The following is a 115,343-nucleotide window of genomic DNA, read 5'->3' as shown; positions in this document are numbered from 1 at the left end:
TTACTATTGAATCCGTAGTACCAAATATTGCAGTTATAAATCTTATTGAGGAATAAGGGGGACAATATGGAGAAAAAATATGTTTTGGCTATAAACCCTGGTTCGACTTCAACAAAGGTATCCTTATACGATAGGAATGATGAAATCAAGACTAAAAAGCTTGATCATATTGCTAAGGACCTTGAGGGATTCGATTCAGTCGTAAGCCAGTATGACTACAGACTCGGTATCATAATGGATTGGCTCAGGGAGGAAGGCGTAACTCTCGACCAGCTGGAGGCAGTGGTGGGACGAGGCGGACTACTTAAGCCGATGCCAAGCGGTACCTACAAGGTTACTGATGCAATGATCGAGGACCTGAAAATTGGAATCCAGGGGCAGCATGCTTCGAATCTGGGAGGACTTCTTGCCAGGGGGATAGCTGAACAGACAGGTATACCATCATTTATCGTCGATCCGGTGGCAGTTGATGAATTTGAAGATGTAGCCAGGTTGTCGGGACTAAAGGAAATTCCGAGAAAAAGTTTAGTGCACGCACTGAATATCAAGGCTGTTTGCCACAGATATTCCAGGGAAAGAGACATTCCAATGGATGAGTTGAACCTTATAGTTGCACATTTGGGGGGAGGAATTTCTGTATCTCCAATAAAAAATGGGAAAATAGTGGATGCCAATAATGCGAATAATATGGGGCCATTCTCTCCTGAAAGAGCAGGAGGTCTTCCAGTTTGGGATATAATCGACATGTGTTATTCAGGTGATTATACCGAAGGCCAGATCAAGAAGATGCTCGTTGGAAAGGGAGGATTGGTTTCCTACCTTGGAACCTTCGATGGAAGAGAGGTCGTAAAAAGAATAGAGGCTGGAGATGAATATGCCAGGCTGATATACGATGCAATGGCGTATCAAATAGGGAAAGAGATAGGAGCCTGCGGTCCAGTCCTTAAGGGTAAGGTTTCAACAGTCATACTTACCGGAGGCCTTGCGTACTCGGCATATTTGGTTGATATGATCTCTGAAATGGTTTCTTTCATAGCTCCAGTGACCGTTTATCCAGGAGAGGATGAAATGATTGCACTTAATCAGGGAGCAAGAAGAGTTTTGGATGGAGAGGAAGAATATAAGATATATGAGAATGAGGTGAAATAAAGGTGAAAAATTTCGAAAGCCTGTTTAAGCTTGCCCTTGAAAAGGGGCCTAAGAAGGTAGCGGTTGCTGTAGCTCAGGATGAGGACGTTTTGGGAGCAATAAAGGAAGCCTATGAAAAAGGCATAGCCATTCCGGTTTTGGTTGGCGACAAGGAAAGCATAGAGAAAATATCCAGCGATATTGGCTTTGATCTTAATGGGATCGAAATCATAGATGAAAAGGATGGAACACTTGCAGCAAGAAAGGCGACAAGCCTTGTAAGCAGCGGGGAAGCACATGTACTTATGAAGGGTCTGATCGATACCTCGGTTATTATGAAGCAGGTTCTTGACCCTGAAATTGGTCTGAGGACAGGTAATGTCATCAGCCACGTTGCAGTCTTCGACGTACCGACCTACCACAAGATATTCATAGTTACGGATGCTGCGATGATAATTGCCCCTGATCTTAACCAAAAGAAACAGATAATAGAGAATGCTGTTCAGCTTGCCCATGCACTTGATATTGCTGAGCCCAAGGTTGCCGTTCTGGCGGCAAAGGAAAAGGTAAGTGAAAAGATGGAGGCAACTGTCCATGCAAAGGCATTGGCTGATATGAATAAGTCGGGAGAGATCAAAGGCTGCATCGTCGACGGACCACTTGCGCTTGACAATGCCGTAAGCAAGGAGTCTGCGAGGATAAAGGGAATTGACAGCGAGGTTGCAGGAGATGCGGATATACTTCTCGCCCCTGACATAGAGGCAGGCAATATACTTTACAAATCACTTACCTTCCTTGGAAATGCGAAATCGGCTGGTTTGATTGTTGGTACCAGCAAACCGATCGTTTTGACCTCCAGGGCTGACAGTGAGGAAGCAAAGCTCAATTCAATAGTCTTGGCCACATTAATGGCATAGGGAGAGATGTGTATGAAAAATTACAGGATGCTGATAATTAATCCAGGAAGTACCTCCACAAAGATTGCAGTTTATGATGGTAATACCATGGTATTTGAGGAAACTTTGAGACATGATGTAGAAGAGCTATCAAAGTTCGGGGATGTAATCCAGCAGTTGGAATTCAGGAAGGAAATCATTTTAAATGCTCTTAGGGAAAATGCGATCGACAAGAAAACGATTTCCGCAGTAATAGGCAGAGGCGGTCTTCTGAAGCCAATCGAAGGAGGAACCTATGAGGTAAATGAGGAAATGCTCAAAGATCTGAGGAGTTCGAAGCGGGGCATGCATGCTTCCAACCTGGGTGGGCTGATCGCCAATGAGATAGCCAAGGAAATTGGATCCAGAGCATTCATAGTCGACCCTGTTGTCGTTGATGAACTTCAGGAAATTGCAAGGATATCAGGCCTTAAAGGAATCGAGAGGATAAGTATATTCCACGCATTGAATCAAAAGGCCGTTGCAAGAAGATATGCACTTTCCCTTGGGAAGAAATATGAGGATCTAAACCTTATTGTTGTTCACCTTGGAGGTGGAATATCCGTTGGTGCACACAAAAAAGGCAGAGTTATAGACGTTCCTAACGCATTAAACGGAGAAGGGCCCTTCTCACCTGAACGAGCTGGAGGGCTTCCAATATGGGATCTGGTTGAGCTATGCTTCTCAGGTAAATATACAAAGAGTGAACTCCAGAAAAAGATTGTTGGAAACGGGGGGATAGTATCCTACCTTGGAACCAATGATGCACGCGAGGTAGTGCAAAGGATAGAAAGAGGAGATCAATATGCAAAGCTTGTTTACCAGGCGATGGCATATCAGGTAGCAAAGGAGATCGGAGCGTCCTCGGCAGTTCTTAAAGGCGATGTAGATCAGATAATAATAACTGGAGGTATCGCTTACGATAAGATGTTTGTAGGCTGGTTAGAGGAAATGATAGGTTATATTGCCGGTGTTACTGTTTATCCTGGTGAGGATGAGTTCAAAGCTCTTGCTGAGGGAGGACAAAGAGTGCTTTCCGGCGAGGAGGAACCGAAGATTTATAGTTAGGAGAACCTGATGAAAAACGACAAGAGAATAAGAATAGTCATAGGACATTATGGCAGTGGGAAGACAGAATTCAGTGTAAATTATGCAGTAAAGCTTGCTAAGATGGGAAGGAAGGTAGGTCTTGTGGATCTCGACGTCATCAACCCTTACTTCAGATCCAGGGAAAAGACTGCCCTTCTCGCAGAAATAGGGATCAAAGTTGTAGGAAGTAATCTTGAGGGCAATGCTCTCGATGTACCGGCAATTTCCGGAGAAGCTGCAACCCCTCTTCAGGATAAAAGCTACGATGCAATTCTTGACGTTGGCGGTGATCCGGCGGGAGCAAGGGCATTGGGAAGATACTTCCCAATACTAAGAGATGGAGAGTATGATATGTTCTTCGTACTCAATGCCAACAGACCTGAAACTCAGTCTGTAGATAAAGCAATGGAGTACATTGCAAAGATCGAAGCAACAGCAAGAGCAAAGGTTACAGGTATAGTCAATAATACTCATATGCTTAAGGCAACCTCTGTGGAGGATGTTATAAGAGGTTACGATCTGGCGGTAAAGGTTTCAGAGGCGACAGGTATTCCACTAAGATATAATTCTTGTCTTGAAAGCCTTGCAGATAAACTGCCGGATGAGGTAAAAACCAATGTCTTCCCGATCCAGCTTTATATGCGGGAAGAATGGATGATATAAGAAAAAGGAGGAATAAGATTATGGCAAAGGTCAAAGGCAACGTGACTTTCGATGAGGACCTGTGCAAGGGCTGCGGTCTTTGTGTATCTGTATGTCCAGTCAATATTATTTCACTTGACACTGGCAGGATAAATAAGAAAGGTTATTATCCAGCCGCTATTGAGGAAATGGATAAATGTATCGCATGCTCTAACTGTGCAACGGTTTGCCCGGATTTGGTTATAACTGTAGAAAGACTTTAAAGGAGGGTTACATATGACTAAGGTTCTCATGAAGGGGAACGAAGCTGTAGGAGCTGCTGCGATAGCTGCTGGATGCAAATACTTCTTCGGATATCCGATAACTCCTCAGAGCGAGGTCCCCGAATATTTATCAAGAGAGCTCCCCAAGATAGGTGGAGTGTTCGTTCAGGCTGAATCAGAGGTTGCTGCAATAAACATGGTATACGGAGCGTCAGGTTCAGGAGCAAGGGTAATGACTTCATCATCCAGCCCTGGTATAGCTCTTAAACAGGAAGGGATATCCTATCTTGCAGGAGCTGAGCTGCCATGTATAATTGTCGATATGGCCAGAGGAGGTCCAGGCTTAGGATCGATCCAGGCTGCCCAGGGCGATTATTTCCTTGCGACCAGAGGTGGAGGTAATGGAGACTATAGACTGATAGTTCTCGCACCTGCTAATGTACAGGAGCTTGTTGACCTTATTATTGATGGATTTGATCTGGCTGACCTTTACAGGACTCCTGTCATGATACTTGGCGATGGTATGATCGGTCAAATGATGGAGCCAGTCGAATTCAAGGAAAGACCCGAGAAGGACCTGCCTGTAAAGGATTGGGCCACAGTAGGTACAGGCGGCAAAAGAAAACCTAACATAATAAACTCTCTATTCCTTGAAGCAGAGCTTCTGGAAAAACACAATCACAATCTTCAGGCTAAATTTGCAAGGATAAGAGAGAACGAGAAGAGAGTTGAAACATATAACATAGAGGATGCAGACCTTGTAATAAGTGCATATGGGACAACTTCAAGAATTGCAAAAACTGCAATAAGCAAGTTAGAGAAGGAAGGCTACAAGATAGGTATGATAAGGCCAATCAGCCTTTATCCATTCCCAAATGAGGCTTTTGAGAAGATAAATCCAGCATGTAAGGGAGTTTTGACAGTTGAGATGAGTGCTGGTGGACAAATGATCGATGATGTAAGGCTATCACTTAACGGCTCCATGCCAACCTATTATCACGGACGATCAGGTGGAATGGTACCAACTCCAGAGGAAATAGCCAATAAGGTTAAGGAAATTCTTGGAGGTGACAAATAATGGCTGTCATATTTGAAAAGACTAAGGGGTTGACTGACAAGACCTTCCACTATTGTCCAGGATGTACCCATGGCGTTATCCACAGACTGGTTGCTGAAGCACTGGTTGAACTGGGAGTTCTTGAAAATGCCATCGGAGTTGCTCCGGTTGGCTGCTCTGTTTTAGCTTATAACTACTTTAATTGTGACATGCATGAGGCTGCTCATGGACGTGCTCCAGCCGTAGCAACTGGAATAAAGAGAGTTCACCCAAACAATTTTGTTTTCACTTACCAGGGAGACGGTGACCTGGCTGCTATTGGAACCGCAGAAATCGTTCACGCCGCGCATAGAGGAGAGAAGTTCTCAACTGTATTCGTAAACAACGCAATCTACGGGATGACAGGCGGACAAATGGCTCCTACGACACTCGTTGGTCAGAAGGCGACTACAGCGCCATACGGCAGAGATGAAGCTACAGCGGGAAGACCGATAAGAATGAGTGAGCTACTTGCAACTATCGATGGAGCAGTATTTGTTGAGAGAGTTGCAGTAAATACTCCAGCTAACATAAAGAAAGCCAAGAAAGCGATTCTTGAGTGCTTCAAGGTCCAACTGGAAGGCAAGGGCTTCGGTATAGTGGAAGTGCTTTCGACATGCCCGACAAACTGGGGACTAACTCCTGTTGAAGCGATGAAATGGCTTGGTGACAACATGATACCATATTATCCATTGGGTAACTTTAAAAAGCCAGAGGAGGTTAAATAGATATGGATGAGAGATTGATAATCGCCGGCTTTGGAGGACAGGGTGTAATGGCGATGGGCCAGCTTTTAACATACTCAGGGATGATCGAAAACAAAAATGTATCCTGGCTGCCATCATATGGACCAGAAATGAGAGGCGGAACTGCAAACTGCAACGTTACAGTATCAACTGATCCCGTGGGCTCTCCTGTAGTAGTTGAAGCATCTACAGTAATAGTTCTCAACCTGCCTTCTTTAGATAAATTTGAAGATAGTGTCGAAGCAGGCGGCAGACTATTTATAAATTCTTCATTAATATCAAGAAAATCAACAAGAGACGACATTGAGGTATACTATGTTCCTGCCAACGATATTGCCAACGAACTTGGAAACCCAAGGATAGCAAACATGGTAATGCTTGGAGCTGTACTTGAAAAAACCAATGTTGTAAGCTTTGAGTCAATAGAAAAAGCATTTGGCAAGGTTTTTGGCGAATCCAAGGCTCATCTGCTTCCGATCAATAAGGAAGCTCTTGAAAGAGGAGCAAAAGCCGTAAGAGAAACTGCAAACGTATAAATATAAAGACGCTGGACTGTCAGTCCAGCGTCAGGCTTTGTGTAAGCTCTTCAATCAACTCTTTTACGGTAGTTATCCTGTCGATCAGGTAACCTCTTTTCCCTATGAATATCAGACCGTTGTCCACATCACCGGTTACAGATCTTATCAGCGCACTTGTTATGCAATATTGAGTAGTGGCCGGGTTGCAGGGTGTAAGACAGTTGTAGCATTTCGTCACCCTTTCTCTCTCCAGGGATACCCTTCTTATAAAATCATTTAGGATTGCCTGACCAGGCATTCCGACTGGGCTTTTAACATATCCAATGTCTTCATTTTTGCTCTGGATATAAGCCTCCTTGAAGCTTATATGTGCATCACACTCCTGGGTAGCAACGAAACGGCTGCCAAGTTGAACAGCATCTGCACCTATCTGGAGAAGCTCCCTGATTTCCTCACTATAGTATATACCTCCTGCGGCTGCAATAGGGATCTTCTTGTCGCAGGTATCCTCATAGGATCTGATCGCTTCCCTGACTTCTTTGACCAGATCACGAATATCAGGGAGATTGCCGCTTTTCAGGATCTCCTCAGAAAAACCAAGATGCCCTCCAGCCAATGGGCCTTCCACGATGATTAGATCAGGCAAATAGTTGTGCCTCTTAGTCCATAACTTGGTAATTACTGCAGCCGCCTTACCGGAGGATACTATAGGTGCGATTTTTGTATCGCTGCCCTTCACAAGCTCAGGTAGCTCACTAGGTAAACCGGCTCCAGAAATTATCAAGTCAACACCTTCTTCAACTGCTGCTTTGACCATTTCCTTATAGTTATCGATAGCAACCATAATGTTGACTGCAAGAATTCCGTACGGACTCTTTTCACGCGCTAACCTTATTTCTTTCTTCAATCCTCTTATGTTTGCCTCATTTGTATTGGTTGTAAAATCAGGCTCCCTAAATCCTATCTGAACTCCTGAAATTGTACCGATACCACCTTGATTGGCAACTGCAGATGCAAGCCCCGAGAGGGAAACTCCAACTCCCATACCACCCTGGATTATCGGTACTCTGGCAAGCTTGTTGCCAATTCTTAATTTATCCATTATAGATCCCTCCATCAGTTTTCGATCGCGAACATGAATTCTCCCTCAGCTGCAAGCTCTTCGCCCACGAAAGCCTTGCCCTCTCCAATTCCTATTCCGCCTCGAACTCTTGTAATCTCTACCTCTATCCTTAAGCAATCACCTGGTACTACCTTTCTCTTGAATCTAAATTTGTTGATCCCTGCAAAATAGGCAGTCTTACCCTTGAATTGCTCCTGGGACAAAAGAATCACTGCTCCTGCCTGCGCCATTGTCTCTATTATGATGACACCAGGCATGACAGGATTATTCGGGAAGTGTCCTGTAAAGTAGTTTTCATTCACAGTAACATTTTTATAGCCTGTACCCTTAAGAGCCTCTTCGCTTACTTCGACCCTGTCAATAAAAAGAAAAGGGTATCTGTGTGGGATGACTTCAATTATATCCTTTATCCCGTATACCTTCATCCTATAACCTCCTGTCTCAGGCCATTTGGCCAGAAAAATATTGCAAAAGCTTTCGATATGCTTTATACTATCCTTAAGTTTGCATTCGCCTAAGCTCAATAATAATTTAAATTGATGATTTTTGCAAACTATTAATTAGTGGAGGTGTTGTCTTTATAAAAGACGATGCAGTCAATCAGGAGGTGGACAATTGAAAAAAATATCGGTTGGAATAACCGGTCTTGGAAGCTATGTACCGGAAAGGGTCGTAACCAATGATGACATTTCAAAGCTTGTGGAAACGAGCGACGAATGGATAGTAACCCGAACTGGTATCAAGGAGAGAAGAGTGGCTGACGAGAATGTTGCGACATCTGATCTGGCCATTAAGGCAGCGGAGCTTGCTTTAGAGGATTCAGGATTGGATGCGGATGAACTGGATCTGATCATCGTCGCTACTGCTACACCTGACCATGCGTTTCCGTCGACAGCCGCTCTTGTGCAAAAAAACCTTGGAGCATCAAAGGCAGCTGCATTTGACTTAAGCGTTGGCTGTTCAGGATTCATCTACGGCATGGTTACCGGAGCTAACTTTATTACTTCCGGGATGTATAAGAAGGTTTTGGTTATTGGTGCTGAAACTCTCTCAAAGATAGTGGACTGGACTGACAGAAACACCTGTGTATTATTTGGAGACGGTGCAGGAGCGTGTGTATTGGAATCATGTGACGAAAGTTTTGGGATTTTAGCTTCAGAGCTTGGGTCAGATGGTCTCAACGGAGACGTTTTGATATTGCCTGCAGGCGGCTCGAGATATCCGGCAACTGCAGAAACAGTTAAGAACAAGCTTCACACAATAAAAATGGATGGCAAAGAGGTCTTTAAATTTGCTGTAAGGGTAATGGAAAAATCGTCCATGAGAGTTCTGGAAGAGGCGGGACTGACTCAGGACCAGCTTGATTTCTTCATACCCCACCAGGCAAATATGAGGATTGTTGATGCAGCAATGAAAAAGTTGCAGCTGGGAAGAGAAAAAACACATATAAATATGGATAAGTACGGCAACATGTCCGCTGCTTCAGTTCCTGTTGCTCTTGATGAGGCCTTCAGGGAAGGGAAGATCAAACAAGGAGATGTGGTACTTCTTATCGCATTTGGTGCAGGATTATCCTGGGCTTCTATTGTCATGCGGTGGAACAGGAGGGACAGGGATGTTTAAAACAAGAGTAACTAAATTATTAGGTATTCAATACCCTATCATACAGGGCGGTATGGCATGGGTAGCTACTCATGAGCTTGCAGCAGCAGTATCTGAGGCTGGAGGTCTTGGAATAATTGCAGCGGGAAATGCACCTGGAGATTTTGTAAGGAATGAAATAAGAGCACTTAAGAAAAAAACCGATAAACCCTTTGGTGTGAATATTATGCTCCTTTCACCATTTGTTGAAGATGTTGTGGACATAGTGTGTCAGGAGGGGGTTCCCGTAGTAACCACCGGAGCAGGAAATCCTGGAAAATACCTTGACCGATTCAGAGAAAAGGGGATCAAGGTCATACCTGTAGTACCCTCTGTGGCTCTTGCAAAGAGGCTTGAAAAACAGGGAGTAGATGCTTTGATAGTTGAGGGAACTGAGGCTGGAGGCCATATAGGGGAGCTTACAACCATGGCTCTTGTACCACAGGTATGTGATGCTGTTGATCTTCCGGTGATTGCAGCAGGCGGGATAGCCGATGGGAGAGGCTTTATTGCTGCCCTTGCTCTTGGTGCCGAGGGAGTACAGGTTGGGACAAGATTTGTGTGCTCAACTGAAGCGAAGGTCCATTCAAGCTACAAGGATGCCCTGATAAATGCAAAGGACAGGGATGCAATCGTAACAGGAAGAACTACCGGTCACCCTGTAAGGGTAATAAAGAATCAATTTACCCGTGAGTTTCTGGAAATGGAAAGAAACGGAGCGTCTGTAGAGGAGCTTGAAGCCGCTGGCGCAGGCAAGTTAAGACTTGCAGTAGTAGATGGAGATATTGATAACGGCTCAGTTATGTCTGGTCAGATAGCAGGGATGATAAAGGATATAAAAAGCTGCAGGGATATAATTGAGGGCATGGTTCAGGAAGCTATGACTTCCCATGAAAGGATCAGGCAATTATCAGGAGGTGGCCTTGATGGCTAAGACAGCATTTTTGTTCCCTGGCCAGGGAGCTCAACATATAGGAATGGGCAGAGATTTCTTTGAACAAATAAGAGAGTCCAAGGAGGTATTCAAGGAGGCAGACGAAGCACTTCAAATGGATCTTTCAGGCCTGATATTCGAGGGATCCGAGGAGGAACTCAAGAAAACCGAGAATACCCAACCGGCAATTCTTACCGCCAGTATTGCGATGCTTAAAGCTCTTGAAAAAGAGGGTATCGACTGTGATTACACCGCTGGCCTGAGCCTTGGAGAATACAGTTCGTTGGTTATGAGTAAAGCGTTGAGATTTTCTGATGCACTTAAAATAGTCAGGGAAAGAGGCAAGTTCATGCAGGAGGCCGTTCCGCAGGGAGTAGGTGGTATGGCAGCATTGTTGGGTATGGACAGAGATCTGTTGCCTTTAGTCCTTGAAGCATCAAAAGATTTTGGCATAGTAGAGGTAGCAAACTACAACAGTCCGGATCAGATAGTTATATCCGGCGAAAAGAAAGGATTATCTATAGCTTGCGCCAAGGCAATGGAACTGGGTGCAAAAAAAGCTGTAGAGCTCCCGGTCAGTGCACCTTTCCACACCTCGATGCTAACTCCGGCAGGAGTTAGGCTCGAGGGAGAACTGAGGAAGGTATCCCTGGGAGAGCTTGAAAAAAAGGTAGTCTCAAACGTGGACGGAAAGGTGATTGGCTGCAGGGAAGAGCTTGTTGGCAAACTGGTAGACCAGGTCTCAAGCTCAGTAATGTGGCAGCAGTCAATCGAGTACATGATTGATGAAGGAGTTGATACCTTCATTGAGATCGGGCCTGGAAAGTCACTTTCCGGCTTTGCAAAGAGAATAAGCAAGGCAATGGGTAAGGATGTCAGGATACTTAACGTATCTTCTGTGGAAAGCTTCAAGGAAACTGTTGAGAAGCTTACAAAGGGGGCTTAGTCAATGAAGGGCAAAACAGCACTTGTAACAGGTGGAAGCCGGGGGATAGGAAGAGAGATCGCGCTGGGACTTGCGGCAAGGGGATGCAATGTCGCAATAACCTTTATCAGAAGCGAAGAGACAGCTTTAAAAGTAGTTGATGAGCTAATAGAATTGGGAGTTAAGGCTGTTGCAGTCAAAGCTGATACCGGCAATAAGGAGCAGGTTGAAGAAATGGTAATCCAGGTCGAGGAAAGTCTTGGAAGGATAGATATACTGGTCAACAACGCAGGGATAACCAGGGATAATCTTCTCATAAGAATGAGTGAGGACGACTGGGACCAGGTAATGCAGACAAACCTTAAGGGAGCATTTCTAACCACTAAGGCAGTAGTAAGGGGAATGATGAAAAACAGATATGGAAAGATCATAAACATATCGTCAGTTGTAGGAGTTATGGGCAATGCGGGGCAAGCAAATTATTCCGCTTCAAAGGCCGGACTTATAGGGCTTACAAAGTCCACAGCCAAGGAACTGGCCTCCAGGGGCATAAGGGTGAATGCAATAGCTCCGGGCTTTATAAAAACAGATATGACTGATGCGCTCAAGGAAGAGGTAATACAAGAGATGCTTAAATCCATACCGCTTGGCTATCTTGCGGAGCCGAAGGAAATAAGCAATTTGGTGAATTTCCTTGCAAGCGAGGACTCAGATTACATCACTGGGCAGGTAATTCAAATAGATGGCGGAATGCACATATAATTTAAGGAGGAATATAAAAATGGTATTTGAAAAAGTAAAAAAGATAATTGCAGAGCAGCTTGATGCAGAGGCAGAAGGAATAACCATGGAGACATCAATGATGAAGGATCTTGAGGCAGACTCCCTTGACGCTGTAGAAATAATGATGGCCCTCGAGGATGAGTTTGGAATAGAGATTCCTGACGAGGACGCAGAAGGATTCAAAAATATCGGAGATATCGTAAAATACGTAGAAGGGAAAATAGCCTAATTCAAAGAGGTGGATATATGAAAAGAGTTGTACTGACAGGCTTTGGAGCAGTAACGCCTATCGGGATCGGTAAGGATGAATTTTGGAATGCTTTGCTGGATGGAAAATCTGGAGTAGGGTATATAACGAGGTTTGATGCTTCTGAGCATGACACAAAGATTGCAGCTGAGGTAAAGGACTTTGACCCCACTGCATTCATGGAGAAAAAGGAAGCAAAGAGGATGGATATGTTCGCTCAGTATGCAGTTGCAGGTACTAAAATGGCTCTGGATGATGCAGGGATCGACTTATCAATGATCGATACTGACAGAGCTGGAGCAATAATCGGTTCAGGAATTGGCGGGATAACAACCCTGGAAGCAGAAAAGGAAAATCTGGATGAGAAAGGCCCTGGAAGGATAAGTCCGCTTTTTATACCAATGATGATTGCAAACATGGCAGCGGGCCAGGTTTCAATGACTTTCGGCTTGAAGGGTTCATCTATGACGATTGCTACGGCTTGTGCATCTGCTACCCATGCCATAGGTGAAGCCTTTAGGATGATCAAGTCTGGGTACCTCGACATGGCAGTCTCAGGAGGTACAGAAAGCTCTATAACCCCTCTTTCAATGGCAGGGTTTATATCTATGAAAGCTCTTTCAACCAGGAATGAAGTGCCTGAGAAGGCCAGCAGGCCCTTTGACAAAAATAGGGATGGATTTGTAATGGGAGAAGGCTCCGGCATAGTAATTCTTGAAGAGCTGGATCATGCATTGAAAAGAGGAGCCAGGATATATGCAGAGGTCGTCGGATATGGCTCAACCTCAGATGCCTTTCACATAACTCAGCCAGATCCTGAAGCATCAGGGGCAATGAGAGCTATGGCACTTGCCCTAAAGGAGAGTGGGGCAAGTCCTTGTGATATAGATTATATAAATGCACATGGAACCAGCACCTACTTCAATGACAAGCTGGAGACTCTGGCAATAAAAAGGCTGTTTGGTGAGTATGCAAAAAACTTGAATATAAGTTCCACAAAATCAATGACTGGCCATCTCTTAGGTGCTGCAGGCGGTGTTGAGGCAATTGCTACTGCAATGGCCATTCATACTGGAGTCGTTCCTCCCACCATCAACTACGAGGTCCACGATGAGGAGTGCGATTTGAATTACACGCCTAATCATGCAGTCAAGCGCAACGTTCGCTATGGCTTGTCCAATTCACTTGGATTTGGCGGACATAATGCGTCTATACTTTTCAAAAGGTATGAATAACAGTTAACTGCTGGCTTTAGCCGGCAGTTTTTTCTATATATACACATCGATTTATGCTATACTTTAAGTATAATGCGGAGGAACAAAATGAGGATCACTATACCTGAATATGTAAATCGAATAATAGATGCTTTGAATAGCTCAGGGCATGAGGCATTTCTTGTTGGAGGCTGTGTAAGGGATTCGATCCTGGGTAAGGTGCCTGCTGACTATGACATAGCTACCTCTGCTGATCCGGCTCAAATAGAGTCAGTATTCAGAGACTGGAGGACCTTTGAACCAGGGCGTATATTTGGGACGATACCTGTCGCTCAGGAGGAAGGGATAGTTGAGGTCACTGCCTTTAGAAAGGATATTGGATATTCAGACGGCAGGAGGCCTGACAGGGTAGAGTTCACCACCAATTTGACTGAGGATCTCAAAAGAAGGGATTTCACTATCAATGCAATGGCCTACAGCCACTCCACAGGGATAATCGACCCATTTGGTGGCAATAAAGATATTGATATGAGGCTTATCAGATGTGTAGGCGATCCAATGGAAAGACTGAGTGAGGATTACCTCAGAATACTAAGAGCTGTAAGGTTTGCTACTCAATTGAACTTCTCCATAGAGATAAGTACTGCAGGTGCCTGCACAAAGCTCTCCGCAGGTCTAAACAAGGTTAGTGTTGAAAGAATCAGAGAGGAATTGTTTAAGATATTACTTTCTGACAAGCCTTCAGAGGGACTCCTTATGATGAGATCTCTGGGTATACTGAAAGAGGTTATTCCTGAGTTGATCCCTGCAATAGGCTTTGATCAAAGGAATCCGCATCATGACAGATCTGTCTTCCAGCATACTTTGACCGTTCTGGACAATACACCACCGGTTCTCCATTTGAGGCTGGCTGCCCTATTGCATGACATTGGTAAACCGTACACCTTCTCAGTTGACGAGTATGGTGTGGGTCACTTCTATGGACATGACAAGATGAGTGTAAAAATCGGGAAAGAGTTTATGCAAAGGCTTAAATGCTCAACAGAGCTTATGGAAAAAACACTGAATCTGGTGAAAGAGCACATGGTCCATCACCCGGATTTGAGGAAAAAAGGTCTGAAGAGACAGCTTCAGAGAGTAGGATCCGAGAACATATACCACCTTATAGACCTTCAGATAGCAGACAAACTCAGCAAGAAGGGCAAAAAGGACATAACAAAGCTCCTTGAGAAAAAAACGGTGATCGGAGAGATACTTGAAGCCGGTGAACCTTTTAAAAAGGGTCATCTTGCAGTAAATGGAAATGACCTTAAGGCCGCAGGATACAAAGAGGGCAAGATAATCGGAAAGCTTCTTGAGTACCTGCTGAACTGTGTGCTTGAGAAACCGGAACTAAATACCAGGGAGCATCTGATGAAGATAGTGCTCGATATTTATCCTCCGGACTCTGTTGAATAAACACCTAATTTTAGGGAGGAATGTAAATGGGAAAACTATTTGGTACAGATGGAGTTAGAGGCGTTGCAAATTTGGAATTGACGCCAGAGCTGGCCTTTGGAATAGGAAGGGCTGGAGCCTTCATCATATCGGAAGGGAAAAAGGGCAAGGTCATTGTAGGCAAGGACACAAGAGCATCCGGTGATATGCTTGAGGCTGCACTAACAGCAGGAATATGCTCTATGGGTTTGGATGTCGAGTCGATCGGTATACTTCCAACACCTGCGGTAGCCTTGCTGGCAAGAGAATACGGAGCGGTGGCAGGGGTAATGATATCAGCATCCCATAATCCCGGTGAATACAATGGAATCAAATTTTTCAACGGGGAGGGGCTAAAGCTTCCGGACGCGGTGGAAGAACAGATAGAGGATATAATCCTGAATAAACGAGAGCTGCCTGCGCCTCCAATTAAAGACCTGATAGGCAGGGTATATATAAATGGAACTGCAGCAGAGGATTACAAGGAGTTACTGAAAAATGCCATCAAGGTAGACCTCACAGGAGTTAAGATAGCAATGGATTGCGGCCATGGTGCCCTGTACAGGATTGGACCGTCGATAGTCAAAGAGTTAGGCGGTGAAGTGATTTCAATTAACACCGAGCCCAATGGTATGAATATAAATCATGATTGTGGATCAACAAAACCGGCTCTGGTCCAGAGACTTGTCCTGGAGAATGGTGCAGACCTTGGAGTCGCCTTTGACGGAGATGCCGACAGGATAATTGCAGTTGACGAGAAGGGCGAGATCATCGATGGAGATCACATTCTTGCAATTTGCGGCTCCTACCTGAAGGGGAAGGGAGAGTTGAAAAGGGACACGGTAGTTGGAACTGTTATGACCAATATGGGCCTGGATGAGTACCTGAAGAAAAACGGATTGGGGATTGTCAAGACTGCAGTCGGGGACAGGTACATACTCGAGGAAATGTTGAAGGAGGGCTACAACCTAGGTGGAGAACAGTCAGGACATATCATATTCCTTGAGCACAATACCACAGGAGATGGAATGGCAACAGCACTTCACCTGTTGCAGGTAATGAAGGATACTAACAAGAAAGCATCGGAGCTTAATGGGTTGATGAAAAACTATCCTCAGGTCCTATTGAATGCAAGGGTCGACAATGCATATAAGACAAAGTACATGGAGATACCTGAGATCAAGGAAGAGATCATGAGAATAGAGGAGATGTTCAAAGGCAAGGGCAGGGTACTGATAAGACCATCAGGCACAGAGCCACTGGTAAGGGTTATGATCGAGGGGGAGGATCATGAGATCATAACTGATGTCGCGAGGGACCTCGTTGATTTCATCGAGTCCAGGATAGGGATAAAATAAGAAAAAGGAGGGGTCATATGGAATATAAAATAGTAGCTGATAGTAGCTGTGATCTGAATGAAGAGCTTAAGAGCAAAATGGAGGTTAGTCTGGTTCCCTTTAGGATAGACATCGATAAAGCTTCCTTTATCGATGATGAAAACATTGACATGAAGAACCTGATCAGTACGATGAAGGCCAGTCCAAATCCCATAAAATCCTCATGTCCTTCCCCGGGAGATTTCAAGGAGAGGTATGTGGACGCGGACAGCGTCTTTGTGGTAACAATATCGAAGGAATTGTCAGGGGCCTACAACAGTGCAATACTTGCAAGGGATATGATGCTTGAGGAGATGAAAGAGAAGTTCATACATGTATTTAATTCAAGATCGGCAAGTGTTGGCGAAACATTAACTGCAATAAAGATCAAGGAATGTATAGAAAAAAAGATGCCGAATGAGCAGATCGTGGAGAAGGTTGAGCAATATATCGATGATATGAAGACATTCTTTATTTCTGATGATTTGAGCAATCTGATCAAAAATGGGCGGATATCAAAGACGCAAGGTCTGATAGCTAATATTCTGAATATAAAGCCTATAATGAAAGCCACAGATGATGGCAACATAGAATCTGTTGAGAAAATAAGAGGCAGCAAGAAGGCTTTCAAGAGATTAGCGGAGTTAATTGCAGAAAGCGGAGTGAAATTTGAGGAGAGGATATTAGCCATATCGCATACAAATGCACTTCAAAAGGCTTTGGATATTAAGGAGGATCTTGCAGGACTTAAATTCAAGGATGTAGTAATAGTCGAGACCAAGGGCTTGAGCGCTGTATATGTGAATGATGGGGGCATAATCGTATCCTACTAGAGATCAAGGCGGCGGTAAAAAAGTATCTGAAAAAGTATTTGACAAATCCACGCCTGATGCTATAATAGATAAAGTAGGCGCGAAGGCACCTAACATTACATGCGGGAATGGCGGAATTGGCAGACGCGCTAGACTTAGGATCTAGTGTCAACGACGTGGGGGTTCAAGTCCTCTTTCCCGCACCAGCAAAAACCAGTGGTTCTGCCATTGGTTTTTTCATATGTATGCAATAATGCGCGAATATGGTATAATACTGTGATGGAGACAACAATTCGTGTCATATATTAAAAATAAATTAGGGGGTTCATTGATGAAGGCTGTTTTTGAAAAAAGGGAGAAAAACACGGTACACTTTAATATCGAATTGCCTGCAGGCGACTTTGAAGGAGCTTTGCAAAAAGCTTATTTAAAGAACAGAGGGAAATTTAACATACCCGGATTCAGAAAGGGTAAGGTCCCAAGAAAAATAATTGAAATGAACTTTGGAGCAGACATATTCTTTGAAGATGCTATCAATATGCTTCTACCTGAGGCTTATTCAGATGCTATCGAGGAGCTTAAGCTCGAACCCGTAGACAGCCCTGAGGTGGATGTTGAAGAGATAAATCTTGGAGAGCCTGTAAATGTGAAATTCAGCGTAGATGTAAAGCCTGAGGTAGAGCTTGGGGATTACAGTACTATAGAGCTGGAGAAGGTAGACTACTCAGCAACCGATGCAATGATAGATGCTGAAATTGATAGAGTGAGAAACATGAACTCCAGAATGATCGACGCAGGAGACAGGGGAATCGCCAACGGCGACTTTGTAACCATGGATTTTGAAGGATTTATCGATGATGAAGCCTTCGAAGGCGGAGCTTCAGAGGATCATGTCCTGGAAATCGGATCAGGACAATTTATACCAGGCTTCGAGGAAGGACTTCTCGGCAAGAAAAAAGGAGAGGCAGTTGAAGTAAATGTTACTTTCCCGGAAGAATATCATGAGGAGTCGCTGAAGGGTAAGTCAGCAGTATTCAAGGTCGATATAAAGGAAGTAAAGGTAAAGGAGCTTCCTGAGCTTGATGACGAATTTGCCAAGGATGTCAGCGAATTTGATACTCTTGAGGATTATAAAAACAGCATCAGAGTGGAGCTTGAGAAGCAGCTTAAGGATCAGGAAAAGATCGAGACAGAGAACAAGATAGTCGAGAAAGTAGTTGAAATGAGCAGCTTTGATGTTCCTGAAGGCATGATACAATCACAAATCGACAATGAAATAAAGGATTTTGAGTATAGAGTGGGCATGCAGGGCTTCAACATGGAAAGATACCTGGAGCTTACAGGTATGTCTGTTGAGGAGCTTAGAGACAACTTCAGATCTGTGGCCGAGAGAAGAGTTAGAGCGGACCTTGTTCTTGAGGCTATTGCAAAGGCTGAGGGAGTAGAGGTCACTGAGGAGGATCTTGACAAGGAACTGGAAAAACTTGCTGAGCAATATAAGCAGGAAAATAAAGAGAAGTTCGTTGAGGACATGAAAAAAGGAGATTTAGGCTTCTTAAAAGCGGGTATATCGAACAGTAAAGTTTTAAATCTGTTAAATGAGAAAGTTAAATTCATCTAATTAATAGGAGGTATGGATATGTCATTGGTACCTATAGTCGTTGAACAAACTAACAGAGGAGAAAGGTCCTACGATATATATTCAAGATTGCTTAAGGACAGAATCATAATGCTGGGATCAGAGATTAATGACGTTGTCGCAGATCTGGTCGTAGCACAGCTTCTGTTTCTTGAAGCAGAGGATCCTGAGAAGGACATTCAGATCTATATCAACAGCCCTGGCGGTTCAGTAAGTGCAGGATTTGCAATTTTTGATACAATCCAGTACATCAAGCCTGATGTTGCAACTATATGCGTAGGAAGAGCCGCTTCCATGGGAGCGTTCCTTCTGGCAGCAGGAACAAAAGGCAAGAGATTTGCGCTGCCGAACTCAGATATCATGATCCACCAACCCCTTGGCGGAGCTCAGGGACAGGCTGAGGATATAAGGATCCAGGCTGAAAAGATAATTGAGATCAGGGAGAGAATAAACAGGATATTGTCAGAGAGAACGGGACAACCACTTGAGCGGATAGCCAAGGATACAGACAGGGACTATTACATGAGCGCTTCAGAGGCTGTAGAATATGGAATAATCGATGCCATAATGGAGAGAAAGAAATAAGAGGTGAGTCCATGGCAAAAAATGACGACAAGCAATTGAGATGCTCATTCTGCGGGAAGCCGCAGGATCAGGTCAAGAGGCTCATTGCAGGTCCAAATGTGTATATATGCAATGAATGCATCGAGCTGTGTCAGGAGATAATCGAGGAGGAATTTGTTGATTACTTGAATGATTTCGAGCTTGAGGAGGTTCCAAAACCCTCTGAAATAAGGGAAACACTGGATGAATATGTCATTCATCAGGAAAGAGCAAAAAAGGGTCTGGCAGTTGCAGTCTACAATCACTATAAGAGAATACACAGAAAGCCATCAAAGAACGATCCCGTGGAGCTACAAAAGAGCAATATAATGATGATTGGGCCCACAGGCTCTGGGAAAACCCTTTTGGCGCAAACTCTGGCCAAAATATTGAATGTACCCTTCGCAATAGCTGACGCAACCTCACTGACTGAGGCTGGATATGTAGGCGAGGATGTTGAAAATATAATCCTGAAACTGATCCAGGCAGCAGACTATGATATTGAGAAGGCTGAAAAGGGTATAGTCTATATTGATGAGATAGATAAAATTGCAAGAAAGACAGAGAATCCGTCAATTACAAGAGACGTAAGCGGAGAGGGTGTTCAGCAGGCATTGTTGAAAATCCTTGAGGGCACGGTTGCCAATGTACCCCCTCAAGGAGGAAGGAAACACCCGCATCAGGAGTTCATACAGGTAGATACTACAAACATTCTGTTTATAGTCGGAGGGGCTTTTGACGGACTTGACAAGATAATCCAGTCAAGAGTTGGCAAGAAGTCTATGGGCTTTGGTGCAGACGTTAAGTCGCAGAGGAGAAACATGAGCGAGCTTCTGAAGCAGATACAGCCTGAAGACCTTATAAAATATGGTCTCATCCCTGAATTTGTGGGGAGACTTCCGGTGGTAGTAACACTTGAGGAGCTTGACGAGGAAGCTTTGGTAAGAATATTGACCGAGCCAAGAAATGCTCTTGTAAAGCAGTATAAGGAGCTTTTCTCCATGGATGATGTTGAACTGGACTTTGAGGAATCTGCTCTTAGAGTGATAGCGAAGAAAGCAATCGAGAGAAAGACCGGAGCAAGAGGCTTGAGGGGCATTATTGAGGAGAGAATGCTGGATATAATGTATGAGATTTCCAATAGAGCAGACGTTGAAAAATGTGTTATTACTAAGGAAACAATAGAGAATGACGGAGAGCCTACTTTGGTATTATCCCAGGAAAAGAAAAGTAGGGCCAGGAAAAAAGGCAATAAGGAATCCGCATCCTAAAGGCTCACAGCAGTGAGCCTTTATTTTTCCAATTGAAGGAGGGATATTATGGAAAACCCCTATGTAATAGAAGACAAAGTACTGCCCTTGATACCGTTAAGAGGCATTTCAATTTTTCCACACATGGTGATACATTTTGACGTTGGAAGGGAGAAATCCGTCCAGGCACTGGAAAAGTCCATGATGGATGATTCCCTTATACTGCTTTGTACACAAATAAATCCAAAGCTTGAGGAGCCTACAACCGATGACTTTTATCATGTAGGCACGATCGCTAAAGTCAAACAAATGCTAAAGCTTCCCGGAGGAAGCATTAGGGTGCTGGTAGAGGGCTTGAACAGAGGTAAGGTAAAAAAAGTAGTGCAGAGAGAACCCTATTTTCTTGCTGAAGCCGAGGAGTACAGCTATAATCCTGACGAGATCAAGAAAAGTCAGGATATTGAAGCAGCTATGAGGCTTGTGATTGTTGATCTTGAAGAATATATCTCCCTGAACTCCAAGGTATCCTCAGAGGTTCTTTTTACAATCTCCGATATTGAGGATCCCGGAAGACTTGCAGATGTAATCGCGTCTTATGTATTCCTTAAGCAGGAGGACGACCAGAGGATACTTGAGGCTTTTGATCTTTATGAAAGGCTTGAGGTTCTCCATCAGATACTCCAGGAAGAGATAGAGCTATTAAGGATAGAGGATAAAATAAATCAAAGAGTAAGAAAACAGATCAACAAGATCCAAAAAGAGTACTATCTTAAGGAACAGCTAAAAGCCATCCAGAAAGAACTGGGAGAGGACGATGACCTCTCAGGAGAGATTGAGGACTATGAAGCCAAGCTGAGTAAAATAAAAATGCCAAAAGAGGTCAAGGATAAGGCCATGAAGGAAGTTGAAAGACTTTCGCGAACTCCGTCCCATTCAGCTGAGGTAGGTGTAATAAGGACTTATCTGGATTGGATTGTTGAGCTTCCATGGGACAAGGAAACCAGGGAAAAAATTGATATTAAAAAGGCCAGAGAAATACTTGATGCTGACCACTACGGACTTAAGGACGTTAAGGAGAGGATTCTTGAGTTCATTGCCATCAGGAAGCTTTCAACCTCCATCAAAGGACCTATATTATGTCTGGTAGGTCCCCCGGGAGTAGGAAAGACATCAATAGCAAAATCTATAGCATCTTCATTGAACAGGAACTTTGTAAGGATGTCTCTGGGAGGAGTCAGAGATGAAGCAGAGATAAGGGGACACAGGAGAACATATGTGGGAGCAATGCCGGGCAGGATAATAAGCTCTATAAAGAAGGCTGGAACGAAAAACCCGGTTTTTCTATTCGATGAAATTGACAAGCTTGCCAATGACTTCAGAGGCGATCCGGCCAGCGCACTTTTAGAGGTTTTGGATCCTGAGCAGAACACCACATTTACTGACCATTTTCTGGACGCGCCATTCGACTTATCAAAGGTTCTCTTTATAACAACAGCAAACACCACCTCCAGCATCCCTCCAGCTCTATTGGACAGGATGGAGGTAATTCGAATCAGTGGTTATACCGAGGAAGAGAAGCTTGAAATAGCAAAGCGTTACCTGCTGCCTAAGCAAATGAAGGAGCATGGTCTAAAAGAAACCCAAATGACTATGTCTGATGGAGCCATAAGGGATGTTATAAACTATTATACAAGGGAAGCAGGAGTCAGAAATCTTGAGAGAAATCTCGCCGGAATCTGCAGGAAGGCTGCAAAGACAATAGTGGAAAAGAATAAAAAGATTGTACGGATAAATTCCGGAAATCTTTCTGGATATCTGGGTGCAGGTCGTTATCGATACGACACTGTGGAGGAAAAAGATCAAATAGGCGTTGCCAACGGCCTTGCATGGACGGCAGTGGGAGGGGAGACTCTTTCCGTTGAGGTAACTACTATGCAGGGGACAGGCAAGACCCAGCTCACAGGTAAGCTGGGAGAGGTCATGAAAGAATCAGCCATGGCAGGGATAAGCTTTATCAGAGCAAATGCAGAAAGACTTAATGTTCCTATGGATTTTCATAAGGATATGGATATCCACATTCATGTTCCCGAAGGAGCAATTCCCAAGGATGGTCCATCTGCTGGTATAACCATCGCCATTGCCTTAATATCAGCGCTTTCCAACACACCAGTTTATAAAGACGTTGCCATGACTGGCGAGATCACTCTTCGAGGCAGGGTACTGCCTGTAGGCGGTATTAAGGAGAAGCTGCTTGCAGCTCATAGAATGGGTATTAAAAAGGTCTTGATCCCCTTTGAGAATGAAAAGGATCTGGAGGAGATACCTGATAAAATCAAAAAGAAAATGGAATTCGTGCTTGTGAAGAATCTGGATGAGGTTCTTTTGCATGCGCTGGTTGCCAAGGGTGATGATGATGAAAATAAATAAGTCTGATCTGCAGGCAATGGCAGTTGCACCTGCTGGCTACCCACAGGATGAGCTGCCGGAAATAGCTTTCGCCGGGAGATCGAATGTTGGGAAGTCATCATTTATAAATGCGATGCTGAACAGGACGAATCTGGCTAGAACAAGTGGAAAGCCAGGGAAAACGAGAACAATAAATTTTTATATTATCAACGAAGAATTCAGATTTGTAGACCTTCCAGGTTATGGGTATGCCCAGGTATCAAAAACTGAAAGAAAAAAATGGGGAGAGATCATTGAGAAATATCTAAGTAACAGGTCAAATCTAAAAGCCATTTCACTGATCCTGGATATAAGGCATAAGCCGACTCCTCAGGACATAGATATGTTCAACTGGATCAGGGCTTATAATATCCAGCCTGTAGTTGTAGCTACAAAGGCGGATAAAATAGCCAGAGGACAATGGGAAAGGCATCTTAAGATAATAAGGGAAGCCCTGGAGGTAAAGTCTGGAGAAGTTCAGATAATACCATTTTCTTCATCAAAAAAAATCAATGTGGATAAGCTGTGGGAGTTGCTTGAGGAATATCTTCAGCTGCCAGTATATGAGCAGGAAAAAGACCAGTGATTCCCACTGGTCTTTTTAAGTACATTATTATTCTTTTTCAAACATATCCTTAGTTGCGCCGCAAACCGGGCAAACCCAATCCTCTGGCAGATCTTCGAAAGCAGTTCCAGGAGCGATGCCTCCATCTGGATCTCCCTCAGCTGGATCATAAACATAACCACATGGTCCACAAACCCATTTGTCCATATTAAAATCTCCTTTCGCTTGTTATTTTGTTGAGTCACCTAATTATACCATATATCTTAAGAAAATAAACTATGATTTTGGGAGCCTATAAAATAACAAAGATTAATATGCTTCAAAGTGGGTAAAATACTAAAAAACAGAACATGACGGGTGTGATTGCGATGGATTATATTTATAAAGGATCAGTATGCAGCGATCTGGATACCATAAAATCCTTTATAGACAAGACAGTACAAATACTTAACGGAATAATAAGTGATCGGGACCTGATGTTTGACATCAGGGTAATTCTCAACGAATTGATTGTTAATGGAGCGCTTCATGGAAACGAATGCATGTCCTCAAAGACAGTCAGCCTCACCCTTAGAATGAGCGAGGACAAGCTCATGATAGAGGTAGAGGATGAGGGAAGAGGCATCAATTATAATCTGAAGGAATATAATCCCTCCGATCTAAAATCCTGGGGCAGGGGCTTGGTTCTGGTCAATGGGTTATCTGACGAGCTTTACGTTGAAAGAAACAGAGTGGTTTCAATAAAACGGATCGTTTAGGAGGTAAGTAGCATGAACAAGAGAATTGCTATTCTGGTGGTATTATCGCTGCTTGCGGGAGTGATGATACCATTTGTTGTTTACGGAGAAGAGCAGGAGTATGATTTGGAAGAACTGGCTTTAAAAGCAAAGCAAATTTTTGAGATCCCGGATGACTACGACACCTTCAATTCAAGTATCAGTTCCTATGGAGAAAGAACTTATTACTACTTTAATTGGAGAGACTCGGCCAGAAAACTTAACGATATAAGCGTGACTATAGACAGTAACGGCCTTGTAACCTCTTACAGCACATATGATCCCAAAGCACCTGAGGAGCAAAGACTGCCAAGAGTGACAAAGGACGAGGCGATAAATCTTGCAGTTAGTTTTATTGAAAGGCTGGGAAATGGGATTTCAAACAGCATAGAGTATGACGATACGAACTATTATGCAGCTGCAAGTGATCCAAACTATAATCTCAGATTCATAAGGACAGCAGACGGGATCCCATTCATCGACAATGACTTGAACATAAGCATTTCCAAGGGATCAGGCAAGACCACCAGCCTCTATTTGAACTGGACTGGAGATGCTGAATTCAGTGGCCTTGATGGTATTATGGATCTTGAAAGTGCCAGGAACGCATATAAGAAAATACCGGGGCTTCAACTGGTTTATAAAATAAGCGATCAGTTTCCAAGACCTTTGGATTCGTCCGGACAGGAGCTTTCTCATTATTTGGTTTATGCTCCGAGGGACAATATAACCATGATAGATCCATGGACTGGCGAACCGGTAATTTCAGGCTATGGACCTTATGGAATGGGTGGCGGAAAAGCTGAAGCCATGGACCAGGGGGGTATTACACCAGTAGAAAAGGAAGAACTGGAAAAGCTTAAGGGATTGCTGTCATCTGCCGAAGCTGATAAGAAAAGCAGAGATCTCCTTGATATCGGCGATGATTATCTTATGGACAGCCAGAGCCTTTATCCCTCATGGAAGAACAAGAACGACTATAACTGGTCCACCAGCTTCTCTAAAAACAGCGGAGCGGAAAACTCTATTTTTATTGAGGTATCTATAGATGCCAGATCTGGAGAGCTCATATCCTTCTATATCAACAACTCGGCCAATGAAGGGAAAAAACCAACATTGGGCAGGGAGAAGGCAAGAGAAATTGCTGAGGATTTCGTCAGAAAAACAATTCCTAACCTCATGGATTCCATTAGAAGTCCCATTGAATACAATATATCTGAAGCAGAAAGGCTGCAATATTTTATTTTCAACAGATATATTGGGGATATCCAGGTGGAAGGAGATTCAATAACGGTGGTCGTTGATACCTTTGATGGTTCGATTGCATCCTACAATAAGTCCTGGTACTCAGGAAACTTCCCTTTGTCAGAGGGGATAATAACCCTGGATGAAGCATACAAAACACTTATTGAAAGTGTAGGCTTTGGACTTGGGTATCGTATTATACCTGTCGAGGAGAAGGGCATCTGGTCTGATCTGGTAAGGCTGGTATATCAAACCAATCCTCAAAGAGCACCCTATATCGACCCGTTTACAGGAGAGCCTCTTGATTACTCGGGGAATCCTTACAGGACCAGGCAGGCAATAAGCTATGGTGATTTGGATAACACGTATGCCAAGGATAAAATAATGATCCTCACTGAATACGGCATTACATTGCCTGGTGAGAATTTCATGCCAAAGTCACAGATCATCCAGAAGGATTTCATGAGATACCTGTGGGCTGCAATGAACTCCTACAGGCTGGACAGAGAGGTATCTGACGATACAATATACCAGGAACTGACCGATAGCGGGATAATAAGAGATGATGAAATAAACAGGGAAGGAAAAATAACAAAGGCTGAGGCTGCAAAATTCGTTGTAAGAGCAAAGGGATACGAAAAAATCGCATTGATACAGGGGATTTATGCAAATATTTTCGAGGATTCAAACGCTATAGATAAGGATTACAAGGGGTATGTCACGCTGGCATATGGCCTTGGAATACTGAAGGGTGACAATTCAGGCTATATAAGGGCAGACTATTTCCTTAAGAGGGAGGATGCTGCATCGATTATATTTGAATTTGCGTTCAACGGGTCCTGATCAAACAAACAGATTTGCCAGCCAGCTCCTGAGAGCTGGCTGATAAATTTTTCGAATGCTTTACAAAATAGTGATAATGGGATAATATTAGTGGGTTGAAGAACAATCAAATAATAGAAGGGATCTGTAATACTAAATGATAAGAGAAGATATTAGAAACATTGCAATAATTGCCCACGTCGACCACGGAAAGACAACGCTTGTAGACAGTCTGCTTAAGCAATCAGGAATATTCAGGGCAAACCAGCAGGTCAATGAAAGAGTAATGGACTCAAATGACATAGAGCGGGAGAGAGGAATAACCATCCTGGCAAAGAATACAGCTGTAAACTATAAAGGCGTAAAAATCAACATAGTAGATACCCCTGGACATGCCGACTTTGGTGGAGAGGTTGAAAGAGTACTTAAGATGGTAAATGGAGTAGTTCTCCTGGTTGATGCGTTCGAGGGACCGATGCCCCAGACTAAATTTGTACTCAAGAAGGCGTTGGATCTTGAACTGCCAGTTGTAGTTTCCATCAACAAGATAGACAAGCCTGAGGCACGCCCGGAGGAAGTAATTGATGAGATCCTTGACCTTTTAATAGAACTGGGAGCAAAAAGCAGCCAGCTTGATTGCCCGTTCGTGTTCACTTCGGCAAAGAAAGGCACCGCAGCTCTTGAACCCGGAGGCGATGAGGAATCAATGGAGGCTCTATTTGAAACCATCCTGACGTATATACCTGCACCAGAAGGGGATGCGGAGGAACCTCTTCAGCTTCTTATATCGACCATAGATTACAATGAGTATATTGGCAGGATAGGGATAGGCAAAGTCGAGAGAGGAACTATCAGGATAGGGCAGGATGTTGTGATAGTTAACCAGGCTCACCCAGAAAGACAGCTTAAGGCTAAGATATCGAAGCTTTACGAGTTCCAGGGTCTTACAAGAGTAGAGGTTGATTATGCTGCAATGGGGAGCATTATAGCTGTGTCGGGCCCATCGGACATAGAAATTGGGGACACGGTTTGCGATCCTGATGCTGTTCAAGCCCTTGATTTTGTAAAAATATCTGAACCTACACTAGCGATGACATTTTCAGTAAACAACAGTCCATTTGCCGGGAGAGAGGGAGAATTCGTAACATCCAGACAGCTTAGGACAAGGCTTTACCGAGAAGCTCAGACTGATGTCAGCCTTAGGGTCGAGGATACTGACTCTACCGATGCCTTCAAGGTTTCGGGGAGAGGAGAACTTCATCTCTCTGTTCTAATTGAAAATATGAGAAGAGAAGGCTATGAATTCCAGGTATCTAAGCCTGAAGTACTTTACAGAATGATAGAAGGAAAACGCCATGAGCCAATGGAGATAGTGACAGTTGATGTCAATTCTGAATTTGTAGGAGCGGTCATAGACAAGCTTGGCCAGAGAAAGGGCGAATTGGTAAGCATGTCTGAGTCAAATGGAGGATATGCAAGACTTTTGTTTTCGATTCCGGCAAGGGGTCTCATAGGCTACAGGCAAGAGTTTCTAACAGACACAAAAGGAAATGGAGTACTCAATTCCATATTTGATGGATATCGGCCTTTCAAGGGCGAGATCCCAAGAAGAAAGACAGGATCGATAATAGCATTTGAAACTGGAGAGTCGACAAGCTATGGCTTGTATTCAGCCCAGGAAAGAGGTATCCTCTTTATAGAGCCTGGAACTCAGGTATACGAGGGCATGGTGGTAGGATCCAATCCCAAGGGACTGGACATAGAGGTAAACGTCACACGAAAAAAGCAGCAATCAAATATTCGTGCCGCAGGCTCAGACGATGCGCTTAGATTATCTCCCCCCAAGCTGATGTCGCTGGAGGAGGCTTTGGAGTTTATTGAAGACGACGAACTGATCGAAATAACTCCGAAATCTATTAGGATAAGAAAGAGAATATTGGACGCAGGAAAGAGGTATAAATCAAAGAAGTAATTCACCCTGGAGGGAAGAGATTTGGAAGCATTAATCTCATTATATGAATGGGCATTCAGCAACCTTATCTGGATAAATATGCTCCTCGCCTTAGCCTTGGTGTTTTTTGAAAGGAGAAATCCGACATCAACCTGGTTATGGTTAATGGTGCTGCTGTTTTTACCTGGGATTGGATTTATATTATATCTTTTCATCGGGCAGGATATGTCAAAGAAAAAGATGTTTAAGCTTAAGAGCGAAGAGGATGATTGTTTTGATATACTGATAGCTGACCAGGAAAAGAATCTTACAACCAGGGAGTTTCTAAAGAGAAATCCTGAATACAAGATATATGATGACATTGTAAAGCTCAACCTTATGAGCAGCAAGTCAGTTTACACTGTGGATAATGATGTTGAGCTTTTGTTCAGCGGCGAGGATAAATTCACAAGTCTTCTGAACTGCATAGAGAATGCAAAAAGGTACATCCATATGGAGTATTATATATTCCATAGCGATCAAATCGGAAGCAAGGTGCTTGATGCTCTTACCAGAAAGGCTGAAGAAGGGGTAGAGGTTAAGCTTCTTATTGACGGGATGGGTGGCAGGGAGATGTCCAGAAAAGCCCTGGAGAGACTAAAGCTTGCCGGCGGGAATGCTGCGTTCTTCTTCCCTCCGTTTATTCCGATTGTAAATGTAAGGATCAACTACAGAAATCACAGGAAGATATGTATCATAGACGGTGAAGTGGCTTTTATGGGCGGGTTTAATATAGGGGATGAATATCTTGGTATTTCCAGGAAGTTTGGCTACTGGAGAGATACTCATTTGAAGCTGAGGGGTTCTGTTATTAGCTCACTCCAGTGGCAGTTTTTCCTTGACTGGAGATTTGCAACGGGAAAGGAGCTGACTGGTTGCCAGAGCTATGTGGGTGCTGAGATCAATGAGGAAAAGGTAGGAGTTCAGATCGTAAGCAGTGGTCCCGATTCCAAATGGCCAAGCATTAAGGATGGCTATCTTAAGATGATAGCTAATGCGGAAAAGAAGCTTTATATGGAAACTCCATATTTCATACCTGATGACAGCATTTTTGAGGTACTGAGGATCGCAGGTCTTTCTGGTCTGGATGTCAGGATCATGATTCCCAATAAACCGGATCATCCATTTGTTTATTGGGCAGGGTTAAGCTATATTGGAGATCTTTTAGAGGCGGGGGTTCGGTTTTATACCTATGAACGGGGCTTTCTGCATTCAAAGGTGATGATAATGGATGACCTTGTATCGTCTGTTGGCACTGCAAATCTGGACATAAGAAGTTTCAAGCTGAACTTTGAGATAAATGCATTTATTTATGACAGCGAGATAAATAAAGCCCTGACAGACAGGTTTATCGGGGATCTTCAAAATTGCCATGAGATAACGATCGAGGAATATAATAAGAGGTCAAGAATGATCAAGATGAAGGAGTCAGTATCCAGACTTCTATCACCTATACTATAAGGAGGAGCTATGAGATCAGAAGCGATAATGAGCAGCTATGTACTTAATGGAGCTATTGTTGGATCAGATGATGCAACGGTGTTTGATTTGATATCAAAGCCGCCAATTTATGAGGTAGTCAGAGTCGTCGCAGGGAGACCTCTCTTTCTTGAGGATCACCTTGACAGGATGTATAATTCCGGTAGTCTGATCGGCTATGACATTGGTTTTACAAGGGATGAGGTCAAGGGGTTCTGCAGTAAATGTATCGAGGAAAATGGGATTGAAAACAACAATATCAAGCTTATGGCTGTTGAAGATGATTTTGGGGACAAGCGGTTCATTGTTATGGCAATTGAAAGCTTTTATCCGCCTAAGAGCTATTATAAAGAAGGGATCAAAACCACGTTGCTCGACCATCAAAGAGACAACCCAAATGCAAAGATACAGCATGGGGACTACAAGCAAAGGGTCAAGGATGCGATGGAGAAGGCAGATGCATTTGAGGTGCTGTTAAAGAATGGAGAAGGCTTCATTTTGGAAGGCAGCAGATCCAACATGTTCTATATTATCGATGGGAGAGTGTATACTGCACCAAGCACTGATGTCCTTTTGGGAATTACGCGCAAGCATATAATTAGGCTGTGCCGGGATATCGGATATGAAGTGGAGGAAAAAAAGCTCCATATTGATGAAATGAATTCAGTAGATGGGATGTTCATTTCGGGAACCAGCATTGGAGTTCTTCCAATAACTTATGTGGATTCTTATGTGCTGGGTTCTGTAAACAACCCTGTAATAAAGAAGCTTCTGGATGCCTATGAATCAATGATATACAAGACCCTGGGCTGATCACCTGATCAACTTAGGGTCTTGATTTTACTGTTCCTCTGCAGCGAGTTTTGCTATTTCAACTATTGTAAGTGCCGCCAGTTTCATACCTTCTATAGTGATGAATTCATATTTTCCATGGAAGTTGTAGCCCCCGGTAAAAAGGTTTGGACATGGAAGCCCCATAAAGGATAACCTTGAGCCATCTGTACCGCCTCTTATTGGTTTGATCTTAGGCTCGATACCAAGCCTCGTCATAGCTTTTTCAGCAAGCTTGATGATATCATAAACCGGCTCGATCTTCTCTCTCATATTGAAATATGAATCCTTCAATGTCAACTCTGCCACCTGACCGTATTTTTTGTTGATATAGTTCACTGCTTCCTGAAGGATCGATTTCTTATTATTAAACTCCTCCAATGAATGATCTCTTATGATATAGCTTAACTCTGTTCTTTCAACTGTACCATCGACTCTCATAAGATGGAAGAAGCCCTCATATCCTTCAGTAAATTCAGGTCTTTGATTTACAGGCAGCATAGCACCCAGCTCATGGGCAATATGGATCGAATTTATCATCTTGTTCTTGGCCGTTCCCGGGTGGACATTTCTGCCGCTGATAACTATTTTAGCCGATGCAGCGTTGAAATTTTCAAACTCAAGCTCACCTACAGGTCCGCCGTCGACTGTATAAGCCCAGTCAGCTCCAAAAGCATCCACATCGAAGTGGTCAGCACCTCTGCCGATCTCCTCATCAGGAGTAAATGCAATCCTCATTTCACCGTGGGGTATTCCAGGATTATTTATAAGGTACTCAATTGCAGTTATTATCTCAGCTATTCCAGCTTTATTATCTGCCCCAAGCAGAGTGGAGCCGTCAGTGGTAATAAGGGTTTTTCCAATGAGCTGACTTAATTCAGGGAAATCCCTTGGTGACAAAACGATCCCTTCGGCAGGATCGAGCAGAATATCCCCTCCATCGTATTTTTCTACTACTCTTGGAGAAACATTTTTCCCGGAAATATCCGGGCTTGTATCCATGTGGGCTATGAAACCGATGACTGGAATATCGGCATCAGTGTTAGCAGGTAGAACTGCTGTTAAATAGCCGTTATGATCAATATTAACCTTCTCCAGTCCCATAGACTTCAACTCGTCAGCGATATGTTTTCCTAATGCCAATTGCCCTGCTGAACTCGGAACCGATGTTGAGCTTTCATCTGATGTGGTTTCGATCCTGACATACTCTAAAAATCTATCCATTATTTTATCCATATGATCCCTCCTGGTTCTATTTTACATTATAATTATAGTTTAAGTCATGTTATTTCAATAGTGGTTAATTTTAGCAATAACCTGTTAGAATATGCTATAATAATGGGCATACATATAAAGAAAATATGCAAGGAGGTAAGAGTATGACTGTTAAAATAATCACTGACAGCTGTTGTGATTTACCACCAGAACTTGCTGCTGAGCTGGGCTTGGAAGTTCTGTCGTTACTGGTTATAAACGAGGAAAGAGAGTATAGGGATCAGCTTGATATAACTCCAAAGGATGTTTATGATGGCATGAGAGAAGGGAAAATCTATAAGACAGCCCAGGTGCCGCCTCACGTGTTTGAGGAGTCTTTTGAAAGAATTGCAAGAGAAGGACAATCAGCTATATATCTTGGATTTTCATCTGAGCTTTCAGCAACATTTCAGTCAGCAAGAATGGCTAAGAACAGTGTTTTAGAAAAGTATCCTGAGCTCGACGTAGAGCTTATAGACACGAAGGCCGCATCCGGAGGATTCGGTATGATCGTCTATGAGACGGCAAAAAAAGCTAATGAAGGAGCTTCGATGGAAAAGGTACTTGAAACAGCTAATTTTTATATTGAAAATATTGATCATATTTTTACCGTCGATGATATCGAATACCTTTACAGAGGCGGTAGAGTTTCCAAAACAAATGCTGTTCTGGGAGGCATGCTGAATATAAAGCCTGTGCTTGAGGTCAAGGAGGGGAAGCTTGGACCGGTTGACAAGGTTAGGGGGAGGCAGAAGGCCTTAAGAAGGATCCTCGAGCTGATGGAAGAAAGATCCGTTGATAAGGATCTCTCCAACAGGAAGGTATTCATATACCACGGGGATGATCCTGAGGCTGCTGAAAGAATGAGGGAAATGATAGCAGAGAAATTTGGAGTCAATGACTTTTATATTAGTTTTGTAGGGTCTGTTATAGGCGCTCACACAGGCCCAGGGACAATAAGTGTATTCTACTCTAAGAGAAATCTGGTGTGATTTGGAGGTAAACCATGAGATGGATCAAGGTATTTTTAGTTTTTGTAATAGCATTTATACTGCTGTTTTCAGGAACTCTCGTATATCTAACCATCACAGATTCTGATTTCGAAGGATCCATCCCTCTTTCTGTGACCAATAATCAGGTAGCTGAGGTCCCGGTAGGAGAAACCATAGGCATAACTACTCTCAACATAGGTTATGGTGGACTGGATGATACTAAAGTATCGTATTTCGAAGGTGGAAGACCTGAGAAAAGGGCTGATAAGGTGGATATACAGGAAAAACTTGATTCTCTCATTCTTGATCTCGACTCTACAGACTCGGAGATATTCTTTATCCAGGAGGTAGATATTGGGTCCTCAAGAAGTCAAAAAATCGACCAGTCAGAATATTTTAGGATAAACTACCCCCATTTTGGCAGCGTATTCGGAATCAATCACGATGCTGACTTCATACCGCTTCCAATATTCAGGCCAATCGGCAAGGTTACAAGCGGATTGATGACAATGTCCAGATACAATATTTTAAGGGCTGAAAGACATAATCTGTATAATACAGATAGTTGGCCTATGGATCTGTTTCTCATGGACAGGTGCTTTGTTGAGACAAGGCATCCTGTACGCAATGGCGGAGAACTGGTGCTTATAAATCTACAGCTTGCACCCTATAACGACAAGGAAATAACCAGAGAAATGCAGCTTAGAGAGCTTAATAGCTTCATAAGCTCCGAGTATTCGCAAGGTAATTATGTGATCGTCGGAGGCGACTGGAGTCACAGCCTGCCGGGAACAGATCCACTTAGCTTTACAGTTGTGGAAGCATGGCCAAGCTGGCTGAAGGATTTGCCTGGAGAGTTTGTTCCTGAAGGTTTTTCCTGGGCTATAGACAAGGCGACTCCTACTAAAAGATCTTTGAAATCCCCTTACAGCCCAGGGATAACTTTTAAGGCAGTTGTAGACGGATTCCTGGTCTCAGACAATATATCGGTTGAGGGGGTCTATGCCATGGATGATGATTTTGCCAATTCACATCATAATGCAGTTACGCTGAAAATGAGGTTAGTTAACTGAAAAAGAATAATGGGAGAGAGTTGATAGGTTGATGGGGACTACGGTAGCATTTTTCGACATAGACGGAACGATATTCAGAAATTCCCTTATGATCGAACATTTCAGAAAGCTGATAAGCTTTGAGATCATAGATCCGGAGGTATGGTATACCAAGGTGAAGAAAGCTTATGACGAATGGGAAAGAAGATATGGAGACTTCGAGGAATACCTTGAAATCCTGGCAGGTGTATATCTGGATGAACTCAAGGGGATCAAAAGAGACCATGTGGATTACGTAGCAAACCATGTAATAGAAACAAACTGGGATATGGTATATAAGTACTCCAGAGGCCAGATAGACTGGCACAAATCAATGGGTCATAAGGTCTTTTTCATATCGGGAAGCCCTGACTTCCTTGTATCCAGGATGGCTGAAAAATATGGTGCAACAGAATACAGGGGAACTGAATACTTTGTAGACGATGACAACAGGTTTACAGGTGAGATCAGGAGGATGTGGGATTCTGAGAGCAAGAAGAAGGCTGTTGACGAGATAATTTCAGCTCATAACGTCGATCTTGATTCAAGCTATGCATATGGCGACACCACTGGTGACCTTTCCATGCTTAGAAGAATAGGAAATCCGGTAGCTATAAATCCAAACAAGGAGCTTTTAACACAAATCAAGGAGGACAGACTGCTATCCTCCAAGACAACCATAATTGTAGAGAGAAAGAACGTGATTTATAAATGCACCCCTGAAGTAGAGGTGCTGTAGACCAGCCTGCTGGTCTATTGTTTTTTATGCTGGAGCTGAAGCTCCCCGAGGAATCTTGAAGCTTTGACACCCTCTCCGTTGACTGAGTCATAGGTTATAAGGTGAAGCTTTTTTCTCGCCCTGGTCATGCCAACATAAAAAATTCTTCTTTCCTCTTCATAAAGATGGCAAGAACCTTTATTAAGCTCTTCTATACTTGACTGGGACGGGAACTCGCCTTCTATGAGGTCAACTAAATATACATGGTCGTACTCAAGACCCTTTGAGGAGTGAATGGTTGACAAAGCCACGCCCGTCTTATTTCGATTCTGATTTGAGAATATTGCCTCAAGCTTCCTCATTCTATCCTTAAAATCATCCTTATTGTCTGATATTTTCGCAATACAGCCTAAATGGTAGAGCATCTCCTTTAGATAATCGAATGTATACCCAGACCTTTGTGAATTTTCCTTTAGATATTCCATATAGCGTAGGCTGTCCTCAATGAATCTTATTGCAGGTTCAGGCTTTAACCTTGCCAATCTTCTGAAGTCAAGATCCAGCTCATTTATCTGGCGTCTGTAAAATTCAGTAAGACCCGGAAAGGAAAGCAGCCTTTTCCATACTGTTTCGTTGTGGCCTTTACCTTTCACATGCTGCATCATACTCTTTGATATATAGCCCTTAGTTTTATAATAAATGTTCTCAAATGCTGATTTGTCCTTTGGATTCTCTGCAAGTCTGAGGAAACTTTCTATATCCTTTATCAGCCAATGATTGAAAAACCTTAGCCTTGAATCCCGCGTGTAGAAGGGGATGTCATTAGCATATAGCGCATTTGCTATCCCTATTGAGGACAGATTATTTCTGAACAATACGGCTGCTTCAGATGGATTTGAAATATTTGACAGTTCTTCAACCAAATAACTGTATTGATCGTCAGCGCTTCTAAACCTCAATATCTGAACTGGCTCAAGCTGTGGATTATTCGTTCTTACCGTCTTTTTATACCTGCCGCTGTTTTGTGATATAAACTGACCGGATACAGACACAATATTTGCACTTGACCTATAATTGTCCTCCATAAAATAAATCGCTCCATCAGGAAAATCCTTTGAAAAGGAAAGAAGACCCTCGGGATGAGCACCTCTGAAACCATATATGGACTGGTCATCGTCAGCAACTATAAAAAGATTGTTTCCAGGCTCTGACAACAGTCTTAGTATCACAAGCTGAAGCTTTGAAGTGTCCTGACCTTCGTCAAGCTGCACATATCTGTACCTGGACCTGTAGTGAGCCAGAAGACCTGGATACTTGATGAAAAGTCTGTAAGCTATTCCAAGCATGTCGTCAAAATCAATAAGTCTGTTCTTTTTTTTGAAGTCCTCATATGCTGTAAAAAGTTCAGGGAAGCCTTCGACGTCCGATGACCTGGCATTGTCATATTCCTTTAGCTCCAGCATCATATTTTTTATATATCCGGCATGTGAGAAGAAGTTCTCCAGTTTTTCTTCGGTTATTTGGTAACCGTTTTTTTCAAGGTAAAGATTTTTGACAATGCTGAATTTATTTATGCTTGTGCCCTCATCTTCAATAAGTCTGAAACTCTTCCCTGAGGTTTTTGCAAAGTCCCGAACAACACTAAAGCAAAAAGCATGAATAGTCGAGAAGTCAGGAACAGGACTATCTGCAAAGTTCCTCCTGTACCTTGAAGACATGTCACTTGCTGAAGCTCTGCTGAACGTTATTGATAATATGCTTGAGGGGTCCACTCCGTGCTGATGTATCAACCCATAGGTTCTATGGATAAGTACAGTTGTTTTTCCTGCGCCTGGTACAGCAAGGACTAATGCCGGCCCATCCTTATGCCTGATTGCTGATTCTTGTTCTCTGCTGAATCTCATTTTGCACCTCCTGGAATCAAGTTTAATTCTACCATAAAAACATGAGCTGATGAATATTGATATTCAAGAGTCTATATGATTTACAATGAGCAGGGATAAAGCTGAGAAGCAAAGCTCTTACAGCATCTTACATAGCTATTTAATCTTTGATAATCGTGTAGAAATGTAATATAATTGTTTTAGATAAAACTTAGGAGCTCTATACGATGAAAATATTAAAAAAATTTGACTCTCACTTTATACATTTAATAAATACAAGGATCAAAAACAAGTACCTGGACAGGATCATGATAAGAGTGACTGACCTTGGAGGTGCAGTTTTTACGACTATATTTGCAACGGCTCTCATTGTTTTTGGTTCAAAACAAGTAAAGTTTATGGGCTTGGAAGCAATAGTTGCCTTGTCATTTGGACAGATATTCGTACAGTCACTTAAAAAGCTTTTCAGCAGGGAAAGGCCGTACAAGATACTTGAGCATCTTCACACCTTTGGTATAGATCTTAGAGATTATTCATTCCCTTCAGGTCATACCACCGCCAGCTTCTCTCTAGCTACAACTATAGCCCTTAATATGCCTAAATTTACAATATTGGTATTTTTTATGGCGATAATTATCGGGATGAGCAGGATATATCTGGGAGTACATTACCCGACTGACGTTGCTGCAGGGATAATTTTGGGTATAACTGCAAGTGTAACAGTACACATGCACTTCCTTCCGTTTGTGGGGAGGATTGGTTCAATTATTGGAATCAATTAACATATCATTCTATATCAAGGAGGATAAGCACATGAATATGATGAATTTTTTAAAGACCAGAAAATCAACAAGGGAGTTCAAGAAAAAAGCTATTACCGAAGCCGATTTAACAAAGGTTGAAAGCCTGATAGGCAGTATAAATGAAGAGCTTTCAGGGATAAACATGAAGGTGAAGCTTTATGAGTATGGTCAGCATATTTATGACAGTCTCAAGGGTCTTGGAGGTTATGCCGGAGTAATGATCGAAAGTCCTCACTATATCGCATTTGATTTTTCTGCGAAGGATGAAAAGACTCTCCTTCTAAGCGGCTACAATATGGAAAAGCTTGTAACCGGTTTGAACAATATGGGCCTTGGAACCTGCTGGGTCAGCTTGAATGGCGTTGATAAGGAACGTAAGACAGTGATTTTTGGAGACACCTCAAGCGATTACGAAGCAATCCTTGCGTTTGGTTATCCAAAGCCCAAGAACCCGTTCATACATGAGCCATTCAGCGAGAGGCTGGGAGTGGAAGAGCTTGTATTCAAGGAAAAGCTTGGGGAGCCCATAACTATGGATGAGCTGGAGATGAGAGGTCTTGGAGATCTCCTGTTTTATATAAGGTTCGCACCATCAAGGTTCAACAGGCAGCCTTGGAGGTTTGTGGTTCACGATACCCAAATAGATCTGTTTGTCGTAGAGGAAGGCGGGGACAACAATCTAATGGATGCAGGTATCGTTATGTACTATTGTGAGGAGCTTGCCAAGCTTCAAGGGATAGGTACAGGCTGGGAGATAAATCTTGATGACGTTGAAATCGAGGGCAAGAAGTACAGACATATCGGGAGCTTTAAGCTTTAAGGTAGAGGAGACCCTCTACTTTTTTTCTGGAGAGACCGTTGAGAGAGTGAGATAATGGAGACTAAAAGAAAAAATTATATGACCCTGGCAGAAAGGTTTTACCATGAAGGTGACCAGAATAGAGCCGTCAGTATGTTTAAAAAGGCTCTAAGCTTTCCAGGTACCGTCGAGGATGAATGTCTTATTCTATTCAATCTCGGTGCAATCTATCTTGAGCAGGGCAAGCTTGATGAAGCCAGGGATTTTAACCAAAGGATACTTTCGCTGGACACCTCGACAAGGGACGTTTACTACCAGCTGGGTGTTATCTGTGAGGAGGAAGGTAAGCTTGATGAGTCTGCAGAGTACTATACCAAGGCGATAAAGCTGGACCCGGATGATATTGACAGCAGATACAACCTTGCTCTCGTGTACGAGAAATTAGGAAATCAAGAGGATACAGAGAAGCTTTACCATGAAATACTTGAACTTGACCCGAATCATTTCTATACACTGAACAATTTGGGAGCAATGGAGGAAGCCAGGGGTAGATATGAGCTTGCCAGAGCTTATCTGGATAAAAGCATAACTGAAAATCCAGGGTTTTATCTCTCAAGATTTAATATGGGAGTTGTTTTGAAGGCTTTAGGAGAGCTTGATAAAGCTGTGGAGGAGTATATAAGTGCCAAGGACCTGAAGGCTGACTTTGGCAATGCATATCTCAATATTTCAGCAATAAGGATAGAGCAGGATAGATTAGATGAGGCTGTCGAGGTCCTTTCGGAAGGGATAAGGAATTCTCCGTCAGCTCATGACCTGTACTATAATAGAGCATGTTGCCTTTCAAAGCTTGGAAGGGAAGAGGAGGCTATTCTTGATCTGGAATCAGCTTTGAAATTGAATCCTTACCTGGCTGTTTGGGTCAGGAGAGATAATGACTTTGAGACTCTGAGAGAGAATCCTATTTTTAAGGACCTTTTAGATAAAGCTATGGAAGCAATACAGAAAGGAAGATAACTGGATGATCATTATCAAGACTATGGAAGAAATAGAAAAAATGAAAAAAGCCGGGGAGCTTCTGGCAGGTCTGCACAAAGAAATAGCTAAGCTAATAAGGCCTGGAATCACTACCATGGAGATAGATAGGTTCGTCGAGGATTACCTTGATGAAAGAGGTGCCATTCCCGAGCAAAAAGGCTACCATGGATACCCATATGCTACATGTGCATCTATAAATGATGAGATTTGCCATGGTTTTCCAAGGGATGAAAAGTTAAAGGAAGGAGACATACTGGCGATCGATATGGTTGTAAGGCTTGACGGCTGGTTGGCAGATTCTGCATGGAGCTACACAGTCGGTGAGGTTTCCGAGGAGGCTCGAAAGCTCCTGGACGTAACCAGAAAGTCACTCTATCTTGGAATAGAGAAGGCAGTTCCTGGCAACAGACTAGGTGACGTTGGTAGTGCTATACAACAATACGTCGAATCAAACGGATTTTCAGTAGTCAGAGATTTTGTTGGTCATGGAATTGGAAGGGACATGCATGAGGATCCTCAGGTCCCTCATTTTGGAAAGCCCGGGAGGGGCGTAAGACTGATGGAGGGTATGGTTTTTACCATCGAGCCCATGGTCAATGCAGGAGAGTACGGAATGAAGCTGGATGACAACAAGTGGACCGCCAGAACTATAGACGGAAGTTTGTCAGCACAGTACGAGCACACGATAGCAATAACAAAGGACGGACCGATCATCCTGACAGATCAGGGTGAATCAAGAGAATAGGAGGTAGTCCCATGATAAAGGTATACTCAAAAAGAGAAGAGATTATTAACAGCATAACTCATGGAGCAGGTGTCCTGTTCGGAGTAGGTGCACTACTAACTATGCTAATCGTGTCAGTAGGGAGTGGCGAAGCTTCAAAAATTGCAGCTTTTTCTGTCTATGGTGTCTGTATAATCATTATGTATTTGTCATCTACTCTGTATCACTCAGTCACAGGGCCAAAAGTAAAATCGATATTAAGGGTTCTGGATCATTCATCAATATTTCTTTTTATAGCGGGCACATATACTCCGATTTTGGTTTTGGCGCTCAATGGATCATCAAAATGGATCTATCTGACTGCGATCTGGACAGTTGCTTTGGGTGGGGTCATTTTCAAAATAATGACCTACGGTAAATTTGATAAGTATAAAACTGTGTCGCTCGCCATATATATTGGTATGGGATGGCTGGCGATCCTGCCGATAAAAATGATTATACAATCTACCTCATGGGGGTTTTTCGGGTTTATACTCGGAGGAGGATTGCTCTATTCCCTTGGTACGATTTTCTATTCCATAAAGAAGATACCTTATAACCATGGTATTTGGCATCTTTTCGTACTTGCTGCCAGTGTCCTTCATTTCGTAGGTATAATGATCTACCTTAAATAGTTGTCAAAGCTTCACCTCGTGTCTGCATTCATGAATCCATCCATGGGCAGACTTTGAGAACCAGGATCAATTATTCACGTTTATTAACCAAAAGGGCCAATCGGCTCTTTTTCAATGAGGAATCAAAGTTATAAATAAAAACAGACTGCTGCAAAGTCAAGGTGGGTCAGATAGAATGATAGGGTAATTCAATAACAGGAGATTGCCTATGGGAAGAGAACTTAAGCTTACTGAAGGGGAAATAATAGGTACATTGACCAGGCTTGCTTTGCCGATCATGGGGACTTCATTTATTCAGATGGCATATAATCTGACGGATGTTATGTGGCTGGGGAGGCTTAGTACTGATTCAGTTGCAGCTGTTGGAACAGCAGGATTTTTCCTGTGGTTAGCCGCATCTCTTGTCATGATTTCCCAGGTAGGAATCGGAGTAAGTGTCTCACAGAGCTATGGCAGAGGTGATAAAAAAGAGGCGGGAAGATTTATTACATCTGGCTTTCAGCTTAACATTGCTATCGCATTGGTATACGGAGCAGCTCTGTATTTATTCAGGGAGCAGATAATCGGATTCTTCAACATTCAGGAAGCTGATGTGGTAGATATGGCCGTAAGATATCTATCTGTAATCAGTGCAGGGATGATTTTTTTCTTCATGAACCCGGTTTTCTCAGCGACACTCAACAGCTCCGGAAACAGCGTCACGCCATTTAAGACCAATACAATTGGGCTCATAATAAATATGGTCCTTGATCCTGTCCTTATTTTCGGGATTGGTCCATTCCCAAGACTGGAGGTGGAAGGAGCCGCAATCGCAACCGTGACTGCTCAAATAGCAGTAACAGCTATCTTCCTATACATTGGTTTCAGTAAAGGCACCCTTTATTCCCATGCAAGGATAATTGAGAAGCCTGATTTCAAAAGAATATCGAGGATCGCTGAATTAGGGATACCTCCCTCTGTCCAAATGGGAACTCATGCTGCAGTAAGTATAATAATCACGCGGCTGGTAGCAGGGTTTGGTTCAATACCTATTGCGGTCCAAAGTATAGGATCTCAAATCGAATCCATTTCCTGGATGACATCTGAAGGCTTTGCGTCTGCAATATCAGCCTTTGTAGGTCAGAATTATGGAGCTGGAAAGCTTGATAGGATTAAGGAAGGGTATCGAAAAGGCATAAGGGTACTTGGAGGATTTGGTATTTTTTCATCCCTGATGCTGATTTTTGCAGCTGAGCCTCTGTTTTCCTTTTTTACACCTGAAGACCCTGAAGCAATAAGGGAAGGAGTCAAATATCTTAGGATACTTGGATTGTCACAATTTTTCATGAGCGTTGAGATTGGTACTGCCGGTGCTTTTAATGGATTGGGAAAAACCATACCGCCTACTATGGTGGGAATGACCTTAAATGTCTCGAGGATACCTCTGGCTGCAACCATGTCATCAACAGCCCTTGGATTATTGGGGATATGGTGGGCAATTTCGATCTCCAGTATACTGAAGGGTTTAATATTATATTTGTGGTTCAAAGTAGTTTTGATAAACATTAGGCAGGCCTCTGCTACATAGAGGACCTGCCTACTCGTCTTTGAGCAAGGATATCTATCCCTGACCCCATTATATTCTCGATCAATATCTGGCCTTTTTCAACTGGAGCATATACTCTCAGGTTCCTTACTTGCTCAAGTACAGCGTCTGAGATATCCTTTGGGACCGGTTTGCTGGAGACTACGGGCAGCCTGCCCATTGGACCGTTTAACAGAATACATCGACCGGTTAATATTTTACTCTCGTCGGAAATCAGCTTTCGTGCATATTCTATTCCTCTGCCGCATCTGTTTCCGGTAACATTGATGTCAGTCTCTGATCCACCAACTTCAAGCATGCACCCGACTGGACATATATTGCACTTCACATTAAAAAAAATCAATATCAACACCTCGATTGAAATTATAGCATACAAGTTGCCACCGGTCCAATAATCTAGTAAAATCTTAATAAAGGCTGGAAAGCGAGGTGAGCCTATGCTAAGTGAACTGGAAATGGTATTAAGATTGATACTGTCAGCTATTATAGGTGGAGCTATAGGAATCGAAAGAGAAGCAAGCAACAGGCCTGCCGGATTCAGGACACATATTCTTGTAAGCGTGGGCTCAACACTCATAATGCTGGTCTCTGCCTATGGAATGGGGGAAAGTGCTGACCCCGCGAGACTTGCCGCACAGGTAGTAAGCGGAATAGGTTTTCTGGGAGCGGGAACGATACTTCGAACCGGCAGCCATATCAAAGGCTTGACAACAGCCGCAAGCCTATGGGTATGCGCCGGGATCGGCCTTGCCATAGGGGCTGGTTTTTACCTGGGTGGTGTGGTTACAGCTGCAATAGTGCTTTTATCCTTGGTTGCATTGGGAAATTTCGAGGTGAATGTGCTTAGAGGAGCAAATAAGCTGGTCAGAGTTACTGCTACCGACAGGGCTGGATTGATTGGAGATATTGGCACTGTATTAGGTGAGTACAATATTTCTATTCGTAACGTTACTATCGATGATATAAAGGACGATGACGAAGGCTCAGGTAAAATCGAGATAAAATTTTATGTCAAGAAGCCAATCAATCTTAATCTTCAGGGCCTTTACGACAGTCTGTTCCATATCAGGGATATAGATGAGGTTGACTTTGAGGATCAAAGGATTGAAAATTGGAGAAATAGAAAGGGAGGAAACTGATTTGTTAAAGCAGCTTATGAAGCCTGAGGTCAATGAGGAAATAGCGGTAATGAAAACGAATTTCGGTGAGATAAAGATTAGGTTGTTCCCTGAGGTTGCGCCAAAGGCTGTGGAGAACTTCACAACCCATGCAAGGTCAGGATACTATGATGGAATCACTTTTCACAGAGTAATAAATGATTTTATGATACAGGGGGGAGATCCCGAGGGGACGGGAAGAGGCGGCAAGAGTATCTGGGGCAAGCCTTTCCAGGACGAGTTCAACACAATGTACAGAAATTTCCGGGGTGCCTTATCTATGGCTAATTCCGGACCGAATACGAATGGAAGCCAGTTTTTCATAGTACAAAAGACAAGTGTTGAGAATAATATACTCGGACAAATGGAGGATTTGGGAGAAAAAAGAGGCTATCCTCAGGATGTGGTGGATGCTTACAGAGAATTGGGAGGCACATTCTGGCTGGATGGCAAGCATACCGTATTTGGTCAGGTGTTCGAGGGAATGGAGGTAGTTGACCTAATAGCAGGAACAGCCGTAGGAAGCGGCGACAAACCGATAAAGCCAGTTATTATTGAAAGTCTTACCATAGTACCTTGGAAGAGTGAATAGGATGAAATCTGATATAGAAAAGGTCATTCACGATGCAGTAAGGGAATTTGATAAAAATGAGGATATATCGACCAGATGGAAGAAACCCCTGGTTGCATATGCAGATGCCGCTGATCCGATGTTTAAAATGCTAAAGCAGGTTGCTGATCCGGATCATTATGAGCCGTTTGATATTGATCCCGATGCTAAGTCGGTTATAGCCTATTTTTTGCCCTTCGAGGATTGGGTGGTCGATAGCAATGCTGGAGGTACTGAATGCTCAAGGGAGTGGGCAATGGCTTACATTGAAACCAACATTCTCATCTCAGAGATCAATGATCGACTGATCAAGTTTCTCAATGACTCCGGGCGGAGAACGGGAAAATTGCCAAAAGAACTAAATATGAACTATGATACCTTAAAAAGCGTATGGTCCAACAGGCACGTAGCATACATAGCAGGTCTTGGAACCTTTGGAATCAATAATATGCTTATAACTGAAAATGGGTGCTGTGGTAGATTAGGTAACGTGGTGACAAGCCTTCACCTTGATCCTACAAAAAGACCAGATCGTGAATACTGTCTTAAAAAACTGGATGACAGCTGTGGGATATGTGTTGACAACTGCATGGTGGGTGCATTGGATAATGGGTTTGACAGATTTGGCTGCAATGAGGTTTTAAAAGTTAATGCAACTGGATTCGGAGAGCTTGGTGAGGCAAAATGCTGCGGTAAATGTCTGACAGGACTGCCTTGTTCCACAATAAAGCCAGTTGCACAATCAGTATGACAAAAATCCCTTCATGGATCAGCGTAAGGGAAAAATATGAGGGGGTGCGTTTATGCATCAGTACAAAGGAAAGCTCATAATTCACACCGGTTCGATGTTTTCTGGTAAAACATCAAGTCTGGAAAAAGACGTAAAAAGATTCAGGATCGCAGGCTACAGGACCCTGGCTTTCAAGCCTTCAGTTGATACAAGATATGCAAGCTCAGAGATCGTGACACACGATGATACTACTCTTGAAGCAGTTTTGGTCGAGGGTATATCGGAAATACTCAGGCAGTGCAGCCTTAACAAGCCTGAAGTTGTAGCTATAGACGAAGTCCAGTTTCTGGGTGGCGGACTTGATGAAATAATAAAAGGCGTGAACAGCCTTTTAGGGCAGAATATTACAGTCATTGCAGCAGGACTTGATATAGATTTTGCGGGTCAGCCCTTCGAGATAGTCAAGGAGCTGATGCCAATAGCTGATTATTTGACTAAGCACCATGCAGTATGTGTAAAATGCGGAACTGATGCATGGGTAAGCCACAGGAAAACCAAGGACAGGGAAAGGGTAGTGATCGGAGCCTCAAGAGAGTATGAGCCTCTATGCAGAAGCTGCTATTTAGAGGAAAAAAGGCTGGAGGATGCAATCGTAAATAAAAACCAGGTAACATTTATATAAAAATCTCGGGGAGAATCCCCGGGATTTTTAATATTAATCCAACCACTCAGAAACTACAGCTATACTTCCTGTTCGATCATAAACTGATTAAATACTCTTTCCTTTTCATTCACTTCATTCCTTAGTAAATGATTGACCCCGTTAACAAAGGTGTTCCATTCCCTTTCCAATTTCTCCAATACCTCCCTGCCATTTTCAGTAAGGCAGTAATACTTTCTTGGGGGTCCCTCCTTCGATTCTTCCAGATATGTCGTAACATAACCGTCGGTTCTAAATCTTCTAAGCAGCGGATATATGGTTCCCTTAGAAATCAGGACGTACTTTGATATATTTTCAACCAATTCATACCCATAAAAATCCTTTTTAGAAAGCTGTGAAAGAACACAAAGCTCAAGAACCCCTTTTTTGAATTGAATGTTCACTATCTTCAATCCCTTTCATGGCACAACCATAATATAATACACACTATCTTATAATGAAAGGTACTGTGTAAAAAAATAGAGGTTATTAACCTCTGATTTTGAAGGATCTTATTCAAAGCTTAAACCATCTCTGTGAAGCCCTACACTGATAACTATTCCAATTGACACAAGATTGATAAGCTGGAAGGTTCCTCCATAGCTCATGAAAGGCAGGGGAATGCCAGTTATGGGCATCAAACCTAGAGTCATTCCGATATTCTCCCATATATGGAACAAGAACATCCCTGCAAGACCTGTTGACATGAGAGAGCCGAAGGTATCCGTAGAATTTTTGGCTATTTTGACTATCCTGTACAATAGAATAAAGTAAAGCAGTATGAGTGATGCTCCGCCAATAAACCCCAGTTCTTCTGCCAGAACTGCAAATATAAAGTCAGTCTGTTTTTCAGGAATATAATTGAACTGAGTCTGGGTTCCCTTAAATAAGCCTCTTCCAAACATTTTTCCGCTGCCTATAGCTATCCTGCCCTGTAAAGCCTGATAACCTGTATTAGTTGTATCCCTTTCAGGGTCCAGAAAGTTAAATATCCTGTCACGCTGAAAATCGTCAAGTCTCATCCAGATCACAGGCAGGCTCATCAAACCCACAACAAATGCCAGACCGATGTACTTCCATTTTATCCCGCCTGCAAATAACATTGCTGCAATAATAAAAACAAATACCATTGCAGTTCCCATATCAGGCTGCATAAGTATCAATATCACCGGTGAAAATGCCAAGGCAAGCGTCTTCAGCAAAACAAATGGTGAGTTGATATCCTCCTTATGCTTATCCATGTACTGTGCAAGGGAGATTATCAGCCCAACCTTTACAAACTCTGCCGGCTGGAAGCCGAAGCTGCCGATATAAAGCCAGGAACGTGCTCCCCATTGTTCATCACCCACACCCATGAGCAATACTGATAGCAGGAGACCCATTGAGACTATATATATTGGGATGTAAAGCTTCCCCAGAAACTGATAGTCGAAGAAAACAAGAAAAAGTATTGCTGCAAAACCGATCAGAGTTGCAATGCCCTGGGTTTTCACATACCTTAAATTTTCCATACTTAGAGTTGCAGAGTATATCATTACAAGGCCATAGATGCAAAGTATAATGACCGTTGCAAGTAATATAAAGTCAAATTTTTTGAAAGCCTTTTTTCTTAGATTGAACATTTCATCGACTCCTTTATTCCAGATGATATTATATCATAATACATCGATTCGAAGTAGTGGGAATGCTTAAGCAAATTTGCTATAATCATCTGAGAGGGAGATTTGGAATGATAAAAACAATAAGTGATATAGCTAAGGGATTGGATATAGATATTGTTGGATTTGCAGGTAACGAGGTGCTATCCGGACTTCAGGGAGTACTTGAATCGAGGATCAGCAAAGGACTCGCTACTGAGTTTGAGCCAAAATCCGTAAAGGATAGAATAGATCCTACCATGACTCTCAGGGAATGTAAGGGAATAATAACTATAGCAGTTCCATATAATACAGCCTGTGAGACCAGCTCCAGGGTAACTATCAAGGGAAGTCTAAGCAGATCATCCTGGGGCCTTGACTATCATATAGTGGTTAAGAAACTCCTAAAGGAGCTTTCAGGCAGGCTTGAGTCTGTACTGGGTGGCAGCTACCTTACATTCGCTGACACCGGGCCACTGGTTGACAGGGAACTGGCTTACAGGTCGGGACTAGGCTACTATGGCAAGAATTGCTGTATTATAAATCCCATATACGGGTCCTATGTATTTATTGGCTACATACTCACCAGCCTTGAATTGTCATCTGATGCTATCCCCATTGAAAGTCAATGCGGAGATTGCAGACTTTGTCTCGATGCGTGTCCCACAGGAGCACTGGAGGCTCCAGGGGTCCTGAATCCTCATAAGTGCATATCTTATCTTACTCAAACAAAGGAGTACATACCAGAAGAGCTCCAAAAAAGGATGGGTGTCAAGATATATGGCTGCGATACCTGTCAGGCTGTATGCCCTAAAAATAAGGGTGTCAGATCATCTCGGTACAAGGAGTTCCAGCCTTTAAAAACTGGGGGCTGTGTTGACATAAAGGAGCTGCTTGAGATGAGCAAAAGGGATTACACAGATAAATATGGCGATATGGCCGGGAACTGGAGAGGCAGAAGTGTTCTAATAAGAAATGCACTCATAGCCATTAAAAATATGGGCATAGAGTCTGAATTAGAGGATCAGCTTGAAAATCTCAGGAAAAGAGAGGTTGAGCTATGGAAGCCTTATTTATGAGTCTTCTTTTCCGATAAGGAAATTTCCAACTGGTAGAAGCTGTGGTATAATCTAAACGAACAAAACGATTAATTTCAGGGAGGGATCCAATTGTCAAACATTCATGAGCTGCAATTTTTGAAGGATAAGATCCAGGAGTTAAAGGATCAGGGAGTTTACAGAAAACTGCCTGTGCTTCAGGGAGCAAGTGGTCCTGAGGTCCTTTTGGATGGTAAGAAAGTAATCAACCTTTCCTCAAATAACTATCTGGGTTTCGCAAATCATCCAAGACTAAAGGCAGCTGCAATTTCAGCGGTCGAAAAGTATGGTGCAGGATCAGGCGCGGTCAGGACAATTATTGGCAATATGAGCATACATGAGGAAATGGAGGAGGTCCTTTCAAAATTCAAAAGAGAAGAAGCTGCTTTCGTCTATCAGTCAGGCTTCAATTGCAATGCGGGTACTATCCAGGCAGTTACAGAGGCTGGAGATATAATCATCTCCGATGAACTGAATCATGCATCGATCATTGACGGCTCAAGACTATCCAGAGCAGACAAAGGGATATATAAGCACTCTGATATGGACAGCCTGGAGTCAGTTCTTAAGGATTCAAGAGACAAGTACAGGAATATCCTTATCATCACTGACGGAGTATTCAGTATGGATGGTGACATTGCAAAGCTTCCCGAAATAGTTCAGCTTGCTGAAAAATACGAAGCAATGACCTATGTCGATGACGCTCACGGCTCAGGTGTCCTTGGAGAAAGTGGGAGGGGAACAGTTGACCACTTTGGACTGCATGGCAGAGTAGATTTTACAATAGGAACATTATCAAAGGCAATAGGTGTAGTTGGAGGCTATGTAGCTGGCTCAAGCACTATGTATGAATGGCTTAGCCACAGAGCAAGACCTGTTCTATTCTCAACCTCAATGCCTCCTGCAGCAGCAGGTGCAATAATAGAGGCTGTGAAGATGCTGACTGAGTCCACAGAATACACCGACAGGCTATGGGATAACGCAAAATACTTCAAAGAAAAAATGGGAACATTAGGATTTGATATTGGAAACAGTCAAACACCAATAACTCCGGTAATTATTGGAGATGAGGCGAAAACGATGGAATTCAGCAGAAGACTTCTCGATAAGGGAGTATTCGTATCTGGAATAGTTTTCCCTACTGTACCAAAGGGAACAGGAAGACTAAGATGCATGGTGACTGCAGGACACAGCAAGGAACAGCTTGATAAGGCTGTTGAGGCATTTAAGGCTGTTGGGGAGGAAATGAGGCTTTTATAGGATTGGATAGAAGATACAGATCCAGGATCATATGATCCTGGATCTAAATTATTGAATAGTTCATTAAAGCACAAGATAAATATGGGCTATGCAGTAGTTTTTGTACTCATGGCAATTGACCCTGTTTTTTCTTTTTCATATATTGTAGAATGTATATATGTCAGCGTAGGAGGGAATAAAATGTTTGTGGGAATTTGTACTATAAGACTTGAAATATTTGAAGCCCATTCCCTTAAGGAGAAAAGGCAAGTCATAAAAAGCATAATAGAGCGCCTTAAGCATAGATTCAACATTTCGATAGCTGAGGTGGATATGCTTGACAGCTGGCAAAACTCTGAAATTGGTTTTGCTTGCGTATCTACGGAACCTGATCATGCAAGAAAAATGATCCAAAATGTAATCAACTTTATTGATGGCGATGGCAGGGTCGAGATCATAGGGCAAAATATTGAGTTACTATAGGTGAGACCATGAGAAAAAAGCTGACAAAAAAAGAAATGGCATCAGTCATAGAAAAGCTTCTTAAGACTTATCCTGATGCAGGACCAGAGCTTGACTTTACAACTCCCTTTGAGCTTCTTATAGCGACCATCTTATCAGCTCAATGCACTGATGTAAGGGTAAACAAGGTGACTTCAGAGCTTTTTGCTGAACTTACGTCTCCGGAAGATTACATATCACTTGGCCGGATTGAGCTTGAAAAAAGGATAAGAAGCTGTGGACTGTCCAATACTAAAAGCAGCAATATTCTGAGTACCTGTGAGTTGCTCCTGGAAAAGCATAATGGTCAAGTACCCGATACGATAGAAGAACTTATTAAGCTTCCAGGAGTTGGGAGAAAAACTGCCAATGTTGTTGCAAGTAACGCATTTGGAGTTCCTGCGATCGCGGTTGACACTCATGTTTTTCGGGTATCTAACAGAATAGGACTCGCAAATTCCAGGACAGTCGAAAAAACTGAGGAAGAGCTGATGAAAAATATCCCAAAGAATATGTGGACAAAAGCTCACCACCTGCTTATATTTCACGGCCGGAGGATCTGCAAGGCCAGAAAGCCTGAATGTGAGATTTGTCCTATAAATACGGAATGTCTCTACTATGAAAGGGAGATCAACAATGGATAAACGAGTAGTTGCAGCAATTGTCGTTCTGCTTATTATATCAGGAGCCTTGTTTGGAGGCTACACCTACCTGGATGGCAGGATAAACATAGATGGTTATTATGAAGGTGTTTCGGTTGCAAATGTCCCAATAGGAGGCCTGACTAGGCAGCAGGCAGAAAGCAAATTGCGGGAGAGCCTTGAGAATGGCTTCAACGAAAAGGGAATTATCATAGAATCTGAGGAGCACCCGGGTGAGGAAACCTTTATATCCTATGCCAAGCTCGGATATACCTACGATTATGAGGCTGCGCTTGATGAGGCATATAAAATTGGAAGAAGCGGAAGCATAATAGACAGGTTCATGAGAATACAGGAGTTGAGGAATGATCCTGTAAACATTGAAATTGAGTCTTTATACAGCGTCCCGAGACTAGATTTTGAATTGAACACATTAGCAGAAAAGTACAAAAGGGACCCGATAGATGCCGACTTTGATTTTTCCAATGGGGAGATCAATGTCACCAAACATGTCAATGGAACTGCGGTTGACCTTGATACACTAAGAAAGGATGCAGAGCTGGCAATTTCCGAGGGAGGAAGAGTAGAGCTTCCGATCGAGATAATCGAGCCTGAAATAAAAGCTGAGTTTTATGAAAGGATCAACGGAAAGATAGCAGAATTCTCCACAAGCTTCAAAGGCAGCGCTCCTGGAAGAGTTAACAACATAAGGCTTTCAGCAAAAGCTTTTAAAGGAATTCTATTGATGCCGGGCGATGAGCTGTCCTATAATGAGACCACCGGGCCCAGAAGAGCTGATGCCGGTTATCAGGAAGCTCCAGTGATACTGAACGGTGAGCTGACTCCAGGCATGGGGGGAGGAGTTTGCCAGACATCTACTACACTATATAATGCACTTCTTCTTGCAGACCTGGAAATCATTGAAAGACATCCGCATTCAATGCCTCCTGCGTATGTACCCAGAGGAACTGACGGCGCTGTAGCGACAGGGTATCTGGATCTAAGGTTTAAGAACAATTTTGACTATCCAGTCTACATCGACTCAGAGGTCATTGGAACCAGGGTATACTTCTATATATATGGCGACATGAGGGGTAGGGATTATACAGTTAAGATAGACACTGAGCATCATGCAACCATTCCCTATAAGGTTCATGAAAATTTTGATCCTTCTCTCCCTCCAGGTTATAGAGAGCTTGTTCAGGAGGGTAGAACGGGCTACAAGGTCAGCACCTATAAGTCGATAATCAAAAATGGAGAGGTAATAAGCAGAGAAAGGATATCCTCAGATTATTACAAAGAAAGGGATTTTATCTATAGGGTAGGGCCTGCACTTGCTGCTGAGCCGATAATCCAACCTCCAGCTGCGGTTGACCAAACTCCTGTCATGCCAGTTGAAGAGGGAGTTTTACCGGAGGTATTGCCATAGAAGCGGAACTTTGATATGATTACCACAGCTAAATATACCACATGGGTATCTCCAAGAGATTTAAAAGGGAAAGTGGTTAAAATCCACTACAGCCCCCGCTACTGTGAACGGGAACGAAATCAGCTTTATGCCACTGGGAAACCGGGAAGGCGCTGAAATTAGGATGATCCGTAAGTCAGGATATCTGCCTGTGTTAGCAAGAGCCATTGGTTCTTGACTCGGAGGGAGGGATCTATTTTACCGCTATCAGCCTGTCTCCGGACAGGTTTTTGTTTTTCATAATTAAAAGGGAGAGGATAAGATTGAAAAGAAGATGGTTAGTACTATTAACAGCTATGATGATTTTTGCGGCAGTAGTATCCGGATGTGCACCCAAGGAGCAAACAGAGGCAATACCAAAGGAAACACCTGAAGAACACACTAAGGGCGAAACTATTACGATACTGGACGATTTTGGTAATGAAATCAGTCTCAACGAACCAGCTCAGAGGATCATATCATTAGCTCCAAGCAATACTGAGATACTCTATGCCATAGGGGCAGGAGACAGAGTAATTGGGGTTACAACCTTTGACGATTATCCGGAGGAAGTGCTGCAGGTTGAGAAAATTGGTGATTTCAATGGAATGAACCTGGAGAGGATAATTGAGCTTGAGCCTGATCTGGTCATCAATTATGGTGAAGGCATCACAGAGGAAACTCAGAGACTTGTAGAGGCAGGGATCCAGATAGCTGGTTTTGAGCCTGAAAGTATTGAAGAGATAATTGAAACCATAAAAAGGATAGGCGTACTTACAGGCAACAACACTGAAGCTGAGACACTTTCACAGGAAATGATTGCGAAGGAAGCCGAGCTTATTGAAAAAGTGAAGGGACTTGAAGCAAAGACTGTATTTTATGAAATCTGGCATGAGCCATTGATGGCTGCAGGACCTGGATCTTTCGTCGATCAGCTGATACTCCTGGCCGGTGGAATAAATGTGGCTGGAGATGCTGAAAGTGAATATCCTCAGTTCGATATTGAGCAGTTAATCGAAAGAAATCCACAGATATACCTTACTGCCAATGACCTACCGGAAAAGACCGCTGAGTCTATCGCGGAAAGACCCGGGTACGAAAACATAGACGCAATAAAGAATGGGCAGATATACCTACTGGACGGCAACATTATGTCAAGGCCGGGACCTAGAATAATTGAGGCTCTGGAAATGTTGATCAAGGCTATTCACCCGGAGATCGAGTAAAGGCTGTGAGTGGAATGAAAGGTAAGATAAAGAGGAACTCCTACGGGATCGTAACGGCAGCCATGCTTGCTGTGCTTGTTTTTGCTGTTGTTGCAGCAAGCACCATAGGCTCTGCCGACATCAGCATATTTGACGCCTTCAGAGTTGTTGGATCAAAATTGCCTGGTCTGGATAACTATGTTAATATGGAGGGCATATCTTCAGCAGTAAATTCAATTATCTGGAACGTAAGGCTCCCCAGAGTTTTGCTGGGTGTTCTGGTTGGATCGGCTTTGTCTATCTCTGGAGGTGCCTTTCAGGGACTTCTCAAAAATCCCATGGCGGACCCATATATACTGGGAATATCATCAGGAGCTGCCTTAGGAGCTACCATAGCAATAATAACCAAGCTTGAGATGAGCTTTGCCGGTTTTTCAGGAATATCCCTGGCAGCTTTTCTTGGTGCATTGATTGCTGTTGCGTTTGTATACAACATAGGAAAAATAAAGAATCAGGTACCTGTTACGACACTTTTGCTCGCGGGAGTGGCAGTGGGTCAGTTTCTTACTGCTGTAATGTCATTTCTGATGGTAATATACAACAAGGACATGACAAAAATAATTTATTGGACCCTTGGAAGTCTTGCAGGGAAAGGGTGGTCACCTGTTACTGCTCTTGCTCTGCCTGTTTTTACAGGTATGCTGCTCCTCTTATACTTTTCAAGGGATATAAACATACTGCTTACAGGAGAGGAATCCGCAAAGTCTCTTGGAGTTAACGTAGAACGAACAAAGCTATATGTGTTGCTTATTGGTACCTTCCTTACGTCAACAGTGGTATCTGTTAGTGGCATAATAGGGTTTGTGGGGCTTATAATCCCACATATGGCGCGGATTGTAACTGGCCCGGATCATAGGATTTTATTGCCGGTATCTGCCATAGGCGGTGGCATATTCATGATATTTGCCGATACTGTTGCAAGGACTGCAATATCTCCTGTCGAGATACCTGTAGGCATAATAACAGCTCTTTTTGGGGGGCCATTTTTCATATTCCTTTTAAGAAGCAAGAAGAAATCATTGTAGGAAGCCTGGTGTATAACTATGACTGTTTTGGAAGCGAATAGGATAGTATATTCATATTCAAGAAAGCCAGTGGTAAACGATGTGAGTCTCGAGGTCAAGAAGGGTGAGTTTCTGAGCATAATTGGTCCAAATGGCTCAGGTAAATCAACATTGCTCAAAACCTTGAGCCATATTTACGTACCTGACAGCGGAGAAATAACCCTCATGGGAAAATCTTTGGATACCTATAACCGTAAGGAGATCGCGCAGAGGATATCCATGGTTCCGCAGGACACATCCCTTGATTTTGAGTTTACTGTTGAAGAGGTAGTGTTGATGGGGCGCCACCCTTTCCTTGGAAGGTTTGCAAGGGAAGATTCCAAGGATATGGATCTTGCCTATGAGGCTATGGAAAGAACAAATACATTGCATATCAAGGACAGACTTATAACCGAGATCTCAGGAGGCGAGAGACAGAGGGTTTTTATTGCGAAGTCGCTTGCACAAAACACCTCGGTCATGCTTCTTGACGAACCCACTTCACATTTGGATATAAATCATCAAATAGAAATACTTGACCTTTTAAAGAGACTGAACTCAGAAAAGGAACTGGCAATAGTACTGGTAATTCATGACATTAATCTTGCATCCAGATATTCGGACAGGATATTACTTATGAAGGAAGGAGAAATAATTGCTCAGGGGAGTCCTGAAGCTGTTATAACTCCTGAAAATATCGAAAACACCTATGGGATGCGGGTAGTAGTAGAAACTAGCAGATACACAGGGAATGTCACAGTAACGCCAATTGAGATCAAAAGAAGATTAAGGGGTTCGGAGAAGAGAAGGATACATATAATTGGAGGAGGGGGCACAAGTCTTGAACTGATGAACATCCTGAATCAGGAGGGACATGATTTGAGCCTCGGCGTTATCAACGTTGGAGATACAGATTGGCAGCACGCCAAAGCACTTAGATTGACTTTAATTGAGGAAAAGCCCTTCTCAGCGATATCTGAAAAGGCGTCAAAAAAAGCCTTTGAACAGATAATGAACTCTCATGCAGTAGTCATATCACCTACTCCGATGGGTAGTGGGAATCTTTTGAATCTTAAACTTGCAAGAACAGCTCTTGATAATGGAATTAAGGTAATCAGGCTATTCTCGACTGATGAGGAGTTTGATTTTACAGGCGGAGAGGCAAATAAGATCCTTGAAGAAATGAGACTGAAGGGACTTGTTGAGGTTATTGACGCTGAGGCGTTAATAACTGAGATACGTAAAATATAGGCTGGCGCAAGCCGGTCTTTTTGTTTTATTTTGTCCTGTGATATGTTATATTTAGGTTGTTGGGAGGACTGAAATGAGCATAAAACTAATTGCAATCGATATGGATGGAACACTGTTAAATAGACAGAACCTGCTTACAAGAAGAACGAGAGAAGCAATCGAGATGGCTAAAAACAAGGAGATAGAGATTGTAATCGCAACCGGCAGAGTACTTAAGTCAGCTGTTCACTACTCGAAGGAGCTGGGTCTTGAAAGCTATATAGCAGCCAGCAATGGAGCTGTTGTGGTTGACAAGGACCTTAATAAGGTCATAGACCGCCCAATTTCCAGGAGAGATATAGAGAGAGTAATGAAAGCAGGACATGAGATGGGCATATATTTTCATTTTTACAACGAGGATACCTTCTTCACCAGGACTTATGTTAAGGAAATCGTCGATTATTACACGCCTACAACTGAAAAGCTTAAGGGTCAGTCAATAGACATAAGGCTTTATAATTCCCCTGAGGATATTGTAAACAATGAACAGCTTAAAATTTATAAGTTCCTTTTTATTGACAAGGATCAGGACAAGCTGATACAGCTCAGGAAAAACCTGGAGAGTCTGGAATCAGTGGAGCTTTCGAAGAGCTGGAGAGACAATCTGGAGGTAATGGACAGAGGAGTATCAAAGGGGTCGGCAGTAAAGCTCCTATGTGAACGACTTGGCATAACTGCTGATGAGGTAATGGCAATCGGCGACAATGAAAATGACCTTTCCATGATTAAATTTGCTGGAGTAGGAGTTGCTATGGGAAATGCAGAAGATATAGTCAAAGAGCAGGCAGATTTCATTACAAGCAGCAACGAAGAAGATGGTGTAGCTCTTGCAATAGAAAAATATGTATTTTGATTGGAGGATGCCATGGCTCTTAATATAGTATTGGTAGAACCTGAGATCCCTCACAATACCGGAAGCATTGCCAGGACATGTGCTCTGACCGGTACCAGGCTTCATCTGGTAAGACCTCTTGGTTTTTCTGTAAGCGACAAATACCTGAAAAGGTCCGGGCTTGATTATTGGCATCTCGTAGAAATAAGCTACTATGACAGTTTCAACGAAATACTCGACAAATACACAGGATCAAAGTTCTATTATGCAACTACAAAGGCTAACAGGTTATATTCAGAATTTACTTACGAGGATGGGAGCTTCTTTGTATTTGGCAAGGAGACAAAGGGACTGCCTCCAGATCTGATTGCAAGGAATCTTGACACAGCCATAAAGATACCTATGAGAGAAAATATTGCAAGATCCCTGAATTTGTCAAACTCAGCCAATATAATTATCTTTGAAGCTTTAAGGCAGCTTGGATTCCCTGGACTGGCCTGATAAATTGGGTGTACAAAAATCATCATTGTATGTTAATATATTTGGGTGATTCAGACAAAAGGAGGATGACGCTATGGATTTGGCACTTCCAGTATTGGGAGGATTGGGTTTGTTCCTTTATGGTATGAACCTTATGGGAGCTGGCTTGGAGAAGGCAGCTGGGAATAAGCTGAAGAAAATGATTGAAGCACTAACGACCAACAGATTCACTGGTATTATAGTCGGAACTATCGTTACTATGATTGTTCAGAGCAGCAGTGCAACAACAGTCATGGTTATAGGATTTGTAAACGCAGGATTGATGACATTGCCACAGGCTGTGGGAGTTATTATGGGGGCGAATATAGGTACAACCATAACGGCCCAATTAATAGCTTTTAAGCTTACAGACTACGCACCCTTGGCTGTTGCAATTGGTGTGGCTATGTGGATAGGTGCAAGGAACAAAAAAGCAAAAAATATGTCAGAAATACTTATTGGATTTGGTATTCTTTTTATCGGTATGGATATGATGGGAGATGGACTTAAACCCCTCGCGAATCTGCCTGCTTTTACCAACATAATGTCAAGCTTGAATAATCCAATACTGGGCATGCTTGTTGGCTTAGGACTTACTACTATAGTTCAGTCAAGCTCAGCCTCAATTGGACTGTTACAGGCGTTGGCAGGTGAAGGCCTTATTTCGATGCATATAGCTTTTCCCATCCTTTTTGGAGAGAACATAGGTACAACTACTACAGCCATGATTTCAAGCATCGGTGCCAACAAAACCGCTAAGCGAGCTGCAATTATTCACTTTTTATTCAATCTTATTGGTACGATAATATTCATGACTTTTCTTAGGTACCCTATAGCGTGGCTGGTAACATATCTGTCTCCGGATGACGTTCAAAGGCAGATAGCAAATGCCCACACTTCCTTCAACATCATAAACGGAATAATTCAGTATCCATTTGCCATGTTTTTAGTAAGAGCAGCAGAAAAGTTGGTTCCTGGGAAGGACGAGGCCGATATCACTGAGTCCAGGTACCTGGACAGGCGTATTATAGAGACTCCGTCCATAGCTTTAGGGCAAGCAATGCGAGAGGCGAATAGGATGGGGAACCTTGTTTTGGAAAATCTTTCCGCATGTAAGGTGGTTATGCTCGAGGATAAAATTGATGGAGTAGACGCTATACTTGCAAGGGAAAAATCGATCAACAAGATACAACGTGAAATCACTGATTATCTGGTCCAACTATCCAATGCACCATTGTCCGATGAGCAGCATGCTGATGTAAATGCGTTGCTTTACGTAATAGGTGACATCGAGAGAGTTGGAGACCACATCGAGAATATTACAGAATTAGCTCAGTACAAGTATGATAACAACCTGTACTTCACTCCACAGGCAGTTGAGGAGCTGAGTGAGATGTTCGATGTTTGCGATAACGCATTCAGGACCTCGATAGAGGCATATAGAATCACAGATGAGGCTATGGCCAGACAGGTCCTTGTACTTGAGGATGAGGTTGATATGCTTGAAAAGCAAAACAGATCAAACCATATCGACAGGTTAAACAAGATGCTTTGCAGCACAGGCTCAGGGATCGTATTTCTGGATGCCATAAGCAATCTGGAGAGGGTCTCAGACCATGCAAGCAATATCGCAATGTACGTATTGGACAAATTTAAGGATTAATGTTATCAATTAAATATTTCTATAATACTATTGACTACCTTGAATGAGATAGGATATAATTACCTTGTAAAGTTGTTAAAAATGTAACAAAATGTCATGAAAAATTTTGAATTATTTTGGATGATCATTGCGGGAGAGCCCACAAGGTGGCGCCGAAGGAGTAAATGACAGAGATAGCCCCTCTGTTGCGAACCTCTCAGGCAAAAGGACCGCAATAGGACAGAACTCTGGAAAGGCGTCACTCACCGAAGGAGCAATCCCTTCATTTGGATCGGGAGAATCTCTCAGGTTAATAAACAGAGTAAGTAGGCGAATAGGTCTATTTATTCTGTTTTTTTATTGGGCTGGATAAAGAACAGAATACTACAAAACTATAAAGGAGGTACTTTGATGGTTTACGATGTAGTTATTATCGGAGCCGGACCAGCAGGACTCTCTGCAGGACTTTATGCTGCAAGAGCAAGACTTAAGACTCTTATCGTTGAGAAGGAAGCTGCAGGCGGCCAGATCGCAACCACTGATGAGGTTGCAAACTATCCTGGTTCGATCGAACACGCAACAGGACCAAGCTTGGTTGCCAGAATGGTGCAGCAGGCAGAAGAGTTCGGAGCAGAAAAGGTCTCTGACACAGTAGTATCAGTTGATCTTGAGGGTGACATTAAGACGGTAAAATGTGAGAAAAATGAGTACAAAACTAAGACCATAATCATTGCGACCGGTGCTGTTCCAAAACACATAGGCTGCCCGGGAGAAAAAGAATTGACAGGAAGAGGCATTTCCTACTGTGCAACCTGCGACGGAGCTTTCTTTGAGGACCTTGAGGTTTTCGTGGTAGGCGGTGGGGACTCAGCCGTTGAGGAAGCAATGTATCTGACTAAGTTTGCAAGGAAAGTTACCATTGTTCACAGAAGAGATGCGCTAAGAGCCGCGAAATCCATACAAGAAAAAGCCTTCAAGAATGAGAAGATAGCTTTCATGTGGGATTCAGTTATAACTGAGGTAAAGGGTGATGGGATACTTCAGTCAATGGTAGTGAAGAATGTCAAGACTGGCGAAGAAACTGAGTATTTTGCCGATGAGGATGACGGTACCTTTGGTATATTTGTTTTTGTGGGTTATGATCCTGCCACGAAGCTTTTTGAGGGTATGGTTGATATGGAGAATGGGTACATAAAGACCGATGACAATATGAAGACAAATATTCCAGGAGTATTTGCAGCGGGAGACAACAGGGTCAAGCCGCTCAGACAAGTGGTTACTGCTACAGCTGATGGTGCCATAGCGGCGACTCAGGCTGAGAAGTATATAGAAGAACACTTTTAATAGGAGGTAGTGAAATGATTGAATTGAACAAAGAGAATTTTGAATCTGAGGTCCTAAACGCAGAAGGTACAGTACTGGTTGATTTCTGGAGCCCTTCCTGTGAACCATGCAAGGCTCTTATGCCTCATGTACATGAATATGAAGAGGTTTATGGAGACAAGATCAAGTTTACATCACTTGATATCACAGTTGCGAGAAGAGTAGCTATAGGACAGAAGGTTCTTGGACTTCCTGTAATTGCTATATATAAAAATGGTGAAAGAGTAGATGCTGTTGTTGGAGATGAAGCTACTACTAAGTCAGTAGAGGAATTGATCAAGAAGTATTGCTAATTGTGGCAATAAGTCCGGAGTGCCGGATAATACGATATCAACCAATTATCTGAGGAGGTGAAGTCAATGCGTCTTGAATTAGGCCAAGTACTAATTAAGGATGTAAAATTCGGTGAATCGACAGTACTGGAGAACGGAGTGCTTACCATAAAGAAGGAAGAGTTAATCAACTTGATTATGGAGGATGAGCACATTGCTTCGGTCAGCGTCGACATCGCAAAGCCAGGTGAAAGTGTAAGGATCACACCTGTAAAGGACGTTGTTGAACCAAGGGTCAAGGTGGAAGGACCCGGTGGAGTATTCCCAGGAATACTATCAAAAGTGGATGTCGTCGGTTCAGGTAAAACTAATGTACTTAAGGGCTGTGCAGTAATGACTACAGGCAAGATCGTTGGATTCCAGGAGGGTATAGTCGACATGACAGGTCCTGGAGCAGAATACACGCCGTTTTCCAAAACGATCAACGTAGTGATGAATTGTGAGCCTGTTGAAGGTCTGAAGCAGCATGATCATGAAAAGGCGGTCAGATTTGCAGGATTTAAAGCGGCAGCTTACCTTGCTGAGACAGCAAAAAAGGTCGCGCCGGATTTAGTAGAGGTTTTCGAAGTGGATGCGTTCGTCGACGGTATGAAAAAATATCCTGACCTTCCAAGGATCGGATATGTCCAAATGCTGCAGACTCAAGGATTGCTACATGACACCTATGTATATGGAGTGGATGCAAAGCAGATAGTTCCAACAATAATGTACCCAACAGAGATAATGGACGGCGCTATAGTAAGTGGTAACTGCGTATCAGCTTGTGATAAGAATACAACCTACCATCACCAGAACAATCCGGTCGTTCACGATATGTTGAAGGTTCATGGCAAAGAGATTAACTTTGCAGGAGTAATAATCACCAACGAAAACGTGTACCTTGCCGATAAGGAAAGATCATCAAACTGGACAGCTAAGCTGGCTGAGTTCCTTAACCTTGACGGAGTAATAATCTCTCAGGAGGGCTTTGGAAATCCAGATACGGACCTTATTATGAACTGTAAGAAAATAGAAGCCAAGAACATCAAAACTGTAATTATAACTGACGAGTATGCTGGCAGAGACGGTGCAAGCCAGTCACTGGCAGATGCTGACAAAGCAGCGGATGCAGTAGTTACAGGCGGAAATGCAAATGAGGTAATCGTACTTCCAAAGATGGACAAGGTAATTGGTACGCTTGCATACACTGATATCATAGCAGGTGGCTTTGATGGAAGCCTTGCACCAGATGGTACAATAACTGTTGAGATCCAGGCAATAACAGGAGCTACGAATGAAATAGGCTTCAATAAGATGTCTGCAAGAGGATTCTAATATCAGCAATATAAATCGAAATGAAAGGATGTGGAAGAATGTCAATCTTCAATGAAAATTCAAAGGTAATAATTATTGGCGACAGAGATGGTATACCAGGACCGGCTATGGAAGAATGCATAAAGACCACACCTGCAGAGGTAGTATTTTCAGCAACTGAGTGTTTTGTCTGAACGGCTGCAGGAGCGATGGATCTTGAGAATCAAAAGAGGGTAAAGGACATGGCTGAGAAATACGGCGCAGAGAACATAGTCGTGTTGATCGGTGGAGCAGAGGCTGAATCAGCAGGATTGGCTGCTGAGACGGTAACAGCTGGAGACCCTACATTCGCAGGTCCATTAGCAGGAGTTCCGTTGGGACTCAAAGTATACCACGCAGTAGAGCCTGAGTTTAAGGAAGCAGTAGATGCAGGAGTTTATGATGATCAAATAGGCATGATGGAAATGGTGCTTGACGTGGATGCGATCATTGCTGAAGTCAGTGCTATGAGAAATCAGCATACTAAATATTGATACTCCACTAATATAAGGAGAGGAGGGAACCAAATGGGGAAATTAAGAATTGTACATTATATTAACCAGTTCTTTGCCGGCATAGGCGGAGAGGAAAAAGCTGACCACAAACCAGAGGTCAGAGAAGGTGCACTTGGTCCTGGTCTTGCTATTCAGGCTGGTTTTGGAGGGGAAGCTGAAATCGTTGCTACTGTTATCTGCGGGGACAGCTATTTTGGTGAGAACATGGATGATGCCAAGGCTGCTGTGCTGGAGATGGTCAAGGGCTACTCGCCTGATCTGTTTATAGCAGGCCCTGCTTTCAATGCAGGAAGATACGGAGTTGCTTGTGGTGCGATAACAGAAGCCGTTCAAGCGGAACTGGGGATACCTGCTTTGACTGGCATGTATATCGAAAACCCGGGCGCTGATATGTATAAGAAGTCAGTTTATATAATATCCACCAAGAATAGTGCTGTAGGAATGAAGGATGCAGTTGCAGCTATGGTTCCGCTGGCAAAGAAGCTTGTCAGCAAGGAAGAGATAGGTGCTCCTGAGGTTGAAGGCTACCTTCCAAGAGGAGTCAGAAAGAACTATTTCGCAGAAAAAAGAGGATCAGAGAGAGCTGTAGATATGCTCCTTAAGAAATTGAAGGGTGAGGAGTTCGAGACAGAATATCCAATGCCAGACTTTGACAGAGTACCACCAAATCCTGCAGTAAAGGATCTTTCCAAAGCTAAGATCGCACTTGTAACCTCAGGCGGTATTGTGCCAAAGGGAAATCCGGATCACATAGAATCATCATCAGCTTCCAAGTACGGGAAATACGACATAGATGGAGTTTATGACCTGACTGTTGATACCTATGCAACTGCTCACGGCGGATACGACCCTGTATATGCAAATCTTGACGCTGACAGAGTTCTTCCTGTAGATGTATTGAGAGATCTTGAGAAGGAAGGCAAGATTGGTGAGCTTCATAGATACTTCTATACTACAGTAGGTAATGGTACTGCAGTAGCCAGCTCCAAGAAATTTGCTGCTGAATTCAGCAAAGAACTTGTCGCTGATGGAGTAGATGCAGTTATCCTGACCTCAACCTGAGGTACCTGTACTCGTTGCGGTGCAACGATGGTAAAAGAAGTAGAAAGAGCCGGGATACCAGTAGTCCACATCTGTACTGTAGTTCCAATATCGCTGACAGTAGGAGCAAACAGGATCGTTCCTGCGATCGCTATACCTCACCCGCTTGGAAATCCAGCATTGGATCCGGCGGAGGAGAAAGCTCTGAGAAGAAAAATCGTTGAAAAAGCTCTTAACGCATTGACGGTTGAAGTAACTGAACAAACAGTATTCGAAAAATAATTTACTGGAAATGGGTGATTGACAAATCACCCATTTCCATACAGAAATATATTATGGAGGTGACTCACTTGAGTTATTCAGTAGTAAAAGGAACAAGCTATATTCTGGTGCATGCTCCTGACATGGTACTCCATAACGGTACCACTCAGACAACAGAGAAGCACCTTAATCCAAATTCAGAGTATCTTAAGAATCTTCCCAACAGTCTCAGGAGCTATGAGGAGGCTGTAAACTATCTGCCAAATCAAGTATATATAGGGAACAATACACCTGAGGATCTAAGATCAAATCCACAGCCGTGGGTAGGACTGGATGTCCCGGGAGCATCCAGGAACGGTAAGTATGGAGAAATATTGCCCCAGGACGAATTTATCGGTCTTATTAAAATAGTCGATGCTTTCGATCTCGTCAAGCTAACCACTGACTTCACCGCTAAGGTCAAAAAGCAGCTTGGTGACCATCCACTCATTAGCGATGAGCTGATTTCAAGAATGAAGGCTGGAGACGAGCTTGCTGATATCGAGAAGCTAATTGCAGAACAGGGAGCAGAGCCTATTTACCTGGATAATCAGCTAATAGGTTGTGTTAAACGAGCCCATGATGTCGACGTGAATCTAAATGCACATGTTATCTTTGAGAATCTTGTGTCCAAGGCTTCAGGAGTTCTTGCAGCTCTTCACCTCGTAAAGAACACAGGAATAGATCCTGCTGAGATAGAATATGTACTGGAATGCTCAGAGGAAGCATGTGGTGATATGAATCAGCGTGGAGGAGGAAATTTCGCAAAGGCCATAGCTGAGGTTGCAGGTTTGGTAAATGCTTCAGGATCAGACGTAAGAGGCTTCTGTGCAGCACCAACTCACGCAATGATATCGGCAGCGTCATTAGTTAAAGCAGGAACCTTCAAGAACGTTCTTATAGTATCTGGTGGCTCAACAGCTAAGTTGGGTATGAACGGGAAAGACCATGTCAAGAAAGGTCTGCCTGTTCTCGAGGATGTAATCGGGGGCTTTGCAGTTCTTATCAGTGAAAACGATGGTGTCAGCCCGGTTTTGAGAACAGATCTGGTTGGAAGACATACAGTTGGAACAGGATCATCACCGCAGGCAGTCATCACTTCTCTCGTAACTGAACCACTGGACAGAGGGAATCTCAAGATAACTGATATCGATAAGTACTCAGTTGAAATGCAGAATCCGGATGTAACAAAACCGGCTGGAGCAGGCGATGTTCCAAATGCAAACTATAAAATGATCGCTGCTTTGGGAGTAAAGAGGGGCGAGCTGGACAGAAATGATATCAATGACTTTATAATCAAGCACGGCATGGAAGGCTGGGCTCCAACTCAAGGTCATATACCTTCAGGGGTTCCCTATGTAGGGTTTGCTAAGGAAGAACTTGAAAAGGGCAACATCAAAAGAGTTATGATAGTTGGTAAGGGAAGTCTTTTCCTGGGCAGAATGACAAATCTGTTCGACGGTGTTTCAATAGTAATGGAGAAAAACCAAGGAATCGTGGAGGAAAGCAAGGGTGTATCCCAGGATGAGGTAAGAAGCCTTGTGGCAGAAGCCATGAGAGATTTTGCTTCACACCTTCTGCAAGGATAGAGGTGACGATATGGCAACAGATAATATAAAAACAATGATAGGCAGCATCTTTAATGAGATCGCAGATGCAATGGAGACCGGTAGCTTTGGCAAGAAGGTCCGAGTAGGTTTGACTACCCTTGGCAGCGAACTGGGAGTCGAAAACATGATCAAGGGTGCTGAAATGGCACAAAAAAGAGCGTCTCATATTGAAGTGGTACTGATAGGACCAAAGGTTGATTCGGCCCTGACCCAGGTAGTTGTGGAGAATGAGGACCAGGGCTATAAAGAGATGGAGAGAATGCTGGACTCCAAGGAGCTTGATGCTTGCGTTACTCTTCATTACAGCTTCCCCATAGGAGTATCGACTGTCGGAAGAGTTGTAACCCCGGGTAAAGGTCGGGAAATGATCATTGCTACGACTACCGGTACATCCTCAGCGCATAGAGTTGAGGCTATGGTAAAGAATGGTATCTATGGTGTTATAGCAGCCAAGGCTATTGGCATAAAGAACCCTACAGTAGGCATACTCAATGTTGACGGAGCCAGACAGGTAGAAAGGGCTTTCAAGGAACTGACTGTGAAGGGTTATCAAATAAACTTCACTGAATCCTCAAGAGCTGACGGAGGAGCTGTAATGAGAGGAAATGACCTCCTTGCAGGAACTCCTGATGTAATGATAACAGATACCTTGACTGGCAATATTATGATGAAGGTGTTTTCATCCTTTACAACAGGTGGCAGCTACGAGTCTCAAGGCTACGGATATGGTCCTGGCATAGGTGAAAACTATGACAGACTTATAATGATACTGTCAAGAGCATCAGGTGCTCCTGTGATTGCAAACGCAATTTCATATGCTGTCGAGCTGGTACAGGGAGATGTTTTAGCAGTTGCAAAGAAAGAATTTGAGGCAGCCAACAAGGCTGGGCTTAAAGAGCTTCTTTCATCACTTACAAAAGAAGTGAAAAAAGAGGAATCCAAAGCAGTAGCTAAAGCTCCTGAGAAAGAGCCTGTAACAGGCACTATAGATGGAATAGATATTATGGAGCTTGAGGATGCAGTCAAGGTTCTATGGTCAAGTGGAATTTATGCAGAGTCCGGAATGGGATGCACAGGACCAATAGTGATGGTAAATGAAACAAAGATAAGCGAAGCACTGGGAGTACTCTCTAAAGCAGGCTATTCAGTAGGACAGGCTGAAGACTGCTAAACTAAGATATTATTGGGGGAATGTCATAAAACGGATATTCCCCGATATTATTTTTTGCTTTTTTCTCGATTTACACTGAAATAGGTATGAAAATTGCATAAACAATTGTTTACCCCACCCTGATTTGATATAATATAAATGTAGTATTTCGGGAGGGGGGAGCATTATGAGGTTAAATTATGATTTAACGTTAGAGCAAAGCCAGAAGCTGGTAATGACTCCAGAACTCAGGCAGGCTATTCAGCTGCTCCAATATACAAGCCTGGAGCTTCGGGATTATCTTTCAAAGGAGCTGGAGGAAAATCCGATGCTCGAAATGGAAAGAAGCGACGTGGACTCCCAAACGATAGAAAACCTGAAGGAAGATAAGGACGTTGATTTGAAGGAGTTTCTTGAAAGCTTCGATGATATAAGCTACAAAAGTGAAATCGACAGATCCAGAAATGAGTACTCCATGGATAATTACATCAGCTATTCGCCTACCCTCAGGGATCATCTTACTGAGCAGCTGAACATGATAAGCATAGGCTCAAGAGAGTACAGAATAGCCGATTACATCATAAACAATATAGACTGCAATGGTTATTTTTCCTCAACTGCTGAGGATATTGCCGCTCAGCTTTGCGTCTCGATTGAAGAGGTCGAGCTTATGCTTTCAGTGATCCAAAGCTTTGAACCAACCGGGGTCGGTGCAAGGGATCTTAAAGAATGCTTGCTGCTGCAGGTGAAAGATACTAAAGATCAGATACTTAAAAATATCATCATGAATTACCTGGAGGATATTGCTTCCAATAAGCTGGCAAAGATATCAAAGGATTTGGGCATAACAATCGAGGATGCACAGGAATACGCAGACTGGGTCAAGTCCCTTGAACCAAAACCAGGAAGAACCTTCAGAAGCGATGGAGAGGACATTAGGTATATCGTACCTGATGCATCCATTGAAGAGATCGATGGAGAGTTAATTATAACCATTAACGACATTTCCGGACCTAGGCTTAACATTAATGAGTATTACAAGAATCTTATAATAAACACAACTGATGAAAAAACCTCTGAATTTCTACAGGAAAAGTTCAATTCAGCCCTTTGGATAATCAAGAGCATTGAACAGAGAAGGAAAACGCTTTATAAAGTAATTGAATCGATTCTGAACAGACAAAGAGAATTTTTCAGGCATGGGGAAAAGGTTCTCGTGCCGATGACTCTGAAGGAAGTCGCAGAGGACGTAAAGATGCACGAATCTACGATTTCACGGGCTACTAATGGGAAATATGTACAAACTCCAAGAGGAGTATTTGAACTTAAATATTTCTTTACCACAGGGCTTTCAGGCACTGACGGGGACGTATCCGCTACATGCGTGAAATCGATGATTAGATCCATGGTGGCTGGTGAAGATCCCAAAAAACCTTTAAGTGACCAGCAAATATCTGAGATCCTCGAAAAGAAAGGCGTCGAGATATCCAGAAGAACAGTCGCAAAATACAGAGATGAGTTGAATATTCCATCATCGACACTCAGAAGGAGATATTAATTGGGGTTGGCCTTGCAAATAAGCCAACCCTGTACTATAATATAAGTGAGCTATATTTTTTTACCCATGGTGGGACAAATATATAATCGCCGGGACATAATTAGTCCATAGTATAGGAGGTGGTATTATAGAATTCTTGAATAGATTGTCAATAATAGCACCTGAGGCAATAGACATCCTCGAAAGGAGATATCTTATCCTTAAGACAGTTGCCTTCAGACAACCGGTTGGAAGGAGAACCTTGGCAGCTGAGCTTGGCTTATCTGAAAGGATAGCCAGGTCAGAGCTGGATATTATGAAAGGTCTTAGGTTATTAAACTCAGACAATATGGGTATGTATGTTACAGACTCGGGTCTGGAGCTATTGGAGAGTCTGGATGAAGCGTATAATTCCATCAAGGGGATACCTGAGCTGACAGAAAGGGTTATAAAAGCTATAGGAGTAAAGTGTTTAATGGTAGTACCTGGAGATTCTTCAACAAGCAATCTGGTTCTCGCTGAGATGGGTCGTTCAGCAGCGGAAATACTGAAGAAAAAGCTTGATGGCAGAGATATCGTTGGCGTTACAGGAGGCAGTACTATGGCTGTCGTGGCAGACGTGATAACATCAGAGAAAAGATATCCGGATGTTACTATAATACCTGCCAGAGGAGGACTTGGGACTGATATATACACTCAATCAAACTCAATAGCAGCAAAGATCGGACAAGCTTTGGGAGCGAAATACAGACTGCTTTATCTCCCTGACAGCATGGGCGAAGATGCAAAACGGCTTGCCCTCGGAAACGAGGAGATAAAAGAAATACTGAAAATGATCGATCACATGAGAGTATTGCTATTTGGTATAGGTCGCGCCGATACAATGGCAAGGAGGAGGACGCTCCCTGAAAGCAAGTTTGATGACCTGATGAGGAATAATGCGGTGGCAGAGGCGTTTGGACATTATTTTGACATTTCAGGAAGAGATCTTTGGGAGTATAAAACAGTGGGGCTTTCACTGGAAACATATCTAAAAGTTCCGGAGGTTATCGGAGTTGCCGGCGGAACTGAGAAGGCAGAGGCGATTATTGCCGTTTCATCGATCCGAAAGGACATGACTCTGGTCATAGATGAAGCTGTGGCAAATAGAATATTAGAAATTAAAAACTAATCAAGAGGAGGAATTTATATGACTTTAAGAGTGGGATTAAGCGGATTTGGCAGGATAGGTAGAGATGTGGTCAGGGTTTGGGCTGAGCAAAATGTAGAGGACTTTGAGATAGTTGCTATAAATGCATCTGGCAACATTCCGGATTTGGCTCATCTTTTCAAGTATGACAGTATATATGGGAAGTTCGAGGGAACCATCGAGACTTATGACAAAGGATTTATTATTAATGGGAAGAAGATTCCAGTGGTTGCTTTCAGAGATCCGATAGATATTCCCTGGGGAAAGCTTGGAGTAGACCTTGCTATAGACTCCACCGGAGCTTTCAAGGATAAGAAAGACCTTATGAAACACATTGAAGCAGGTGCCAAAAAGGTGATGATAACCGCTCCTGCAAAGGATGAGGACATAACCATTGTAATGGGTGTTAATGACCATTTGTATGACCCGGAGAAACACGTGGTAATATCCAACGCATCCTGTACGACAAACTGTCTTGCTCCTGTTGCAAAGGTGATACTTGACAAGCTGGGGGTAAAGAAAGGCCTTATGACCACTGTTCATGCGTATACAAATGACCAGATGGTCCATGACAAGAGACATAAGGATCTTAGAAGAGCAAGAGCTGCAGCCGAGAATATAATACCGACTACTACAGGTGCAGCAAAAGCGGTTTCCCTTGTTCTTCCGGAGCTTAAGGGCAAGCTGAATGGATTTGCATTAAGGGTTCCAGTGCCTACAGTGTCACTTGTGGACGTAGTTTTCGAAGTGGAAAAACCGACTACCAAGGAAGAGGTAAATGCATTCCTCAAGGAAGCAAGCGAGGGAGAATTAAAAGGAATCCTCGGATTCAGTGAAGAACCTCTGGTATCAAGAGATTTCGTTGGAGATAATAGGTCATCTATAGTGGATGCCGACTCTACAATGGTAATAGACAACATGGTTAAAGTAGTATCATGGTATGACAATGAGTGGGGTTACTCAAGAAGAGTAGTCGACCTGGCAAGTCTCATAGCTTCAAAGATGTAGTATTATCAGGGTCGGGTCCATATGACCCGACCCGTTTTGCGTTACCACAAAACTATAAAGAAGGTGGATGGCATGTTGAATAAAAAAACAATAAGAGATATGGATATTCAAGGGAAGCGAGTACTCGTAAGAGTAGACTATAATGTACCTATGGATGAGGAAATGAATATAACTGATGACATAAGGATAACAGCATCATTGCCCACTATAAAATATCTTCTGGACAACGATGCATCCGTCATTCTTATGTCACATTTAGGCAGGCCAAAGGGAGAACCCAAGGCAAAATATTCAATGGCTCCAGTGGCCAAAAGACTGTCTGAGCTGCTCGACAGAGAGGTCATCTTCGCAGACGATGATATGGTCGTCAGTGACAAGGTGAAGGCAATGGCTGAGTCCCTTAAACCAGGACAGGTCATGATGCTTCAGAATACAAGATTCCGTAAGGAAGAGGAGAAAAACGGAGAGGAGTTTGCTGAGAGCTTAGCCTCATTGGCGGATATTTATATCAACGACGCCTTTGGAACCTCACACCGTGCTCATGCATCGAATGTTGGAGTTTCAAGACATCTTCCCTCAGCACTGGGATTCCTGGTAGAAAAGGAAGTAGGGATAATGGGCAAAGCGCTTGATGAACCGCTAAGACCATTTGTGGCTATATTAGGTGGAGCTAAGGTATCAGACAAGATAGGAGTTATAGAAAATCTTATTACCAAGGTCAATACAATAATAATTGGAGGAGGCATGGCATTCACATTCCTTAAAGCCAAGGGGCTTGAAATAGGCACCTCACTTTTAGAGGAGGATAAGCTGGATCTTGCCAAAGAGCTTATGGAAAAAGCAAGGAAGTATGGTGTAGCTCTGATACTTCCCATAGATGTAGTTGTTGCAAGGGAGTTTAAGAACGACTCTGAGCATTTTAATGTTCCAGTTGAGAGTATACCTTCTGATATGATGGGTCTTGATATAGGTCCTGATTCCATAGCACTGTTCGAGAGTGTAATCAGTGAGGCGAAGACGATAATCTGGAACGGGCCAATGGGTGTTTTTGAAATGGACAGCTTTAATAAGGGAACCTATGCGATTGCTGAGGCTATGGTAAAGTCGGGTGCAATAACTATAGTTGGTGGAGGAGATTCTGCTGCTGCTGTTGAGAAAGCAGGGCTTGCAGATAGGATGACTCATGTTTCGACCGGAGGAGGAGCATCACTTGAGCTTCTTGAAGGGAAACTGCTCCCCGGTATAGACGCCATCAGTGAATAAGGAGGAATTCGGTTGAGAAAACCAATAATAGCAGGAAACTGGAAGATGAATAATACAATCGAGCAGACGAATGATCTCATAAAGGAGATCCTTGAGATAGAATTGAGTGGAGATGTTGAGACTGTGCTTTGTGTTCCTTACACATCGATACAGGCTGCAATAGAGCTTACAAGGGAAACTGGGATAAAGATCGGAGCACAAAACCTCCACTGGGAAAAAAAAGGAGCTTATACAGGCGAAATTTCGTCTGTAATGCTTAAGGAGCTAGGGACGGAATATGTAATAATAGGTCATTCCGAGCGCAGACAATATTTCTGTGAAACTGACGAGACTGTCAATATGAAGCTCAAGGCAGCATTAAATGATGGCTTGATACCTATTGTATGCGTGGGCGAGACCCTTGGGCAAAGAGAGGATGGAATTCATCTGACCCTGGTAAAGGATCAGATAGTGAAGGCTTTTAAAGATATTGGATCAAAGGATGCTGAAAAAACAGTTGTAGCTTACGAACCTATTTGGGCTATAGGTACAGGCAAGACAGCGACATCCGAGCAAGCGAATGAGATGTGCGGCCTTATAAGAAAGACCCTGGAGTCACTATATGACAAGGGCACTTCCTCTGTTATAAGGGTCCAGTACGGTGGGAGTGTCAAACCGGACAACATAAAGGAGCTTATGTCCATGGAGCACATAGATGGTGCGCTGGTAGGTGGCGCAAGCCTTAAGGCCAGTGATTTTGGGAGACTAATCAACTATAAGACGGAGGAAGCAAATGTCTAAGAAACCTGTAATGCTTATGATATTAGACGGCTTTGGAATAGGACCAGACGGTCCCGGGAATGCGGTCAAGCTTGCACGGAAACCGAATTTTGACGATCTCATGGCTAAGTGGCCAACCACAAAACTAAAGGCTAGCGGCCTTTCTGTAGGTCTTCCTGAGGGCCAGATGGGTAACTCTGAGGTCGGACATCTAAATATAGGCTCCGGGAGGATAGTTTATCAGGAGCTGACAAGGATATCCAAGGATATCGATGATGGCGGGTTTTTTAAGAATGAAGCTCTTCTTGGAGCCGTAGAAAACGCAAAAAGGAACAACAGCTCAGTGCATCTGATGGGTCTTGTATCGGATGGCGGAGTACACAGCCACAACACTCATCTTTATGCGTTATTGAGGCTCATGAAAAACGAGGGCATCGACAAGGTGTTTGTTCACGCTATCCTTGATGGGAGGGACGTTCCTCCAACTATCGGCGCCAGACAAGTTGGCGAGCTTGAGAAAGAGATCAGAGCTATAGGCGTTGGCTCAATTGCAACTGTGTCGGGAAGATATTACACTATGGACAGAGATAAGCGTTGGGAGCGGACTAAACTGGCATATGATGCCATAGTATCAGGAATCGGTCCAATCGCAGATGATCCTGTTAAGGCAGTAGAGGATTCTTATGCTGCAGGAATAACCGACGAGTTCATGTTGCCTACTGTGATCCTTAAGGATAACTATCCTGTATCGACCATAGAAGATAAGGATTCAGTAATCTATTTCAACTTCAGGCCAGACAGAGCCAGACAGATAACAAGGGCGATAATGGACGATGATTTTACCGGTTTTGAGCGAAACAAGAGAGTAGATGTGCACTTTGTTACAATGACCGAGTACGATAAGACGATCGAGAACATTCATGTTGCCTACAGAAATGACGGACTTGAGAATACGCTTGGGGAGTATATTGCCCACAAAGGCATGTCACAGCTAAGAATAGCTGAAACGGAAAAATACGCTCATGTAACCTTCTTTTTTAATGGGGGGCGTGAGGTTCCCTTTGAGAATGAAGACAGAGCTCTCATACCATCGCCAAAGGTCGCTACCTATGATCTGAAGCCTGAAATGAGTGCATATGAGGTTAAGGATGAGGTCCTTAAGCGAATAGAATCTATGAAATATGACCTAATTATCCTTAATTTCGCCAACCCTGATATGGTAGGCCATACAGGAGTCATTGACGCAGCAGTAAAGGCAGTGGAAACAGTGGACAGTTGTCTGGGCGAAATAGTAAAAAAGATGATGGAGTACGATGGAAGAGTTATAATCACATCAGATCATGGGAATGCTGAAGTGATGATCGATACCGTTAATGGTGGTGCCTTTACCGCCCACACGACTAATGATGTGCCGCTGATATTGGTTGGGGAAAGAAATATTAAACTAAGGGCCGGTATTTTGGCTGATCTTGCACCTACGATCCTTGAGCTTTTAGGACTTGATAAGCCAGTTGAAATGACAGGGGAGTCCCTGATAATAAATTGAACAGGAGAGTGATAGAATGAGCTTGATAACAGATGTATACGCAAGAGAAGTGTTAGATTCCAGAGGTAATCCTACCGTTGAAGTCGAGGTTTGGACAGAGCTTGAGGCATTTGGGAGGGCAATAGTGCCTTCGGGGGCATCAACAGGTATATACGAGGCAGTAGAGCTTAGAGACATGGACAAGTCCAGGTACCTGGGCAAGGGAGTACAGAAAGCTGTAGACAACGTAAACAATATAATTGCTGATGAAATAATTGGTCTTGAAGTATTCGATCAGGTTCTTATCGATCAGATACTGATAGAGCTTGATGATAGCAGCAATAAGGGAAAGCTGGGAGCCAATGCTATACTGGCAGTATCCATGGCAGCGGCAAGGGCAGCAGCAAATGAATTGGGAGTGCCTTTGTATCAATATCTGGGCGGAGTAAACGCCAAAACTCTCCCTGTTCCCATGATGAACATCCTAAATGGCGGCGAGCATGCCGACAATAACGTTGACATCCAGGAGTTCATGGTAATGCCTGTAGGAGCAACAAGCTTTAAGGAAGGACTTAGGATGGGTACAGAGGTATTCCATAATCTTAAAGCTGTTTTAAAATCAAAGGGTCTCAGCACATCAGTCGGTGATGAAGGAGGCTTTGCTCCTAACCTGTCCAGCAATGAGGAAGCTCTGGCAACGATAGTTGAGGCGATAAAAAAGGCAGGCTATGAACCAGGAAAAGACATCGTACTTGCACTGGATGTGGCAGCATCAGGAATGTATAATGAAGAAAGCAAAACCTACAATCTCGAGGGCGAAGGCAGAGTGTTGACAGTTGAGGAGATGGTCAAGTACTATGAGGAGCTTGTCGAAAAATATCCTATAGTATCAATAGAAGACGGCTTGGGAGAGGATGATTGGGACGGCTGGAAGCTTATGACAGATAAGCTTGGCAATAGGATCCAAATCGTTGGTGACGACCTCTTCGTTACTAATACTGATAGATTGCAAAAAGGTATTGAAATGGGTGTTGCCAACTCAATCCTCATCAAGCTGAATCAAATAGGTACTATAACGGAAACCCTGGATGCAATTGAGTTGGCAAAAGTAAATGGCTATACTGCAGTTATATCTCACAGGTCAGGAGAAACAGAGGACTCCACTATTGCAGATTTGGCAGTGGCTACTAATGCAGGTCAGATAAAGACTGGTGCTCCGTCAAGAACAGACAGGGTGGCTAAGTACAACCAGCTGCTAAGAATTGAGGATGGACTTGGTGAAATGGCAAAATTCAAGGGCATCAAGACCTTTTACAATATCAAAAAATAATCTTTGACAACCTATTGATACAGAGGTAAAATAAAACGCACATGCAAATAATTTGCATTTGCGTTTTATTTTTTTCTGCGAGGGTATAACTTACAAGTAATCGCTAAGGAGGTCAAACAATGAAATCAATGAAAATTCTTATTATAATGATTGCGGTTTTTACCTTAATATTTGCAGGTGGTTGTGAAGCAGGTACAGCCACTAATGAACAAGAGCTTGTAAATCATGAGACTGTAGGTGGAAAGATATCCATTACAGCGACGCTATTTCCTCAGTATGATTTTGCCAGGGAAATAGGGGGAGAATTGGTTGAAGTCACACTTTTATTGCCTCCTGGAATGGAAGCACATTCCTTTGAGCCAACACCGAAGGATATAGTATCCCTATCCAAAACAGATATATTTTTGTATACTGGTGAAGCCATGGAGCCCTGGGCAGCTAATATAGTAGAGAATTTGAAATCTCAGGGGGTATTGGTTGTTGATCTGTCAGAGGATATCCCTGCGCTTAAGCTGGACGATCATGTAAATGACCAAGGGGATGAAGATGGCCACGAGGATGGGGATCATGGAGTTGATCCGCATTACTGGACTGATCCGAACATGGCTGTCATTATGGCTGACAGTATAAATACCGCTCTACATGAAGAAGATCCTGAGAACTCCGCATACTATACTGAGAACACCGAAATACTCAAGGAAAAGCTGATCAAGCTGGATCAGGACATACGAGATGTAGTTGACCATTCGAAGTCAAACACAATTCTATCTGGAGGGCATTTCGCATTCGGATATTTCGCCCACAGATATGGCCTTGAGCATATGTCCCCTTATGAAGGCTTTTCACCAAATTCTGAACCAAGTCCCAAGAGCATAGCAAGTCTTATGGAGACTATTGCTTCTACAAATGCCCAGGCGATATTTTATGAAGAGCTTGCCGATCCCAAAGTTGCCAGAGTGATTGCAGAGGAAACTGGGATCCAGATACTTCTTCTGCATGGTGTTCACAACGTATCCATTGATGACCTTGAGTCAGGAAAAGGCTATATTGATTTTATGTATGAAAATCTTGAGAACCTAAAGATAGGGCTGGGATATGATGAATAAAATATTAGAAGTCAGGGATCTGTGCGTCAATTACAGGCAACAGGAGGTTTTGAAAAATATTTCCTTTGAGATAAACGAGGGAGATTATATTGGGCTTGTCGGAGCAAATGGATCAGGAAAAACAACACTGGTCAAGGCGCTTCTCGGTTTGGTTGAAGCTGCATCAGGAGAGGTAGTCTCCTATTCAGCCAAGGGGTCCAGGGGAAGCATAGGGTATCTTCCGCAAGTTGCTGTGACTGGGAATACTCTTTTTCCAGCTGAGGTACATGAGGTCATTGCAGTCGGCTTGATCGGTTCAAAAAGCTTTCCTAAAAGGATAGGCAAGGAGGACGACAGGAAAATAGACGATATCCTTAAAAGGCTTGATATATACAGCCTGAAGCATAAAAAAATCGGCGACCTGTCGGGAGGACAGCAGCAGAGAGTTCTACTGGCGAGAGCCATGGTCAACAATCCCAGGCTATTGATATTGGACGAGCCGACAAGTGCTTTGGATCCAAAGGTAAGAAGTGACTTTTTCATGCTGATCGGAGACATCAATAAAAATGAGGGAAATAGTATCCTTCTGGTATCTCATGACATTGCTTCGATCAGAAAATATGCTGGAAAGATTATGCTGCTGGATAGGGAAATCGATTATTTTGGCCCAGCTGCAGAATTTCCGGAATACGACCATATTCATTGAGAGGTGACGTGTCAAATTGACCGATATATTTGAATTGATTAAGGAGGCTTTAAGCTATAGCTTCATGCAGCGAGCCATAATAGTTGGGATATTCATAGCACTCAGTAGTGCGCTCCTCGGTATTTTCCTTGTACTTAAGAAATATTCCATGATAGGCGACGGCCTGGCCCACGTGAGCTTCGCTACAGTTGCAATAGCACTATTTTTTGGAACTTCGCCACTATTGGTTTCTATCCCCATTGTAATACTATCATCTATATTCATAATGCAATTGAATGAAAAGGCGGGGCTTCATGGAGATGCTGCAATTGGATTGGTCTCATCCTTTTCCGTAGCCTTAGGTGTCTTGATTTCAAGTGTTGCCGGTGGATTCAACATAGACCTGTTCAGCTATTTGTTTGGGAGCATCTTGGCAATAACGGACTCAGATATGTACTTGTCTATTGTTTTGGCAGGATTTGTGATCGCGCTTGTCGTATTTTTCTACAATGATCTGTTTGCAGTCACGCATGATGAGGAATTTGCCAGCGTAATAGGCATCAGAACAAAGCTCATGAACTACCTTATTGCAACTCTTGCTTCCATAACAATAGTCCTGGGGATAAGAGTAGTAGGTACAATGTTAATCTCAAGCATGATAGTATTCCCAACGGTCACTGCACTTCAGGTTTCAAGGAGTTTCAAATCAACTATAGTGATTTCAGCATTGATATCAGTTGCAGCAGTCATAATAGGGGTACTTGCATCCTACGTTTTAAATTTCCCGTCAGGTGCCACAATAGTAATGGTAAATGCACTGGTTTTCATTGTATTCTTTGCATTAAAGCCTATTCTAAGAAGTTAGGAGGGTGGATGATGAAACAGGACGATATAGTATTACTGTTGAAGGCAAGCAGCATCAAGGTTACAAAGCAACGGGTAGGGATATTACAGCTTCTTTCTGAAGCAGATTCGCCATTGACTGCTGAGGATATATATCTTACACTTTCGGGAGGAGAAAAAGGCACTGCCAACCTGTCAACTGTATATAGAATACTGGATGCCTTTACTCAAAAAGATATCCTTATAAAAACGAATCTCAATCTCGAGGGAAAGGCCACCTATGAGTTGAATCACAGAGAGCACAGACATCACATCGTTTGCACTGTGTGCAATGAGATAATACCGATAAAGGGTTGTCCTCTGGGGGACTATGAAATTAAGATCAGGAAATCCACCGGTTACGAGATAGTAGGCCACAATCTTGAAATAAGAGGAGTGTGTCCGAAGTGTCAAAAAGCAAAAAGGGAATAAACACAAATGACTTTTGCCGTTGCTTTTACTATTAGGCTATGTTAAAATGTTAATGTTATAGACTTGGATAAATAATTATTTGGGATACAGGGGGTGTGGGAATGTCAACTTTGTTTTCAGTCTTAATGCTGGTAGCCAGCATCACCATGATAGTCAGCATCGTCATGCAGGAAAGCAAGTCAGAGGGCCTTGGAGCCATGGGTGGCGGATCTGCCGATTCATTGTTCGGAAAGAGCATTGGTACCAGCAGACAAGCTATGTTGAGGAAGGTTACTATTGCTTCGTCAATAGTGTTTATAATTTCTGCTATAGCACTGGCAGCATTTTAAGGAGGAGGGTAAAATGGATTTTATTTTGATCGCCGCTCCATTGACTGGAGTGGTTGCTTTGTTGTTTGCATTCTACAAAGCATCAACTATCAACAAGGTAAGCCCAGGCAACGACCGAATGAAAGAAATTTCAACCTACATCCAGGAAGGTGCCATGGCATTCCTGTCAAGACAATATAAGTCATTGGCAATCTTTATCGTATCATTATTCGTAGTACTGGCATTATTGATCAATATTACTACAGCAATAACTTTCGTATTCGGGGCCGCATTCTCAATGCTTGCAGGCTACTTTGGAATGAAGGTTGCAACAAAAGCAAATGTAAGAACAGCTAATGCTGCTATGGAAAGTGGAATGACCAAAGCTCTTAACGTTGCATTCTCAGGAGGGGCAGTTATGGGAATGAGCGTAGTAGGACTTGGCATCATTGGCGTTGGAGTTTCTTACATTATTTTTAAAGATCCGGCGATCATTACAGGATTTGGATTGGGCGCTTCATCAATTGCACTTTTTGCAAGAGTTGGTGGAGGTATTTACACTAAGGCAGCAGACGTTGGAGCTGACCTTGTTGGTAAGGTGGAGGCAGGGATCCCAGAGGATGACCCAAGAAACCCGGCGGTAATCGCTGATAACGTTGGTGACAACGTTGGTGACGTAGCAGGAATGGGTGCTGACCTTTTTGAGTCTTATGTCGGAGCGATAATATCGGCTATAACTCTTGGATTGGTAGCATTTGGGGAGCAAGGTGTACTGTTTGCACTTGCTTTGGCAGCAGTCGGTATTTTAGCTTCAATTGTTGGAGCATTTTTCGTTAAGGGTGATGCAGACCCACAAAAATCACTTAACAAAGGTACGCTTGTAAGCTCAATAGTGACAATGGTAGCAGCTGCATTTTTAAGTCAGGTCATATTGGGAGCTTTTGCGCCATTTGTAGCTATAATGGCAGGACTTGTAGTTGGACTTGCTATTGCAAAAATAACTGAGATGTTTACATCAGCAGACTACAGGCCAGTTAAGAGGATAGCAAAGGAATCTGAAACAGGAGCCTCAACAAATATAATCGGGGGCCTCTCAGTTGGAATGATGTCAACAGCAGCTCCAATCATTGTAATTGCAATCGGTATTCTTGTGGCATACTATGTGGCAGGCGGAAATGCTGAGCCGGCAAAAGGACTTTATGGTATTGCGCTGGCAGCGGTTGGAATGCTGTCAACTGCAGGTATGACCATTGCAGTTGACGCTTATGGTCCTATTGCAGATAATGCCGGTGGTATTGCAGAAATGTGCCATCTTCCTAAAGAAGTTAGAAAAATAACTGATAAGCTCGACTCAGTAGGAAATACTACAGCAGCTATAGGTAAAGGCTTTGCCATAGGTTCAGCAGCTCTTACAGCACTTGCTTTATTTGCTTCCTATACGCAAGCTGTTAAGCTTGCATCGATCGACATAACTAAACCAACCGTTATAGCAGGTCTTTTGATAGGCGGGATGCTTCCGTTCCTGTTTGGTGCATTGACCATGGATGCAGTAGGAAAAGCTGCTTTCAAGATGATCGAGGAAGTAAGAAGACAATTCAGGGAAATACCAGGTATCATGGAAGGAACTGCGACCCCTGAATATGCAACCTGTGTAGATATAAGTACAAAGGCGGCACTCAAGGAAATGATAGTTCCAGGGATGCTGGCAGTTGTAGTTCCAATAGCAATTGGTTTGATACTTGGTGCGGAAGCTCTGGGAGGGCTTCTCGCAGGTGCACTTGTTACGGGTGTATTAATGGCGATATTCATGTCCAATGCAGGTGGAGCTTGGGATAATGCCAAGAAGTACATCGAAGAGGGGAATCATGGTGGAAAGGGCAGTGAGGCTCACAAAGCTGCTGTAACCGGCGATACTGTTGGAGATCCGTTCAAGGATACATCAGGACCATCGATGAATATCCTGATAAAACTTATGACTATTGTAGCTCTTGTTTTCGCCCAGGTATTCGTTACCTACGGAGGCAAGCTGTTTTAGAAGAGAATCCCTCGCGAGAGGGATTTTTTGTGTAGTGGAACTACTGTATAAAAGTGCCCCGATATGGTATAATTTTAACGTGTAGCATTAATAGTCCAGATAGGAGAAGGATCATATTTGAATATTAATATTGAAGGAATAGAACTGAATTACATTATTGAGGGCTCAGGTGAGACAGTACTCATACTCCATGGCTGGGGTGCAAGCATCGCTTCGGTTAGACCCATTGTCAACATTCTTTCCGGTACGCATAGAGTGATTGCTCTGGACCTGCCGGGATTTGGCAGTTCAGGAACCCCAAAGGAGGTTTTCGGATCCTTCCATTATGCGGATATACTCAAGATATTTATTGACAGGCTTGGGATCGAAAGGTTATCACTCGTAGGACATTCCTTCGGTGGAAAGCTATCGATAATATTATCAGCAAGGCACCCTGATTTGATTGATAAGCTCGTACTGATAGATAGCGCTGGCTTAATACCAAGGAGAACTATAAAGTATCATCTGAAGGTCAAAGGATTCAAGCTGATGAAGCTTTTATGGAGACTGGTTTTCTTTTGGCAGGAAGATCCTGTAAGGATGGAAAGACTCCGCAAAAAGTTTGGATCTGATGATTATCAGAATGCTCAGGGCATAATGAGGAAAATACTTGTTAGGGTAGTTAATGAAAACCTTAAGCCCATATTGAAGGATATAAAGGCTCCCACTCTGCTGATATGGGGAGACAAGGACGAAGCTACTCCGTTATATCAGGCAAAGATTATGGAGAGGGAAATAAAGGACAGCGGTCTCGTGATATTTGAGGGTGCAGGTCACTTCTCGTATGTAGATGAATATAACAGGTTTTCCTTAGTACTCAAAGCCTTTTTCAAAGAGGGCGAGAGTAAGATGGGTGGAACTGACTCTGGAGGAATATGATGGAATTACAATTTATTTTGTTGGTAGTAGTAATAGGGTCAGTATTCATGGTCGCTGCTGAAAAAAGGACGAAGGAATCGCTTCATATGGTGCAGCTTGAGGGCTATGATGCTGAACATTATCTCAAATGGCTGGGAAGCAATAAAAAAAGAGCATACAGCTTCTCTAAGGAATCACAGCCTATAAAAAAACCACTTGTAATGACTCAGAGAGCAACGAGGCTTTTTAGGGCGAATCTTGTTCTGTCAGTCATTATATATTCCATTCCTGTGATTTTATTGGGATCTTTGGTTGATAATGTTATATTTACTGCTATTTTGGTCTTAATTTCCCTTGGTGTTGTTTATTATCTTCAGCCCATTATTCTGGCTTGGTCCACCATACTTATGAAGCCTGTGGAAAACAGAATAAATATGGGATTTTACACATCTGCTCAGAACAAGATTAGATCAAGGGAAGATCTTAAAGTGGTAGGGATAACAGGAAGCTTTGGTAAAACAAGCACCAAATTCATAGTAGGGACAATACTTTCAGAGCGGTTCAATGTCCTGAACACACCCGAATCCTACAATACCCCAATGGGCTTATCAAAGGTGATCAACAACGACCTGAAGGATGAACATGAGGTTTTCATAGCAGAGATGGGTGCCAAGGTAATTGGAGAGATCAGAGAACTGGCTGAACTTGCGCAGCCAAAGATAGGTATCCTGACATCAATAGGCCCTGTCCATATTGAAACTTTTAAAAACATCGACAATATCATGAAAACCAAATATGAGCTTATAGAAGAGCTTCCAACTGATGGCGTAGCTGTTTTCAACTATGACAATGAACACATCAGGAAGCTTGCTGATAAAACATTTAAGGAGAAGCTCCTCTATGGATTTGAAAACACCGAGAAGCTCGATGTATATGCTGAGGATATCCAGGTTACTGAGGAGGGTTCAACCTTCACGCTGAGGGACAGGGAAGGAAACAGTATAATGTGTTCAACCAAGCTTTTAGGCAAACATAATATATATAATCTGCTCGCAGGTGCCTGTGCTGCAAAAATACTAGGTCTTAGCTTTGAAGAGATAGCGAGGGGCATCTCAAAGGTAGAACCGGTTGAACATAGGCTAAATCTGATAAAAGCCCCTAATGGGATAATAATTATCGACGATGCTTTTAACTCTAATCCGATAGGTACTAAAGCAGCCTTGGAGGTGTTGGGTCAATTCAAGGATGGCAAAAAAATCATTGTCACACCAGGTATGATAGAATTGGGTGATATGGAGGAAGAGGCCAACAGAGAATTTGGAGTAAACATCGGCAAGGTATGTGATTATGCAATTCTTGTCGGCGAGAAGAGAACCAGGCCGATATTTGAGGGGTTGCTGGAAAGCAATTTTAAATTAGACAATATAATTGTCGTAAATAATTTAAGTGAGGCTACAGTTGAGTTAGGAAAAATCTCAAAATCTGGTGACGTCGTTTTGTTTGAAAACGACCTGCCGGATAACTACAGTGAGTAGGGGGGTCCATCTGTGAAAAAGGTAGGAGTGCTGTTTGGCGGTAGAAGTGTAGAACACGAGGTTTCTGTGATAACTGCAATGCAGATCATTGAGAATATGGACAAAACCAAATATGATCCAATTCCTGTATACGTAGACAAAGACGGTAGATGGCTAACGGGAAGGAGCCTGCTGAGCTTTAAATCCTTTAAGGAGAACAATTTGAAAGACACAAAGAGGATCATGCTTTCAGGGATCCATGGGGATGGGAACCTATATCTTCATCCTGAAGAAGCAGGGATTTTCGGCAAGAAGGTATTTGATAAGGTGGATATATTTTTCCCAGCTTTCCACGGAACTAACGGTGAGGATGGAAGCGTACAGGGACTTCTTGAGTTGCTGAATCTGCCCTACGCTGGTGCAGGTGTTCTGGCATCGGCAGTAGGGATGGACAAGATTGTAATGAAGGACGTATATAAGGCAAACGATCTTCCTGTTGTAGAATTCCTATGGTTCTATAGATCACAATGGATCTCCGGGAAATCCCAGGTCATAGAGGAAATTGAGAAGAAGCTAGGGTATCCTGTATTCGTAAAACCGGCAAACCTTGGATCAAGTATAGGAATATCAAAGGCTAAAAACAGGGAGATGCTGGAGTTTGCCTTCCAGATTGCCGCAAGCTACGACCGGAAGCTAATAATTGAGAAGGCTGTTGAAAACCCGAGAGAGATAAACTGTGCCGTTCTTGGTTATGATGACCAGGTAGAGGCATCTCTTTGCGAAGAGCCTATAGGCTGGACAGACCTGTTGTCATTTGACGATAAATATATCCGCGGGGACAAATCAGAAAAAGGGGAAGATTCTAAAAGAGCAATTCCTGCCAATATACCGGACGATATGAGAAAGCAAATCGAAAACCTTGCAAAACATGCCTTCATGGCAATCGATGGAAGAGGAAATGCAAGAATTGACTTTCTTTTAGCTGAAAACGGCAGTGTGTATGTAAACGAGATAAACACTCTCCCCGGATCTCTTGCTTTCTATCTATGGGAGGGCAAAGGATACGATTTTAAAACTCTTATCGATAAGATGATAGAAATCGCCCTGATAACCCACAAGGAAAAAGAGAAAAACATGTACACCTTTGATTCAAATCTGTTTGCAAGAACCCAGTTCGGATCAAAAACAGGCAAAATGTAGGATATTTTAAGTATCTTACATTTTTTTGCCCGCAAGGGTACATAATGATTATGATGGAAGGGGAGAGTGGATATGTCGATGAGAGAGATAATCATTGAATTTATGAAGCAGCCAAAATATAAGCCAATGCTGAAAGAGGAGATAGCCGTTGCCTTTAAGATCGATAGAAAGGATCAAAGGGAGTTTTTCAAATCGCTGGAAAGCATGGAAAAGGAAGGTATAATACTTAAAGCACGGAACGAAAGATATGGGTTGTTAAATAGCGAATATATGGCACTGGGAGTTTTGGAAGGTAATGAAAAGGGATTCGGTTTTGTAATATCGAAGGACAGACCTGGCGAGGACGTATTTATATCCGCAGAGAACATGAATGGTGCTATGCATGGGGACAAGGTAGTTGTTAACATCCTTAAACGCAGAGAGACGTCAAGAAAGCAGGAAGGTGAGATAATCAGGATCCTTGAAAGGGCTAATGAGACTGTAATCGGTACCTACGAGGGGAATGGGAATTTCGGGTTTGTTATTCCTGACAATCATAAGCTCTCTTATGATATTTTCATCCCAAAAGCCGGATCAATGAATGCAAAGGATGGGCAAAAGGTAATCGTGGAGCTTACAAGATGGCCTGAACCAAGGAGAAATCCCGAAGGGAACGTTATTGAGGTTCTGGGATACCCGTGGGAGAAGGGAACTGACATACTATCCATAGTAAGGATGTTTAATCTGCCGAGTGTTTTCCCTGAAGATGTCATTAAGGAAGCGCAAGCAGTTCCAATGAGGATCCCTGAAGATGAGATTTCACGAAGAAGAGATCTAAGACAACTTAAGCTGTTCACAATAGATGGTGCAGATGCCAAGGACCTTGACGATGCAGTATCCATAGAAAGCCTCGATAATGGAGGATACAGGCTTGGGGTCCACATCGCCGACGTATCGCATTACGTGAAAGATGGCTCACCACTCGACAAGGAAGCCCTTAAAAGGGGAAACTCAGTATATCTTCTCGATAGAGTGATCCCAATGCTGCTCCATGAATTAAGCAATGGTATTTGTTCTCTGAATCCGAAGGAAGACAGACTTGCCATGTCAGTTATTATGGACATAGATAAAAAAGGCAAGGTTTATGCCCATGAAATATTTGAATCAGTAATAAACAGCAAAGCAAGGCTTATTTATGATGATGTCTCCGATTTGCTTGAAGGCAAGACCTCAACTGAGGGGAAATTGAGAGATGTTGCAGAGGAGCTTTTCGTCATGAAGGAGCTTATGGATATATTGAGATCGAGAAGGGAACGAAGAGGAAGCATTGATTTTGACTTCCCTGAAAGCTACATCGAATTGGATGAGAATGGCAAGCCAATAGATGTAAGGAAGCTGGAAAGAAGGGTTGCGAACAGACTTATCGAGGAGTTTATGCTGGTCTGCAATGAGACTGTTGCTGAAAGATTCTTCTGGGCTCAAGTACCATTCCTGTACAGGATACATGAGGATCCAAATCCTGAAAAGTTAGCTGATTTCCTTAGGTTCATCCATAACTTCGGTTATTCAGTAAGGGGTAAGGAGCTTCACCCCAAGGACTTCCAAAGACTTACGGATGAGATAAAAGGGAGGAGAGAGGAGCCCGTAATCTCAACCTTGCTTCTTAGGACGATGCAAAAAGCTGTTTATAGCTCAGAGCCAGGCAAACACTTTGGGCTTGCTGCACAGTATTACTCGCATTTTACTTCTCCAATAAGAAGATATCCTGACCTTCAGATCCACAGGATCATAAAGGAAACTCTGCGGGGAAGCTTAAGCCATAGGAGGATGGAGCACCTTGAAGGCTGGCTTCCGGAGGTTGCTGAACATACATCAATGACAGAAAGAAGGGCTGAGGAGGCCGAGAGAGAGGTCGATGACCTTAAGAAGGCTCAATTTATGGCTGAGAGGATCGGCGAGGAATACGACGGGATTGTGTCCTCTGTGACATCATTTGGGATGTTCGTGCAGCTTGAAAACACGATTGAAGGATTAGTCCACTTCAGTAATATGGAGGATGATTTCTACTTCTTCGATGAGGGAAACTACATGATAGTTGGCGAAAGGACCAAAAGGACTTACAGACTGGGCGACGAGGTAAGGATAAAAGTCATAGGAGCGGATATTGGTAAAAAGAATATTGACTTTGCCATAGCCTCTGCCAATATTGACACAGATGACTAAATTTGCTACACTGAAGTTCGAAAACTTTCAAAGGGTGATTGCATGAAAAAGCTTGGAACTAAAGTAATTGCAACCAATAGAAAAGCAAGACACGAATTTTTCATAGAGGATACCATGGAGGCAGGCATAGTCCTCACCGGTACTGAAGTAAAATCCATACGTCAGGGCAAGGTCAATATCAAGGAGTCCTATGCTTCCATTGATGACGGCGAGGTATATGTTAACGGGATGCATATAAGTCCATATGAGCAGGGGAATATTTACAATGTAGACCCTTTAAGAAAAAGAAAGCTACTCCTTCATAGAAGGGAAATAAGGAAGCTGATAGGTGAAACGAAGCAAAAGGGGTTTACTCTGGTTCCTCTTTCAATATATCTCAAGGATGGTAAGGTTAAACTGGAGCTTGCTCTGGCAAGAGGAAAAAAGTTATACGACAAACGAGACACTATTGCTAAAAAGGATGCTGAGAGAAGGATAGCACAACATTCCAGCGAGAAGTACCAATAGAGGCGAAAATTGACACAAACTCGAACATATGTTATAATTTATCTGCAATAAAAAGTATCGGGGGCGAACTTGGTTTCGACGGGGATACGGAATCAGGAGTAGCGAGTCGTTGTCGCCAAGCAACGTTAAAAGTGGCAACTAAATTAAACGCAAACGATAATTACGCACTAGCAGCTTAATATAGCTGCTCGATTCTGCCGGGATTCCCACGACCTGGATAGAATCGTCATCTAAGTGGGGAACCGAGTCCGGCAAAGCTTTGAGCTGGAAACGGAACCTATGAAGCTACTAAAGCCCATATCCTGTCAGCAGGAGATGGGTAGAGGGAATGTGAAATTGCTGACTGCACTCGGAGAAGCTCTTGTGGAAGGATTTTCGGACGTGGGTTCGACACCCACCGCCTCCACCAAAAGTAATACCATCAATTGATAAAAAGTATTTTATCGGTTGGTGGTTTTATTTTACCCTGAAACGGCTTGAAACAAGCGGTTCACGAGGTTTTTCGGAGACTGCTTGTTTCATTTTTTGGGCCGCTGCCATTGGAATTTTTCATTGTTCGCTGATTTTAAGAGCTGGTAGCGTGGCATCAAATCGTTTGACATTAGGTGGGGGTGTGCATTTTTCGGGCATATCGTTGAGCATTTGAAGTAATCGTTGGACATTAGTTAGCAAAATACTTTTAGTCCAAAAATATATTATTTCTTTTTTAGACAGCAAAAAACGCCTTGCTATAAACAAGACGTTTTCAGGAACTCCTTTTACACATGGTAAATGAGCTACTTAGAGCATAGCACATGATACGCATTTTGTCCAGAAAAATTTCGGACCAGAACGCACGTTCTAAAGCATATTATATCCTAGCTTAGTAATAGTATACGCAAGAATTTAAAAATTGTTCATGATTTTCAACTATTCGAATATTCCGCATAGTGCTGAAGCTTTTTTCTTAATGAGTGATCTTGCTCAAAATAAAAAGCTGTAATCAATAAACAATATGAATCGCGGGGCTCAACTACAACCATATATCGCTCTTCTTCTAAAAGCAAGTGAACTCTTTTGTAGCTTCCTCTAGGGGCGGGTTCTTCCCAAAGCTTAATTCCATCGCATTCTGCGCAAGCTGAACTGTCGCAATTATGTTCTTCAATAAAACTCTTAACCCAGCGAATTCTCTCGCAACGGCGAAAATCTGGTGCTCGTTCACCATCACCGTTATAATCCTGACAAGTGACATGAAAAAAAGCTTCTTCCTTTCCATACTCCACTGGGTGCTTTCTAATACTAACTCGTATCCCTTTAAAAGACGGTCTGGAATCTATAAAATCTTTTTTGAAAATTGTATAAAGAGCGTTTTGGTATGCGGCCCATTCGCTATTATAGTCTTCAAAAAACTCTAGATTTGGCAACCAACAATTATTTTCCATTATCAGTTACCTCGCATCCCAAAAGAACAAATTAAGCTTATCTTCACGAAGAAGGGTACTTCGATCTAAAGAATAACCGGATCGTTCTTTTATTAGTTTGATAATGTCGAGCTTTGCCTTGCTCAGTTGGTGGTTTTCAGGGAAAATACGATTATTATAACCTAAAGCTCCAATTAAGACGTCGACGATTTGCATGATTTGCACTTCATCTGAACGTATGGGTTGTATTTTTTTAATGGTGCGTGATGCAAAATCATACATGGAATTACAGCAGACTTCTTTTAATTTTTGTGCTTTCCTATTTGTGTGACTATCTTTGACATCAATATAGATTTCATAGGAATCGGTAGGCGAGAGTATAGCCTTAAGCATCTCGAAATACATTTTATAGTACCACAAATCGTGCGTCTGATTAAATCTTTCATGGTCAAGCTTTGTTTTATCAGGAATCAGCAAAGCTCTGAAATGAAGATCTGCTTCATCAAAAAAATAATTGACCAGGTCTTCATATAATTGGGTTTTAGCAGGACTTATTTTTGTCCATTTCATTTCTGCTGTTTCAGATATGCCATTTCTGACTTTTATTTTGCGTATGCGTTCATTGATTTCTTTTACGCAGTCGTGAGGACACCAAACAGCTCCGAGAACCATGATATTTATTCCATCATGTTCTAAATGACAACTTTCGTCGCAATATACATTGTAATTAATCATGGCTTACCACCCTTGCTTATATTGTCTATGCCGCCGTCCGTATAGCGTTCGAATTTATACTTTCAATTGTTGACCTAATACGTCGGAAGGCATCAAGGTTGTCACTGAATATTTCGAAAATGTCTGCTCCGCCGGCAAATTCATCATCTTTCATATCTTCCGGAGTCAGCGTGCCCCAGCGAGTAATCCAGTCTACGATATAGTAGACAAATGTAATTTGCGGTTCGGTGAATAATTGACCATCTAGGAAACCAGAGAAAGCTGCCAAAGCTGCCTCCTGTGACAGTCCGGTGATTCCGCGAATAAACCGACCTAATGAAACGCCGTTAGCTGCTGCTTCATACTCTTTCTCCGTCCCTACCTCATGCCAGAATATTTGCTCAAGCTCGTCCCAATCTGCATCATTCAGCGTTTCGTTGTTCTTTAATTTGTGAATGGCAGGTTTATTTTCATTATCCTTAACGTACCGTTCAGCTCTTTGATAATAACCTTCCATGGCAGGGTCATCAGCAAAGCGCTCTCCTTCTTTTTCAAGCAAGACGCTATCAGTTACATTGATGACTTTAGCGCGCATTTCTTTCTTCAGGTATTGCATCAGATCACGTAATTGCTGACGTATTTCTTCAATGTCAAGAAGTGTTGCTGATGCCCAAAAGCAATCCTGCTGCACTTGGCTTATTATTTCACGGCGCTCCAGTACCTGAGGGATTGTTGCCTTTGGCTCTAAGGTACGAGCAATTGTTTTAACTCGATTAATGATAGAACGCTGAGTGTTATCATCTCCAGTTACATGAGCAATAGATAATTTGTACATTAGTGCATCTAGCCGACGTGCAGACTCATCATCATCAAGAGCTGGAACTAGTCCCGCTAAGTGGGATATGATATTACCGGCTTCAATTGCACCAATGCACTGGAATGCGTCTGAGTCGGCATACTTTTCCACCAGCTGCAGGTTTTGTTTAACCTGGAACTGTTCTTTGTTTAACGAAGAAATGCTGGTTGAAATATCCTGGACAAGGCTTTGTCGGAAATTGATGAGCTCAGATTCTTGGAATTTCATTTCCTGGAGTTCGCGAATCAGCATCACTTTCAGTTTGAAAGTATATTCAGCCAAAGAGATAGTTTCATCCGATTCTTTTCCCTTTGGATCTTGACGGAAGAACTCAAAGTTACCAAGGTAATCAAAGATATAGAACTGCTTTTTATCTTCGCCCGGGCCGAAAATATTCTCACAAAGCCTCGTGCCACGTCCAAACATCTGCCAAAACTTAGTTTTGGAAAGCACTCGTTTGAAAAAGACAAGGTTGAGGATTTCAGGTACGTCGATACCTGTATCCAGCATATCAACAGATATGGCAATTTGCGGATATTTATCTTTTTGCTTAAAGGCGGTTAATAAATCCTCAGAATACTTCTCGTAATTATCAATAACACGTGCAAAATCGCCATGATACTGTGGGTAGAGAGCATCAAATTGATTCTTTATGAATTCTGCATGTGAATGGTTCTTAGCAAAGATAATGGTTTTGCCTAATTTGTCGCCGCCTTCAACTTTTAACCCTTTAGTCATCAGGTCTTGAATTATTGCTTGATTAGTGTGAATGTTATAGTACTGAGAGTTTATGGCTTCTCCGCTTATGAAGTCAGGGATTTCTTCATTCTCATCAAAAGCCTCTTCAAACATTGTCTGTTGCTCATCTGAAAGTTCATCATAATGGATGCCTTCTGTAGGTATACGAAATAGTTTTTCGATGCAATGGTAATCTGTAAGATACCCCTCGGACACTGCTGTACCATACTCATAGGCATAAGTGGGCATATTATTTTCTAGACCGAAAAACTCATAAGTATTGTGTCCAACATCATCTTTTGGTGTAGCGGTCAGCCCCACCAGAAGAGCATCAAAATAATCAAAAATGGCTCTGTACTTCTTGAAAATACTTCGATGCGCTTCGTCAATGATGATAAGGTCGAAGTGCGCTGGAGTAAACAGCTTTTTCCCGTCCTCAGTTTTTTCCTCATTGATTGCATTCATTATAGTTGGATACGTAGAGAAAATTGCTCTATCAGCAGGTTTGTCGTCTCCACGTTTGCAAAGGTTACAGGATGATAAGTTCGGCATGTGCTTTGTAAACGCTGACTTTGCCTGCTTGACCAGTTCAACTCTATCAGCCAGAAATAGAATATTTGTCGCCCATGCATGTGATGTCAATACATCGACGAGAGACACAGCCGTTCTAGTTTTACCAGTTCCGGTTGCCATAACTAAAAGAGACTTGCGGCGGCTCTGTGAAAATTCTCCGCAAATTCGTTGTATGGCAGTCTTCTGATAGTGACGATCCGTAATTTCAGGGTTGATTTGGATGTTGTCAAAAGGAATTCGCTGCTCGCGACGGTTCATGATTCGCTGCAAATCTTCTTTTGAAAATACTGAATAGACCTTGCGCTCTGGGTAATTTGTATCATCCCAAAACCAAGTATCGTAACCATTTGTGTAAAAAATAAAGGGACGTTGTCCATATTGATTTTCAAGACAATCGGCATAAAGTTTCGCCTGATGTCGACCAACTTTCGGGTCGACCGTAGTTCTTTTAGCTTCTACAACTGCTAAGGGCAGACCATTATCACCATTTAAGACGTAATCAATATAGCCATCTCCAGAATCGTTAGGCATACCGAAAACTGGTACCTCTTCAAAGCAGTCAACTCGGAACTTCCAGCCCATCGCCTTTAGGTCAACGTCGATGTAGCTTTTACGGGTATCCGCTTCACTCTTCGTTCCTGCGGAATATGCCCTTGAAGCGGTATTGCTTGCTCGGAGGGATTCCATCTCGGATTGCATTTTTTTTAGGTCATCGAGCAATTTCTGACGTTCTTCATCCTTAGCATCTAATTCAGCTTTAAGATTGTTAAATTCATCCTTTGATATAGATTCAGCCAGCTCCGATGGAAGAAGGGATTCATCAAATTTTCTATCTTCATATGCCGAGCCATAACAGTAGTCGATAAATAGCACAACGTCAAAAAGGCACCCAAGCGATAAGGTAGCCTCATGACGACTGATATTTTTTCCTGTATGTGCTGCAAAGTTGCCAAGCTTAATGATGAACTTGAGTTTGCCCATTATTTCATCATCAACCGAGTCCGCAAATGAGGGGTTGTAGATAAGTGCAGACAAATTGTCCTTAAAAGGCATCTTTAAACTCTTATCTACTGAATAGAGCCACTTTACAGCGAGTTCCGCACTTTTTCTAGTCCCAAGCGCACACAAGGCAGGGCTAGCAGCAATAGAACTCTCTGCTTCTATACAAGCGGAAGAAAAAGCCTGAAACTCTCGGTTGCTTAATAAAAAATCAAAGTTTGCCATCCAATATCCCTCCTTTCACTCATTGGAATAGTTCGCCATTAAAGGCTTTCTGCAAGGTGGATTTATACGTCGTCTCTAATATCTCAAGACTAGCTCGGAGACGTAGCTTTTGTTCCTCAAGAAAGTTCATCTTGTTTTCAAATTCAAGTTGCAATGGGAGTGGTGGAACTATAACTTGCAAGGGTGATAGAATTTCCAGATTGATATTTGCCCTCGCGGCATCAGGCGCATAATCCAAGAGCCATTGTCTCCAATATCTCAGCTGCATCTCCAGAAAAACATTCGTACATTTTTCCGGATCAACAGTTATACCAATTGCACTATCCGGTGCATATACATTTCTCTGAAGAATAGCAGTAGCGCCAACTGTTGCACCAACCAACGCAATCATAATTGTACCTGCCGGGAACTCCTTACTTACGCGTATTCCTAAATCATTTAATGTTTGCGTATAAGTTGATAAACGATGATCGCATCCATTAATATCGCCGGTTTGTACAAAAGGGTATGAACCATTGTAATATTTCGGATCGTTTCTAGGCCGGGGTGAAAACCTACCACGTTCGAGTTTGCTTATTTCAGACAATGAACAAGTCGGCCAGCCTTTGGGGTTGGTTAAAGGATCTCCAAACATACTTGCAAAAGTATCAGTTTCAGCTTTACTAAGCGTTTCAATTTGAAGTTGCCGCCTATTGATGAGAAATTGCTCTTTGTTCAGGGCAGCAACAATTTTATCTTGCACTGATTCATTTTCAATAGGTATTTCTATGTCTTTGATATAGGTCTTTGAGATATGCTTTAACCCAGAGCCTTTAAATCCCTTTTCAAGAATTTCCGCATCCGACAAAAGATAATAATATGCATATTGAGCATTAATTCCATCGTTTGGATATGCGACAAGACAGTCTGTAGATGTTGAAAATTGCCCGTGAGCGTAATGAAGAGTTGGATTTCCACCTGTTCCGAGTATTAACGCTTCGCCGTTATATAAAGCCGTTTCTACAAACTTATCTTGAATAGGACTGCATGTATAAAAAGGAACAGTACCTTGCTCGTTGCCCTCGCCTGCTTTTATTTTTGATTTTGGCTGAAATATAAATAATTCAGAGAATGTCTTATTCATCTTCAAACATTGCCTCCAATTCGCTAATACCCACGAGAATTTCTTCCTCAAGTTCTCGGAAGCGGGCAATACTGACAGATGGATGATCAAACTCAAGTTGTTCTCCATTGTTTTCTTTGTATGTTTTAAAGCGTAAATCCCAGTTTTTGTCGATTACTTCTTGCGCTGGCACAAGAAAAGATTGATCTTTGCGTGTTCGTTCTGCTTCTTGGGCAGGATCAACCGTAAGATTTTTATAACGAGCAACAATGTCATCGACATCACCATCAGTGCCAGATTCCGTTCGCTTGTCATCAAGGGAACGACCATCAGATCGCATGTCATAAAACCAGATGTTATCAGTACCGCCTGTGCCCGTTTTAGTAAAGACCAGAACCGCTGTTGAGACACCGGAATAAGGCTTGAATACTCCTGATGGCATTGAAATAACCGCCTGAAGCTTATGCTTCTCTACTAATTCTTTCCGTATTTGTTTATGAGCGTTTGATGGTCCTGATAATACACCTTCCGGCACGATACAAGCGCAACGACCGCCTGCATCTAACATTCTAAGAAAAAGAGCTACGAATAATAACTCAGTCTTTTTTGTATCAGCAACCGATATTAATGACGGTGCAACTGAGTCATGATCGAGAGAACCTTTAAATGGTGGGTTTGCAAGAACTACTGTGTACTTATCCTCATCTGTATTGCTCTTGGAAAGCGAATCATTAAACTTAATATTTGCATTATCCATGCCATGTAAAATAGTGTTCATTGCTGTAATTCGGAGCATGGTTTGGTCGGTATCATAGCCTGTGAACATTCTGTTTTGATAATGTTCACGGGCTTTTGTGTTTGTCCGAAGTTCATACTCGTTATTTTCACGAACGTAATGCCCGGCTACGACAAGAAAACCACCCGTTCCGCAAGCAGGGTCCGCAATGGTGTCTGTGAGCTGCGGGTCAACCATTCGCACCATCATGCTGATTATGTGGCGCGGTGTTCTAAATTGCCCTATACGACCGGCTGTCTGAAGCTTGGATATCATGTACTCATAAATATCACCCTTCATATCCCTGTCCTGCAATGGCAAGTCTTTGATCGCTGTGACAACCTTTTGCGTAATCAGCGCATTCGGCAATAGGAAGTTTGCATCCTTCATGTATTGAGCGTAAGCACTCTTTTTATTGATTTTCAAACCATCTATCGTATGCCGTGTACCGTCGGGCATGCGAATTGACGTGTTATTTCCCTTTATAAAAGGAAACACCCTTTCTCGCAATCGGTCATATATTTCTTCTGCCTTAAGGTCACAGAATTTACTCCAACGTAATGTCTGTCCAATTTCATCTTTCGGAAATATACGTTCTGTCGGCGCTCCGCCGAGCATAGCGTCTTTCTTTTCATTTGCTGTTTCAATATCATCCAATGATCGTATAAAGAACAGATATGTTAACTGTTCTATAACTACTAATGGATTTGCGATACCGTATGAATACATATCATCCCAAATCTTATCGATTTGGTTTTTGAGTTCGATAATGTACAATAAGTTTCGCAAATTAGAATTCCAGCCCAAAAATAGAAAGGACATGGGCGAGGCCGTTTGGTAAAATAGAGTTGCAACACACAAACTACCAAAGGAGGCCAAACACATGTCCAATAAGATTATACAATTAAACGAAGGCGTAATCAAAGAGGAATTGAAAGACCTGGTCCGAAAGAGCGTGGAAGAGACTCTCAATGAGCTTCTGGATTCGGAAGCTGACGCCCTTACGAATGCCGGGAAGTATGAACGGACGGCGGATCGTGCCGGCTACCGATCCGGTCACTACGACCGAAACCTCACAACAACGTCTGGCGATGTGAATCTAAAGATTCCGAAACTGAAAGGTGTTGCCTTTGAGACAGCCATCATTGAGCGATACCAACGTCGAGAAAGCTCGGTTGAGGAAGCCTTGATCGAGATGTACCTGGCTGGCGTATCGGTTCGGCGGGTGGAGGATATCACCCAGGTACTCTGGGGAAGCCGTGTATCTCCTGCCACGATTAGTGAGCTGAACAAGAAGGCCTATGTCCATATCGAGGAGTGGCGAAATCGCCCGCTGCAGGGAGGAAGTTATCCCTATGTCTACGTGGATGGCATCTACCTGAAACGCAACTGGGGCGGCGAATATGAGAACGTGGCCGTATTGGTCGCCATCGCCGTTAACGAAGACGGCTACCGGGAAGTGATCGGCGCAGCAGAAGGAATGAAGGAAGATAAGGAAAGCTGGACCCAGTTCCTCAAGTGGTTGAAAAGTAGAGGACTATCCGGAGTACGCCTCATCGTTGGAGACCGCTGCCTTGGAATGGTGGAATCGGTGGCTGAAGTCTTCCCGGAAGCCAAATACCAACGCTGCGTGGTCCATTTCTACCGAAATATCTTCACAACGACTCCCAGAATCCGGATGAAGCTGATCAGCCGGATGCTGAAAGCGATCCACGCACAGGAGAGCAAAGAGGCGGCCCGGGAGAAGGCCAAACAGGTTGCCATTCAACTTCGAGAGATGAAACTGCATGAGGCGGCGAAGAAACTGGAAGCCGGAATTGAGGAAACCCTGAGCTATATGAGTTTCCCCAGCGAGCATTGGACCAAGATCCGAACGACCAATACCATTGAACGAATGAACCGGGAGATCAAGCGCCGTACAAAAGTCGTGGGCACTTTCCCTGATGGCAATTCCGCCTTGATGCTCGTCTGTGCGAGGCTCAGGCACGTGGCCGGCACCCAGTGGGGATCGAAACGCTATTTGAACATGAAACGGCTGGAGATGATGGATCTGACGATCCCGGAAACGGTTGTCGTATAGGCAGAACCCAAACGGTCAAAAACTAATTTGCGAAAAATACTGGACGGTACCTTGAGTTCTCCCACGATCATCACCTTACCTCACATTCATATTATTTTTTATACTTCCCAGTCTTCAAAACAAAAGCCTTGCCTAGTTCGATGAACTCTGTACCCACACATTTCACAAAATGCTGCATCTTTACCATTGATGTGGTCACAAGGTTCAAGCGATATTAATAGTCCCTTTTTTAATGCACTTCCACAAGCAATGCAGAAGTTTGATTGCGTGGTTATACCGCGAGTGTTTCCACAATGCGGACAAGTATCGGGTTTTCTCAGGAAGGGAGGCAATGGTTTAGGCAATTTCTGCTGAGCTGGATTCTGAGTGTTCTGGTCAAGCAAAATTGTAATGGCTCTGTTGTTTTTCAACGACCTTAGCTGGCGGCAAGCCGCCGTTGTAGGTATGAGGTCTCTGATTGTTGTACCAACCGTAGGCGTAAGCGGTTACTTCTTCGTACAGCATGGCTTCGGTTTCGAAGGATCTCAAGTTGATCAGCTCCGCCTTCAAAGTGTTGAAGTAGCGCTCGATGGGAGCGTTGTCGTAAGGGCAGCCAGGCTTGCTCATGCTTTGGATCACACCGTGCTCTTCGCAGAATTCGATGAATTCCTTCGATGTGAACTGGCTGCCGCGGTCGGAATGAAGAATCATTCCGGTTTCACCCCCGGTGTTCGCAATGGCCTTGCCTAAGGCGGCGATCGCAAGCTTTGTGTCGATGCGATCGCTGTTCACGCTGGCTACGACACGACGGTCAAACAAATCCATGATGCAGCAGTTGTATCGCTTGCTCCGATTGGCAAGAAAGAGGTATGTGAAGTCGATACACCAGCGTACATTCCTCCTATCTGCACAAAAGCCCTCCCGCAGAAGGTTGTCAAATACTGTCAGCGCTTTCGGCCCTTTGCGGTAGCGGTATTTCGGCTTCCGTGTCACAGATTTGAGTCCAAGCTCCACGTTCATATACTTGCGCACGGTTTGCTCGCTGAGTACAATGCCTTGGTTGGCCAAAAGCTGTTTCATCATGCGATAGCCGGGTCTCCCGCCGGTCTCATGATACAGCCGTTCAATGGTTCTCAATACAGAAGCCTTTTTCTTTTCACCGGCGCTCTTGCGATGCTTCTTGTAGTTGTAATACCCATTCGGACAAACCCCCAGGCGCTCCATGAGCCAATTGGTTCCAAAGCGCCTGGCATACTTGTCGATAAAGTGGTATCGAGCTATTTGCTCTCCTTGGCAAAGAACGCCGCCGCTTTTTTTAGGAAGTCGTTTTCCTTTTGAAGCTCTTCCACTTCCCGCTGGAGGCTCCGTATCTCTTCCATGTCGGCGATCTGTTTGGCCTTTCGCTCACTATTGGCCGCATCCGCTCGATACTTTTTCACCCAACGACTCATGGCAGTCCGAGGGAAACCATATTCATCGGATAGGCTCTGATAGGTTCGGCCCTCTTGAATGCGTAGCTTGATGATCCTCTCTTTGAGTTCGGGTTCTACATAATGCATTTGGCATGCTCCTTTCGATTTGATAATATTTTACAAAACGCACATGCCTATTACAACCTTACTGTAGCAGCTCAGAGAAATGAATCTTCCAAGCTCAAAGTCATGCCTATCCCTGCAAATTGTTACTTCTTTCATGTACTCCCCGAAATTATGTAGGGTAAACACGGCATTTGCAGGCTCAAAAGAGTAATCCTCCGTTGCTTTTTTATAGCGGTTGAGCGCTGCATCATCAGAAATACCGCATATCATAGCGATGTCGCGCTCATCTACAATGTCCAAGTGCCGCATAATCCACTTGGAAGCCAATACTTCTCCGGCGAATATATCTGCTTCAAATTCTAACTGATTATAAAGGTTGTAATCGAGGTTATCTGCTGTAATGCTGCTAACCTTATTGTCCTTGAGATGGCCAAGATAGATATGACCAATCTCATGAGTCGCCGTCCAAAGCATCCTCGTTTGAGGAATTTCATCCCCGGCATTTAATATGATGTCATATTGGTCATGAGCAACATCATACATTGCAAGTCCATCTTTACTTCGCATAACGTGGTTACAAACATAATCTGTACTTTTCCCGATTTCGTAGGCGAGTTGATGAACATATTTTAATCTCCAGTTTGGTTGAGAACTGATAATATCAATGGGGTTCACGGGGAGCCAGCGAATCCCGAAATCATACAGAAACTTATGAGCCGCATAGTAAACCCTCAACGCGGCTTCAGATTCATTTCTCAAACTCATCTGGATAAAGAGATTCCATAACCTTTCTTAATTTTTCAAGGTCCTCGTTTGTAAGCTCAGCCCCCGCTTTTACTATCGCACGAAGATGTTCATTTTCTATGAAATCTGCAAGTTTTGCTGCGTTATTAGAATCCCGGAAGGCTTCCTGTGCCATAGCCAAAGCCTGTTCATCAATGGCCAGTCCTCCATCAGCAGTTCTTGCGACTGCTCTAAGATCTGAATCGTTGATAGTTGTGTTTTCAGCTCTCCACTTATTTATAGCAGCTTCGAGCTGTTCTTTTTTTTGTATGTCAAACAAAGCCTCGAGAGGAGTTTTAAGTGCAGCAGCTATTTTGACAAGGATATCAATCTGAGGTTCACGAGCCCCACTCTCAATATAATCTAAATATGATTTTGAAATCCCTACGTCTTTACTCAGTTTGAGCGCCGACAGTTTTGCTTCTTTTCTTACGGCTTTTATATATTGCCCTAGTGCGATGCCCATACTGCACCTCCTTAACATAAACACTATTTGTGGTTTAGATATTGACAATGCCCACTATTCGTGGTAATTTTATTTCAGAAACTTGATTTTATGGACAAACACTCTGAAATCTCAACCGCAATACGATATTACCACAGAATGTGGGCAATGTCAATAAATATTAGACAAAACAGTTATATGAGAGCGCGGATCTATAAAACTACAAAATATACACAATTCACTGTTACGTTGAAAGGAGACTGCCTATGAAGAAAATGAAGTGCCCAAACTGCGGCCGGAGAGCCTTTGATATATCGGACCTTCCAAAAGAAGAAGTCGAGGTAAACCTCAAGTGTCCACAGTGTGGGAAATTCGTTACAGTTACCTGCAACGAAAAATCAGAACTCAAAGCATCTTAGTTGGTGCTATGAGATCAGTGAAAGGAGGTGATTCCAGTGGCTAAAAGCAATAGTAAACAGACTTCCCCATCAGTTGCGCGCAAGGCGTCGTCCATTTTAAGAGACGGTGGAACCAGCGCAAAGACCAAATCAGTGGCGGGTAGTGCGTTGTCACAGACAAGGCCGTCGCCAAAGAAAAAGTAAGACAATAAATTCATACCGAGCAACGGAGCCGAGTGCGAGCTACCAAATGGCCGGATGAGTTACGAAATGCAAATTCGTAACCATCCGGCCATTTGCGTTTTGTGACCATTCGGCTCTTTTACATATCTCACGCTTGGCTCCTGCACTGAAAGGAGCCAAACAATGAAAATCAATTACAAAAATGCTGACGGTAAAATCATCGAACTGGAGGTATCCGAAGAGGTTGGAACCTTCTATTTGGAGTCAATCGAAGCAGAGAAGAAAAATGACCGCAAAAATTCTCGAAGAGATCGCCACACACAGCTTTCTACCTTTGAATACGAGGATGTTCGCTATTTTAGCGATGGCACCGACCTGCTCGCGGATTTAATCGACTCTGAGGTTATCGGCCAGGCCATGTCCTGCCTGAACGAACGCCAGCAATACCTGCTTCGCAAGTGCCTGCTGGAGGGTTGGTCATATACCGACCTTGCCGCTTTAGAGGGTAAGGATGAATCTGCCATTCGCCATGCCGTAGATAGAGCAAAAAAGAAGCTCAGAAATTTTCTTGATTAGGACCGTCCGATTCGGTCCTTTCTCCTGGCTTACATCAGAAGGCACAAACAATACAGCCTTCAGAAAGGCAAGGTGAAGCACATGAGACACACACTCAGAATCAGTGTTTCAAAGGAACCGCCAGGTGGCGGGATCGTCGGCTGCCGACATGTCACCATGCGGGAGCGACTACTTCGCTTCCTGCTTGGAGACAAGCAAAGGCTGACGGTCATTGTACCCGGCGACAGCGTAAAAGCGCTGTCCATCGTTGAGGAGGGAGGTGAAAGCGGTGAGTAAAATCAAGCTACTCCTTGATGTGGTCGATAACATGCGCTCTCTGGCGGACAGCATCCAAGCTGCAGCTGAGACGATGGCGGGCAATGAACCTGCCAAGGTTGCACCAGGGGTACCGACCTTTATTGAACCAAAAACCACAGAAAAGCCGGTATCACTTGAGCACGTCAGAGCAGCATTGGCCGAAAAAAGCCAGGAAGGGTTTACTGCAGAGGTGCGGGGGCTTCTCGAAAAGTACGGAGCACCAAAGCTCAGCCAGATTGATCCGGTAAATTATGCAGCTCTATTGGCGGATGCGGAGGTACTCAAATGAGCAAGCATGCGATTCTATCCGCATCAAGTGCGCATCGCTGGTTGATCTGTACAAGAGCACCTCGACTGGAACAGGAGTTTGCAGACAACAGCGGCGAGGCCGCCGCCGAGGGCTCTGCTGCCCATGCACTAGCAGAACACAAGCTGCGAAAGGCCCTCAAGCTACGCACGAAAAGACCAGTCTCAAAGTATGACTCAGATGAAATGGAAGCCGCCACCGATGGCTACGTTGATTTCGTATTGGAGATTCTTGCGGGGCTAAAGCAAACCTGCTCAGATCCAACGATCCTGATTGAGCAGCGCCTGGACTTTTCACGCTTCGTACCGGATGGCTTTGGCACCGGTGACTGTGTGGTTATCGGCGATAGGACGCTTCATATCGTAGATTTCAAATTCGGATGGACCCTGGTCCACGCTGAAGAAAATCCACAAATGAAGCTTTATGGCTTATCTGCCTTAGAGCTATTCGACGGGATATACGACATAAGCGAAGTGTCAATGTCAATTTACCAGCCACGAAGAGAAAATGCCAGCACCTACACAGTGTTTAAGGAGTCTCTCTATCAGTGGGCTGAAGAGATCTTGGTCCCGACTGCAAAGCTCGCCTTTGAAGGTGGCGGTGAATTTGTACCCGGCGATCATTGTCAGTTCTGCCGGGCAGCAGTCAAGTGTCGGGCAAGGGCTGAGGAAAAGCTGAACCTTGCACGGTTTGAGTTCTCGTTGCCACCAGTCCTCACGGACGACGACATCGAAGGCATCATAGCAAAGCTGGACGACCTGACAGCCTGGGCAAATGACATCAGAAACTATGCCCTTGAAGCAGCACTCAACCACGGCAAGCGCTGGTGTGGCTTCAAGCTGGTGGAGGGCCGCTCAAACAGAAGGTATAAGAACGAGGAAGCCGTCGCAGAGGCTGCAAAGGCTGCCGGTTACCGCGATATATACCGACAATCCCTGATTACCCTCACCGAAATGGAGAAGCTGATGAGCAAAGCAAAATTTAGTGAAATCCTTGGTGAGCTCATTGAAAAGCCACCGGGAAAGCCGGCGCTGGTACCCATTACCGATAAACGACCGGAAATCAATACATCCGCAAAACAAGATTTTAAGGAGGAAATTTAATATGTCAAACACAGCAAATAAAACAAACACAGGTGTTAGGGTGAATCCCACTAAGGTTGTCACAGGCATAGTCCGTCTCAGCTATGCCAATGTCCATGAGCCCAAAAGCATCAATGGAGGCGCAGAAAAATACAGCGTTTCTCTCATCATTCCAAAGTACGATACCAAAACCCTTGAGGCTATTAACAAAGCGGTTGATGCTGCCATCGAGGAAGGTCGCGGTAAGTTTGGTGGGAAGATTCCGAATAAGGCCGCTCTGAAGCTTCCACTTCGTGACGGTGATATCGACCGCCCGGACGATGAGGCATACGCAGACAGCTACTTTGTGAACGCCAACTCCAATTCTGCTCCGGAGATAGTGGACAAGTCCCTGAATCCGATCATAAGCCGTTCGGAGGTTTACTCCGGAGTATACGCAAGGGTCAGCATCAATTTTTACGCCTTCAACTCCAACGGCAACCGAGGTGTCGCCTGCGGCTTAGGCAATATCCAGAAGGTCCAGGATGGCGAGCCCCTGGGTGGAAGGACTAGTGCTGCAGATGATTTTGCATCAGACTATGACGGCGAGGACTTCCTTGGCTAAGGGGATACGCAAAATACTAAAGATTGGGCGGCGGGATTTCTTGCCGCCCTTTTCCGCTAAGGAGGCCATATGAAAACACTCTCATGCGATATTGAAACGTTCTCCAGCTTTGATCTGATGAAAAGCGGTGTTTACCGTTACTCGGAGGTCCCGGACTTTGACATACTGCTGTTCGGTTATTCCATTGATGGTGGTGAAGTACAGGTTGTTGACCTTGCCAGCGGTGAAGCTCTGCCGGAGGAAATCATCAGAGCTCTTACGGATGATGCAGTCATAAAGTGGGCCTTCAATGCCCAGTTTGAACGGATCTGCCTATCACGATGGCTGTCTAGGCAAGGTATAACGCTGGATCAGAATAATCCTGAAAGCCAATTTATAAGCCCAGTATCCTGGCGCTGTACCATGGTTTGGTCGGCCTATCTGGGCTTGCCTCTTTCACTGGAAGGTGCCGGAGCGGTGCTGGGACTTGAAAAGCAAAAGCTCAAGGAAGGAAAAGACCTGATCCGATATTTCTCGATGCCCTGCAAGCCGTCAAAGGTAAATGGCGGGCGGGAGAGGAACCTGCCGGCTGATGCCCCGGAAAAGTGGGAGAAGTATAAAGCATACAATGCCCGTGATGTGGAAACCGAGCTTGAGATCCAAGCCAAGCTTCACAAGTTCCCTGTACCATCTTTTGAATGGCCGAATTATATTCTTGATCAAGAAATAAATGATCGTGGCATCCGTCTGGATCTGGAGCTCGTAGGTGAGGCCATTCGCTTTGACAGCAGGGCCAAACAGGAGCTCACCTATCGGATGCAGCAAATGACTGAGCTGGATAACCCAAACTCAGTCGCGCAGATGAAGGCGTGGCTGGCAGAACAGGGCTTAGAAACCGACACCCTGGGCAAGGCTGCCGTAAAGGAGCTTCTGAAAACAGCGCCTGAGCCGCTCGGCCAGGTGCTGGAGCTCAGGCAGTCTCTGGCCAAAAGCAGTGTCAAGAAATATACTGCCATGCAAAATGCCGTCTGCTCTGATGGCAGGGTTCGTGGGCTTTTACAGTTTTACGGTGCGAATCGGACCGGGCGCTGGGCCGGAAGACTCGTGCAGGTGCAGAATCTGCCCCAAAACCACCTGCCAGATTTGGAGCAAGCAAGGCAGATGGTGAGGCTTGGTCAGTATGACCTGCTGGAAGCGCTCTATGATACTGTGCCGGAGGTGCTGTCGGAGCTCATCCGAACCGCCTTTATTCCAAAAGCCGGTTATACGTTCATTGTAGCTGACTTTTCAGCGATCGAAGCCCGCGTTATTGCGTGGCTGGCTGGCGAGTCCTGGCGAAACGAGGTGTTTGCTACCCACGGCCGGATCTATGAAGCATCGGCTAGTCAGATGTTTCATGTCCCCATTGAGGAAATCACTAAAGGCAGTCCTTTAAGGCAAAAAGGTAAAATTGCTGAGCTTGCCTTAGGCTATGGGGGCTCGGTCGGTGCGCTGAAAGCCATGGGTGCCCTTGATATGGGTGTTGAAGAAGTTGAGCTTCAGTCGCTAGTCAATGCATGGAGGTCGGCCAACCCCTACATCGTCCGGTTTTGGTGGGAGGTAGACAGGGCTGTCATGACCGCTGTCAGGGAGCGAGCTGTAACGACAACCCACGGTATTCAATTTGAATGCAGAAGCGGCATGCTGTTCATAACGCTACCTTCAGGCAGACGACTTTCATATGTGAAGCCGAAGCTCGGCCAGAATCGCTTTGGAAGCGATGCGGTGACCTATGAGGGTGTAGGCGCAACGAAGAAATGGGAGCGCATCGAAACCTATGGCCCAAAGCTTGTGGAAAACATCGTCCAAGCCATTTCACGCGATATCCTCTGTCATGCGCTGCAGGCTTTTAAGGCTTATGAGATTGTCATGCATGTGCATGATGAAATTGTAATCGAAGCGGATGAAAAACTCTCACTACAAGACTTATGCTCAAAAATGAGCAAAACTCCGTCTTGGGCAAAAGGGTTATTGCTTCGTGCCGAGGGCTATGTGTGCCCATTCTATAAAAAAGATTAGAAAATTTTATATAGACCGTCCGAAACCGTCCTTTCTCCTGGCTTAAAGCGAAGGCCAAATACAAAATCTTCGCGCCTTCAGAAAGGACGGTTCTATTATGAACAATTTACAGGTTTTCTCCTACGAGGGCAAGGAAGTCAGAACAATCCAGAGAGGTGGCGAGCCTTGGTGGGTGCTCAAGGATGTGTGTGATGTGCTGGAGCTTAGTAATGCTCGCATGATTGCAGATCGACTTGATTCGGATGATGTAAGTCAGGCTTACGTCATCGACAGTATGGGGCGGCAGCAGCAAACAAACATCGTCAATGAGAGCGGGCTTTACAACGTTATCCTGCGTTCAGACAAACCCGAGGCCCGGAAATTTAAACGCTGGGTCACCCACGAGGTCCTGCCAACCATCCGAAAGCACGGAGCCTATCTTACCTCGGATAAGCTGGAAGAAATCATGAATGACCCAGATGTCTGGATCAAGGTACTGACTGCGCTGAAGGAGGAACGTCAGGCAAAGGAACGCCTGCAGCTTCAGACTGAGGTAGACAAGCCCAAGGTGGTCTTTGCCGATGCGGTGTCCGTATCAGACGGAACCATTCTTATCGGCGAGCTTGCCAAGATTCTCAAAGGCAACGGAATTGATATCGGCCAGAACCGTTTGTTTGAAAGGTTAAGACAGGATGGCTTCCTGATTAAGCGCAAGGGCACAGACTACAATGCACCAACACAAAAGGCAATGGAACTGGGGCTGTTCAAGGTCAAGGAAACGGCCATCACCCATTCAGATGGTCATGTCACCATTTCAAAGACCACCAAGGTCACTGGCAAGGGTCAGCAGTACTTCGTCAATTACTTTCTCGTTGGAGGTGGCGGCAATGGACAGATTTAACGCAGAGCACTACCCCGACCCAACAGCTGCCGATGCTTTAGCGGCTGTAGCTCGGGAGGAAAAAGCGAAAGCATGGAAGCCCTGCGTGTTCATCTGCTCACCCTTTGCCGGAGATATTGAAACAAACACCATGAGGGCTATCCGGTACACACGTTTTGCGGTGGTAAGTGGGGCGATTCCCTTCGCTCCCCACCTGCTTTATCCGCAGGTGCTGGATGAAAATGACCTTACCGAGCGGGAGCTTGGGTTGTTTTTCGGGCTGGTCTGGCTCGGGAAATGCGACGAGCTTTGGGTGTTCGGTCGCCATATATCAGCTGGCATGTCGCGGGAAATCGCCAAGGCAAAAAAGCGCGGCATACCCATCCGGCGTTTCAACGACAAGTGTGAGGAGGAATTTGAATGAAGCTTGCTGTCGGCAATAGCCGTATGGATAAAAAGTGGAAGAACAAGGAGATTACCTGGCCAGCCTTCAAGGACACGGTTCGCACCACGAAGCGTACCACTGAGACAGTATCAGAGTTTCGCAAGATGACTAAGGCTCGTCAGGATTCCATCAAGGACATCGGTGGTTTCGTAGGTGGTGCACTCCGGGAAGGTAAGCGCAGAAATGGTTATGTGATTTGCCGATCGATGCTTACTTTGGATATGGACTATGCAACGCCGGACACCTGGGCGCAGCTTGAGTCCCTCTATGACTGGGCATGCTGCCTGTATTCCACTCATAAGCATACACCGGAGGCTCATCGTCTTCGTTTGGTCATCCCGCTGGCCCGTGATGTCAGTGAAGACGAATATCCGGCTCTGGGCCGCATGGTGGCCAAGGAAATTGGCATCGACATGTTTGATGATACCACCTATGAGCCATCTCGCTTGATGTACTGGCCCTCCACGCCATCGGACGGAGAGTTTGTGTTCCAGGAAAAGGACGGTTCCTTGCTTGATCCGGATACCTACCTATCAAAATACGCCGATTGGCGTGATACCTCCATGTGGCCGACCTCAAAACGGCAATCGGAGGTTATCCAGCATAGCTTGAAACAACAAAAGGACCCACTCGAAAAAAGCGGAGTAATTGGAGCGTTTTGCAGGGCTTACTCCATAGAGGATGCCATTGCCGAGTTTTTACCGGAGGTTTATGAGCCCTCTGCGATGGAGGGCAGGTTTGACTATATTCCGGCCGACTCCAGTGCCGGTGTGGTTGTTTACGGAGGCAAGTTTGCTTATTCCCACCATGCAACAGATCCGGTTTGCGGGAAGCTCCTAAATGCCTTTGATCTAGTTCGGCTCCATAAATATGCAGAGCTTGAGGAAAAGGCATCCTTTAAGGCAATGTCTGAATTTGCTGTGAAGGATGCTCGGGTGAAGGCACAGCTTACCCAGGAAAGAAAGCTCCAGCTCGAGGAGGAGTTCTCCGAGGAAGAGGATTGGCAAGGTCGGCTGGAGCTTGAAAAGAACGGGAAGATCAAGGATACGCTTTCCAACATTTCTACCATTCTGCGATATGACCCGGCACTGCAGCCCATCGTGTTCAACCAGTTCAAGAACCTGATTGACGTCATCAGCGAGCTGCCGTGGCCGCAGGTCAAGCCCGGCTGGAGTGACACTGACCTGGCTTGCGCTAAGCTCTATTTTGAGCGCAGCTATGGGATCTGGTCACCAACCAAGTTCAAGGATGCGCTTCTGGGTGTGGTATCGGTGGAACGGCTGTATCACCCGATTAAAAACTATCTCAGCACTCTCAAGTGGGATGGAGTAGAGCGGTTAGACACACTGCTGATTGACTATCTTGGTGCCGACGATACACCCTACGTCCGAGCGGTTACGCGAAAAACGCTGGTGGCAGCGGTGGCCCGGATCTACCGGCCGGGGACAAAATTCGACTCCATCTTAGTTCTGAACGGCTCCCAGGGTATCGGCAAGTCTACGCTATTTTCCAGACTGGGCGGTCCATGGTATTCCGACTCACTTTCCATCTCGGATATGAAGGATAAAACTGCACCGGAGAAGCTTCAGGGCTATTGGATCTTAGAGCTCGGAGAGCTGGCTGGCATCAAAAAGATGGATGTGGAAACAGTGAAGTCGTTCATTACGCGCACTGACGACAAATATCGACAGTCCTATGGCGTTTCGGTGGAGAGCCATCCGCGCTCCTGCATTATCGTTGGCACCACCAACTCTGATGGCGGCTTCCTCCGGGATATCACGGGTAATCGTCGGTTCTGGCCTGTGCGTGTCATGGGTCATGGCAAGCATTATGCCTGGGAGCTTTCTGAGGTGGATCAGATCTGGGCTGAGGCAATTGAGCGCTACAAGGCTCATGAGGAGCTTTTCCTTAAGGGTGCTCTGGCCGAGGAAGCTGTCACGCAGCAGCGGGATGCGATGGAAAGTGACGACCGCGAGGGTCTGGTTGCTGAATACCTGGAGGTCATGCTGCCGGATGGTTGGGACAAGCTAGACCTGTATCAGCGTCGTAATCATCTCAACGGTGGCGAGTTTGGCGAGCCGCTTAAGGCTGGCAGTGTCAAACGAAACCAGGTCTGCGTCATGGAGATCTGGTGCGAGTGCTTCTGCAAGGCCCGCGAATCGATTAGGAAGGGTGACTCCTATGAAATTGAAGGCATCCTGAATAAGATTGGCGGCTGGAGAAAGTTTGACGGCAACAAGACGGGCAAAAAACATGTGCCGCTTTATGGTCCTCAGCGGGTGTTCGTCCGCTTGGAAGACGAGGTGTAGCGCATGCCAGTTAAGCTTATCAGTAGTAAGGCACGTAAGATGGGCAAAGTCGCAAGCCCTTCATATGCCTGGGTTCAAGGCGTGCTTGTTCCTATTGTGCCGATAACTCATCTATTCAATGTTGTAGTTATAAGTAGTAAAGGAGTAATAGGCACGTATAAGCGCATATACGCGCGTAAGAGTTTTAAGTGCTTGGGCATAGACATGGGCACAAGGAGGTTCTTATGCGTGAAAAATTAATAGAGCAAAAACTGGTCCGGGCGGTGAAGGCTGTCGGTGGAATTGCCGTGAAGCTGGTTTCGCCTGGCTTTGATGGAATGCCAGACCGACTTCTTCTTTTACCGGGTGCAAAAATAGCCTTCGTTGAGGTTAAGGCGATGGGCTGTAAACCACGACCTTTGCAGATGAGAAGGCATGAGCTGTTAAGGGCCTTGGGCTTTCTGGTATTTGTATTGGACGATGAAGGGTTGATTGGAGGGATGATCGATGAAATACGAACCTCATGACTATCAGAAACACTCGATAGATTATCTTCTTTCCCATCCAATCGCTGCACTTTTCCTTGATTGTGGTCTTGGCAAAAGTGTAATCGCACTGACTGCCATTTTCGACCTGACACTCGACAGCTTCCTGATTCGAAAGGTGCTGGTTATCGCACCCCTCAGAGTGGCTCGGGATACATGGCCTGCTGAAATTGAAAAATGGGAGCATCTATGCGGCTTAACCTATGCGGTTGCGGTTGGAAGCGAGCAAGAGCGGAAAGCAGCACTGCTGCAAAAGGTGCAGGTACACCTCATTAACCGCGAAAATGTCGAATGGCTGGTCACGAAAAGCGGTTTGCCCTTTGACTATGACATGGTGGTGGTCGATGAGCTGTCCTCCTTCAAATCCCATCAGGCAAAGCGGTTTAAGAGCCTTATGAAGGTGCGACCCAGTGTGAAGCGGATTGTCGGGCTTACGGGGACTCCTTCCAGTAACGGATTGATGGATTTATGGGCAGAGTTCAGATTACTGGACATGGGGCAGCGCCTGGGTCGCTTTATCGGTAACTATCGGTCCACCTTCTTTGTCCCCGATAAGCGAAACGCTCAAATGGTGTTTTCCTATAAGCCAAAGCCGGGTGCTGAGGAAGCTATCTATCGCTTGATCTCAGACATCACCATCTCTATGAAGGGTACTGACCATTTGAGGCTACCAGAACTAATAATGAACGAGGTCTTCGTCCAGATGTCAGCTACTGAGGAAAAGCACTATAAAACCATGAAGGATGATATGGTGTTGTCCCTTAAGGAGAAGGAGATTGATGCAGCTAATTCTGCAGCCCTTTCAGGGAAGCTGCTTCAGATGGCAAACGGTGCGGTCTATGATGAGGACCACGGGCTAGCCCACCTGCATGACCGTAAGCTGGATGCCCTGGAGGATCTGATTGAAGCCGCCAATGGCAAGCCTGTACTTATCGCTTACTGGTTCAAGCATGACCTTGAGAGGATACTGGAGCGCTTCCCTGCCGAGCGTTTGGATTCAGCTGATAGTATCCGTCGATGGAACAATGGTGAGATACCCATTGCAGTGATCCATCCGGCGTCTGCTGGCCACGGCTTGAACCTGCAGGCAGGCGGTTCCACCCTTGTATGGTTCTCACTTACCTGGAGCTTGGAGCTTTATCAGCAAACCAATGCCCGGCTCTGGCGACAGGGCCAAAAGGATACCGTTATTATTCACCATATCATCGCAAAGGACACGATTGACGAGCAGGTCATGAAGGCCCTGCGGCTTAAAGATAATATCCAGGCTGCGCTGATTGCTGCGGTCAAAGCGAACCTGACGGAAAGGAGAAAAAATGCATGAACGACTCATACGAAAGATTGGCAAATGCAATCATTTTGCAAGCGGTCAAGGATTACCGCAATGCGCTAAAAAGGCTGAAGAAACATCCCCGCAACGAGACTGCTTTATATACAAAAATAGAGGTCGAGCGATTCTTCCGTTCCGACTGGTGCACGGAGCTTTCCTCTATTGACGCAGAAATACTTATCCGAAAACTCAAGGAGGAGGTTATATGATGACGGTAAAAGAATATCTGGGACAGGCTTATCGCCTAGACCAACGCATAACAAGCAAGCTGGAGCAAGTTGCTTCACTCAACGATCTTGCTGAAAAGGCAACGTCAACACTTACGGGCATGCCAAAGAACCCTAACAATGCAACTTCCACAATGGCGGATGCTGTTACAAAAATAATTGATCTTCAAGCTGAGATCAATCGGGATATCGACTGTCTCGTTGACCTTAAGCGTGAAATCGTAGCCCTTATTAAAACGGTTGACAATACGGAATATCAAACGCTGCTTGAAAAACGCTATCTTTGCTTTGAAACATGGGAGCAGATCGCTGTTGATATGGATTACAGTATCCAGCATATCTACCGCATCAGAGACAAGGCTATTGCAAGAATTTCCACCCGTGCATGAAAATATGATAGGAAATGTTAGTAGATGTTCATAGTTTCTTTTGATAGTATTACAATAGCGAAATAAAATACAGAAGGCCACCTTGGAGAAATCTGGGGTGGCTTTTGTTATGCCCAGAAAGTGAGGTGAACTCATGCCATATAAACCAAAGCGACCTTGTGCTTATCCCGGTTGTCCAAATTTGACGGACCGAAGATTTTGTCAGGAGCATGAGAAAAAAGAAAACGCTCGCTACGAGAAGTATGACAGAGCTCCTGCTGTACGCCGTAGGTATGGACGAGCATGGAAACGCATCCGCGACAGTTATGCGAAGGAACATCCTCTCTGTGAGAAGTGCCTGGAGCAAGGCAAGCTGGTGCCGATTGAAGAGGTCCATCATATTGTTCCTCTTGCTGAAGGTGGCACGCATGCACGCAGCAATCTTATAGCTTTATGTAAGTCTTGTCACGCACAAATCCATGCGGGGCGAGGCGATCGCTGGCATAACCATCAACACGGAGGGGCGGTCTGAATCTCTGTGATCTATGTGCTGGAGAACGGGCGCGACCTTTCGTGTGAATTTTTCAAAAATCAAAAATCAAAAAATCAAAACGGAAAATCAAAATCAAAATGAGGTGACGCAAATGCCCAGCGGAGGCTACCGTCCGGGGGCAGGCCGTCCTCGGAAAAATCCAATAGACAAAAAACTTGAAGGCAAACCGACAGTCAGCATAACAAAACCAAAGCCGGCTGCCAAAAAGATAGCATCGCAAAATGTCATGACCGAGTATTTCTCCATGGCAATGAAGGAATGCGAAAAGGAAGTACCCTCAGCAGATATTCTTCGAAAAGAAATTGAGGAGTACATAGCAGCTCGCGGTTGCGACGGCTTGGTCGCGCCGCAGACGATAACCGACTATGTGCTGAACAGGCAGGGCTTCCTCGCCTGCGAAGCGATGAATCGTAAAATCGGACGTATGACTAAGGAATTGAAGCTGTCGCCCTACGTCACAGCAGGCGCAGGCTATTACAAAGCGATGCAAGCCGACTTCAACCTGATCATGCAAATCATCAACCGTTACAGCAGTAACCAAAATGAAGAGAAGAATGCCTTCTTGGAACTGCTCACAAACAGGGGGTTTTAATAAATGCAAACTACAGAACGATTTGAAAAGGTGGACATTGACCGCCTAATCCCATATGCAAGGAACGCCCGCACCCACAGTAAGGAGCAGATTCTACAGCTTCGTTCTTCGCTCCGTGAGTTCGGATTTGTGAGTCCGATCATTGTGGATAAGGATTTGAACATTATAGCGGGACATGGGCGTGTCCTAGCCGCCAAAGCCGAAGGTTTATCGGAATTACCCTGCGTGTTTGTAGAACATCTAACCGATGCTCAAAAACGCGCCTACATCTTAGCTGACAACAGACTGGCTTTGAACGCTGGCTGGGATGAAGAACTTCTTGCTATCGAATTCGGAGAATTGAAAGACCTCGGCTTCGACCTTGAACTCACCGGCTTCGGACTTGAGGAAATTGAGAAACTGTTCGCTGCGGATAGCGGCGACGTGCAAGACGACGACTTTGATCTTACTGCCGCTCTCACCGAGGCGGCTTTTGTTTTGCCCGGCGATGTATGGACACTTGGGCGTCACCGGCTGATTTGCGGCGATGCTACTGATTCAGTCACAGTTAAAAAGCTAATGGACGGTCGCAAGGCAAACCTGGTCCTGACCGACCCGCCGTACAACGTCAGTTTTGAATCGGCGAGCGGACTGAAAATTAAAAACGACAGCATGAAAGCGGATCAGTTCTACAACTTCCTGCTCTCGTCGTTCAAGTGCTTTTACGAAAACCTCGCTGACGGCGGGGCTTTTTACTGCTTCCATTCGGATTCAGAAAAAGTGAACTTCTTCCGCGCCTGCGTGGACGCTGGCTTCCACTACTCCACCACTTGCATCTGGGTGAAAAACTCCCTCGTGCTTGGGCGAGGCGACTATCAACAGATGCACGAGCCGGTGCTGTACACTTTCAAGGATACAGCCAAGCATAAGTGGTACTCCGACCGCAAGCAGACCACGATTTGGAATTTCGATAAGCCGAAAAAGAACGCCGACCACCCGACGAGCAAGCCGCTGGATTTATTGGCATATCCTATAGCCAACAGCAGTCAAGCCAACGCAATCGTGCTGGATACCTTCGGCGGTAGCGGATCGACGCTTATTGCCTGCGAGCAACTTGACCGCACCTGTTTTATGCTTGAACTTGATGAAAAGTACGCAAGCGTCATCCTGCGCCGCTACGCTGAATTCATGCAAAACGGTGGCGAGGACATTACCTGTGAGCGAGGAGGCGTTACGCTTAAATATGCTGATTTGGTGAAAGAGGTCGCGAGTAGGTAATTATTAATCTAAAACTACACAAAAGACTTGCTATTACAGCCTTTTAGAGTGATGAATGTAATCACCGGAAGGCGTGTGAAGCCTTCGGAATCCAGAATAAACGGAGGTTTATACCATGAAAATCAACTACAACGTAACGGGTCTGGAACGAAAATCCCTAATAACAGCGATCAGTCAGGAATTGAATGCCCCGACCAATTATCTTGGAGCGCCGACCTTCGCCTACGAGGTAGGCAGATACCACATCGATAAAAACGGCGTAGTCAAAGGCCCAGACAATCTTGACCTCGAGGCTGACCTGCATGGGCTTCATGGTTTTGAAGCGGTGGAGCGCGAATATGATGAACCCGATACCTACGAGAGTGGGCTTGGCGGAATGGGTGCAACATCCTCCATTGAAGAGTTAAATGGTGAAGCTGAGCTTTGGGCTGAGCGTGAAATGCGCCGCATGAAGCTCGATGCCGAGAATGTACCCGACTACTCAAATCGCGGGCAGTACGGCGGCGATGACATTCACGCCTTTGAGGATTTACGGATGGACGAGCGCGAGGAGCTTGGGCTTGGGCGTACTCTCCGCGAGGACTGGCAGGGTGAAAATGGCATGCAGGCTAGCGATGTTCCCGAACCAGATGAATCCGACCAGCTGACCATTGAAATGCCACTCTCCTTTATGACCGATGAAGGAATCACCAATCTGGAAAAGCTGATTGCCAGCAAAGCGGAGCTCATCAAGAAAGCCCTTGACGTAGAGGCCCTTCCTGTTGAACGGACGGAGACCACGCTCAAATTTCCGTGGTTCAAGTTCACGGCCGAAAGCGATGAAGTAGCTGCATACTCCCGTTTCATCGGCGCGCTTTGTGCAGCAGCCAAAAAGCAAAAACGAGTCACAGCACATGAGAAGGCAGTCGATAATGAAAAATACGCCTTCCGCTGCTTTCTGTTGCGGCTCGGGTTTATCGGGGATGAGTATAAACAGGTGCGCAAAATTCTCCTGAAAAACCTTGTCGGAAATTCTGCGTTCAAGTCCGGCACCAAGAAAAGCACGGAGGTGTGCGATGATGTTTCCGAATAAAGAAACGGTTGATAGAATTCGCAAGCAATATCCGCGGGGCACTAGAGTTGAGTTGGTAGCCATGAACGATCCTTACTCTGCATCGAAACCCGGTGACCAAGGAACAGTTGATTTCGTGGATGACACCGCCACAGTATTTGTGCTCTGGGACAACGGTTCCACCCTCGGCGTGGTTTGCGGTGAGGACGTAATTAAACAGCTGGCATAATCTAACATACATCAGAGGGTTGCCCCATCAGGGGCTATTCCTCGTATTAATATCTTTCAGGGCTTCCATTACGGAGGTCTTTTTTATTGTTTTGAAAGGAGGTTCGCCGATGGGCACTTTCACATACACACCGACAAAACTGATGTTGCCGACAAGCCACTATGACAAGCGGCGAGCTGACTTTGCGGTGGGTTTTATTCAAATGCTCAAGCACACCACAGGTGAGTGGTACGGAAAGCCATTTCACCTCATGCCCTGGCAAGAGCAAATTATCCGTGACATTTTCGGCATTGTGGATGCGGACGGCTATCGGCAATTCCGTACTGCCTATGTTGAGGTTGGAAAGAAAAATGGCAAGTCAGAGCTTGCGGCGGCAATCGCCCTCTACCTTCTATTTGCAGACGGTGAAGCCGGAGCGGAGGTCTATTCCTGTGCTGCTGACATTAATCAGGCGAGCATCGTATTCAACACCGCCAAGGCTATGGTGGAGCAATGCGGTGACCTGCGAGATCTCTCCAAGCTCGTGCCATCTACTAAGCGAATCATTTTTCCCCATATGAACAGCTTCTACAGGGTGCTGTCCTCGGAAACTAAATCCAAGCAGGGCTTCAACGTGTCGGGGCTTATATTCGATGAACTCTTTGCCCAGCAGACCCGTGAGCTGTTCGACACCATGACCAAGTACACAGGTGATGCCAGACGGCAGCCTCTCTATTTTCTTATCACCACTGCGGGGCGCGACAAGACTTCGATTTGTTACGAAATCCACTGCAAGGCGAAGGCTGTATTAGACGGTTCGAAAATTGATCCAGCCTTTTACCCCGCTGTTTTTGGCATTGAGGAGGATGATAACTGGGAGGATGAGCACATTTGGCGGCGCGTAAACCCCTCCATCGGTGTGACGATTCCATTTGAGACGGTGCAAGCCGCCTACGAGCAGGCAAAACAAAACCCCGCTGAAGAAATGCATTTTCGGCAGTTTCGCTTGAACGAATGGTGCAACGCCGACATCCGATGGATGCCAATGGATAAATGGGACGCTTGTGGGGAGGTCTTGAAACCTGAAGATTATGAAGGGCGTGAATGCTACTGTGGGCTGGATTTATCCTCTACAGGCGACCTGACCGCCCTCGTTCTGGTTTTCCCACCCGGCTCGGGTGACTCGAAGTATACCGTATTGCCGTTTTTCTGGCTACCGGAGGATGTTATCGATCTCCGCACCCGCCGTGATCATGTTCCCTACGCTGTATGGAAGAAGATAGGGGTGTTCAATACTACTGAGGGCAATATTGTCGACTACGACTACATTGTGGCGTTCATCTCCAAATTATCAGAGCAATTTCGAATCCGTGAAATCGCCTACGACCGTTATGGTGCTGAAAA

Annotated in this window: 115 protein-coding genes, 1 tRNA gene, 1 other RNA gene and 3 riboswitches (2 of these 120 running past the window's edge); of the genes, 100 read left to right on the top strand and 17 right to left on the bottom strand. The window is 44.0% G+C overall.

The window, feature by feature from the left end:
• The 9 genes in view from EC328_RS08595 to EC328_RS08555 are tightly spaced (at most 20 nt apart) and all read left to right on the top strand, a layout consistent with a single transcriptional unit that may run on beyond the window.
• On the top strand, positions 1–56 hold the end of the coding sequence (locus EC328_RS08595) for a CdaR family protein (RefSeq protein WP_128426404.1). The gene continues 1,162 nt to the left of window position 1, outside the view; the window shows 56 of its 1,218 coding nt (coding positions 1,163–1,218); the start codon falls outside the window, past its left edge; its stop codon occupies positions 54–56.
• Positions 57–66: 10 nt separating this feature from the next.
• Positions 67–1,149 carry a butyrate kinase gene (gene buk, locus EC328_RS08590; RefSeq protein WP_128426403.1) on the top strand — a complete coding sequence of 361 codons (1,083 nt, stop codon included), beginning with the start codon at positions 67–69 and terminating at the stop codon, positions 1,147–1,149.
• 2 nt (positions 1,150–1,151) lie between these two features.
• Complete coding sequence (locus tag EC328_RS08585) at positions 1,152–2,045, top strand: phosphate butyryltransferase (protein WP_128426402.1); 894 nt, start codon at positions 1,152–1,154, stop codon at positions 2,043–2,045.
• Between the two features lie 12 nt (positions 2,046–2,057).
• Positions 2,058–3,131 carry a butyrate kinase gene (gene buk, locus EC328_RS08580; RefSeq protein WP_240671466.1) on the top strand — a complete coding sequence of 358 codons (1,074 nt, stop codon included), beginning with the start codon at positions 2,058–2,060 and terminating at the stop codon, positions 3,129–3,131.
• A gap of 9 nt (positions 3,132–3,140) precedes the next feature.
• On the top strand, positions 3,141–3,815 hold the full coding sequence (locus tag EC328_RS08575) for a nucleotide-binding protein (RefSeq protein ID WP_128426400.1): 675 nt from the start codon (positions 3,141–3,143) through the stop codon (positions 3,813–3,815).
• A 20-nt stretch (positions 3,816–3,835) separates the two neighbouring features.
• Positions 3,836–4,057 carry a 4Fe-4S binding protein gene (locus EC328_RS08570; RefSeq protein WP_128426399.1) on the top strand — a complete coding sequence of 74 codons (222 nt, stop codon included), beginning with the start codon at positions 3,836–3,838 and terminating at the stop codon, positions 4,055–4,057.
• A gap of 13 nt (positions 4,058–4,070) precedes the next feature.
• Entirely contained in the window at positions 4,071–5,135 is a 1,065-nt protein-coding gene (locus tag EC328_RS08565) for a 3-methyl-2-oxobutanoate dehydrogenase subunit VorB (RefSeq protein ID WP_128426398.1), read from the top strand.
• A complete protein-coding gene (locus EC328_RS08560) occupies positions 5,135–5,881 on the top strand; it encodes a thiamine pyrophosphate-dependent enzyme (RefSeq protein WP_128426397.1) in 747 nt (248 codons plus the stop codon). The genes EC328_RS08565 and EC328_RS08560 overlap by 1 nt, the downstream gene beginning before the upstream one ends.
• 2 nt (positions 5,882–5,883) lie before the next feature.
• A complete protein-coding gene (locus EC328_RS08555; RefSeq protein WP_128426396.1) occupies positions 5,884–6,435 on the top strand; it encodes a 2-oxoacid:acceptor oxidoreductase family protein in 552 nt (183 codons plus the stop codon).
• Positions 6,436–6,454: 19 nt separating this feature from the next.
• Here the strand turns inward: EC328_RS08555 and EC328_RS08550 are convergent, their stop codons facing one another.
• Both EC328_RS08550 and fabZ read right to left on the bottom strand, forming a co-directional pair.
• Entirely contained in the window at positions 6,455–7,519 is a 1,065-nt protein-coding gene (locus EC328_RS08550; protein ID WP_128426395.1) for an NAD(P)H-dependent flavin oxidoreductase, read from the bottom strand.
• 14 nt (positions 7,520–7,533) lie between these two features.
• Complete coding sequence (gene fabZ, locus EC328_RS08545; protein ID WP_128426394.1) at positions 7,534–7,965, bottom strand: 3-hydroxyacyl-ACP dehydratase FabZ; 432 nt, start codon at positions 7,963–7,965, stop codon at positions 7,534–7,536.
• A 190-nt stretch (positions 7,966–8,155) separates the two neighbouring features.
• Here fabZ and EC328_RS08540 point away from each other — a divergent pair, with 190 nt between their 5' ends.
• The 15 genes from EC328_RS08540 (at position 8,156) to yihA (ending at position 23,471) form a co-directional block, all read left to right on the top strand.
• Positions 8,156–9,163: a beta-ketoacyl-ACP synthase III gene (locus tag EC328_RS08540; protein WP_276318533.1), complete on the top strand. Its 1,008-nt coding sequence runs from the start codon at positions 8,156–8,158 to the stop codon at positions 9,161–9,163.
• Positions 9,156–10,115, top strand: a complete 960-nt coding sequence (fabK, locus tag EC328_RS08535) for an enoyl-[acyl-carrier-protein] reductase FabK (protein ID WP_128426393.1) — start codon at positions 9,156–9,158, stop codon at positions 10,113–10,115. Before EC328_RS08540 ends, fabK begins: the two co-directional genes overlap by 8 nt.
• A complete protein-coding gene (fabD, locus tag EC328_RS08530; RefSeq protein WP_128426392.1) occupies positions 10,108–11,061 on the top strand; it encodes an ACP S-malonyltransferase in 954 nt (317 codons plus the stop codon). Before fabK ends, fabD begins: the two co-directional genes overlap by 8 nt.
• Before the next feature lie 3 nt (positions 11,062–11,064).
• Complete coding sequence (fabG, locus tag EC328_RS08525) at positions 11,065–11,802, top strand: 3-oxoacyl-[acyl-carrier-protein] reductase (RefSeq protein WP_128426391.1); 738 nt, start codon at positions 11,065–11,067, stop codon at positions 11,800–11,802.
• A gap of 19 nt (positions 11,803–11,821) precedes the next feature.
• The gene (gene acpP / locus EC328_RS08520; protein ID WP_128426390.1) at positions 11,822–12,052 is read left to right on the top strand and encodes an acyl carrier protein; all 231 of its coding nucleotides are present in this window, start codon (positions 11,822–11,824) and stop codon (positions 12,050–12,052) included.
• Between the two features lie 17 nt (positions 12,053–12,069).
• The gene (gene fabF / locus EC328_RS08515; protein WP_128426389.1) at positions 12,070–13,305 is read left to right on the top strand and encodes a beta-ketoacyl-ACP synthase II; all 1,236 of its coding nucleotides are present in this window, start codon (positions 12,070–12,072) and stop codon (positions 13,303–13,305) included.
• 87 nt (positions 13,306–13,392) lie between these two features.
• Positions 13,393–14,742, top strand: a complete 1,350-nt coding sequence (locus EC328_RS08510; RefSeq protein ID WP_164906084.1) for a CCA tRNA nucleotidyltransferase — start codon at positions 13,393–13,395, stop codon at positions 14,740–14,742.
• A gap of 26 nt (positions 14,743–14,768) precedes the next feature.
• Positions 14,769–16,118 (top strand): phosphoglucosamine mutase, encoded by a 1,350-nt coding sequence (gene glmM, locus EC328_RS08505; RefSeq protein WP_128426387.1) that lies wholly within the window; start codon positions 14,769–14,771, stop codon positions 16,116–16,118.
• Positions 16,119–16,135: 17 nt separating this feature from the next.
• Positions 16,136–16,969 carry a DegV family protein gene (locus EC328_RS08500; RefSeq protein ID WP_128426386.1) on the top strand — a complete coding sequence of 278 codons (834 nt, stop codon included), beginning with the start codon at positions 16,136–16,138 and terminating at the stop codon, positions 16,967–16,969.
• Between the two features lie 101 nt (positions 16,970–17,070).
• Positions 17,071–17,154 (top strand) — tRNA-Leu (locus tag EC328_RS08495).
• Between the two features lie 125 nt (positions 17,155–17,279).
• Positions 17,280–18,569 carry a trigger factor gene (gene tig, locus EC328_RS08490; protein WP_128426385.1) on the top strand — a complete coding sequence of 430 codons (1,290 nt, stop codon included), beginning with the start codon at positions 17,280–17,282 and terminating at the stop codon, positions 18,567–18,569.
• 18 nt (positions 18,570–18,587) lie between these two features.
• Positions 18,588–19,172: an ATP-dependent Clp endopeptidase proteolytic subunit ClpP gene (gene clpP, locus EC328_RS08485; protein WP_128426384.1), complete on the top strand. Its 585-nt coding sequence runs from the start codon at positions 18,588–18,590 to the stop codon at positions 19,170–19,172.
• An 11-nt stretch (positions 19,173–19,183) separates the two neighbouring features.
• Positions 19,184–20,461 carry an ATP-dependent Clp protease ATP-binding subunit ClpX gene (gene clpX / locus EC328_RS08480; protein WP_128426383.1) on the top strand — a complete coding sequence of 426 codons (1,278 nt, stop codon included), beginning with the start codon at positions 19,184–19,186 and terminating at the stop codon, positions 20,459–20,461.
• A 48-nt stretch (positions 20,462–20,509) separates the two neighbouring features.
• Positions 20,510–22,867: an endopeptidase La gene (lon, locus tag EC328_RS08475; protein WP_128426382.1), complete on the top strand. Its 2,358-nt coding sequence runs from the start codon at positions 20,510–20,512 to the stop codon at positions 22,865–22,867.
• Complete coding sequence (gene yihA, locus EC328_RS08470; RefSeq protein ID WP_128426381.1) at positions 22,854–23,471, top strand: ribosome biogenesis GTP-binding protein YihA/YsxC; 618 nt, start codon at positions 22,854–22,856, stop codon at positions 23,469–23,471. Before lon ends, yihA begins: the two co-directional genes overlap by 14 nt.
• Before the next feature lie 27 nt (positions 23,472–23,498).
• On the opposite strand, the gene rd is transcribed toward yihA, so the two are convergent.
• Entirely contained in the window at positions 23,499–23,657 is a 159-nt protein-coding gene (gene rd, locus EC328_RS08465) for a rubredoxin (RefSeq protein ID WP_128426380.1), read from the bottom strand.
• Between the two features lie 161 nt (positions 23,658–23,818).
• Here rd and EC328_RS08460 point away from each other — a divergent pair, with 161 nt between their 5' ends.
• The 5 genes from EC328_RS08460 (at position 23,819) to EC328_RS08440 (ending at position 30,575) form a co-directional block, all read left to right on the top strand.
• A complete protein-coding gene (locus EC328_RS08460; protein WP_240671465.1) occupies positions 23,819–24,208 on the top strand; it encodes an ATP-binding protein in 390 nt (129 codons plus the stop codon).
• Positions 24,209–24,220: 12 nt separating this feature from the next.
• A complete protein-coding gene (locus EC328_RS08455; RefSeq protein WP_128426379.1) occupies positions 24,221–26,314 on the top strand; it encodes a YcdB/YcdC domain-containing protein in 2,094 nt (697 codons plus the stop codon).
• Positions 26,315–26,450: 136 nt separating this feature from the next.
• A complete protein-coding gene (typA, locus tag EC328_RS08450; protein WP_128426378.1) occupies positions 26,451–28,265 on the top strand; it encodes a translational GTPase TypA in 1,815 nt (604 codons plus the stop codon).
• Between the two features lie 21 nt (positions 28,266–28,286).
• Positions 28,287–29,744: a cardiolipin synthase gene (cls, locus tag EC328_RS08445; protein WP_128426377.1), complete on the top strand. Its 1,458-nt coding sequence runs from the start codon at positions 28,287–28,289 to the stop codon at positions 29,742–29,744.
• Positions 29,745–29,753: 9 nt separating this feature from the next.
• On the top strand, positions 29,754–30,575 hold the full coding sequence (locus EC328_RS08440) for an aminotransferase class IV (protein ID WP_128426376.1): 822 nt from the start codon (positions 29,754–29,756) through the stop codon (positions 30,573–30,575).
• A 27-nt stretch (positions 30,576–30,602) separates the two neighbouring features.
• On the opposite strand, the gene pepT is transcribed toward EC328_RS08440, so the two are convergent.
• On the bottom strand, positions 30,603–31,829 hold the full coding sequence (gene pepT / locus EC328_RS08435; protein ID WP_128426375.1) for a peptidase T: 1,227 nt from the start codon (positions 31,827–31,829) through the stop codon (positions 30,603–30,605).
• Positions 31,830–31,972: 143 nt separating this feature from the next.
• On the opposite strand from pepT, the gene EC328_RS08430 reads away from it, so the two are divergent.
• From EC328_RS08430 to EC328_RS08420, 3 genes are read left to right on the top strand one after another with little or no spacing between them, the layout of a single operon-like run.
• On the top strand, positions 31,973–32,839 hold the full coding sequence (locus EC328_RS08430; RefSeq protein ID WP_128426374.1) for a DegV family protein: 867 nt from the start codon (positions 31,973–31,975) through the stop codon (positions 32,837–32,839).
• A 14-nt stretch (positions 32,840–32,853) separates the two neighbouring features.
• A complete protein-coding gene (locus EC328_RS08425; RefSeq protein WP_128426373.1) occupies positions 32,854–33,912 on the top strand; it encodes an endonuclease/exonuclease/phosphatase family protein in 1,059 nt (352 codons plus the stop codon).
• Positions 33,913–33,943: 31 nt separating this feature from the next.
• Complete coding sequence (locus EC328_RS08420; RefSeq protein ID WP_128426372.1) at positions 33,944–34,669, top strand: HAD family hydrolase; 726 nt, start codon at positions 33,944–33,946, stop codon at positions 34,667–34,669.
• Positions 34,670–34,683: 14 nt separating this feature from the next.
• Here the strand turns inward: EC328_RS08420 and EC328_RS08415 are convergent, their stop codons facing one another.
• Positions 34,684–36,552: an ATP-dependent helicase gene (locus EC328_RS08415; RefSeq protein ID WP_128426371.1), complete on the bottom strand. Its 1,869-nt coding sequence runs from the start codon at positions 36,550–36,552 to the stop codon at positions 34,684–34,686.
• 206 nt (positions 36,553–36,758) lie between these two features.
• Here EC328_RS08415 and EC328_RS08410 point away from each other — a divergent pair, with 206 nt between their 5' ends.
• From EC328_RS08410 to EC328_RS08385, 6 genes are all read left to right on the top strand, one after another.
• The gene (locus EC328_RS08410) at positions 36,759–37,313 is read left to right on the top strand and encodes a phosphatase PAP2 family protein (protein ID WP_128426370.1); all 555 of its coding nucleotides are present in this window, start codon (positions 36,759–36,761) and stop codon (positions 37,311–37,313) included.
• Positions 37,314–37,344: 31 nt separating this feature from the next.
• The gene (locus tag EC328_RS08405; RefSeq protein WP_128426369.1) at positions 37,345–38,154 is read left to right on the top strand and encodes a nitroreductase family protein; all 810 of its coding nucleotides are present in this window, start codon (positions 37,345–37,347) and stop codon (positions 38,152–38,154) included.
• Between the two features lie 54 nt (positions 38,155–38,208).
• A complete protein-coding gene (locus tag EC328_RS08400) occupies positions 38,209–39,150 on the top strand; it encodes a tetratricopeptide repeat protein (RefSeq protein ID WP_128426368.1) in 942 nt (313 codons plus the stop codon).
• A gap of 4 nt (positions 39,151–39,154) precedes the next feature.
• Positions 39,155–39,916: a type I methionyl aminopeptidase gene (gene map, locus EC328_RS08395; protein ID WP_128426367.1), complete on the top strand. Its 762-nt coding sequence runs from the start codon at positions 39,155–39,157 to the stop codon at positions 39,914–39,916.
• Between the two features lie 11 nt (positions 39,917–39,927).
• On the top strand, positions 39,928–40,569 hold the full coding sequence (trhA, locus tag EC328_RS08390) for a PAQR family membrane homeostasis protein TrhA (protein ID WP_128426366.1): 642 nt from the start codon (positions 39,928–39,930) through the stop codon (positions 40,567–40,569).
• A gap of 208 nt (positions 40,570–40,777) precedes the next feature.
• Entirely contained in the window at positions 40,778–42,136 is a 1,359-nt protein-coding gene (locus EC328_RS08385) for an MATE family efflux transporter (protein WP_128426365.1), read from the top strand.
• Here EC328_RS08385 and EC328_RS08380 read toward each other — a convergent pair.
• Positions 42,129–42,452, bottom strand: a complete 324-nt coding sequence (locus tag EC328_RS08380) for a DUF1667 domain-containing protein (protein ID WP_128426364.1) — start codon at positions 42,450–42,452, stop codon at positions 42,129–42,131. The two genes, EC328_RS08385 and EC328_RS08380, sit on opposite strands and share 8 nt — an antisense overlap.
• Before the next feature lie 139 nt (positions 42,453–42,591).
• Here EC328_RS08380 and EC328_RS08375 point away from each other — a divergent pair, with 139 nt between their 5' ends.
• From EC328_RS08375 to EC328_RS08360, 4 genes are read left to right on the top strand one after another with little or no spacing between them, the layout of a single operon-like run.
• Positions 42,592–43,293: an MgtC/SapB family protein gene (locus EC328_RS08375; protein ID WP_128426363.1), complete on the top strand. Its 702-nt coding sequence runs from the start codon at positions 42,592–42,594 to the stop codon at positions 43,291–43,293.
• A 1-nt stretch (position 43,294) separates the two neighbouring features.
• Positions 43,295–43,903, top strand: a complete 609-nt coding sequence (locus tag EC328_RS08370) for a peptidylprolyl isomerase (protein WP_128427031.1) — start codon at positions 43,295–43,297, stop codon at positions 43,901–43,903.
• A 1-nt stretch (position 43,904) separates the two neighbouring features.
• Positions 43,905–44,672 carry an epoxyqueuosine reductase gene (locus EC328_RS08365; RefSeq protein WP_128426362.1) on the top strand — a complete coding sequence of 256 codons (768 nt, stop codon included), beginning with the start codon at positions 43,905–43,907 and terminating at the stop codon, positions 44,670–44,672.
• A gap of 52 nt (positions 44,673–44,724) precedes the next feature.
• Entirely contained in the window at positions 44,725–45,333 is a 609-nt protein-coding gene (locus EC328_RS08360; RefSeq protein WP_128426361.1) for a thymidine kinase, read from the top strand.
• A gap of 59 nt (positions 45,334–45,392) precedes the next feature.
• Here the strand turns inward: EC328_RS08360 and EC328_RS08355 are convergent, their stop codons facing one another.
• A complete protein-coding gene (locus tag EC328_RS08355; protein ID WP_128426360.1) occupies positions 45,393–45,755 on the bottom strand; it encodes a PadR family transcriptional regulator in 363 nt (120 codons plus the stop codon).
• Positions 45,756–45,863: 108 nt separating this feature from the next.
• A complete protein-coding gene (rodA, locus tag EC328_RS08350) occupies positions 45,864–46,973 on the bottom strand; it encodes a rod shape-determining protein RodA (protein ID WP_128426359.1) in 1,110 nt (369 codons plus the stop codon).
• A gap of 107 nt (positions 46,974–47,080) precedes the next feature.
• Here rodA and queG point away from each other — a divergent pair, with 107 nt between their 5' ends.
• From queG to ssrA, 37 genes are all read left to right on the top strand, one after another.
• On the top strand, positions 47,081–48,067 hold the full coding sequence (queG, locus tag EC328_RS08345; RefSeq protein WP_164906083.1) for a tRNA epoxyqueuosine(34) reductase QueG: 987 nt from the start codon (positions 47,081–47,083) through the stop codon (positions 48,065–48,067).
• Positions 48,068–48,157: 90 nt separating this feature from the next.
• On the top strand, positions 48,158–49,345 hold the full coding sequence (locus EC328_RS08340) for a glycine C-acetyltransferase (RefSeq protein WP_128426357.1): 1,188 nt from the start codon (positions 48,158–48,160) through the stop codon (positions 49,343–49,345).
• A 180-nt stretch (positions 49,346–49,525) separates the two neighbouring features.
• A complete protein-coding gene (locus tag EC328_RS08335; RefSeq protein ID WP_128426356.1) occupies positions 49,526–49,807 on the top strand; it encodes a DUF503 domain-containing protein in 282 nt (93 codons plus the stop codon).
• Between the two features lie 8 nt (positions 49,808–49,815).
• Entirely contained in the window at positions 49,816–50,469 is a 654-nt protein-coding gene (gene nth, locus EC328_RS08330; RefSeq protein WP_128426355.1) for an endonuclease III, read from the top strand.
• Positions 50,462–51,895 carry a VanW family protein gene (locus tag EC328_RS08325; protein WP_164906082.1) on the top strand — a complete coding sequence of 478 codons (1,434 nt, stop codon included), beginning with the start codon at positions 50,462–50,464 and terminating at the stop codon, positions 51,893–51,895. The genes nth and EC328_RS08325 overlap by 8 nt, the downstream gene beginning before the upstream one ends.
• Before the next feature lie 26 nt (positions 51,896–51,921).
• Positions 51,922–52,101: riboswitch (cobalamin riboswitch) on the top strand.
• Between the two features lie 96 nt (positions 52,102–52,197).
• Complete coding sequence (locus tag EC328_RS08320; RefSeq protein ID WP_128426353.1) at positions 52,198–53,139, top strand: ABC transporter substrate-binding protein; 942 nt, start codon at positions 52,198–52,200, stop codon at positions 53,137–53,139.
• Positions 53,140–53,153: 14 nt separating this feature from the next.
• Positions 53,154–54,203, top strand: a complete 1,050-nt coding sequence (locus EC328_RS08315) for a FecCD family ABC transporter permease (protein ID WP_128426352.1) — start codon at positions 53,154–53,156, stop codon at positions 54,201–54,203.
• A gap of 18 nt (positions 54,204–54,221) precedes the next feature.
• Complete coding sequence (locus tag EC328_RS08310) at positions 54,222–55,472, top strand: heme ABC transporter ATP-binding protein (RefSeq protein ID WP_128426351.1); 1,251 nt, start codon at positions 54,222–54,224, stop codon at positions 55,470–55,472.
• A gap of 73 nt (positions 55,473–55,545) precedes the next feature.
• On the top strand, positions 55,546–56,364 hold the full coding sequence (locus EC328_RS08305) for a Cof-type HAD-IIB family hydrolase (protein ID WP_128426350.1): 819 nt from the start codon (positions 55,546–55,548) through the stop codon (positions 56,362–56,364).
• A gap of 12 nt (positions 56,365–56,376) precedes the next feature.
• The gene (locus EC328_RS08300) at positions 56,377–56,844 is read left to right on the top strand and encodes a tRNA (cytidine(34)-2'-O)-methyltransferase (RefSeq protein ID WP_128426349.1); all 468 of its coding nucleotides are present in this window, start codon (positions 56,377–56,379) and stop codon (positions 56,842–56,844) included.
• A 73-nt stretch (positions 56,845–56,917) separates the two neighbouring features.
• Positions 56,918–58,525 carry a Na/Pi cotransporter family protein gene (locus tag EC328_RS08295; protein WP_128426348.1) on the top strand — a complete coding sequence of 536 codons (1,608 nt, stop codon included), beginning with the start codon at positions 56,918–56,920 and terminating at the stop codon, positions 58,523–58,525.
• 120 nt (positions 58,526–58,645) lie between these two features.
• Positions 58,646–58,747, top strand: a riboswitch (glycine riboswitch).
• A gap of 2 nt (positions 58,748–58,749) precedes the next feature.
• Positions 58,750–58,828: riboswitch (glycine riboswitch) on the top strand.
• Positions 58,829–58,915: 87 nt separating this feature from the next.
• A complete protein-coding gene (gene trxB / locus EC328_RS08290; RefSeq protein WP_128426347.1) occupies positions 58,916–59,848 on the top strand; it encodes a thioredoxin-disulfide reductase in 933 nt (310 codons plus the stop codon).
• Positions 59,849–59,862: 14 nt separating this feature from the next.
• On the top strand, positions 59,863–60,180 hold the full coding sequence (trxA, locus tag EC328_RS08285; RefSeq protein WP_128426346.1) for a thioredoxin TrxA: 318 nt from the start codon (positions 59,863–59,865) through the stop codon (positions 60,178–60,180).
• Positions 60,181–60,246: 66 nt separating this feature from the next.
• Positions 60,247–61,533, top strand: coding sequence for a glycine/sarcosine/betaine reductase component B subunit (locus tag EC328_RS08280; RefSeq protein ID WP_128426345.1), 1,287 nt, complete (start codon positions 60,247–60,249; stop codon positions 61,531–61,533).
• A gap of 38 nt (positions 61,534–61,571) precedes the next feature.
• On the top strand, positions 61,572–62,045 hold the full coding sequence (grdA, locus tag EC328_RS08275) for a glycine/sarcosine/betaine reductase complex selenoprotein A (protein WP_128426344.1): 474 nt from the start codon (positions 61,572–61,574) through the stop codon (positions 62,043–62,045).
• A 33-nt stretch (positions 62,046–62,078) separates the two neighbouring features.
• The gene (grdB, locus tag EC328_RS08270) at positions 62,079–63,389 is read left to right on the top strand and encodes a glycine reductase complex selenoprotein B (protein ID WP_128426343.1); all 1,311 of its coding nucleotides are present in this window, start codon (positions 62,079–62,081) and stop codon (positions 63,387–63,389) included.
• Positions 63,390–63,457: 68 nt separating this feature from the next.
• Positions 63,458–64,996 carry a glycine/sarcosine/betaine reductase complex component C subunit beta gene (gene grdC / locus EC328_RS08265; RefSeq protein ID WP_128426342.1) on the top strand — a complete coding sequence of 513 codons (1,539 nt, stop codon included), beginning with the start codon at positions 63,458–63,460 and terminating at the stop codon, positions 64,994–64,996.
• A 10-nt stretch (positions 64,997–65,006) separates the two neighbouring features.
• Positions 65,007–66,188, top strand: coding sequence for a glycine/sarcosine/betaine reductase complex component C subunit alpha (gene grdD / locus EC328_RS08260; RefSeq protein ID WP_128426341.1), 1,182 nt, complete (start codon positions 65,007–65,009; stop codon positions 66,186–66,188).
• A gap of 166 nt (positions 66,189–66,354) precedes the next feature.
• Positions 66,355–67,725 carry an RNA polymerase factor sigma-54 gene (gene rpoN, locus EC328_RS08255; RefSeq protein WP_128426340.1) on the top strand — a complete coding sequence of 457 codons (1,371 nt, stop codon included), beginning with the start codon at positions 66,355–66,357 and terminating at the stop codon, positions 67,723–67,725.
• Positions 67,726–67,861: 136 nt separating this feature from the next.
• Entirely contained in the window at positions 67,862–68,875 is a 1,014-nt protein-coding gene (locus EC328_RS08250; protein ID WP_128426339.1) for a sugar-binding transcriptional regulator, read from the top strand.
• An 18-nt stretch (positions 68,876–68,893) separates the two neighbouring features.
• Positions 68,894–69,901, top strand: a complete 1,008-nt coding sequence (gene gap / locus EC328_RS08245; protein ID WP_128426338.1) for a type I glyceraldehyde-3-phosphate dehydrogenase — start codon at positions 68,894–68,896, stop codon at positions 69,899–69,901.
• 75 nt (positions 69,902–69,976) lie between these two features.
• A complete protein-coding gene (locus EC328_RS08240; protein WP_128426337.1) occupies positions 69,977–71,164 on the top strand; it encodes a phosphoglycerate kinase in 1,188 nt (395 codons plus the stop codon).
• A 12-nt stretch (positions 71,165–71,176) separates the two neighbouring features.
• Entirely contained in the window at positions 71,177–71,944 is a 768-nt protein-coding gene (gene tpiA / locus EC328_RS08235) for a triose-phosphate isomerase (RefSeq protein ID WP_128426336.1), read from the top strand.
• A complete protein-coding gene (gene gpmI, locus EC328_RS08230) occupies positions 71,937–73,469 on the top strand; it encodes a 2,3-bisphosphoglycerate-independent phosphoglycerate mutase (protein WP_128426335.1) in 1,533 nt (510 codons plus the stop codon). Before tpiA ends, gpmI begins: the two co-directional genes overlap by 8 nt.
• Before the next feature lie 16 nt (positions 73,470–73,485).
• The gene (gene eno, locus EC328_RS08225; RefSeq protein ID WP_128426334.1) at positions 73,486–74,778 is read left to right on the top strand and encodes a phosphopyruvate hydratase; all 1,293 of its coding nucleotides are present in this window, start codon (positions 73,486–73,488) and stop codon (positions 74,776–74,778) included.
• A gap of 119 nt (positions 74,779–74,897) precedes the next feature.
• Positions 74,898–75,884, top strand: coding sequence for a metal ABC transporter solute-binding protein, Zn/Mn family (locus EC328_RS08220; RefSeq protein ID WP_128426333.1), 987 nt, complete (start codon positions 74,898–74,900; stop codon positions 75,882–75,884).
• Positions 75,877–76,569, top strand: a complete 693-nt coding sequence (locus EC328_RS08215; RefSeq protein ID WP_164906081.1) for a metal ABC transporter ATP-binding protein — start codon at positions 75,877–75,879, stop codon at positions 76,567–76,569. Before EC328_RS08220 ends, EC328_RS08215 begins: the two co-directional genes overlap by 8 nt.
• A 16-nt stretch (positions 76,570–76,585) precedes the next feature.
• Positions 76,586–77,413, top strand: a complete 828-nt coding sequence (locus EC328_RS08210) for a metal ABC transporter permease (protein ID WP_206363839.1) — start codon at positions 76,586–76,588, stop codon at positions 77,411–77,413.
• Between the two features lie 11 nt (positions 77,414–77,424).
• Entirely contained in the window at positions 77,425–77,862 is a 438-nt protein-coding gene (locus EC328_RS08205; RefSeq protein ID WP_164906080.1) for a Fur family transcriptional regulator, read from the top strand.
• A gap of 101 nt (positions 77,863–77,963) precedes the next feature.
• On the top strand, positions 77,964–78,191 hold the full coding sequence (secG, locus tag EC328_RS08200) for a preprotein translocase subunit SecG (RefSeq protein WP_128426330.1): 228 nt from the start codon (positions 77,964–77,966) through the stop codon (positions 78,189–78,191).
• 13 nt (positions 78,192–78,204) lie between these two features.
• The gene (locus EC328_RS08195; RefSeq protein ID WP_128426329.1) at positions 78,205–80,205 is read left to right on the top strand and encodes a sodium-translocating pyrophosphatase; all 2,001 of its coding nucleotides are present in this window, start codon (positions 78,205–78,207) and stop codon (positions 80,203–80,205) included.
• 117 nt (positions 80,206–80,322) lie between these two features.
• Positions 80,323–81,123 (top strand): alpha/beta fold hydrolase, encoded by an 801-nt coding sequence (locus tag EC328_RS08190; RefSeq protein ID WP_128426328.1) that lies wholly within the window; start codon positions 80,323–80,325, stop codon positions 81,121–81,123.
• Positions 81,123–82,637, top strand: a complete 1,515-nt coding sequence (locus tag EC328_RS08185; RefSeq protein ID WP_128426327.1) for a UDP-N-acetylmuramoyl-tripeptide--D-alanyl-D-alanine ligase — start codon at positions 81,123–81,125, stop codon at positions 82,635–82,637. Before EC328_RS08190 ends, EC328_RS08185 begins: the two co-directional genes overlap by 1 nt.
• A 12-nt stretch (positions 82,638–82,649) precedes the next feature.
• A complete protein-coding gene (locus tag EC328_RS08180; RefSeq protein ID WP_128426326.1) occupies positions 82,650–83,816 on the top strand; it encodes a D-alanine--D-alanine ligase family protein in 1,167 nt (388 codons plus the stop codon).
• A gap of 72 nt (positions 83,817–83,888) precedes the next feature.
• A complete protein-coding gene (gene rnr, locus EC328_RS08175; protein ID WP_128426325.1) occupies positions 83,889–86,018 on the top strand; it encodes a ribonuclease R in 2,130 nt (709 codons plus the stop codon).
• A gap of 42 nt (positions 86,019–86,060) precedes the next feature.
• Positions 86,061–86,525, top strand: a complete 465-nt coding sequence (gene smpB, locus EC328_RS08170; protein ID WP_128426324.1) for an SsrA-binding protein SmpB — start codon at positions 86,061–86,063, stop codon at positions 86,523–86,525.
• A 59-nt stretch (positions 86,526–86,584) separates the two neighbouring features.
• Positions 86,585–86,934: a transfer-messenger RNA gene (gene ssrA / locus EC328_RS08165) on the top strand.
• A 496-nt stretch (positions 86,935–87,430) separates the two neighbouring features.
• On the opposite strand, the gene EC328_RS08160 is transcribed toward ssrA, so the two are convergent.
• The 5 genes from EC328_RS08160 to EC328_RS08140 are packed head-to-tail and all read right to left on the bottom strand — an operon-like array spanning position 87,431 to position 94,684.
• Complete coding sequence (locus EC328_RS08160) at positions 87,431–87,946, bottom strand: hypothetical protein (RefSeq protein ID WP_128426323.1); 516 nt, start codon at positions 87,944–87,946, stop codon at positions 87,431–87,433.
• A 6-nt stretch (positions 87,947–87,952) separates the two neighbouring features.
• Positions 87,953–88,660 (bottom strand): DUF3800 domain-containing protein, encoded by a 708-nt coding sequence (locus EC328_RS08155; RefSeq protein WP_128426322.1) that lies wholly within the window; start codon positions 88,658–88,660, stop codon positions 87,953–87,955.
• Positions 88,661–88,685: 25 nt separating this feature from the next.
• Positions 88,686–92,030 (bottom strand): DEAD/DEAH box helicase family protein, encoded by a 3,345-nt coding sequence (locus EC328_RS08150; protein WP_128426321.1) that lies wholly within the window; start codon positions 92,028–92,030, stop codon positions 88,686–88,688.
• 19 nt (positions 92,031–92,049) lie between these two features.
• Complete coding sequence (locus EC328_RS08145) at positions 92,050–93,153, bottom strand: restriction endonuclease subunit S (RefSeq protein ID WP_240671553.1); 1,104 nt, start codon at positions 93,151–93,153, stop codon at positions 92,050–92,052.
• Positions 93,146–94,684: a class I SAM-dependent DNA methyltransferase gene (locus EC328_RS08140; protein ID WP_128426319.1), complete on the bottom strand. Its 1,539-nt coding sequence runs from the start codon at positions 94,682–94,684 to the stop codon at positions 93,146–93,148. The genes EC328_RS08145 and EC328_RS08140 overlap by 8 nt, the downstream gene beginning before the upstream one ends.
• Positions 94,685–94,790: 106 nt before the next feature.
• On the opposite strand from EC328_RS08140, the gene EC328_RS08135 reads away from it, so the two are divergent.
• Positions 94,791–95,987 (top strand): IS256 family transposase, encoded by a 1,197-nt coding sequence (locus EC328_RS08135; RefSeq protein WP_128426318.1) that lies wholly within the window; start codon positions 94,791–94,793, stop codon positions 95,985–95,987.
• A gap of 375 nt (positions 95,988–96,362) precedes the next feature.
• On the opposite strand, the gene EC328_RS08130 is transcribed toward EC328_RS08135, so the two are convergent.
• Genes EC328_RS08130 through EC328_RS08115 form a run of 4 tightly spaced genes read right to left on the bottom strand, consistent with a single transcriptional unit; the run spans position 96,363 to position 98,753 of the window.
• Complete coding sequence (locus EC328_RS08130; protein ID WP_128426317.1) at positions 96,363–97,247, bottom strand: IS3 family transposase; 885 nt, start codon at positions 97,245–97,247, stop codon at positions 96,363–96,365.
• Positions 97,244–97,525, bottom strand: a complete 282-nt coding sequence (locus EC328_RS08125; protein WP_128426316.1) for a transposase — start codon at positions 97,523–97,525, stop codon at positions 97,244–97,246. Before EC328_RS08125 ends, EC328_RS08130 begins: the two co-directional genes overlap by 4 nt.
• A gap of 30 nt (positions 97,526–97,555) precedes the next feature.
• Positions 97,556–98,269 carry an ImmA/IrrE family metallo-endopeptidase gene (locus tag EC328_RS08120; RefSeq protein WP_128426315.1) on the bottom strand — a complete coding sequence of 238 codons (714 nt, stop codon included), beginning with the start codon at positions 98,267–98,269 and terminating at the stop codon, positions 97,556–97,558.
• Positions 98,253–98,753 carry a helix-turn-helix domain-containing protein gene (locus EC328_RS08115; RefSeq protein WP_164906078.1) on the bottom strand — a complete coding sequence of 167 codons (501 nt, stop codon included), beginning with the start codon at positions 98,751–98,753 and terminating at the stop codon, positions 98,253–98,255. Before EC328_RS08115 ends, EC328_RS08120 begins: the two co-directional genes overlap by 17 nt.
• Before the next feature lie 245 nt (positions 98,754–98,998).
• Here EC328_RS08115 and EC328_RS11530 point away from each other — a divergent pair, with 245 nt between their 5' ends.
• The 20 genes from EC328_RS11530 to EC328_RS08015 form a co-directional block, all read left to right on the top strand.
• Entirely contained in the window at positions 98,999–99,151 is a 153-nt protein-coding gene (locus EC328_RS11530; protein WP_164906077.1) for a hypothetical protein, read from the top strand.
• 36 nt (positions 99,152–99,187) lie between these two features.
• Entirely contained in the window at positions 99,188–99,334 is a 147-nt protein-coding gene (locus tag EC328_RS11525; protein ID WP_164906076.1) for a hypothetical protein, read from the top strand.
• Between the two features lie 162 nt (positions 99,335–99,496).
• Positions 99,497–99,889, top strand: coding sequence for an RNA polymerase sigma factor (locus EC328_RS08110; RefSeq protein ID WP_128426313.1), 393 nt, complete (start codon positions 99,497–99,499; stop codon positions 99,887–99,889).
• Between the two features lie 268 nt (positions 99,890–100,157).
• Positions 100,158–100,475: an RNA methyltransferase gene (locus EC328_RS08100; RefSeq protein ID WP_128426312.1), complete on the top strand. Its 318-nt coding sequence runs from the start codon at positions 100,158–100,160 to the stop codon at positions 100,473–100,475.
• Entirely contained in the window at positions 100,472–101,596 is a 1,125-nt protein-coding gene (locus EC328_RS08095) for a DUF2800 domain-containing protein (protein ID WP_128426311.1), read from the top strand. The genes EC328_RS08100 and EC328_RS08095 overlap by 4 nt, the downstream gene beginning before the upstream one ends.
• 1 nt (position 101,597) lies before the next feature.
• On the top strand, positions 101,598–102,179 hold the full coding sequence (locus EC328_RS08090; protein ID WP_128426310.1) for a DUF2815 family protein: 582 nt from the start codon (positions 101,598–101,600) through the stop codon (positions 102,177–102,179).
• Positions 102,180–102,248: 69 nt separating this feature from the next.
• On the top strand, positions 102,249–104,216 hold the full coding sequence (locus EC328_RS08085; protein WP_128426309.1) for a DNA polymerase: 1,968 nt from the start codon (positions 102,249–102,251) through the stop codon (positions 104,214–104,216).
• Positions 104,217–104,313: 97 nt separating this feature from the next.
• Positions 104,314–105,096, top strand: a complete 783-nt coding sequence (locus tag EC328_RS08080; protein ID WP_128426308.1) for a phage antirepressor — start codon at positions 104,314–104,316, stop codon at positions 105,094–105,096.
• Positions 105,083–105,499, top strand: a complete 417-nt coding sequence (locus EC328_RS08075) for a DUF7768 domain-containing protein (protein WP_128426307.1) — start codon at positions 105,083–105,085, stop codon at positions 105,497–105,499. Before EC328_RS08080 ends, EC328_RS08075 begins: the two co-directional genes overlap by 14 nt.
• A complete protein-coding gene (locus tag EC328_RS08070) occupies positions 105,496–107,829 on the top strand; it encodes a virulence-associated E family protein (RefSeq protein ID WP_128426306.1) in 2,334 nt (777 codons plus the stop codon). Before EC328_RS08075 ends, EC328_RS08070 begins: the two co-directional genes overlap by 4 nt.
• A gap of 224 nt (positions 107,830–108,053) precedes the next feature.
• Entirely contained in the window at positions 108,054–108,335 is a 282-nt protein-coding gene (locus tag EC328_RS08065) for a PDDEXK family nuclease (protein ID WP_128426305.1), read from the top strand.
• On the top strand, positions 108,316–109,677 hold the full coding sequence (locus tag EC328_RS08060; RefSeq protein ID WP_128426304.1) for a DEAD/DEAH box helicase: 1,362 nt from the start codon (positions 108,316–108,318) through the stop codon (positions 109,675–109,677). Before EC328_RS08065 ends, EC328_RS08060 begins: the two co-directional genes overlap by 20 nt.
• Positions 109,674–109,892, top strand: a complete 219-nt coding sequence (locus EC328_RS08055; protein WP_128426303.1) for a hypothetical protein — start codon at positions 109,674–109,676, stop codon at positions 109,890–109,892. The genes EC328_RS08060 and EC328_RS08055 overlap by 4 nt, the downstream gene beginning before the upstream one ends.
• A complete protein-coding gene (locus EC328_RS08050; RefSeq protein ID WP_128426302.1) occupies positions 109,892–110,299 on the top strand; it encodes a DUF1492 domain-containing protein in 408 nt (135 codons plus the stop codon). The genes EC328_RS08055 and EC328_RS08050 overlap by 1 nt, the downstream gene beginning before the upstream one ends.
• A 133-nt stretch (positions 110,300–110,432) precedes the next feature.
• Complete coding sequence (locus tag EC328_RS08045; RefSeq protein ID WP_128426301.1) at positions 110,433–110,810, top strand: HNH endonuclease; 378 nt, start codon at positions 110,433–110,435, stop codon at positions 110,808–110,810.
• Between the two features lie 13 nt (positions 110,811–110,823).
• Positions 110,824–111,423, top strand: a complete 600-nt coding sequence (locus tag EC328_RS08040) for a hypothetical protein (protein ID WP_128426300.1) — start codon at positions 110,824–110,826, stop codon at positions 111,421–111,423.
• Between the two features lie 3 nt (positions 111,424–111,426).
• Complete coding sequence (locus tag EC328_RS08035) at positions 111,427–112,680, top strand: site-specific DNA-methyltransferase (protein WP_128426299.1); 1,254 nt, start codon at positions 111,427–111,429, stop codon at positions 112,678–112,680.
• A gap of 115 nt (positions 112,681–112,795) precedes the next feature.
• The gene (locus EC328_RS11635; protein ID WP_206363838.1) at positions 112,796–113,752 is read left to right on the top strand and encodes a hypothetical protein; all 957 of its coding nucleotides are present in this window, start codon (positions 112,796–112,798) and stop codon (positions 113,750–113,752) included.
• The gene (locus EC328_RS08020) at positions 113,739–113,960 is read left to right on the top strand and encodes a DUF4314 domain-containing protein (RefSeq protein WP_240671464.1); all 222 of its coding nucleotides are present in this window, start codon (positions 113,739–113,741) and stop codon (positions 113,958–113,960) included. Before EC328_RS11635 ends, EC328_RS08020 begins: the two co-directional genes overlap by 14 nt.
• A gap of 109 nt (positions 113,961–114,069) precedes the next feature.
• A protein-coding gene (locus tag EC328_RS08015; protein ID WP_128426297.1) for a terminase large subunit crosses the window boundary here: on the top strand, positions 114,070–115,343 show its 5' portion. It continues 337 nt past the right edge of the window; the window shows 1,274 of its 1,611 coding nt (coding positions 1–1,274); the start codon lies at positions 114,070–114,072; its stop codon lies beyond the right edge, outside the window.

It is taken from the genome of Gudongella oleilytica (assembly GCF_004101785.1).
Taxonomy (GTDB): Bacteria; Bacillota; Clostridia; order Tissierellales; family Tissierellaceae; genus Gudongella; species Gudongella oleilytica.
Note: the sequence above shows the minus strand (reverse complement) of the source record. Positions and strands in the feature narration are given on the sequence as shown.

What these genes read in the sequence shown, in the direction of transcription:
- buk (WP_128426403.1), top strand. Translation starts at nt 67, where the DNA reads ATGGAGAAAAAATATGTTTTGGCTATAAACCCTGGTTCGACTTCAACA.
- buk (WP_240671466.1), top strand. Translation starts at nt 2,058, where the DNA reads ATGAAAAATTACAGGATGCTGATAATTAATCCAGGAAGTACCTCCACA.
- EC328_RS08575 (WP_128426400.1), top strand. Translation starts at nt 3,141, where the DNA reads ATGAAAAACGACAAGAGAATAAGAATAGTCATAGGACATTATGGCAGT.
- EC328_RS08570 (WP_128426399.1), top strand. Translation starts at nt 3,836, where the DNA reads ATGGCAAAGGTCAAAGGCAACGTGACTTTCGATGAGGACCTGTGCAAG.
- EC328_RS08565 (WP_128426398.1), top strand. Translation starts at nt 4,071, where the DNA reads ATGACTAAGGTTCTCATGAAGGGGAACGAAGCTGTAGGAGCTGCTGCG.
- EC328_RS08560 (WP_128426397.1), top strand. Translation starts at nt 5,135, where the DNA reads ATGGCTGTCATATTTGAAAAGACTAAGGGGTTGACTGACAAGACCTTC.
- EC328_RS08555 (WP_128426396.1), top strand. Translation starts at nt 5,884, where the DNA reads ATGGATGAGAGATTGATAATCGCCGGCTTTGGAGGACAGGGTGTAATG.
- EC328_RS08550 (WP_128426395.1), bottom strand. Translation starts at nt 7,519, where the DNA reads ATGGATAAATTAAGAATTGGCAACAAGCTTGCCAGAGTACCGATAATC.
- fabZ (WP_128426394.1), bottom strand. Translation starts at nt 7,965, where the DNA reads ATGAAGGTATACGGGATAAAGGATATAATTGAAGTCATCCCACACAGA.
- fabK (WP_128426393.1), top strand. Translation starts at nt 9,156, where the DNA reads ATGTTTAAAACAAGAGTAACTAAATTATTAGGTATTCAATACCCTATC.
- fabD (WP_128426392.1), top strand. Translation starts at nt 10,108, where the DNA reads ATGGCTAAGACAGCATTTTTGTTCCCTGGCCAGGGAGCTCAACATATA.
- fabG (WP_128426391.1), top strand. Translation starts at nt 11,065, where the DNA reads ATGAAGGGCAAAACAGCACTTGTAACAGGTGGAAGCCGGGGGATAGGA.
- acpP (WP_128426390.1), top strand. Translation starts at nt 11,822, where the DNA reads ATGGTATTTGAAAAAGTAAAAAAGATAATTGCAGAGCAGCTTGATGCA.
- fabF (WP_128426389.1), top strand. Translation starts at nt 12,070, where the DNA reads ATGAAAAGAGTTGTACTGACAGGCTTTGGAGCAGTAACGCCTATCGGG.
- EC328_RS08510 (WP_164906084.1), top strand. Translation starts at nt 13,393, where the DNA reads ATGAGGATCACTATACCTGAATATGTAAATCGAATAATAGATGCTTTG.
- glmM (WP_128426387.1), top strand. Translation starts at nt 14,769, where the DNA reads ATGGGAAAACTATTTGGTACAGATGGAGTTAGAGGCGTTGCAAATTTG.
- EC328_RS08500 (WP_128426386.1), top strand. Translation starts at nt 16,136, where the DNA reads ATGGAATATAAAATAGTAGCTGATAGTAGCTGTGATCTGAATGAAGAG.
- tig (WP_128426385.1), top strand. Translation starts at nt 17,280, where the DNA reads ATGAAGGCTGTTTTTGAAAAAAGGGAGAAAAACACGGTACACTTTAAT.
- clpP (WP_128426384.1), top strand. Translation starts at nt 18,588, where the DNA reads ATGTCATTGGTACCTATAGTCGTTGAACAAACTAACAGAGGAGAAAGG.
- clpX (WP_128426383.1), top strand. Translation starts at nt 19,184, where the DNA reads ATGGCAAAAAATGACGACAAGCAATTGAGATGCTCATTCTGCGGGAAG.
- lon (WP_128426382.1), top strand. Translation starts at nt 20,510, where the DNA reads ATGGAAAACCCCTATGTAATAGAAGACAAAGTACTGCCCTTGATACCG.
- yihA (WP_128426381.1), top strand. Translation starts at nt 22,854, where the DNA reads ATGAAAATAAATAAGTCTGATCTGCAGGCAATGGCAGTTGCACCTGCT.
- rd (WP_128426380.1), bottom strand. Translation starts at nt 23,657, where the DNA reads ATGGACAAATGGGTTTGTGGACCATGTGGTTATGTTTATGATCCAGCT.
- EC328_RS08460 (WP_240671465.1), top strand. Translation starts at nt 23,819, where the DNA reads ATGGATTATATTTATAAAGGATCAGTATGCAGCGATCTGGATACCATA.
- EC328_RS08455 (WP_128426379.1), top strand. Translation starts at nt 24,221, where the DNA reads ATGAACAAGAGAATTGCTATTCTGGTGGTATTATCGCTGCTTGCGGGA.
- typA (WP_128426378.1), top strand. Translation starts at nt 26,451, where the DNA reads ATGATAAGAGAAGATATTAGAAACATTGCAATAATTGCCCACGTCGAC.
- EC328_RS08440 (WP_128426376.1), top strand. Translation starts at nt 29,754, where the DNA reads ATGAGATCAGAAGCGATAATGAGCAGCTATGTACTTAATGGAGCTATT.
- pepT (WP_128426375.1), bottom strand. Translation starts at nt 31,829, where the DNA reads ATGGATAAAATAATGGATAGATTTTTAGAGTATGTCAGGATCGAAACC.
- EC328_RS08430 (WP_128426374.1), top strand. Translation starts at nt 31,973, where the DNA reads ATGACTGTTAAAATAATCACTGACAGCTGTTGTGATTTACCACCAGAA.
- EC328_RS08425 (WP_128426373.1), top strand. Translation starts at nt 32,854, where the DNA reads ATGAGATGGATCAAGGTATTTTTAGTTTTTGTAATAGCATTTATACTG.
- EC328_RS08420 (WP_128426372.1), top strand. Translation starts at nt 33,944, where the DNA reads ATGGGGACTACGGTAGCATTTTTCGACATAGACGGAACGATATTCAGA.
- EC328_RS08415 (WP_128426371.1), bottom strand. Translation starts at nt 36,552, where the DNA reads ATGAGATTCAGCAGAGAACAAGAATCAGCAATCAGGCATAAGGATGGG.
- EC328_RS08410 (WP_128426370.1), top strand. Translation starts at nt 36,759, where the DNA reads ATGAAAATATTAAAAAAATTTGACTCTCACTTTATACATTTAATAAAT.
- EC328_RS08405 (WP_128426369.1), top strand. Translation starts at nt 37,345, where the DNA reads ATGAATATGATGAATTTTTTAAAGACCAGAAAATCAACAAGGGAGTTC.
- EC328_RS08400 (WP_128426368.1), top strand. Translation starts at nt 38,209, where the DNA reads ATGGAGACTAAAAGAAAAAATTATATGACCCTGGCAGAAAGGTTTTAC.
- map (WP_128426367.1), top strand. Translation starts at nt 39,155, where the DNA reads ATGATCATTATCAAGACTATGGAAGAAATAGAAAAAATGAAAAAAGCC.
- trhA (WP_128426366.1), top strand. Translation starts at nt 39,928, where the DNA reads ATGATAAAGGTATACTCAAAAAGAGAAGAGATTATTAACAGCATAACT.
- EC328_RS08385 (WP_128426365.1), top strand. Translation starts at nt 40,778, where the DNA reads ATGGGAAGAGAACTTAAGCTTACTGAAGGGGAAATAATAGGTACATTG.
- EC328_RS08380 (WP_128426364.1), bottom strand. Translation starts at nt 42,452, where the DNA reads ATGCTTGAAGTTGGTGGATCAGAGACTGACATCAATGTTACCGGAAAC.
- EC328_RS08375 (WP_128426363.1), top strand. Translation starts at nt 42,592, where the DNA reads ATGCTAAGTGAACTGGAAATGGTATTAAGATTGATACTGTCAGCTATT.
- EC328_RS08365 (WP_128426362.1), top strand. Translation starts at nt 43,905, where the DNA reads ATGAAATCTGATATAGAAAAGGTCATTCACGATGCAGTAAGGGAATTT.
- EC328_RS08360 (WP_128426361.1), top strand. Translation starts at nt 44,725, where the DNA reads ATGCATCAGTACAAAGGAAAGCTCATAATTCACACCGGTTCGATGTTT.
- rodA (WP_128426359.1), bottom strand. Translation starts at nt 46,973, where the DNA reads ATGTTCAATCTAAGAAAAAAGGCTTTCAAAAAATTTGACTTTATATTA.
- queG (WP_164906083.1), top strand. Translation starts at nt 47,081, where the DNA reads ATGATAAAAACAATAAGTGATATAGCTAAGGGATTGGATATAGATATT.
- EC328_RS08335 (WP_128426356.1), top strand. Translation starts at nt 49,526, where the DNA reads ATGTTTGTGGGAATTTGTACTATAAGACTTGAAATATTTGAAGCCCAT.
- nth (WP_128426355.1), top strand. Translation starts at nt 49,816, where the DNA reads ATGAGAAAAAAGCTGACAAAAAAAGAAATGGCATCAGTCATAGAAAAG.
- EC328_RS08325 (WP_164906082.1), top strand. Translation starts at nt 50,462, where the DNA reads ATGGATAAACGAGTAGTTGCAGCAATTGTCGTTCTGCTTATTATATCA.
- EC328_RS08315 (WP_128426352.1), top strand. Translation starts at nt 53,154, where the DNA reads ATGAAAGGTAAGATAAAGAGGAACTCCTACGGGATCGTAACGGCAGCC.
- EC328_RS08310 (WP_128426351.1), top strand. Translation starts at nt 54,222, where the DNA reads ATGACTGTTTTGGAAGCGAATAGGATAGTATATTCATATTCAAGAAAG.
- EC328_RS08305 (WP_128426350.1), top strand. Translation starts at nt 55,546, where the DNA reads ATGAGCATAAAACTAATTGCAATCGATATGGATGGAACACTGTTAAAT.
- EC328_RS08300 (WP_128426349.1), top strand. Translation starts at nt 56,377, where the DNA reads ATGGCTCTTAATATAGTATTGGTAGAACCTGAGATCCCTCACAATACC.
- EC328_RS08295 (WP_128426348.1), top strand. Translation starts at nt 56,918, where the DNA reads ATGGATTTGGCACTTCCAGTATTGGGAGGATTGGGTTTGTTCCTTTAT.
- trxB (WP_128426347.1), top strand. Translation starts at nt 58,916, where the DNA reads ATGGTTTACGATGTAGTTATTATCGGAGCCGGACCAGCAGGACTCTCT.
- trxA (WP_128426346.1), top strand. Translation starts at nt 59,863, where the DNA reads ATGATTGAATTGAACAAAGAGAATTTTGAATCTGAGGTCCTAAACGCA.
- EC328_RS08280 (WP_128426345.1), top strand. Translation starts at nt 60,247, where the DNA reads ATGCGTCTTGAATTAGGCCAAGTACTAATTAAGGATGTAAAATTCGGT.
- grdD (WP_128426341.1), top strand. Translation starts at nt 65,007, where the DNA reads ATGGCAACAGATAATATAAAAACAATGATAGGCAGCATCTTTAATGAG.
- rpoN (WP_128426340.1), top strand. Translation starts at nt 66,355, where the DNA reads ATGAGGTTAAATTATGATTTAACGTTAGAGCAAAGCCAGAAGCTGGTA.
- gap (WP_128426338.1), top strand. Translation starts at nt 68,894, where the DNA reads ATGACTTTAAGAGTGGGATTAAGCGGATTTGGCAGGATAGGTAGAGAT.
- gpmI (WP_128426335.1), top strand. Translation starts at nt 71,937, where the DNA reads ATGTCTAAGAAACCTGTAATGCTTATGATATTAGACGGCTTTGGAATA.
- eno (WP_128426334.1), top strand. Translation starts at nt 73,486, where the DNA reads ATGAGCTTGATAACAGATGTATACGCAAGAGAAGTGTTAGATTCCAGA.
- EC328_RS08220 (WP_128426333.1), top strand. Translation starts at nt 74,898, where the DNA reads ATGAAATCAATGAAAATTCTTATTATAATGATTGCGGTTTTTACCTTA.
- EC328_RS08215 (WP_164906081.1), top strand. Translation starts at nt 75,877, where the DNA reads ATGAATAAAATATTAGAAGTCAGGGATCTGTGCGTCAATTACAGGCAA.
- EC328_RS08205 (WP_164906080.1), top strand. Translation starts at nt 77,425, where the DNA reads ATGAAACAGGACGATATAGTATTACTGTTGAAGGCAAGCAGCATCAAG.
- secG (WP_128426330.1), top strand. Translation starts at nt 77,964, where the DNA reads ATGTCAACTTTGTTTTCAGTCTTAATGCTGGTAGCCAGCATCACCATG.
- EC328_RS08195 (WP_128426329.1), top strand. Translation starts at nt 78,205, where the DNA reads ATGGATTTTATTTTGATCGCCGCTCCATTGACTGGAGTGGTTGCTTTG.
- EC328_RS08185 (WP_128426327.1), top strand. Translation starts at nt 81,123, where the DNA reads ATGGAATTACAATTTATTTTGTTGGTAGTAGTAATAGGGTCAGTATTC.
- rnr (WP_128426325.1), top strand. Translation starts at nt 83,889, where the DNA reads ATGTCGATGAGAGAGATAATCATTGAATTTATGAAGCAGCCAAAATAT.
- smpB (WP_128426324.1), top strand. Translation starts at nt 86,061, where the DNA reads ATGAAAAAGCTTGGAACTAAAGTAATTGCAACCAATAGAAAAGCAAGA.
- EC328_RS08160 (WP_128426323.1), bottom strand. Translation starts at nt 87,946, where the DNA reads ATGGAAAATAATTGTTGGTTGCCAAATCTAGAGTTTTTTGAAGACTAT.
- EC328_RS08155 (WP_128426322.1), bottom strand. Translation starts at nt 88,660, where the DNA reads ATGATTAATTACAATGTATATTGCGACGAAAGTTGTCATTTAGAACAT.
- EC328_RS08150 (WP_128426321.1), bottom strand. Translation starts at nt 92,030, where the DNA reads ATGGCAAACTTTGATTTTTTATTAAGCAACCGAGAGTTTCAGGCTTTT.
- EC328_RS08145 (WP_240671553.1), bottom strand. Translation starts at nt 93,153, where the DNA reads ATGAATAAGACATTCTCTGAATTATTTATATTTCAGCCAAAATCAAAA.
- EC328_RS08135 (WP_128426318.1), top strand. Translation starts at nt 94,791, where the DNA reads ATGTCCAATAAGATTATACAATTAAACGAAGGCGTAATCAAAGAGGAA.
- EC328_RS08125 (WP_128426316.1), bottom strand. Translation starts at nt 97,525, where the DNA reads ATGCATTATGTAGAACCCGAACTCAAAGAGAGGATCATCAAGCTACGC.
- EC328_RS08120 (WP_128426315.1), bottom strand. Translation starts at nt 98,269, where the DNA reads ATGAGTTTGAGAAATGAATCTGAAGCCGCGTTGAGGGTTTACTATGCG.
- EC328_RS08115 (WP_164906078.1), bottom strand. Translation starts at nt 98,753, where the DNA reads ATGGGCATCGCACTAGGGCAATATATAAAAGCCGTAAGAAAAGAAGCA.
- EC328_RS11530 (WP_164906077.1), top strand. Translation starts at nt 98,999, where the DNA reads ATGAAGAAAATGAAGTGCCCAAACTGCGGCCGGAGAGCCTTTGATATA.
- EC328_RS08110 (WP_128426313.1), top strand. Translation starts at nt 99,497, where the DNA reads ATGAAAATCAATTACAAAAATGCTGACGGTAAAATCATCGAACTGGAG.
- EC328_RS08095 (WP_128426311.1), top strand. Translation starts at nt 100,472, where the DNA reads ATGAGCAAGCATGCGATTCTATCCGCATCAAGTGCGCATCGCTGGTTG.
- EC328_RS08090 (WP_128426310.1), top strand. Translation starts at nt 101,598, where the DNA reads ATGTCAAACACAGCAAATAAAACAAACACAGGTGTTAGGGTGAATCCC.
- EC328_RS08085 (WP_128426309.1), top strand. Translation starts at nt 102,249, where the DNA reads ATGAAAACACTCTCATGCGATATTGAAACGTTCTCCAGCTTTGATCTG.
- EC328_RS08080 (WP_128426308.1), top strand. Translation starts at nt 104,314, where the DNA reads ATGAACAATTTACAGGTTTTCTCCTACGAGGGCAAGGAAGTCAGAACA.
- EC328_RS08075 (WP_128426307.1), top strand. Translation starts at nt 105,083, where the DNA reads ATGGACAGATTTAACGCAGAGCACTACCCCGACCCAACAGCTGCCGAT.
- EC328_RS08070 (WP_128426306.1), top strand. Translation starts at nt 105,496, where the DNA reads ATGAAGCTTGCTGTCGGCAATAGCCGTATGGATAAAAAGTGGAAGAAC.
- EC328_RS08065 (WP_128426305.1), top strand. Translation starts at nt 108,054, where the DNA reads ATGCGTGAAAAATTAATAGAGCAAAAACTGGTCCGGGCGGTGAAGGCT.
- EC328_RS08060 (WP_128426304.1), top strand. Translation starts at nt 108,316, where the DNA reads ATGAAATACGAACCTCATGACTATCAGAAACACTCGATAGATTATCTT.
- EC328_RS08055 (WP_128426303.1), top strand. Translation starts at nt 109,674, where the DNA reads ATGAACGACTCATACGAAAGATTGGCAAATGCAATCATTTTGCAAGCG.
- EC328_RS08050 (WP_128426302.1), top strand. Translation starts at nt 109,892, where the DNA reads ATGACGGTAAAAGAATATCTGGGACAGGCTTATCGCCTAGACCAACGC.
- EC328_RS08045 (WP_128426301.1), top strand. Translation starts at nt 110,433, where the DNA reads ATGCCATATAAACCAAAGCGACCTTGTGCTTATCCCGGTTGTCCAAAT.
- EC328_RS08040 (WP_128426300.1), top strand. Translation starts at nt 110,824, where the DNA reads ATGTGCTGGAGAACGGGCGCGACCTTTCGTGTGAATTTTTCAAAAATC.
- EC328_RS08035 (WP_128426299.1), top strand. Translation starts at nt 111,427, where the DNA reads ATGCAAACTACAGAACGATTTGAAAAGGTGGACATTGACCGCCTAATC.
- EC328_RS11635 (WP_206363838.1), top strand. Translation starts at nt 112,796, where the DNA reads ATGAAAATCAACTACAACGTAACGGGTCTGGAACGAAAATCCCTAATA.
- EC328_RS08020 (WP_240671464.1), top strand. Translation starts at nt 113,739, where the DNA reads ATGTTTCCGAATAAAGAAACGGTTGATAGAATTCGCAAGCAATATCCG.